The sequence below is a fragment of the Ercella succinigenes genome (assembly GCF_900002895.1).
In genome coordinates this window covers 57672-145464 of record NZ_CDHP01000059.1, presented here as the reverse complement: position 1 = coordinate 145464, position 87793 = coordinate 57672, and the positions used below count along the sequence as shown (strand labels likewise).

General features: G+C 37.3%; 73 protein-coding genes, 1 tRNA gene, 1 riboswitch and 1 other annotated feature (1 of these 76 running past the window's edge). Of the genes, 19 read left to right on the top strand and 55 right to left on the bottom strand.

Going from position 1 to position 87793, the window contains the following annotated elements; all coding sequences use genetic code 11:
* The first annotated feature begins 333 nt into the window (after positions 1 to 333).
* On the top strand, positions 334 to 870 hold the full coding sequence (locus tag AC0KSB_RS12965; protein ID WP_472309953.1) for a MarR family winged helix-turn-helix transcriptional regulator: 537 nt from the start codon (positions 334 to 336) through the stop codon (positions 868 to 870).
* A gap of 129 nt (positions 871 to 999) precedes the next feature.
* Here AC0KSB_RS12965 and glmS read toward each other — a convergent pair whose 3' ends face one another.
* From glmS to AC0KSB_RS12915, 10 genes are all read right to left on the bottom strand, one after another.
* The gene (gene glmS, locus AC0KSB_RS12960) at positions 1000 to 2847 is read right to left on the bottom strand and encodes a glutamine--fructose-6-phosphate transaminase (isomerizing) (protein ID WP_472309951.1); all 1848 of its coding nucleotides are present in this window, start codon (positions 2845 to 2847) and stop codon (positions 1000 to 1002) included.
* A gap of 48 nt (positions 2848 to 2895) precedes the next feature.
* Positions 2896 to 4251, bottom strand: coding sequence for a phosphoglucosamine mutase (glmM, locus tag AC0KSB_RS12955; RefSeq protein ID WP_472309949.1), 1356 nt, complete (start codon positions 4249 to 4251; stop codon positions 2896 to 2898).
* A gap of 318 nt (positions 4252 to 4569) precedes the next feature.
* Positions 4570 to 6120, bottom strand: coding sequence for a diadenylate cyclase CdaA (gene cdaA, locus AC0KSB_RS12950; protein WP_472309947.1), 1551 nt, complete (start codon positions 6118 to 6120; stop codon positions 4570 to 4572).
* A gap of 248 nt (positions 6121 to 6368) precedes the next feature.
* Positions 6369 to 7106 carry a Crp/Fnr family transcriptional regulator gene (locus AC0KSB_RS12945; protein ID WP_472309945.1) on the bottom strand — a complete coding sequence of 246 codons (738 nt, stop codon included), beginning with the start codon at positions 7104 to 7106 and terminating at the stop codon, positions 6369 to 6371.
* A gap of 45 nt (positions 7107 to 7151) precedes the next feature.
* Positions 7152 to 7234 (bottom strand) — tRNA-Leu (locus AC0KSB_RS12940).
* Positions 7235 to 7340: 106 nt separating this feature from the next.
* A complete protein-coding gene (gene lepA / locus AC0KSB_RS12935; protein WP_472309943.1) occupies positions 7341 to 9152 on the bottom strand; it encodes a translation elongation factor 4 in 1812 nt (603 codons plus the stop codon).
* Between the two features lie 102 nt (positions 9153 to 9254).
* A complete protein-coding gene (gene lepB / locus AC0KSB_RS12930; protein ID WP_472309941.1) occupies positions 9255 to 9857 on the bottom strand; it encodes a signal peptidase I in 603 nt (200 codons plus the stop codon).
* On the bottom strand, positions 9832 to 11649 hold the full coding sequence (gene aspS, locus AC0KSB_RS12925) for an aspartate--tRNA ligase (protein ID WP_472309939.1): 1818 nt from the start codon (positions 11647 to 11649) through the stop codon (positions 9832 to 9834). Before aspS (AC0KSB_RS12925) ends, lepB begins: the two co-directional genes overlap by 26 nt.
* A gap of 10 nt (positions 11650 to 11659) precedes the next feature.
* A complete protein-coding gene (hisS, locus tag AC0KSB_RS12920; protein WP_472309937.1) occupies positions 11660 to 12928 on the bottom strand; it encodes a histidine--tRNA ligase in 1269 nt (422 codons plus the stop codon).
* A gap of 100 nt (positions 12929 to 13028) precedes the next feature.
* Positions 13029 to 13781, bottom strand: coding sequence for a 16S rRNA (uracil(1498)-N(3))-methyltransferase (locus AC0KSB_RS12915; RefSeq protein ID WP_472309935.1), 753 nt, complete (start codon positions 13779 to 13781; stop codon positions 13029 to 13031).
* Between the two features lie 175 nt (positions 13782 to 13956).
* On the opposite strand from AC0KSB_RS12915, the gene AC0KSB_RS12910 reads away from it, so the two are divergent.
* Complete coding sequence (locus AC0KSB_RS12910; RefSeq protein WP_472309933.1) at positions 13957 to 14595, top strand: PH domain-containing protein; 639 nt, start codon at positions 13957 to 13959, stop codon at positions 14593 to 14595.
* 16 nt (positions 14596 to 14611) lie between these two features.
* On the opposite strand, the gene gatB is transcribed toward AC0KSB_RS12910, so the two are convergent.
* The 6 genes from gatB to AC0KSB_RS12880 all read right to left on the bottom strand — a co-directional run bounded on the left by gatB (position 14612) and on the right by AC0KSB_RS12880 (position 29110).
* The gene (gatB, locus tag AC0KSB_RS12905) at positions 14612 to 16045 is read right to left on the bottom strand and encodes an Asp-tRNA(Asn)/Glu-tRNA(Gln) amidotransferase subunit GatB (RefSeq protein ID WP_472309931.1); all 1434 of its coding nucleotides are present in this window, start codon (positions 16043 to 16045) and stop codon (positions 14612 to 14614) included.
* Positions 16042 to 17574 (bottom strand): Asp-tRNA(Asn)/Glu-tRNA(Gln) amidotransferase subunit GatA, encoded by a 1533-nt coding sequence (gene gatA, locus AC0KSB_RS12900; RefSeq protein WP_472309929.1) that lies wholly within the window; start codon positions 17572 to 17574, stop codon positions 16042 to 16044. The genes gatB and gatA overlap by 4 nt, the downstream gene beginning before the upstream one ends.
* A gap of 60 nt (positions 17575 to 17634) precedes the next feature.
* On the bottom strand, positions 17635 to 17943 hold the full coding sequence (gene gatC, locus AC0KSB_RS12895) for an Asp-tRNA(Asn)/Glu-tRNA(Gln) amidotransferase subunit GatC (RefSeq protein ID WP_472309927.1): 309 nt from the start codon (positions 17941 to 17943) through the stop codon (positions 17635 to 17637).
* A gap of 80 nt (positions 17944 to 18023) precedes the next feature.
* On the bottom strand, positions 18024 to 19355 hold the full coding sequence (aspS, locus tag AC0KSB_RS12890; protein ID WP_472309925.1) for an aspartate--tRNA(Asn) ligase: 1332 nt from the start codon (positions 19353 to 19355) through the stop codon (positions 18024 to 18026).
* 68 nt (positions 19356 to 19423) lie between these two features.
* Positions 19424 to 19691, bottom strand: a binding site (T-box leader).
* An 87-nt stretch (positions 19692 to 19778) separates the two neighbouring features.
* The gene (locus AC0KSB_RS12885; RefSeq protein ID WP_472309923.1) at positions 19779 to 28349 is read right to left on the bottom strand and encodes a GH36-type glycosyl hydrolase domain-containing protein; all 8571 of its coding nucleotides are present in this window, start codon (positions 28347 to 28349) and stop codon (positions 19779 to 19781) included.
* 245 nt (positions 28350 to 28594) lie between these two features.
* Positions 28595 to 29110, bottom strand: coding sequence for an adenine phosphoribosyltransferase (locus AC0KSB_RS12880; protein ID WP_472309921.1), 516 nt, complete (start codon positions 29108 to 29110; stop codon positions 28595 to 28597).
* Positions 29111 to 29356: 246 nt separating this feature from the next.
* Here AC0KSB_RS12880 and AC0KSB_RS12875 point away from each other — a divergent pair, with 246 nt between their 5' ends.
* On the top strand, positions 29357 to 30388 hold the full coding sequence (locus AC0KSB_RS12875) for a DUF4349 domain-containing protein (RefSeq protein ID WP_472309919.1): 1032 nt from the start codon (positions 29357 to 29359) through the stop codon (positions 30386 to 30388).
* Here AC0KSB_RS12875 and AC0KSB_RS12870 read toward each other — a convergent pair.
* The 3 genes from AC0KSB_RS12870 to AC0KSB_RS12860 all read right to left on the bottom strand — a co-directional run bounded on the left by AC0KSB_RS12870 (position 30374) and on the right by AC0KSB_RS12860 (position 32831).
* Entirely contained in the window at positions 30374 to 31318 is a 945-nt protein-coding gene (locus AC0KSB_RS12870; protein WP_472309917.1) for an AEC family transporter, read from the bottom strand. The genes AC0KSB_RS12875 and AC0KSB_RS12870 overlap by 15 nt on opposite strands.
* Before the next feature lies 1 nt (position 31319).
* Positions 31320 to 32210: a 3'-5' exonuclease gene (locus AC0KSB_RS12865; RefSeq protein ID WP_472309915.1), complete on the bottom strand. Its 891-nt coding sequence runs from the start codon at positions 32208 to 32210 to the stop codon at positions 31320 to 31322.
* A 117-nt stretch (positions 32211 to 32327) separates the two neighbouring features.
* Positions 32328 to 32831, bottom strand: a complete 504-nt coding sequence (locus AC0KSB_RS12860; protein ID WP_472309913.1) for a MogA/MoaB family molybdenum cofactor biosynthesis protein — start codon at positions 32829 to 32831, stop codon at positions 32328 to 32330.
* Between the two features lie 123 nt (positions 32832 to 32954).
* A riboswitch (molybdenum cofactor riboswitch) is annotated at positions 32955 to 33071 on the top strand.
* On the opposite strand from AC0KSB_RS12860, the gene AC0KSB_RS12855 reads away from it, so the two are divergent.
* The 8 genes from AC0KSB_RS12855 to AC0KSB_RS12820 all read left to right on the top strand — a co-directional run bounded on the left by AC0KSB_RS12855 (position 33066) and on the right by AC0KSB_RS12820 (position 40607).
* On the top strand, positions 33066 to 33914 hold the full coding sequence (locus tag AC0KSB_RS12855; protein WP_472309911.1) for an ABC transporter substrate-binding protein: 849 nt from the start codon (positions 33066 to 33068) through the stop codon (positions 33912 to 33914). (Overlaps the previous riboswitch by 6 nt.)
* A 47-nt stretch (positions 33915 to 33961) precedes the next feature.
* Entirely contained in the window at positions 33962 to 34642 is a 681-nt protein-coding gene (locus AC0KSB_RS12850) for an ABC transporter permease (RefSeq protein ID WP_472309909.1), read from the top strand.
* Positions 34635 to 35357, top strand: a complete 723-nt coding sequence (locus AC0KSB_RS12845; protein WP_472309907.1) for an ATP-binding cassette domain-containing protein — start codon at positions 34635 to 34637, stop codon at positions 35355 to 35357. Before AC0KSB_RS12850 ends, AC0KSB_RS12845 begins: the two co-directional genes overlap by 8 nt.
* A gap of 32 nt (positions 35358 to 35389) precedes the next feature.
* Positions 35390 to 36706, top strand: coding sequence for a molybdopterin molybdotransferase MoeA (locus tag AC0KSB_RS12840; RefSeq protein WP_472309905.1), 1317 nt, complete (start codon positions 35390 to 35392; stop codon positions 36704 to 36706).
* Entirely contained in the window at positions 36703 to 38631 is a 1929-nt protein-coding gene (locus tag AC0KSB_RS12835) for a molybdopterin biosynthesis protein (RefSeq protein ID WP_472309903.1), read from the top strand. The genes AC0KSB_RS12840 and AC0KSB_RS12835 overlap by 4 nt, the downstream gene beginning before the upstream one ends.
* Positions 38618 to 39574 carry a GTP 3',8-cyclase MoaA gene (gene moaA / locus AC0KSB_RS12830; RefSeq protein ID WP_472309901.1) on the top strand — a complete coding sequence of 319 codons (957 nt, stop codon included), beginning with the start codon at positions 38618 to 38620 and terminating at the stop codon, positions 39572 to 39574. Before AC0KSB_RS12835 ends, moaA begins: the two co-directional genes overlap by 14 nt.
* 1 nt (position 39575) lies before the next feature.
* The gene (gene moaC / locus AC0KSB_RS12825) at positions 39576 to 40106 is read left to right on the top strand and encodes a cyclic pyranopterin monophosphate synthase MoaC (RefSeq protein WP_472309899.1); all 531 of its coding nucleotides are present in this window, start codon (positions 39576 to 39578) and stop codon (positions 40104 to 40106) included.
* Positions 40107 to 40160: 54 nt separating this feature from the next.
* Positions 40161 to 40607, top strand: a complete 447-nt coding sequence (locus tag AC0KSB_RS12820; protein ID WP_472309897.1) for an MOSC domain-containing protein — start codon at positions 40161 to 40163, stop codon at positions 40605 to 40607.
* Between the two features lie 11 nt (positions 40608 to 40618).
* On the opposite strand, the gene AC0KSB_RS12815 is transcribed toward AC0KSB_RS12820, so the two are convergent.
* From AC0KSB_RS12815 to AC0KSB_RS12745, 15 genes are all read right to left on the bottom strand, one after another.
* Positions 40619 to 40897 carry a MoaD/ThiS family protein gene (locus AC0KSB_RS12815; RefSeq protein WP_472309895.1) on the bottom strand — a complete coding sequence of 93 codons (279 nt, stop codon included), beginning with the start codon at positions 40895 to 40897 and terminating at the stop codon, positions 40619 to 40621.
* 32 nt (positions 40898 to 40929) lie between these two features.
* Complete coding sequence (locus AC0KSB_RS12810; RefSeq protein WP_472309893.1) at positions 40930 to 41682, bottom strand: HesA/MoeB/ThiF family protein; 753 nt, start codon at positions 41680 to 41682, stop codon at positions 40930 to 40932.
* Between the two features lie 15 nt (positions 41683 to 41697).
* Positions 41698 to 43512 (bottom strand): aldehyde ferredoxin oxidoreductase N-terminal domain-containing protein, encoded by a 1815-nt coding sequence (locus AC0KSB_RS12805; protein WP_472309891.1) that lies wholly within the window; start codon positions 43510 to 43512, stop codon positions 41698 to 41700.
* Positions 43509 to 43922 (bottom strand): 4Fe-4S dicluster domain-containing protein, encoded by a 414-nt coding sequence (locus tag AC0KSB_RS12800; protein ID WP_472309889.1) that lies wholly within the window; start codon positions 43920 to 43922, stop codon positions 43509 to 43511. Before AC0KSB_RS12800 ends, AC0KSB_RS12805 begins: the two co-directional genes overlap by 4 nt.
* 241 nt (positions 43923 to 44163) lie before the next feature.
* A complete protein-coding gene (locus AC0KSB_RS12795) occupies positions 44164 to 45144 on the bottom strand; it encodes a carbohydrate kinase family protein (RefSeq protein WP_472309887.1) in 981 nt (326 codons plus the stop codon).
* Positions 45145 to 45250: 106 nt separating this feature from the next.
* Entirely contained in the window at positions 45251 to 46270 is a 1020-nt protein-coding gene (gene prmA, locus AC0KSB_RS12790; protein ID WP_472309885.1) for a 50S ribosomal protein L11 methyltransferase, read from the bottom strand.
* A gap of 15 nt (positions 46271 to 46285) precedes the next feature.
* Complete coding sequence (dnaJ, locus tag AC0KSB_RS12785; protein ID WP_472309883.1) at positions 46286 to 47416, bottom strand: molecular chaperone DnaJ; 1131 nt, start codon at positions 47414 to 47416, stop codon at positions 46286 to 46288.
* A 91-nt stretch (positions 47417 to 47507) separates the two neighbouring features.
* Complete coding sequence (gene dnaK / locus AC0KSB_RS12780) at positions 47508 to 49358, bottom strand: molecular chaperone DnaK (RefSeq protein ID WP_472309881.1); 1851 nt, start codon at positions 49356 to 49358, stop codon at positions 47508 to 47510.
* 129 nt (positions 49359 to 49487) lie between these two features.
* On the bottom strand, positions 49488 to 50102 hold the full coding sequence (locus tag AC0KSB_RS12775; RefSeq protein ID WP_472309879.1) for a nucleotide exchange factor GrpE: 615 nt from the start codon (positions 50100 to 50102) through the stop codon (positions 49488 to 49490).
* Positions 50102 to 51247 carry a heat-inducible transcriptional repressor HrcA gene (gene hrcA, locus AC0KSB_RS12770; protein ID WP_472309877.1) on the bottom strand — a complete coding sequence of 382 codons (1146 nt, stop codon included), beginning with the start codon at positions 51245 to 51247 and terminating at the stop codon, positions 50102 to 50104. Before hrcA ends, AC0KSB_RS12775 begins: the two co-directional genes overlap by 1 nt.
* A 159-nt stretch (positions 51248 to 51406) precedes the next feature.
* Complete coding sequence (gene hemW, locus AC0KSB_RS12765; protein WP_472309875.1) at positions 51407 to 52561, bottom strand: radical SAM family heme chaperone HemW; 1155 nt, start codon at positions 52559 to 52561, stop codon at positions 51407 to 51409.
* Positions 52554 to 53240: a DUF4276 family protein gene (locus AC0KSB_RS12760; RefSeq protein WP_472309873.1), complete on the bottom strand. Its 687-nt coding sequence runs from the start codon at positions 53238 to 53240 to the stop codon at positions 52554 to 52556. The genes hemW and AC0KSB_RS12760 overlap by 8 nt, the downstream gene beginning before the upstream one ends.
* A gap of 18 nt (positions 53241 to 53258) precedes the next feature.
* A complete protein-coding gene (locus AC0KSB_RS12755) occupies positions 53259 to 54470 on the bottom strand; it encodes an AAA family ATPase (RefSeq protein ID WP_472309955.1) in 1212 nt (403 codons plus the stop codon).
* Positions 54471 to 54481: 11 nt separating this feature from the next.
* The gene (locus tag AC0KSB_RS12750; RefSeq protein WP_472309871.1) at positions 54482 to 55438 is read right to left on the bottom strand and encodes an SPFH domain-containing protein; all 957 of its coding nucleotides are present in this window, start codon (positions 55436 to 55438) and stop codon (positions 54482 to 54484) included.
* Positions 55439 to 55524: 86 nt separating this feature from the next.
* A complete protein-coding gene (locus tag AC0KSB_RS12745) occupies positions 55525 to 55980 on the bottom strand; it encodes an NfeD family protein (protein ID WP_472309869.1) in 456 nt (151 codons plus the stop codon).
* A 199-nt stretch (positions 55981 to 56179) separates the two neighbouring features.
* Here AC0KSB_RS12745 and AC0KSB_RS12740 point away from each other — a divergent pair, with 199 nt between their 5' ends.
* Positions 56180 to 56647, top strand: a complete 468-nt coding sequence (locus AC0KSB_RS12740; RefSeq protein ID WP_472309867.1) for a hypothetical protein — start codon at positions 56180 to 56182, stop codon at positions 56645 to 56647.
* Between the two features lie 9 nt (positions 56648 to 56656).
* Here AC0KSB_RS12740 and AC0KSB_RS12735 read toward each other — a convergent pair whose 3' ends face one another.
* The 6 genes from AC0KSB_RS12735 to AC0KSB_RS12710 all read right to left on the bottom strand — a co-directional run bounded on the left by AC0KSB_RS12735 (position 56657) and on the right by AC0KSB_RS12710 (position 62607).
* Entirely contained in the window at positions 56657 to 58048 is a 1392-nt protein-coding gene (locus tag AC0KSB_RS12735; RefSeq protein ID WP_472309865.1) for a M28 family peptidase, read from the bottom strand.
* A 71-nt stretch (positions 58049 to 58119) separates the two neighbouring features.
* Positions 58120 to 59136, bottom strand: a complete 1017-nt coding sequence (locus AC0KSB_RS12730; protein WP_472309863.1) for a 3-dehydroquinate synthase family protein — start codon at positions 59134 to 59136, stop codon at positions 58120 to 58122.
* Between the two features lie 54 nt (positions 59137 to 59190).
* Positions 59191 to 59634 (bottom strand): Rrf2 family transcriptional regulator, encoded by a 444-nt coding sequence (locus tag AC0KSB_RS12725; RefSeq protein ID WP_472309861.1) that lies wholly within the window; start codon positions 59632 to 59634, stop codon positions 59191 to 59193.
* 51 nt (positions 59635 to 59685) lie between these two features.
* Positions 59686 to 60132, bottom strand: a complete 447-nt coding sequence (locus AC0KSB_RS12720; protein WP_472309859.1) for an RrF2 family transcriptional regulator — start codon at positions 60130 to 60132, stop codon at positions 59686 to 59688.
* A gap of 72 nt (positions 60133 to 60204) precedes the next feature.
* Positions 60205 to 61485: an O-acetylhomoserine aminocarboxypropyltransferase/cysteine synthase family protein gene (locus tag AC0KSB_RS12715; RefSeq protein WP_472309857.1), complete on the bottom strand. Its 1281-nt coding sequence runs from the start codon at positions 61483 to 61485 to the stop codon at positions 60205 to 60207.
* A 213-nt stretch (positions 61486 to 61698) separates the two neighbouring features.
* Positions 61699 to 62607: a helix-turn-helix domain-containing protein gene (locus AC0KSB_RS12710; protein WP_472309855.1), complete on the bottom strand. Its 909-nt coding sequence runs from the start codon at positions 62605 to 62607 to the stop codon at positions 61699 to 61701.
* Positions 62608 to 62826: 219 nt separating this feature from the next.
* On the opposite strand from AC0KSB_RS12710, the gene AC0KSB_RS12705 reads away from it, so the two are divergent.
* Positions 62827 to 63651 (top strand): AraC family transcriptional regulator, encoded by an 825-nt coding sequence (locus AC0KSB_RS12705; protein WP_472309853.1) that lies wholly within the window; start codon positions 62827 to 62829, stop codon positions 63649 to 63651.
* A gap of 115 nt (positions 63652 to 63766) precedes the next feature.
* Positions 63767 to 65200, top strand: a complete 1434-nt coding sequence (locus AC0KSB_RS12700; RefSeq protein WP_472309851.1) for a D-alanyl-D-alanine carboxypeptidase family protein — start codon at positions 63767 to 63769, stop codon at positions 65198 to 65200.
* A gap of 44 nt (positions 65201 to 65244) precedes the next feature.
* Here the strand turns inward: AC0KSB_RS12700 and AC0KSB_RS12695 are convergent, their stop codons facing one another.
* The 3 genes from AC0KSB_RS12695 to AC0KSB_RS12685 are packed head-to-tail and all read right to left on the bottom strand — an operon-like array spanning position 65245 to position 67184.
* Positions 65245 to 65829 carry a hypothetical protein gene (locus AC0KSB_RS12695; RefSeq protein WP_472309849.1) on the bottom strand — a complete coding sequence of 195 codons (585 nt, stop codon included), beginning with the start codon at positions 65827 to 65829 and terminating at the stop codon, positions 65245 to 65247.
* Positions 65820 to 66266, bottom strand: coding sequence for a J domain-containing protein (locus AC0KSB_RS12690; RefSeq protein WP_472309847.1), 447 nt, complete (start codon positions 66264 to 66266; stop codon positions 65820 to 65822). The genes AC0KSB_RS12695 and AC0KSB_RS12690 overlap by 10 nt, the downstream gene beginning before the upstream one ends.
* Before the next feature lie 42 nt (positions 66267 to 66308).
* The gene (locus tag AC0KSB_RS12685) at positions 66309 to 67184 is read right to left on the bottom strand and encodes a DUF5685 family protein (RefSeq protein ID WP_472309845.1); all 876 of its coding nucleotides are present in this window, start codon (positions 67182 to 67184) and stop codon (positions 66309 to 66311) included.
* 162 nt (positions 67185 to 67346) lie between these two features.
* Between AC0KSB_RS12685 and gltX the strand changes: the two genes are divergently transcribed.
* From gltX to AC0KSB_RS12670, 3 genes are read left to right on the top strand one after another with little or no spacing between them, the layout of a single operon-like run.
* Positions 67347 to 68804, top strand: coding sequence for a glutamate--tRNA ligase (gene gltX / locus AC0KSB_RS12680; RefSeq protein WP_472309843.1), 1458 nt, complete (start codon positions 67347 to 67349; stop codon positions 68802 to 68804).
* A gap of 53 nt (positions 68805 to 68857) precedes the next feature.
* Complete coding sequence (locus AC0KSB_RS12675) at positions 68858 to 70582, top strand: glutamine--tRNA ligase/YqeY domain fusion protein (protein WP_472309841.1); 1725 nt, start codon at positions 68858 to 68860, stop codon at positions 70580 to 70582.
* 6 nt (positions 70583 to 70588) lie between these two features.
* Positions 70589 to 71779 carry an iron-containing alcohol dehydrogenase gene (locus AC0KSB_RS12670; protein WP_472309839.1) on the top strand — a complete coding sequence of 397 codons (1191 nt, stop codon included), beginning with the start codon at positions 70589 to 70591 and terminating at the stop codon, positions 71777 to 71779.
* Positions 71780 to 71858: 79 nt separating this feature from the next.
* Here the strand turns inward: AC0KSB_RS12670 and AC0KSB_RS12665 are convergent, their stop codons facing one another.
* The 8 genes from AC0KSB_RS12665 to AC0KSB_RS12630 form a co-directional block, all read right to left on the bottom strand.
* The gene (locus tag AC0KSB_RS12665) at positions 71859 to 72923 is read right to left on the bottom strand and encodes an aldose epimerase family protein (protein WP_472309837.1); all 1065 of its coding nucleotides are present in this window, start codon (positions 72921 to 72923) and stop codon (positions 71859 to 71861) included.
* A gap of 20 nt (positions 72924 to 72943) precedes the next feature.
* Positions 72944 to 74266, bottom strand: coding sequence for a hypothetical protein (locus AC0KSB_RS12660; protein ID WP_472309835.1), 1323 nt, complete (start codon positions 74264 to 74266; stop codon positions 72944 to 72946).
* Entirely contained in the window at positions 74267 to 76036 is a 1770-nt protein-coding gene (locus tag AC0KSB_RS12655; RefSeq protein WP_472309833.1) for an ABC transporter ATP-binding protein, read from the bottom strand.
* On the bottom strand, positions 76036 to 77805 hold the full coding sequence (locus tag AC0KSB_RS12650) for an ABC transporter ATP-binding protein (RefSeq protein WP_472309831.1): 1770 nt from the start codon (positions 77803 to 77805) through the stop codon (positions 76036 to 76038). The genes AC0KSB_RS12655 and AC0KSB_RS12650 overlap by 1 nt, the downstream gene beginning before the upstream one ends.
* A gap of 8 nt (positions 77806 to 77813) precedes the next feature.
* Positions 77814 to 78731 (bottom strand): 4Fe-4S binding protein, encoded by a 918-nt coding sequence (locus AC0KSB_RS12645; protein WP_472309829.1) that lies wholly within the window; start codon positions 78729 to 78731, stop codon positions 77814 to 77816.
* Positions 78724 to 78951, bottom strand: coding sequence for a CD1871A family CXXC motif-containing protein (locus AC0KSB_RS12640; protein ID WP_472309827.1), 228 nt, complete (start codon positions 78949 to 78951; stop codon positions 78724 to 78726). The genes AC0KSB_RS12645 and AC0KSB_RS12640 overlap by 8 nt, the downstream gene beginning before the upstream one ends.
* A gap of 129 nt (positions 78952 to 79080) precedes the next feature.
* Positions 79081 to 79587 carry a thioredoxin gene (gene trxA, locus AC0KSB_RS12635; RefSeq protein WP_472309825.1) on the bottom strand — a complete coding sequence of 169 codons (507 nt, stop codon included), beginning with the start codon at positions 79585 to 79587 and terminating at the stop codon, positions 79081 to 79083.
* A gap of 145 nt (positions 79588 to 79732) precedes the next feature.
* Positions 79733 to 81496: an AMP-dependent synthetase/ligase gene (locus AC0KSB_RS12630; RefSeq protein ID WP_472309823.1), complete on the bottom strand. Its 1764-nt coding sequence runs from the start codon at positions 81494 to 81496 to the stop codon at positions 79733 to 79735.
* A 327-nt stretch (positions 81497 to 81823) separates the two neighbouring features.
* On the opposite strand from AC0KSB_RS12630, the gene AC0KSB_RS12625 reads away from it, so the two are divergent.
* Both AC0KSB_RS12625 and AC0KSB_RS12620 read left to right on the top strand, forming a co-directional pair.
* On the top strand, positions 81824 to 82147 hold the full coding sequence (locus AC0KSB_RS12625) for a PadR family transcriptional regulator (protein ID WP_472309821.1): 324 nt from the start codon (positions 81824 to 81826) through the stop codon (positions 82145 to 82147).
* Positions 82140 to 82709 carry a DUF2812 domain-containing protein gene (locus tag AC0KSB_RS12620; RefSeq protein WP_472309819.1) on the top strand — a complete coding sequence of 190 codons (570 nt, stop codon included), beginning with the start codon at positions 82140 to 82142 and terminating at the stop codon, positions 82707 to 82709. Before AC0KSB_RS12625 ends, AC0KSB_RS12620 begins: the two co-directional genes overlap by 8 nt.
* A gap of 67 nt (positions 82710 to 82776) precedes the next feature.
* Here AC0KSB_RS12620 and AC0KSB_RS12615 read toward each other — a convergent pair whose 3' ends face one another.
* The 4 genes from AC0KSB_RS12615 to AC0KSB_RS12600 all read right to left on the bottom strand — a co-directional run.
* On the bottom strand, positions 82777 to 82956 hold the full coding sequence (locus tag AC0KSB_RS12615) for a FeoB-associated Cys-rich membrane protein (RefSeq protein WP_472309817.1): 180 nt from the start codon (positions 82954 to 82956) through the stop codon (positions 82777 to 82779).
* A gap of 1 nt (position 82957) precedes the next feature.
* On the bottom strand, positions 82958 to 84955 hold the full coding sequence (gene feoB / locus AC0KSB_RS12610; RefSeq protein WP_472309815.1) for a ferrous iron transporter B: 1998 nt from the start codon (positions 84953 to 84955) through the stop codon (positions 82958 to 82960).
* A gap of 270 nt (positions 84956 to 85225) precedes the next feature.
* Entirely contained in the window at positions 85226 to 85510 is a 285-nt protein-coding gene (locus AC0KSB_RS12605; protein WP_472309813.1) for a FeoA family protein, read from the bottom strand.
* A gap of 172 nt (positions 85511 to 85682) precedes the next feature.
* Positions 85683 to 87793 carry the 3' portion of a glycoside hydrolase family 2 protein gene (locus AC0KSB_RS12600; protein WP_472309811.1) on the bottom strand. Its footprint extends 337 nt past the window's final position, so only the last 2111 of its 2448 coding nucleotides appear in the window; the start codon falls outside the window, past its right edge — the gene reads right to left on this strand; the stop codon is at positions 85683 to 85685.

Below are 87793 nucleotides of genomic sequence, written 5' to 3'. Positions count from 1 at the left end.
AATTACATATTACATAATTATTATATCGCAATCCGTTTCCGTAAACATAGAACATATTTTACATTTTCTAGAACAAGAATTGTTTGGATTCAGCAAATTGCCTAAAACTTATGGATTATATTAATAATTTTTACAATATTGTTTTTTTTTGATGTTTATTCTTGACATATTATTAATAATTGAATAGTATCAACTTGTAGGTATTTTTTATAATTATCACTATCTGATAATTATATATCGGTTGATTATTTTGTATTAAACAGAGTAGCTAGGATTCCAATCAAACAAAGTGAGATATTTCCATGCCAAGGCATAAAAAGGAAGGGCAATAAAATGACAAAAGATATTAAGGCAGTTATTGTGCCACAGACAGCAGAGGGCAATTTCAAAAAACTAACTCAATTACATAGAAGCAAACTGTATCGTGTTTGTTTATCAAGAGGCTTATTTGTCGGACAGCCTGGCATACTTCTTACTATACGCGAATTAGGATCCTGCTCTCAGACAGAACTTGCCGCTGCGCTTGATGTGACAACGCCTTCTGTTGCGGTATCTGTAAAAAGACTGGAAAAAAGTGGCCTTATAACAAAAGAAATTAACGAAAGAGATAACAGATATAACAAAGTGGCGCTTACCAAAAAAGGTTTAAAAGCAGCATTAAAATGCGAAAAAATTTATGATTGCATAAACAAGAAAATGTTTTCAGGTTTTAGCGAAAGCGAAAAGGATGATTTGACAGATTATCTGACTAGAATGTGCAGCAATCTGCAAAATTTCGATCCCGAAAAGGATGCATCGGTAAATTGTCCTCACGAAGCAGAAATAGATGCCGAAATTGAGAAGATAGTAGAAAAAATGTTTGTGCATTAATTTCTGTTATTTTAATTAAGCATAAAAATAAGCTGCCTAGATAATAAACAAGCGGGCAGCTTATTTTTTATTATACATAGACTATGACGAAAATTTTTCGCAGTTAAGATAAATTCAGTGGTATAGCATTTATTCAACAGTAACACTCTTGGCTAAATTTCTAGGTTTATCTACATCAAGACCTTTGTTAACAGTAACATAATATGCGAAAAGCTGTGAAGGAGTTATAGCAATAACAGGAGCCAGCAAAGGATCAACATCTGGTATTCGAATTACAGTATCGCATACCTCTGATGCTTTTGAACAGGAGTCTGTGGCTATTCCTAGCACAATCGCACCTCTAGCTTTTACTTCGCGAATATTACTAATCATTTTGTCCATGAGCTGATCTTGTGTCAAAGGACATACTACAAGCGTGCCTTCTTCTATCAGAGCTATGGTTCCATGTTTTAATTCACCACCGGCATAAGCCTCAGAATGAATATATGATATTTCTTTCAGCTTCAAAGATGCTTCCATTGATAATGCATAATCAAGACTTCTACCGATAAAAAAGACACTATGAACATTAAAATGTTCAGCGGCAAATCTTTGTACTGTTTCTTGCCGGGATAATGTTTTTTCCATAATCTCTGGAAGCTCAGTCATTTTCTCCAGATATTGTGAATATATGTCTTGATCTATTCTTTTTAGTGTATGTGCCATTTGAAAAGCTAAAAGATAAAGTGCTGCCAATTGGGTATTGTAAGCTTTAGTTGAAGCTACAGCAATTTCTGGACCTGCAGCCGTATATATTACAGAATCAGCTTCTCTTGCTATAGAACTGCCAACAACATTTACAATTGCCAAAATTCTGGCGCCTCTTTTCTTCGCCTCGCGCATTGCTGCCAAAGTGTCAAGAGTTTCGCCTGATTGACTGATAATAATTACCAGTGTTCTTTCCGAAATTATCGGATCACGGTAGCGGAATTCAGAAGCAACATCTACTTCTACCGGTATACGGCAAATTTTTTCTATCACATATTTGCCGACTACCCCTGCATGACTAGCCGTACCGCAAGCTACAATACGAATTTGATCTGTATTTAGCAGAATTTGCTCACTTAGATCTACATGTTCAAAATGAATTAAGCCATCTCTTATACGAGGTAAAATTGTGTCTCGCAATGCACGTGGCTCTTCATTTATCTCTTTCATCATAAAATGCTCGTAGCCGCCTTTTTCCGCAGCTTCACTATCCCAGGTTACATAAATAGGCTCTCTTGATACAGCCTGCCCGAAATTGTCATAAAGTTTTACACCAACAGGTGAAAGACAAGCAATTTCCTGATCTTCCATTATTAGAATGTTTCTGGTTCTACCTAGTATAGCCGGAATATCGGAAGCAATATAGTTACCATCCTCTGCTAAACCAATTATTAAAGGACTATCTTTTCTTGCTGCAACAAATCTTTCTGGACAATCATCGCAAAGCACACCTAAAGCATAAGATCCTTCCAGATCAGATATTGTCATACGGACAGCTTTTAGCAAATCACCATTATTACAACTTTTATAATGATGTTCTACAAGATGGGCAACTACTTCAGTGTCAGTTTCTGAGTGAAAAACATATCCTAATTCTGTTAAATAATGCTTTAACTCCAGATAATTTTCAATTATTCCATTATGAACCACAGCAATTTTACCATTTGCCGATAAGTGTGGGTGCGAATTCTCATCAGAAGGAGCACCATGTGTAGCCCAACGAGTATGCCCGATTCCAGCATGAATATGATCTGACTGCTTATATCCCTGATCTTCAAGAGCAGAGTTAAGATTCGTCAATCGGCCTTTTCTTTTTATTACTTTTACCGTCTGATCCTCAAGAAAAGCTACGCCGGCAGAATCATAACCTCTGTATTCCAGTCTGCCCAGCCCATCCATGAGAATTTCCAGAGTTTTATCTTTACCTATATAACCTACTATGCCACACATAAAATATTCCTCGTATAATTGATGAAACTGATTTTACAACTGCAATAATCAAATGCCATATTTGCTTACAATTAATTCTGTAATCTGATCAGTCATTCTTGTTATTTCATCAATATCTTTACCTTCGATCATGACTCTTATTATTGGTTCAGTTCCTGAAGGTCTTACTAGTATTCTGCCTGATTTACCCAATTGATTCTGAACCTTTTCACATGCGGCAATAATATCTTTATCTTCCATTGCCGGCGTCTTACGATCATTAGGAACTCGAGCACTTTTCAAAACCTGAGGCAATACCTGCATGACTTTCTTAGCCTCGCTGACACTTTTAGAGCTATTCACAAGTGCACGTAATAATCTTAATGCACTTAGCATACCGTCGCCTGTTGTTGAATGCTCAAGCAGAATAATATGCCCTGATTGCTCACCACCGATTGAATAACCTTGTTTTAGCATCTCTTCCAAAACATATCTGTCACCAACTTTAGCTTTTACCAAGTTTATTCCTTTTTCAGCTGCCATGATGTCAAGACCAAGATTGCTCATTACGGTAACAACCATGGTATCATCCACCAGCTGCCCTTTGTCTTTCATATCCGTAGCTACTATCGCCATTATCACATCACCATCAACTACGGCTCCATTTTCATCAACAACCAACATACGATCTGCATCACCATCAAAAGCTATTCCTATATCACAGCTCTCACGTCTTATCAGCTGACGAAGTCGCTCCAAATGCGTCGAACCGCACTGATCATTAATATTTATACCGTCTGGCTCTATCCCAAGCGAAACTACATCGGCACCCAAATCGCTAAAAAGACCTGGTGCTATGTGGGCACAAGCTCCATTGGCACAATCAAGTCCTATTTTCATTCCACTCAGATCTACTCCCATGCGGCGTTTTAAGTGTTCTGTATAGTCTCTTGAAGCATTCTTTTTTTCAATTCTTCTGCCCACCTGATCACCTACAGGTCTTTCACAATTAAAATCATCATAGGAGGCTACTAATTCCTCAATCTTATCTTCAACATTATCAGGCAGCTTATAGCCCTTACTGCTAAAAAACTTTATGCCATTGAATTCAAATGAATTATGTGAAGCAGATATAACAACTCCTGCATCACATTTATATTTTCTAACCAAATATGCTATTCCCGGAGTAGGAATTACGCCACATATAAAAGCATCAGCTCCTGCAGAACAAATACCTGCTACCATTGCAGACTCAAGCATGCCACAAGAAATTCTGGTGTCACAACCCACTATTATTACAGGTTTATGTGTACATTCTCCTGCCAGTACCTGCGCTCCTGCCCAGCCCAGCTTAAATGCCAAATCGGGAGTGAGCTCTTTATTTGCTATACCTCTGACACCATCAGTTCCAAAAAGTCTACTCATTTTTTTCTCCTTATTTGTATAAATAAATATTCATTTTTTATATTTTTCGCAACTTCATTTACAGATTATATCATACAGAAAAGCAAGACTATATTTCAAAAGTAAAACTATAATCATTACTCAAACATTGCAACCAAATTACACATGTGTTACGCCAGACAACAAACTGACAAATTGCACTTTTAACAAGTCCCGCAAGCCCGTGAAAAGAGCATAAAAAAATCTGATTTTATTTTTTAGAAATTATAAATAGAGAACAAAGAGTACTGTTTTGTTACAAAACTATTACTCATCATATTTACAACTACCGGTCTACAACTAATCTGCAGATCTTACACTAACAGTAACATTGGACGGAGTAATAAGGGTAGGTCTTGTATATAGAATTGTGCCGGTTTCAATCTCTACCGGTATGGAAATAAGACCTGTCTCATCTATATCAGAGAAATCAATATATGCTGTAATATCCGATGCACGTAGTGCATTAACAGTGTTTCGTCTGCCCATAACAGTTACCTGTATTGTTTCAACCGGTATTTGTATATCAAAGCCATTATTCTGGGCAGTTTCAACACCTTTGTAACTAAGAGAAACAGAAAAAGTTCGGTTATCTACAGGATTAACTGTAACCTGAACATATAGCCATATAACAATAGCAATTGCCACAGAAGCCAATGACAGGAAAATTCTTTGTTTACGTGTAACTTTTGGAGCTGCGGGATTTGATGATCTTTTAAAGATTCTTTTCCAGAATGACTGCTGCTCAAAACCTGTAGGCACCGATTTTGAGACCGGTATCTGTTGTTCACCGTTCAAAGTACTATTTTGCACATTTTCAGTCTTATTAACTTGATCTTTTTTGTATGAATCTTTTAATACAGAATTATTTATATTTGATGCTGTACTTGCTGAAGCATTTTTCAACTGTTTTGCTTTTTCATCTTTACGTTTTTGTCTTGCCTGTTTGCCACCACGAAACCAGCCTGAAAAACCTGTATTAGAGCCAGAAGGACTCATGAGTTTATGAAGAAGAGTCCTGAGAGCATCTCCGTTATCTAAAGTATACAACCTTCCTTCAAGGCTTAAACTAATCGTACCTCTTTCCTCAGAAACAACAACAGCTATCGTATCTCCTATTTCACTTGCACCAATTGCCGCCCTGTGTCTTGTCCCATAATCTCGTCTTAAATGATAATTATCAGAAAGCGGCACATGCACTCTGGCAGCACTCACACGGCCTTGTCTGATCAGAATTGCACCGTCATGCAATGGCGAACCTTTATAAAAAATCTGTTGCAAAAAAGTAGAAGAGACAGCAGCATCAAGCTGAACTACATTCTCCTGTTCTGTAAAGTCACCCAATTTTGTAGAACGTTCAATAATAATCAGAGCCCCGGTTAAGGTAGATGACATTTTTTCACATGCTCTTACAATGGCTTCGATCAGATTATGTACAGATCCTGCACTCATTATCGTCTCTTCTTGAGTTATTGCTGAGGAAATCATGTTAAAACTATTTCTGCCAACTGTTTCTAAGGCACGCCTCAATTCAGGCTGGAAAATTACTACAAAAGCAATTGCCAGAACAGAAATCGTATTATTTAATAGAAAACCTACGGTATCAAGTCCTATCAGGCTGCAAATAAGTGCGAAAGATATAATCAGAGCTAACCCTTTTAATAATTGCCAAGCCCGCGAATCACGTAGTATTTTCAGCACATAATAAATAACAAGAGCAGTTGCCAAAATATCCAGTACTGCTAAAAGAATATCAAGCGGACCGCCAAAAAAAATCAAACCACTGGCAAAATCCTGCAATAAACTAGAAAAAAATTGTCCGATATCTGACAGTAAGTCTCCATTTACCAAAATAGCTGTCCTCCATATATAAAATTGCTGTATATTATCAAATTTATCAGCAACTATATTTATTGTGGTCTATATAAAACTATTATAACCCTTATCACGAAGATCTTAAATAGGTCATAAACAAACAAAAGTATAACAATAGCAAAAAAACACATCAAAAAAGCCCAACTTTTCAAGCTGAGCTTATATAGACTATCTACACAATATAATTAAATATTTTATCGAAAGCAAGCTGTGATTTACATCGATTATTCAGGGCTGACAAAACCTTCTATAACGCCTCTCTCCAGACCATCTAAATCCAGCATCCAGATAACTCTTCCACTAACTCTAATCAGACCGTCTCTTTCCATTGAAATAAGTTCGCGGGAAAATGATGGTCTTGGCATTGCCAGAAGTCTGGAAACTACTTCCTTCGATACAGGCAACTCTACTGCCTGGGTTGAAACCAACTGCCTGGCGGTTTTAGGCGTTTCACCTTCTTTTTCCAACTGATCTCTAAGCAATTCTAGCAAATAATTAGCAATTTTCTGTCTAAGGCTCTTTTGGGAAAGTAGCGATATTCTGCGGTTTTGCAACTGAACTCTATCAGATAAAATACGCAAAAAATTCGACATTATAGTCGGACTGGTTCCCAATAACTGCATTAACATATCTTTTGATATAAAAATAATTTTAGAATTAGTAACAGCCTCAATAGTTGTGGAGTAAGTTTTCTTTGTTCCAAAAATTAGATATTCTCCAAAAACCTCTCCGGAACCAAGAAGTGCTAAAGTAGCAAAATCTCCACCGCTGGTATATTTTTGCATCGCCAGCTGACCGTCAACAATCAGCCCGATTCCCGTGCAAAGATCACCTTCGTTTACAAGAACTTCGCCTTTCCACACGACACGAATACTCGTTTTAGCGCAATATTCATGAAACACTTCGTGGGTTAAGCCGGTAAACAAAGGAGTGGCAGCCAAGGTTTCACAAATTCTTTTCATAATGCCCTTCTTCCCAGTAAATAATCAGATATGACTGTGTCATATTGGTGCGGACGACAGGACTTGAACCTGCATGCTCTCGCACTGGAACCTAAATCCAGCGTGTCTGCCAATTCCACCACGTCCGCATTTGCGACACAGTCAAAGCTGATAAATGAACTGATTCATGCTAAAACTGTAACAAATGTTTCTATTATTATACGGATCAAATATAGATTCGTCAATCTGTATAATTTATTCGTCAAGTTTTAGCACGCTCATAAATGCTTCCTGCGGCACTTCAACATTTCCGACCTGACGCATCCTGCGCTTACCTTCTTTTTGTTTTTCAAGTAGTTTTTTCTTACGGGTAATATCTCCACCATAACATTTCGCAAGAACATCCTTGCGGAAAGCACGCACAGTCTCTCTGGCAATAACCTTACCGCCTATACATGCCTGTACAGGTATTTCAAACTGATGACGAGGGATATTATCTTTTAATTTCTCTGCCATTCTTCTGGCTCGTGTATATGCTTTTTCTCTGTGTACGATAAATGAAAGAGCATCAACAATTTCATTGTTTAGCATAATATCAAGTTTAACCAGATCTGATTTGGCATAATTCTTGAATTCATAATCCAAAGAAGCATATCCTCTTGTTCTTGACTTCAAGGCGTCAAAGAAATCATAAATAATTTCATTCAAAGGCATTTCATAATGAAGCATTACTCTATTTTCGTCCATGTACTCCATATTTATATACAATCCGCGTCTTTCCTGACACAGTTCCATAATACTTCCTACATAATCTTTTGGAGTCATAATTGTCGCTTTAACAATTGGCTCTTCCATACTTTCTATATCACTTGGATCAGGCATATTAGTCGGATTATCCAACCAAATAGATTCCTTGTCCGTTTTGGTAAGACGATAAACAACTGACGGTGCGGTAGAGATCAATTCCAGTTGAAATTCTCTTTCTAATCTTTCCTGGACTATCTCATAATGGAGCAATCCCAGAAAACCGCATCTAAAACCAAATCCAAGGGCAGCTGAAGTTTCAGGTTCAAAAGACAAAGCAGCATCATTAAGCTGCAATTTTTCTAAAGCGTCTCTTAAATCAGGATATCTAGCACCATCGGTAGGGTATAATCCACAAAAAACCATCTGGCGAACAGGTTTGTAACCTGGCAACGCCTTTTCTGCAGGTCTGTCTGCCTTGGTAACAGTGTCTCCAACCGCAGTATCTCTAACATTTTTTATGCTTGCTACTATATAACCAACATCTCCTGCCAGTAATTCTTCAGCCGGCTGCATTTCTCCAGGACGAAAATATCCCAGCTCATTAACTATGAACTCTTTTCCGGTGTGCATCATTTTAATGCGTTCACCTGTTTTTATAGAGCCTTCTTTTACATTGACATGAACAATGACACCTTTATATGTATCATATTTGGAATCAAATATTAAAGCTCTTAACGGTGCATCTTCGTCCCCTTGCGGGCAAGGAAGATATTCAACAATTCTTTCAAGAACCTCTTTAATATTGAGATTGCTCTTTGCAGATATCATCGGCGCATAACTGGCATCAAGTCCAATAACATCTTCAATTTCAGTTCTAACAACATCAGGTTGTGCAGAAGGAAGATCTATTTTATTGATTACAGGTAATATCTCAAGATCAGAATCCAAAGCCATATATACATTTGCCAGAGTCTGTGCTTCTATTCCCTGTGCAGCATCAACAACCAGGACAGCACCATCACATGCAGCAAGAGTTCGGGATACCTCATAGTGAAAATCAACATGTCCAGGCGTGTCAATTAAATTCAAAGTGTAAACCCGTTTATCATCCGCAGCATAAGCCATACGGACAGCCTGAGCTTTTATCGTAATACCTCTTTCTCTTTCGAGATCCATATTATCAAGAACCTGACTTTGCATTTCACGTGCAGTCAGAACACCTGTATGTTCTATCATACGATCAGCTAAAGTAGATTTACCATGATCTATATGAGCTATAATACAAAAATTTCTGATATACTGCTGTCTTTCTGATGGCATGTAAATATCATGTCTCCTTATTTTTCTAATTTATTATAGTGCAAAAGACATTTTAGCATATTATTACCGTACTGAATACAAGTGTTGAAAATTTGATTATATCTATGGTCTTCCAAAATATTCGAACGGATAGAATCTGACGAGAACCTCACCGATAATGTTTTTAGACGGAATCGGTCCTATGCTTCTACTATCTTTACTTATACTGCGATTATCTCCAAGCACAAAATACTCGTCATCACCAAGTTCTACATATTCGTATTCTTCACTCCTAACAGTGGTTATTGTTCCTTGAGGCAGATAGTTTTCTTCTAAAATCTGCCCATTTCTGTATACATTACCATCTCTGAATTCAATCGTATCCCCTGGCATACCTACTATTCGCTTAATTATATTCGGACCGGCATCGTGACCGGAAAGATTTTGCGTGTTTACTGTTACAATATCTCCATAATCTATGCCACCAAAAAATTTTCCGACTTTCTCTACCAAAAGCTGATCCTGATCATGCAAATTAGGCAGCATGGAATCGCCTACTACGGCATTTCTCTGAACAACAAAAACAACCAGAAAAAGGCCTACCAGTACGGCAATCAAAATATACTTTAGCCAATCGAGAAATTCCATCAATGGATCTACTTCTCTTTTTTCTTCACTGATAGAATCCAGAATCAGATCTTCAGCATGTCCCTTGCGCATTATCATCTTTTCCTTCCGTTTCAGTCTTTGCCGGAGACAAAATAAGACCAAGTTCTTCCAGCTGCTGCTGATCAATATCACCAGGCGCCTCTGTCATCAGGCAAGAAGAATTCTGAACTTTAGGGAATGCAATAACATCTCTTATGCTATCACTTCCTGTCAATAGCATTACAAGCCTATCCAGACCAAAAGCAAGACCGCCATGCGGAGGAACGCCAAACTTGAAAGCTTCCAGCAAATAGCCAAATCTGCTCCATGCCTGCTCCTGACTAAATCCTAATAAAGCAAACATCTTTTGCTGCAATTCCTGGTCATGAATACGAATACTGCCGCCACCTAATTCTGTTCCGTTCAATATAATGTCATAAGCTTTTGCACGTACTTTTGAAGGATCACTGTCAATCAAATCCATATCTTCATCTCTAGGACTGGTAAAAGGATGGTGCATAGCAACATACCTGTCTGCTTCCTCGTCTTTTTCAAGCAAAGGAAAATCAGTAACCCATAGAAGCTTGTAATCATCAGGGTTATACATGTTCATTCTTTTAGCTATCTCGCAACGCAACTGGCCTAATGAATCATATACAACTTTGTTCTTATCAGCAACTATCAAAAGAAGATCACCAGCCAGAGCACCTGCTCTTTGTGCCATTTTCTGCATCAAATCAGGATCAACAAATTTTACAATTGATCCTCTTGGTTTTTCTTCGACAGTAATCCAAGCCAAGCTCTTGGCTCTATAAGTTTTTACAAATTCACCCAAAGAATCAATTTCCTTGCGGCTCAAAGCAGAACCACCAGGAACAGCAATCAACCTAACGCTACCGCCGTCCGCAATCGCTCCTGAAAAAACTTTGAATGGATTTTCTGCTACAAGATCAGAAACATCTACTAATTCCATACCTATTCTCAGGTCAGGTTTATCAGACCCATATCTGTTCATCGCTTCATCATAGCTCATTCTTGGCAAGGGAAGACTGATGTCTATATTCATAATGTCTTTGAACAACTTTTGCATAAAACCTTCATTTACAGAAATTACATCTTCCATGTCTGCAAATGCCATTTCCAGGTCTATCTGTGTAAATTCAGGCTGACGGTCGGCTCTTAAGTCTTCATCCCTGAAACAGCGGGCAATCTGCATATATCTGTCATACCCAGACAACATAAGTAATTGTTTATACAACTGCGGCGATTGTGGCAAAGCAAAAAAACGACCGGGGAAAACTCTACTAGGCACAAGATAGTCACGTGCACCTTCCGGCGTGCTCTTAATCAGCATAGGAGTTTCAATTTCAAGAAAACCTGTCTGATCGAAATAATCTCTTGCCAGCTTGGTTATTTTATGGCGCAATATCATTTTGCTTTGCATATCGGGACGACGAAGATCAAGATATCTATACTTTAATCTAAGAGCCTCTTTTGTATCTATATCTTCTTCAATATAAAAAGGAGGAGTCATAGATTCACTCAAAATTCTAAGCTCCGAAACAAGCAACTCTACATGTCCGGTTTTCATCTCCGAATTTGCCGCTTCACGAAGCCTAAGAGTTCCAGCAGCAGCAACAACATATTCACTACGAATGGCCGCAGCCTTATCCTGAATCTCCTGAGAACAGCTCTCATCAATTAAAAGCTGTATTTCTCCGCTTCTGTCACGAAGTGTAATAAAAACCAATCCACCCAGATCTCTCTGCTTATGACACCAACCCATCAAAGTAATATTCTGACCAAGCATGCTGTCATTTATCTCAGCACACCTGCATGTTCTCTTTAGTCCCTGCATTGATTCTGCCATATAATATCCCTCATCCTTCTTTTTGCTTTTCTAATAAAAAAGATATAGCCTCTTCAAAAGACATTTCCGTTTCTGAATGTTTATTCATATCTTTAATACGCAGACGTCCATTTTCTATTTCATCATCACCAATTACAGCTGTAAAGCGTATTCCCTGTTTACCGGCATATTTCATCTGAGCCTTCAAACTGCGACCCATCAGATCACTGTCTACTCTAAGACCTTTATTCCTCCATTTGAGAGAAATCTTACGCACATATGAAGCAGCAGAACCCAATGCAGCTATATATATAACTGGTTTTAAGGCCTCAATCATTATTGCATTTTGCTGCTGCAATTCCAGCATCAGTCTTTCTACACCAAGAGCAAAACCAATACCCGGAGTCGGCTGTCCTCCAACTTCCTCAACAAGACCATCATATCTGCCGCCACCACAGATCGTACCTTGTGTGCCCACATGTTCAGACACAAATTCAAAAACCGTACGCGTATAATAATCAAGACCTCTAACAATATTTTTATCTACCGTATATTTTAATTCCAGTTCATCCAAATGTGCACAAAAGCTATCAAAATGATCCTGACACTCTGTGCACAAATTATCAAGCAGAGCCGGGGCATTCTTTACCAGAGGCTGACAGCCCGGCTCTTTACAGTCAATTATTCGTAAAGGATTCTTTTCGTATCTGTTCTGGCAGGTAGTGCATAGAGCAGATAGTTTCGGTTCAAGATATTTTTTCAGCTTTATATTATATTCAGTTCGGCAAACAGGACAACCAATACTATTTATATGAAGACTTGTTTCCGATAAACCCATTTCGCGAAAAAACAAGTCAAGCAAACTCACTATTTCCGCATCAACAACGGGTCCTTTTGCTCCGAAAACCTCACAACCAAATTGATGAAATTCTCTGAATCTTCCTTTTTGCATTTTTTCATAACGAAATGCAGTTATATTATAAAACAATCTAACTGGAGAAGGCCATGATGACATACCGTTTTCAAGATAGCTCCTAACCACACCGGCGGTACCTTCTGGTCTAAGAGACATGCTTCTGCCTGCCTTGTCGGTAAAGGTATACATCTCTTTTTGTACAACATCCGTAGTATCTCCTACCCCTCTTTGAAAAAGTTCGGTCTGCTCAAAAGTAGGGATTCTTATTTCCTGATAACCATAACGGCTGCATATATCTGCAAAAACACGCTCCGCATGCTGCCATGCAGAAATCTCCTGAGGCAAAATATCTCTTGTGCCTTTTGGTGCACCTAGTTTTGTCATTATTATTCGGCGCTTATGCTTAATATGAGTGCGCCTGCCTCCCTTCATTGTTCCAGTTTATTGTACCATTTTACAAATTAAACAGTCGAATTATTATACATCAAATCTGATCATACTGATAGCCCAGCATTGATAATACTGCCACGGCTGCAGTCTCTGTTCTAAGAATTCTGGGACCTAAAGTGACAGGAGTAATTCCCCGGGAAAATGCCAGTTCAGCTTCTTGATTAGAAAATCCTCCTTCAGGGCCTATAATAAATCCACCGGTAAATTTATATTGTAAAGAATTATCCAACTCTGATAGGTATTTTTTTAATGAAAGTGACCTTTCATTTTCCCACGGCATAAAAGCTATATCAAATTCTAAAAGTTGTTCTAACGCTTCAGCAAATGATATAGGCAAAAAAACCTTGGGAATAAAGCCTCTGCCGCTTTGCTTTGCAGCTTCTAAAGCTATTCTGTTCCATCTTTGCACTTTTTTTTCAACAGCATTGCTTTTTATTTTGGCAACACTCCTGCTGCACTGAACCGGTACAATTTGTCTTATGCCTAATTCAACCGACTTTTGAATAATGTAATCCATCTTATCACCCTTGGGCAGCCCCTGAAAAAGTGTAAACTGCCAACGGGATTCAGTTTTATTAACTGTTTTTGCAATAATCTCAAGATAAACAGACTGCTCAGACATTTTTTTTATGATTGTCTCAGCATCAGTTCCTGCACCATCACAGATAGTTATTCTATCGTTAACTTTCAATCTGAGAACATCAATAATATGATGTGCATCTTCATTTATGAGTACAATTTCCTGATCTTGATCGGACAAGCATTTTTCAACAAAAAATCTGGGCATATTAATATCACCTGCATAAATTTAACTTTTTCTTTTGAAAAGGTATTTTCTTTTCTAATATACACTATTATCTGCAAAGCATAATACAAAAATATTATATATGTATTATAATGATTAAGAACATTGAAAGGAGGAAGGCAGATCTTATATATTTGCCTGATCTGCCGCACAAAATATGACAGATAATCAAAATAATCTAAACGAGAATTTTTCTGACGGCACAGCTGATAGGCCTCCTGTTAACAATATCTCTGGAAATCAGGACAACATGACCAATAATGCAACCAACACTTCCGATATTCCAGAGCAAAAAGAAGCAGAACCACAAAGTCAGAATCAGTACTCTTCACAGCCAAATGGCAAAAATGAGCAAGGCAAGAAAAAAAGAAAAACTTTTCTGGAAACAGAAGAAGCTAAAATCTTGTGGAAAGACCGCAAACGATTTATGGGTATGCCGCTTTCTTTTACCAGATACGAAGTTGACGAAAGCAGATTCACCAGCAGAGTTGGCTTTTTCAACACTACTACCAATGAAACGCTTTTGTATAGAATTCTTGACCTAAAGATGACCCAGACACTTTGGCAGAAAATATTCCGTGTAGGAACCATCATTTTATTTACAGCCGACAAATCGCACAGCACTTTTACATTGAAGAACATCAAACATCCAGAAAAGCTAAGAAGATATCTTAGCAATCTGGTCGAACAAGAAAGAGACAAGCGCCGAATCACCGGCCGTGAATTATTTGGTGTTGCAGGTGAAAGCGGCATGCTTGATATGCCTGATCTAAACGGGGATGGTCTGCCAGGCTGATTTTCTGGTAAATGTTTTATTTTTTCTGCAGCTGTTCATTAACAAGCTGGTTAAGCATCTGTGGATCGGCTTTACCTTTCAGAGCTTTCATGCACTGACCAACAAGAAAGCCTGCAGCTTTTGTTTTACCGGCCTGATAATCAGCAACCGACTGGGGATTATTCTCGATAACTTTTTTTACTGTTTTGGTCAGTTCATTTTCATTACTTACCATGGATAACTGATTTTGCTCAACATACTGATCGGGATTCACTTTATCATCTATGACCGCTAGGAGAACTTTTCTGGCGGTCATTCTGTTTACGATACCTTCACAGACCAGAACCACTATTCGCGCCAGATCAGCTGGAGCAAGTTCCAGCTCACCGGCTTCACAGTTTTTATCTTTGCTGATCTGCAACAGTTCACCCATAATCCAGCTAGCAGTTTCTTTGGGTCTTTTAGATTCTTCGGCAGTCTTTTCAAAAAGTGCAGCTAAAGCAGGATGGCTTGTTATTACATCAGCCTCATAATCACTAAGTTCCCAATCTTTTTTGTATCGGGCACGTTTGGATTCTGCAAGCTCCGGCAGAACAGCTTCAACTTGTTTTATCCACTCGGTACTTATTCTTACCGGCGTCAAATCTGGATCTGGGAAATACCTGTAATCATGCGCATCTTCTTTTGACCGCATTGCAAAACTGGCATCCTTGTTTTCATCCCAGCGCCTTGTCTCTTGAGTTACTGTTCCACCTTCCATAATCAATTCGATCTGTCTTAGGCTTTCTTTTTCGATCGCCCGCCCTATTGCCTTAAAAGAATTCATGTTTTTCATTTCTGTTCTTGTTCCGAATTCTTCACTGCCAACAGGCCGTACAGAAACATTGACATCTGCCCGCAAAGAGCCTTCCTGCATTTTACAATCCGATACACCTATAAATTGTAGAACACTACGCAGTTTCTCTATATATGCAAGAGCTTCAGAAGCAGATCTCATGTCAGGCTCACTTACTATTTCCAGCAAAGGAACTCCACATCGATTATAATCAACCAAGGTACAGTCTTCCCAAGGATCATGGATCAATTTGCCGGCATCCTCTTCCATATGCAGCTCATGTATTCTGACTTTCTTTTTACCACTATCTGAATCTATCTCTAAATAACCGTCTCGCCCTATAGGTCTGTAAAGCTGTGATATCTGATAAGCTTTTGGCAAATCAGGATAAAAATAATTTTTCCTGTCAAAGCGGGTTAATTGGCTTATATTACAATTTGTTGCCAGGCAGGTTCTCATTGCATATTCAACAACCTGCTGATTTAAAACGGGTAAAGCCCCGGGAAGACCTATACAAACAGGACAGCAATGAGTATTAGGCTTTTGCCCATAAGAGACAGGACAACTGCAAAAAATCTTGCTGGCTGTATTTAGTTCAACATGCACTTCTAAGCCTATAACTGTTTCAAAAGTCATTTTGCTGACCTCCTATCTTCTGGTTTTTGTGTATGGAAATCGGTAATCTGCTGCCATGATATAACAGCTCTCAAGAGTTCAGGATCCTTAAACGGAGCAGATGTAAGCTGCAATCCAATAGGCAGTCCCTTATCATCATAGCCACAAGGAAAGGATAGTGCTGGTAAGCCTGTAAGGTTCGCTCCTACGGTAAAAACATCACTAAGATACATTGCAAGAGGATCTTTCAAACTGGCACCTATTTCCGGCGCAGTTGTAGGAGCAACCGGACCTAAAATAAAGTCATATTGATCCAGCAATTCTTTATAGTATTTTTGTATCAGTTTTCGTATTTTTTGCGCTTTAAGATAATATGCATCGTAATAGCCGCTGCTCAAAGCAAATGTGCCAAGCATTATCCTCTGACGAACTTCAGAGCCAAAACCTTCTGTACGATTGTAACTATAAAAATCCTTTAGATCAGAAAAATCTTTTCTATCTGTACGATGTCCGTACTGTATTCCGTCATATCTTGATAAATTAGCACTCGCCTCGGCTGTTGCTATAATATAGTAGGCAGGGATGCTTTCATCTAATAAGGGCAATTCGCAATATTCACATACTGCTCCCGCCTTTTCAAGCGAATCTATTGTTTGATCAAAAACTTTTTTTACTTCAGGTTGCAGCTGATGGGTAAGAAAAATTTTAGGAATCGCTATTTTTATATTTTTCAAGCTGAACTTTTCTGAATTACCATCTTTTAGCAGTGCACGAATATCCTCTGTCAATTCAGACATTTTTGACTTTATATCTAATTTATTATCTGGAATTGATGTACTGTCATATTTATCATTTCCTGTTATATGTGAAAAAATCAAACTGCAGTCTGCAGCGTCAGAAGCAACCGGGCCAATTTGGTCAAGAGACGATGCATATGCAATCAAACCATAACGCGACACAAGTCCATAACTTGGTTTAAGACCCGTAAGTCCACAATAACTGCAAGGCTGTCTGATAGATCCGCCAGTATCTGAACCCAATGCAAAAAACGCTTCTCCGGAAGCCACAGCTACTGCTGAACCGCCACTGGAACCACCAGGCACATGATTTAAGTTCCAGGGATTACGTGTAACTTTGAAAAATGATGTTTCGGTTGTGCTGCCCATAGCAAATTCATCCATATTTGTTTTGCCGAGAATAACAGAACCAGCCTTTTCAAGTCTTTTCACAGCAGTTGCACTATATGGAGGAATAAAATCAGACAGCATCCTGGACGCACACGTTGTTTTTATACCTGCAGTACAAATGTTATCCTTAACAGCCATAGGCACTCCTGCAAGCAAACTAGATGATTGTCCTGCAGCAATATTTTTATCTGCCTTCTCTGCCTGCTCAATAGCATACTGGTTACTGACAGTAATATAAGCACCATATTCACTGTCTGTTTCTGAAATTCTATCGAGAATATATTTTGTTAACTCGACAGATGATAACTTTTTTTCAGCCATCATCAAGCCGATCTTACCGGCACTGTATTTAATCCAGTCCATAATTTACTACTCCCTAATTAATTCTGTATCTATTTTTACAATTAATATCTGACAATTCTATTAATCAACTGTTCGCGGAACCATCAAGCAACCATCCTTGCTGACAGCCGTAAGTTTTGTAATTTCTTCCTGCGAAAGGCAAGTCGAAAAAACATCATCACGTAATTGATTTTCCAGATCATGCGGATGACATGCAGGTTCAACTTCACTTGTATCAATTGCAGAGAGCTGGTTAAAATGATCAATGACCTGTCCAAGATATTCCTCTGCCATTCCCAAATCTTTGCCGGTAAGTTCAAGCCTTGCCAGACCGGCAACTCTCTCAACCATTTCGGTCGTGATTTGAATATTTTTGTCTGACTTTTCCATATAATCACCTTATTTACTTTCTCTTTCCAAATATTATTTATATTTTACTAATATTTGACTGTAAATGCCCTTTTTTCTTTTTATGGTTCCAACCTGCTTTGATCTCTGGGGAAAAGAACTGTATGCCTGATATTATTTTGCCCTGTAAGCATCATCAAAAGCCTTTCCAGACCTATTCCCAGACCACCATGCGGAGGCATTCCATACTTATGGATCATCAGATAATCCGTAAAATCTTCAGGATTCATATCCTTACTGACCATTTTAGCAACCTGTTCATCGTAATTGTGAATTCTCTGACCTCCGGTTGTTATTTCAAGACCATTAAACAAAAGATCAAAACTAAGTGTATACCTTGCATCTTCAGGATCATCCATAGCATAAAAAGGTCTTTTTTTACTAGGATAATGTGTAACAAAAACAAAATCGCTGTTATAATCCTGTTTAAACATTTCCCCTATCAGCCTTTCCTCCTCTGGCTCTAGATCGAAAGGATTTTTGATTCTACGTCCATACTTTTCAGAAACCAGTTGTTTTGCCTGATCAAATCTAATCTGAGGAATCTTGTCAGCAGATGGTAATTCTACTTTAAGTTGATCAAGCTCGTAACTATATTCAGTTTTCAGCAGATTTAACATATATTGCAGCATAGCAGTTTCAACCGCCATTATATCTTCAAATGATTCAATGAACCCAAGTTCAAAATCAAGACTTGTATATTCATTAAGATGCCTTGCAGTACTATGCTTTTCAGCTCTGAAAACAGGTCCGACCTCAAAAACACGCTCAAAAACACCTACCATCATTTGCTTATAAAACTGAGGGCTTTGTGTTAAAAATGCTTTGCGTCCGAAATAGTCCAATCTGAAAATATTTGAACCACCTTCTGCTCCTGCTGCAACAATTTTAGGCGAATGAATTTCAGTAAACCCTTGTTGTTGCAGATAGTCTCTAAAACCACGACAAATCCCTTCCTGCAAACGGAACAAAGAACGATGGTGCTGATGCCTCAAAGTAATAGGGCGAATTGACAAATCCGCCTCAAGCGACATATTGCTTATTCTTTTACCTAGATGTACCGGTCTTGGACTATCGGGCGAAGCTATTATCTCAACAGTTTTCACATGGCACTCATAACCTCCCGGTGCCCGCTTCTCATCCTTAAGCACACCACTTATTTTTACTGCCTGCTCATCTCTGATTTGATCAGCTCCGGAAATAGTACATTCACTGTCAATAACACATTGCAAAATAGAATCTCTTAACCGCAAATTAATAAAAGAAATTTCCCCCATATTTCGGTGGCTGTGCACCATTCCTTGAAAAACAACTGTTTCTCCACTATTACATGCCTTAGCCCAATCAGCTTTTTGACAAATTTCTGTAGTAAGACAACCTGTTTGATAATCCATTTTTTTGTCCCCCTTTTTATTAATTTGATAAATCTTCCTGAAACACAAAAAACGCCCCGGAATAAAAATTCCGGGACGGGAATATAAAAACCCGCGGTACCACCCTAATTGATGTGTGTCCATCTCCTTTGATGATACGCGCATCCGCTCATTGCACATAACGGGTACACCGTCTGTATCTACTCTGCTTCCTTGCATGTATCATCGAAAGAGCATTTCAAAACAGAAGCTCGGGAGTGTTCTTCCATTATTCATTTCTGATTGATGCTTTCAATCTACGACATCAATTCCCTGTCAGAAATAATAATAATGTACTCTCTCCGTCATCGCCTTTTTCTTATTGAAAATTATAAGTCTATTCAATAGACTTTGTCAACATTTTTTGCAACCACAATCCAATAATCTTGCATTTGAAGCATTTTTTTACTCAATATAGACAATTAATTTATGTAATTTGCCATCATCTTCAAGTTTTATTTCATTATTTGTTTGCAGAACTTGATCTAGCCAGAGACCTTTTGCTTTTGGATGTTTAAGAGATGTTTTTTTCATACTGATTTGGTATTGCGAAGATTTATATTTGTAATTTAATGTTAGAGGCAAAATAGCATCAGGCAAAACCGGATCAATTTTGAGTATATCCTTTTCAAAATTGATCCCTATAAGATAATTTAAAATTGCTCTGTAATACCATGAAGCAGAACCTGTATACCAGCTCCAGCCACCTCTGCCGGTATATGGATCACCATAATATACATCTGCAGGTAAAACATATGGTTCTGTCTGGAAAATAGCAGCCTCCGCCTGTGTTGCAGTATGATTTATAGGATTCAACATGTTGATCAGATGGGATGCCTGTTCTTTCTTGCCGGCTTTAGCATAAGCAATTGCCAGCCATACAGCAGCATGTGTATACTGTCCACCATTCTCTCGTACTCCGGGAATATAGTTGCTTATATAACCAGGGTTAGAACCAAGTCCGTCAAAGGGAGGGTTTAGTAGTAGAATAACACCACTATTATCTTTAACCAGATATCGATCTGCGCTGTCTAGGGCGGTTTCTACTCTTTCTGGATCTGCTTTTCCTGAAATTACAGCCCAGGACTGACTGAGACTGTCAATCCTGCATTCAAGATTCCGCTTTGACCCCAAAGGATCGCCATTATCAAACCAACCTCTTAGATACCATTGTCCATCCCATGCGTTTTTTTCTATATTCTCAGAGATTTGTTCCATACTGTTATGCAAAACTTCAGCAAAAGAATCATCATTTTTTAGTTGGCAAAGATAGGCAAATTTTTCCATTACAGTTAATAAAAACCAACCAAGCCATACGCTCTCTCCTTTACCTTTGACCCCTACCATATTCATGCCGTCATTCCAGTCTCCTCCACCTATAAGAGGCAGTCCATGCGAACCTGTCCACAATGATTGACTTATTGCGGCAATGGCATGTTCATATATGCTGGCTTTATCTGTACTGGCAGAAGGTATGAAGGCACGATCATGTTCATCTGGATTTAACATCGGCCCTTCAAGCCAGGAAACCTGCTCATCAAGTATAGTGTGATCTCCGGTATGTTCTACATAACTGCATAAAACGTATGGCAGCCAAAGAAGATCATCAGAAATCCTTGTTCTTACTCCTACCCCTGTATCATCATGCCACCAGTGCTGAACATCCCCTTCTCTGAACTGCCTGGAAGCACATTTAATAATATGTTGCCTGACAAAATCAGGATCAGTATTTAATAGTGCCAGACAATCCTGCAGCTGATCTCTAAATCCATAGGCCCCGCCACATTGATAGAAAGCCGCACGGCTTTTAATCCTACAACAAATCACCTGATACAAAAGCCAGCCATTGAAAAGAGTATCCAAAGTTTTGTCCTGACTGGTTAACTGGATTTTACCAAGCTTTTGCTGCCATAAATGAGTCATTTTTTCAAAATTTTTATTATAATAACGAAGTGATTTATGATTTTCCTTTAAATCAGCCGCTTGTGCTTTGTCAGATGCATATCCAAGTCCGAAAAGTATTTCTTTTGTTTCATCTGCATCAAGATCAATATCAATTTGAATTGCACCGCAAGGAGATTTACCAGAACCATCTCTCTGAGATAGTTTTTCATCGTATAGTTCATGGGGAAATACCAAATTGCGCTGATAACCTAGAAAATGACTCTGATCCGAAGTCCAGCTAGCAATAGGATTTCCAGAAAATAAAAAGGCTGTTTTTTGTTCTTCACTTCTTTTATAGCGGTTGGTCGCCATAAGAATAGTGTTTTCTGAATCGTACTCTACATCAATATAAGGAAGCGTTTTATTCCGATTTTCACCCAAAACCCATGAAACATATAACACTGCCGAAAATGATCTTTTATTATGACTGAGATTCTTTATATTTAATTTCCACAACTTTATTGCTTTTTCGCAATCAATCGTAACCGTTAGATTTTGTTTTACATTATCAGCAGTATTTTCAAAAGAACTATAACCAAAACCATGCTGAATAGTATATTCACCTTCGCTTTCAGGATATATTCTAAAAGGCGAAGATATAAAGCCGCTTTTCTTGTCTTTAATCCAAATACATTCGCTATGTCCGTTAATAACAGGATCATTTGACCAGACAGTAAGTTTGTTGGCCTGGCTATTATCAGCCCAAGTATAACCGGCTCCATTTTCAGTAATATGAAATCCAAAACAGTTATTTGAAACAACATTAGACCATGGTCTAGGTGTGCTGATTCCCTGATCAAGCATAATCTGATAAATTTTCCCATCTTCAGAAAAATAACCAAAACCATTCCAGAAAAGTTTGGCAGCATATTTTTCATTTCTTTTTCTGATTTGTTCACCAATCATCGGCATATTTTGTTTTCCAGTACTATTTTGATTGTTGACTTTATAGTTTAATTCTTTATCTGAATCATGCTTGGCGATAGCTTTTGATTTGTTTTTGCTGCTTTCCATTAAAACATTAAAATTTATACAGCAAAAGCTTAACAATAAAGTTTTTTCCTCAGATGAAATTTGATTAGAGTTAATGACAAAAAGAGAGTTCTTCATTCCTGGTTTAACAACAAGTTTTAAGTGAGCAATCCGGTCATGAATTTGTGAATCAAGCTCTTGCCTGTAACCACTTTTTTCTTCATTGACTATTACAAAGTCTATGTCTACCAGATTAGCCATAAACAATTCGTATACATCAACAGCATATTCCAGTAAAGATAATTCCCTGCTTTGAGACAAACAAACAAGCATTATGGGCCGATCACCGGAAATACCAAAACGCCATAAATCCTGCTGTCCTAATTTATTTGCAGACAAAATCTCTTTGGAACCTCTTATAGACTGACGTGGGTCATAGACCAAAGATAAAAGTTTAATTAATTTATTATAATCACGACTGTTTATGCCTAAATATTTCAACTTTAGCCGAGCATGATTTAATGACTGTGAAAAAATTTCTGAAATACTCTGATTTCCTTTCATCAAATAACTCATTTTCATTATTTTTGATCTGGCATCCGCATATCCTGTAATAAAGGACACAGTTATAGACTGGCCGGGAGCAAGAACAAAATTAGTTCTAAGCGACAAAACAGGATCTGGGGAAAAACCTTGTCTGCTTTCAAGTCTATGCTCAGCTTGCATAACCAAAGGATTAATCAAAGAGTATTCCCGTCCAATAAAACTATTTCTGTCTATCTCATATTCTGTAGAAGATATTGTTTTAAAATGTGTAATCATTTGATGGAAAACATAATTTGTTGAATCAGATGATGAACTACGCCTTTTGCAGATTAAAAGGGATCTATCATTAACATATTCTGTTTCTGTGAAAAGTTTACTATAAGCAGGATGTGCCTGGTCAGCAGCAGCAGTCGTAATAACCGGTTCCAGATAGCTTGTGATTTCCAATCTTTTTGTTGATGAACTATGATTATTAATATTTACTCTTCGCACTTCACAAGAATCCTGCGGTGCAACGACTATTTCCATGGTTGACATAATATCATTATAAACCCTTGAAAATTCAGCTTTATTTATAGAAAACAAAACTTTATAGTCATTAAGATCTGTAATCAGTGGTTCTGCTGTACAGCTCCATACTTTATCATTATCCAAATCCTTAAGATAAATAAACTGACCTTGGCGATTGCCTGTTCTGTCAAAAGACCAACGATTTATTCTAATATCATCATATTGACTGAAGCCTTCTCCATTTGCATCGATTAATACCTTGTATCTGGAATTCGCCAATATATGATAATCCGGTTTCATAGAGAATTTAGCCGCTCTTGGGGTTATTTCTTCATCATTTAGATTTTCATCAAAAGCATTTAATGAATAATGATGTCCTAGTTTTGCAATAAGATTGCCGGTAAGGGTTTCTTCAAGGAGACATTCTGCGGAAGAAACTAATGCTGAACTATGAAAGCGCTTTTGCATAACTTGCCCATTAAAAAAATTATCAATCGAAACTAAGCTCATCCCCAGATGATGTGCCATAAAACTTTCTACTACAGATGGTTTATCTGTTCTTTGTGTGTATTCATTTTTGTTATTATCGGCCAAAACACTTTCATATGATCTTTGTACAGAGGTAAAATCAACAGCTTCAAACAAGCCGTATACGCCACGCATACCAAGTCTTATCAACTTACGCAAATTAATAACCGCTTGTAATGGCTCAAAAGATAGTGCAAGAAGTGTAGCATAAGGGGCGACAACACGAGCCGGTTGTCTGTAGGATTGCAATCTTAACTTATTTACGCCAAAAGCTCTATACTGATAATTCTCATCATGATCAAATTTGTAATACTGCGATTCAGAAATACCCCAAGGTATTTTCTGACTCATTGCATATCTTATTTGTTGTCTGACTGCAGCAACAGAACTAATACCGGTTATGGAATCAGGACTGGAATGAATAAGAAGATCAGGCAAAAGATATTCAAACAGGCTGCCACTCCAGGATACAAGCGAAGGCATTCCCCTAATCATAGTAAGAGGTCTGCCAAGTCTAAACCAGTGCTTTGAAGGAATGTCATTTTTAGCTATTGCCAAAAAACTGGCAAGTCTGGCTTCTGAAGCAAGCAAATCATAATAACCTGCATCCAAAGTCCCCGAAGAAACATGAAAACCTATATGAAACAAATTTCTTCGAAAGTCATATAACCAATCAAATTTCATTTCATTAACTAAAATATCAATCTGAATTATCATTTTATCTATTCTGGCAATTGTTTCTCTAGCCTCTTTATTGTCAGCAGATGCTAACTCTCTAAGAGAAATATTGCTTATATCTGAATTTTTTATCAAATACAATTCACAATCTTCAAGATAGCTTCGAATATGATAAGTAAGCCACTCATCAGAAGTCATAATGTTACCTTGAAAATCTTCTTCATTATATGCTTTTCTTTTTTTTCTGATTTGTATCAATATTTCTCTAAGTATTCTACGCCATTGATCAGTATCTGAAACAGAATAATCATCCGAAAAAGATCTTAGCAAATCAGATAATTCATCAAAAGAACTTCTTTTTAGAAGAAGCCCTAATGTCCTTCTAATTTGTTCATTAACGATTTTTCTATGCGATATTTCTTTCAGTCCTTGTCTTAAAGCCAATAGACAGCCTATGAAATTTCCACTGTCTACTGTAGAAATATAATCTGGATGAAGAACTTCTAAAGTATTTATATTATACCAATTATAAAGATGACCTTTATATCTAGGTAATTCCTGAATAGTTGTTAATACATCTTCACAATACTGCATTGTATCAGAAACACCTATGAATCCAAGATCATTTGCTGCCATGATTGATAGAAGCTGCATGCCGATATTTGTAGGTGAAGTCTTATCTGATTTTTTAGGTCCTGGCTTTAATTGCCAGTTATCTGGTGCAAGCCAATTACTGTTCTGATCAGCCTGTTCAGCAAAATAGTGCCATGTATCGAGGGCGATATCCATAATCAGCTCTTCGTCCTTAAAATCAATCTGCTGTCTAGGCTCAAGGAAACCCTGTCGGCTACCTAACCAGGCTATGAAAGGCGAAACAAACCACAGTACGGGCAGCAAGGATACTCCTAATAAATAAGGACTTAATCCATTGTTAAACAACGGGTATATCATTGCTACAGAAACAGCCGTACTGACTGGCATCATATGCAATATGTATATACTAATATTATTGTCTTTTGACTGGCTTGTTGAATCAGCAGTCTGCCACTGAAGTAGATTTTTATGACTTATAATAAGTCTGAAAATTGCTCGTGCCGACGCATCAAGGGAATTTAATGCCCGGTATGGCATAACTGCTAGACAAAATAAATCCTGCAGTAAAATTCTAAAACCCTTTTTAATTGTAAAAAGCCAAGACAAATGTGCAGCCGGATTTAATATTTTCTGAAATAAAATGGTAAGCCAGTACTGAATCTGCCTCCACAAAAGTGGAAAAAGCACAAGCAGCAGTGTAATCCATATACTCTCAGGCTGAAACCAGCTATGTAAAACCAATAAAATCACGCTGAGCGGAGTATTTAAACTGCGCCGTATATTATCAAACATTTTCCAGCGTGAAAGTAGATTGATTGGTTTAAATCCTAATATCCAGGGAATTAATTGCCAGTCCCCTCTTATCCAGCGGTGTTCTCTGCGCATATAAGCCAGAAAATGAGAAGGACATCTGTCTATCAGCTGAACATTACTTACAAAAGCACATTTTGCATAACAGCTTTCTATCAAATCATGACTTAAAATGTGATTTTCAGGCAAGGTATTTTCTAAAAGAACCCTCATTGCATCAATATTATAAATCCCCTTACCTACGTATATCCCTTCATTAAAAGTATCTTGATAAATGTCTGAGGAAACGGTTGAATATGGATCAATACCGGCAGGATTAGAAAATATCCTGCTAAAGCGACTATCTCCAAATGAAGCAAGACGATTTTTCATAGCCGACTGCATAATCGCATATCCATTTTTTAATTTTTTGTTTTTACTATCAAGAACTGGCCTGTTAAGAGGATGATCCATTATACCAATCAGATGGGCAGCACTGTTTTTGACCAATTCTGTATCCAGATCAAGGGTTATAACATATTCAAAACTTTTTTTGTCTATCTGACTGATATCAGCCTCCGGCCAATTTTCTTTTTCTTGTCCTCTTAGCCAGGCATTAAATTCCTCTATTTTTCCTCTTTTTCTTTCCCAGCCCATCCAGCATTGTTCAACATTATTCCATGTTCTTTTGCGCATTATACCGTAAAACTTTGTGCTTCCACTGGAATATCGTTTATTCAACATTTCAATGGAAATCTTTAACCTGTCAATAATCAAATCATCTGATGGTAAGCTCTGATAAGCAGAATCCGCAAGATCTCCCAAAATCGCAAAACAAAGATTCTTCTGAGGATTTGCCAAATAATGTTTTTCCAGACATTTTACAGCAGAGCTCACTTGTTTCTCATTTTTGAATATAACCGGAATTACAATAAAAGTCTTTGCATTTTCAGGAATTTCTTTTTCATAATCCATACTTATTATGGGCTTAGGCTTAATAATATGGTGAAAAATATAATTTGCAAATTCTATTGCTATTCCTAAAATCAAAAAACTACCAATTACAGTTATTAAAGTTAGCTGGAACGGATTTACGATAGATTCCGCACATATAAGCAAATATAATAAAGTAAATGCAATAAACAAGAAAAAAATGGTACCAAAATAAAAAATTGCTCGCACCCTTTTTCTTCTCACCAAATCCTTATATTGAGTTGAAATTTTTTCGGTTGTTCCAAAATTATCCTTTTTCAATGAATCAATCAAACTGCCTTTGTCTTTACTTGATAATAATTTTCTAAACTGTTTTTCCAAATGACCAAATAAAGCAAAGCCGATATGAGCCTCTTTTACATCATCTTTTAAACGAGAAAATTCTATCAATAATTGAGCAGCCTGACATTCATGCAATTTATGCTTTTTTGCCAGTCTGATCACTTTTTGCCTGAAATGGCTGCGGCTTTCAGCATTCATTCTAGAATAAACAAGTGCTGGATCCTGAGACAGAATTTTCTCAAGACAGGAGACTTTTTCAAATAAAACACTCCAATCCAGAGTACTTAAGGCTTTCAAGCTCATTATCAGACCTGAAACTTCTCTTTCCATTTTTGATTGGACATCTTCTTCAGTAGAAATAATGCTGCTGATAATATTTTCAGATTCGACATTATCCTCAGCAGCAAATTCTGTTAGCCATTTTATCAACCGGTCATTTATATTATTATGTTTACGTATTCTATAAATAATATGGGCTTTCCAGACAAGCTCATTTTTTTGATCAAAATAATTTTTCCTGGCGGCTAAATGATCTAGCAAAACCTCTGGTTCCAAACCGGTTATCTCCTCAAGGTCATCCATAAGGCAGTCGGCTTTTTGCTTAGAATCAATCCACTTTAAGATTATCTCTATTTTTTCAGTTAATCTCTCTAAAAGTACAAGACTAATCCAATATGGAAGCAAATTTAATTCTTCTGACGTCAGTTTTTGCTGTGTCTGATAAGCATTTAAACAAAGAATCAGTTTTTCTTCTTCAACTCTACCATCCGTAAAATTCACAATTCCTCTTGTTAAAGCTTCTATTCTAAGCATTTTACGAATATTTCCTATTTCATTTGATACCTTGGGACCTTTACGAGCACTAAGAGCTAGCAATGATGGTTTGATATCTTTCATTTGGTGATAAAGCAAATGATAATTATCGAATATCCAGACGGAAGCCGGAATAAGAGAAATAATGTCACGTGGAACTTCTGTTAAATGCTGTCTACATCTATTTAGCCTACGACGCACAACCCTATAGAGCACAGAGCCATTTTGAGAAATACCAAGACGCCAGTTATTATGGCTTTGAGATAATTTTATAATCAAAGATAAATCTTCTGCCGATTTATTGATATACTTCCCACCGTCAACCATCTTGAGTCCACCTTTCACTGCCTTTGTATAAGGCTTTGGATCAGAGTTAAAGCGAGTGTTTAATATACTTTATTCAATTATTCAGCTAAGCTGTATATTGCTCTAAATATGCAATAAAACTGCAGATATCTTAATGATATTACCGTGTATAATCATTGTCAAACCAATAACAGACAAAAAGGACTATTCAATACTTTCGTACTAAAATAGCCCTTCGCTTATTGACATTATTTAATTATCTGGATTTATTTTATTTTTACAAGTGCTTCTACATCATACCTTGACAACTTACTTCTTCCGCCAAGTGCTTCAAGTTCAATAAAAAACAAAACCTTAATTACTTCACCGCCAAGTGCTTCTACCATCTGACAGTTAGCAAGAGCCGTTCCACCGGTAGCCAGAAGATCATCAACTACCAGAACCTTCTGCCCTGGTTCAACCGCATCCGTATGCATTTCCAATGTATCGCTTCCATACTCAAGACTATAAGTTGCTTGTACCGTAGTGTAAGGCAGCTTGCCTTTTTTACGAACTGGTGCAAAACCACGGCCTGTTGCATATGCCAGAGGCGCTCCCATAATAAACCCTCTGGATTCAGAACCGATTATAATGTCAAAATCCAGATCTTTGACAAGTTCTGCCATCTGATTTATAGTTTCACGGAACATATCCTTATCTTTAAGAACAGTCGTTATATCAATAAAATCTATGCCCTCTTTAGGAAAATCCGGTATATGTCTAAGTGCAGCATTTAAATCCATGAAAAAAGCTCCTTTAATAGAATTTGTAGTGACCTAATAATTATTTAGTGACTTAATAATTATACAGTATTTTAGCAGATTGGGAACAATATCATTAGTTTTAGCGTCAAATAATTATTCAATTGGGAAAAACATAATAAACATTTACACATCTTTTGAATTATCATGTTAAAATTTAGATGTAACAAAACAAGATAGGAGGAAACGGTAAAATATATAGGCATCACATTTTTTACCGCAAACAAAATGAAAAAAGCAGTACGACTTTTTGCAATCTTTTTAGCTGCTATACTGATTTTGGGAAGTATTTCCGTATTACTTGCTTCCTGTTCTGCCTCTGCACCGTCTTCTGACAAAGCAGCATACGACGATTATTATGATTATGATGGCACAAATGAAACCCAAGCTTCGTCGCCCCAGGAAGGTGGCGCCAACAACATGGCAAACTCATCTGACGCCAGCGATTCTGACAGCGTCAATCGCAAAATAATCAGAAATGCCAGTCTTGATTTAACAGCTGTCGATGTTGCTGAAACTTATGAAAAAATACTTGCTTATGCACAATCCATAGGTGGATATGAAACGCAAAGAGAGCAGTCTGATCAGCAGAACTATACTGTTATCAACGCAACTATAAAAGTACCACCGGAACAACTGGATAATCTGCTGTCGTTTATCAAACAAACCGGAGATCTGATCAATTCACGAATCACCAGCGAAGATATTACTGAAAGTTATTATGATGCTCAGATAAGACTTGAAAGTATGGAGCAGACACTTGATAAGTATTATCAATTTTTAAGCGAAAGCCGTAATATTGAAGAAACCCTGTCAGTACAGAGCCAGATAAATAACCTTACTCTGGAAATAGAGTCATTAAAAGGGAAATTAAAGCTTTGGGATGCACTTCTGACTGAATCAACAGTAGAATTATACATACGCCAGACAAATGATCCCGTTCAAATTAGAAAAGAGGTAGACTGGAAAGCTCTTAGTTTTGATGATATGTCTTACCTTATTGTTTCTGGATTGAAGTCGGTTGTTAATGTTCTTGCCGGAATAGTTCAATGGCTGATAATAATTGTTGTCGCAGGTGCTCCTTTATGGATTCCTATTCTGATAATAGTACTGATTATACTGCGCAGACAAAAAAAGAAAAGAAAAGCTCAAATTAAGGCAAATATGCCAATGAATATGAATCAGACGGCAAATACTTCTGTAAATTCATCTTCTCCAGATAATATGGCCGGTAGTTCCGATCATTCAGATAAAAGATAAATATCTTAATACATAAGTGATTATGAACAGTGATATTCCTGATAAAGCGGTAGTCAGAACAATAATCTGTGCTGCCAGATCGCTATCACTGTTCATATTTTTTGCCATAATATAACTGGAAACCGCAGTAGGAGCACAAAATAAAATAAATAAAGCTCCAAGATTAGCCCCTCTGAACCCTATCAAAACAGCAATACCAATAATGACAGATGGTAGAATAAAAAGCCGCAACATAGCTGCTGTTATTACAAGTTTAAATCGACCTGTCATTTTGTGCCAGCTCACCTGACTTCCCAACAAAATCAAAGCCAAGGGGTTTGCAATAGAAGCAGTATCGCGAACAGCCTGATTTATGAAAACCGGCAGCTCTATAGGTAAAGCTGCAAAAACTACTCCAGAACCTGCACCAATTATTAAAGGATTTTTTATAATAGACACAAAAATTGCAACCCAGTTTATATCTCGTTTTTTCTCTGAATAGTATTCCAGAATGAAAACAGCCATAATATTGTATATTGCAATTACAACCGGCAAAAGCATGGCAGTAGGACCTATACCCTCTTCACCAAAAAGATTTCTGGCTAGCGGATAGCCTAAAAGCAAATAATTGCCTCTATATACTCCCTGTATAAAAGCTCCGCATTGACGACGATCTTTAACAAACACGGGTACAATCATCATTAGCAAGAAAATTACAATCAGAATTGTACAGGCGGCAAAAAGAAAAAGCGAAGGACTAAAATACTCCGTTATTTCTATATTTGAAATAGTGTAAAACAAACTAGCCGGAAAGGCGATCTGAAATAACAGTTTATTTGCTTTAGAATTTAATACATCGTCTATTAAGCCTATTCTTCTCAAAAACACACCTAAAGCTACCAAAAGCATTAGCGGCGAGATGGCATTGAAGCTAAACCAAAATATATCCATACTAGTTTTCTGTCAAAGGCTTGTTTTTATCCAGACGCATAGTTAAATGAGCACTTACACGTTCCTTGGCTCTGATTTTTATTTTTGTTCTGCCACTGATACTACCATGTTCCGAACAAATAAAGGAAGCTGTATATTTATTGCCTTTTTTCTTCCATTCAATTACACGTTCAAGTTCAAGATTACATGCTGGACAAACCAAAGTTTTTTCAACCAGACTATTTAAAATATCAGACAAGCTGTCATGAGGCTCCAGGCTTTGCTGATAAGATCTTGTCAGGTCAGGATCATAGGCATAGGCACAAACATCTACCTGGCTTAATGATACCTTTTGCTCAGAACTCATAATCGCTGCAACAGATTTTAAAATTCTGCCAGTATACCAGGCATCCTGAACAGCCTGATGAAAAGGTCTGTTTTTATCGATATTCAAAAAATCAAGTGCATATTCAACGCTTCTTTGTATTCCGGCTTTTTCAACTGCCTGATCAAAGAGATACTGCACATCAAGACATTTTGCACTTAATTTATCGGGCATATCATAATATGCTAAATTCTGTTTAAGCACAGAAGCATCACTTTCACTCCATGAACAATAAATATAATCTTCACCACACCACTCTAAAAAATCTCTGGCAGCATCGGTAAAAGGAACACCTGATTTCATACTCTGCTGAAGTCTTCTGGTAACAGCAGCAACATGACCAGATAATACAGGATAAAGTTTTGGCTTGACAGTAACACTGAATTTATTTATTGTTTCAAAATTCTCATCAAGCTTAACGGCTCCGATTTCTATTATTTCAAAAGGCATTGCCTGCGCATCCTCCGGGGCAACTTTATTTGCTCTGCCGGCAATATTCCATTCCAAATCAAAAACGATATAATGCATTAAATTAATATTCCTTCCAGGTATTGTGTTTAGTATATACTTTAAAACAAAAACCGCTGAATTACCAGCGGTTTTACATATATATTATCAGGATATCAGCGTTGAAAAATATCTAATCTAACTTCGTGCACATTCTCCTGACCTACCTGTCAAAATTTCCAGAGCATGTGAAATAACTGGATAAATTATATCCATGCATTCTGTAACAGCTTTAGGACTTCCCGGTAAATTAATAATAAGGCAATTGCCTCTTGTGGCAGCAATTCCTCTGGAAAGCATAGCACGATTTGTTTTTTTCATGCTTTCAGCACGTATTACTTCCGAAATCCCCGGGACAATCCGATCCGCAACTGCTGCTGTTGCTTCCGGTGTGACATCTCTTTGAGCCAATCCGGTTCCACCTGTCGTTATAATTAAATCAGCTTTCATCACATCTACTATCTCAATTAGTGTATTCTCAATTGTTTCTCTATCATCTGAAATAATTTGCTGGCTTATGATTTTACCGAAAGAACCTATTCTATCAGCAATAACAGGTCCGGATTTATCCTCTCTTAAGCCTGCAGCTCCTTTATCACTCATGGTAATGACAGCCAGGCGGTATTGATCACTATTATTCATATTTCTCTCTCCTCTTTTTGAAAATTGTTTAGAGATATTTTTAGATGAAGTATATATAATTCTTAAATATAGTATAGCAAAATAAGTATGACAATTATTGAGTCTTTATGATATATTATTCGCAGCACCTACCATCTTCGAGTCTGATTGGCTAAATCTTTCAGGACATGCCAACTGACCGGGGTCAAGCGGAAACGCTGAAGCCTTCCATATGTGAAAAGGAGAATGGATAATATGATTTTGTTTAAGCAAAAATTTTTTTTAATTTCTTTTCTTTGTCTGCCGCTGATTTTTTTGTCTGGCTGCAATAATATATCCGAAAAAAGATCAGAAAATAATTTGATCCGATTATCTACCACAACAAGTGTTCAGGATTCAGGATTACTTCCAGAACTAGAGAAAATTTTTGAACAAGAAAGCAATTATGATCTTGATATTATTGCAAACGGCACAGGTGCGGCAATAAAGCTTGGCCAAACCGGTGATGCCGATGTTTTACTCGTGCATGCCAAATCAGCGGAAGAAGAATTTGTAGACTCCGGGTTTGGTGTTGAACGTATGCCATTTATGCATAATTACTTTATAATTGCTGGTGATAAAACTGATCCGGCAAAGATAGCGAACAAAACTTCCGCATCTGAAGCTTTCATCGCAATTGCCGAGAATCAATCCAGTTTTGTTTCAAGAGGCGACAATTCCGGCACACATAAAGCTGAACTGAAAATCTGGACTTCTGTTGATTTAGAACCTGTCGGAGATTGGTATATAGAAGCAGGCAAAGGCATGGGGCCATGTCTTATCATGGCGGGAGAATTAGAGGCTTATATTCTGACTGACAAAGCAACCTGGCTTGCCACCAGGGATCAACATAAGCTAGAAATGATAATAGGTGCTTCCGAAGATCTCAAAAATATTTATAGCGTAATTGCTGTAAGTAAAGAGAAGAATCCTGATGTCAACTATGATGGTGCGGCAGCATGGATAGACTTTCTAAAAAGTGAAACCGCCACCGAAATTATTAATAATTTCGGCAAAGAAAAATATGGGGAAGCACTATTCATCTACGATGGTTTTGACTCATAATTGACATATGAGACAAAACCGGCAAATAATTATCAAGGTTGTTGTGTATGACATTTAATTCAGTTATTGAAGCTTTTACTTCCGGAGATAGTCAATGGTATCAAATACTGATGCTTACAATCAGTATGACTTTTATCAGCACTACGATATCAGCACTACTTGGAATACCATCAGGAATATTACTTGCTACCAAAAACTTTTTCGGCGGTAAAATAATAAAAAGACTTATGCGTACCTGTATGAGTCTGCCACCAGTAGTGGCAGGATTACTGGTTTTTATACTTTTGTCAAGGCAGGGTCCACTGGGCAGTATGCAGCTGTTGTTTTCATTGCCGGCAATGATTATTGCTCAATGCATTTTAATTATCCCTATAATGGCAAGTCTTACCTGCAGTGCAATTGAAAGCAAGCAATATTCTATCCGGCAAACTATGCTTACATTAGGACAGCCCAAATGGAAAATATATTTTTTATTGATAAATGAAAGCAGACAAGCTCTTATCACAGTCGTGTTAACCGGTTTTGGCAGAGCAATTTCCGAGGTTGGAGCAGTAATGATGGTAGGAGGTAATATTGCCGGCAAAACACGCGTACTTACTACTGCAATTATGCTGGAAACGAATAAAGGAAATTTTGGTGCAGCAATAGCACTTGGCTTAATTCTAATGATTATTGCATTAGTTGTTAATGTGTTTGCAGACAGATTCCAGGAGGATACCAATGGCTGATGAACTGATTAATAATTTTTCGAAAGAATATTTATTTGAATCTCTTCAACACAGATGGAATGATCGTTTTGAACTTAACATAGAAAATTTATCTATAAAAACAGGTAAGTGCTATGCTCTTTTGGGTGCAAATGGTTCTGGCAAAAGCACCCTTATGCAAATACTAGCAGAAAAAATCCAAACCTTTCCAGATATGAAAAAAGCTGGTATTACAGGCTATTTACCGCAAAAGCCTCATGCATTTAATATGTCGGTCGAAGAAAATATACGACTGGGTATACCTCCTGCAGCTAAATCAAACAAAAAAAACTTGGACTTTATAATCAAAGATACCATGCATAATCTAGGACTTTCTGCCCTTTCAGCTGCCAACGGGTGCAAACTATCAGGAGGAGAGGCACAAAGAATGGCGCTTGCAAGAATACTCTCCTTTAAAAGAAAAATTTTGCTACTTGATGAACCGACTACAGCTCTGGATTTAACAGGACTGCAACTTGCAGAAAAGGCAATTAAGGAATATATCACTAAAAATAACTGTATTTTGGTTTTATGCACGCACCATATTAATCTTGCCCAAAGATTGTGTGATGAGATGATTTTTCTGGATAATGGTAAAGTAGATACAATTGGTGATTTAAAGAAATTATTGTGCCAGCCATCAACCGAAAAGCTCAAACAATTTTTGTATTTTGAGCAGGCGGCTTGTGAATTGTAATAAAAAGTAATTATATTTAAAAGGTGGACAAAATGTTAAAAGTTTCAACCATAGCCTATGCCCAAAGCCAACTAAAAAAAGCAATAAGCGATTATGGCTGTAAATATGGCAATTTACTAAGACAAAAATTCGACATGGATCTGAATCAGACAACTGGGCAAAATAAAGAATATGAGTTTATCTCGCCATCGATTAGCAGGGGACGAATTTTGGCCTGTGATATATATTCAAACATAGATGTGCCAGGATTTGACCGCTCTACAGTAGATGGTTTTGCAGTAAAATCCTCAGATATTTTTTCTGCCAGTGCCTCATTGCCCGCAATGCTAAGGTTTGATGGTGACATAGTTATGGGAGAGGTTTCTAAAACAGCGCTAAAGCCAGGAAGCTGCCAAGGTGTAGCAACAGGTGGAGCATTGCCGCAAAATGCTGATGCCGTTGTTATGCTGGAAGATGTCGAATCCATTGATGATGGCTATAGATATATAACCAAACCAGTCTCCCCTGGTCACAATCTTATCTTCCGTGGAGATGATATAAAAAAAGATGAGCTACTGCTTCAACAGGGCACTTTTTTGCAGCCACATCAAATAGGAGCTCTTTCGGCATTAGGTTTGGAATATGTTCCGGTATATAGAAAATTAAAAATCGGATTAATATCTACAGGTGATGAACTTGTTAAGGCAGGAGAGAAAATTGATGAAGGTCAGATCTATGATGTAAATACTCCTATGTTGACTTCAATGTTGACTGCTCCTTGCACAGAAATATTTTTCTATGGAATTGTGAAAGATGAGAAAAATGCTTTACTTGACACAATTAGTAAAGCTCATCAGAAATGTGATTTGATAGTTATTTCAGGTGGCAGTTCTGCAGGCGAACGCGATCATGTTGCAGCTGCTATAAATTCATTTGGTAGTCCAGGCATAATTCAACATGGGCTGGCGGTAAAACCTGGAAAACCTTCACTAATTGGTTTAATTAATCAGGTTCCTGTTATCGGCTTACCAGGTCACCCTGTTGCTGCCTGGTTTATGGCAGATCAGCTTATAAGGCCACTGATTCTCCAGTTAACAAACAGAGCAGTAAGAGAAAGAACAAGTGTAGATGCAGTTTTAAGCCGCAGTTTACCAGCAAACCACGGTCGTCAATCTTTGATTGCAGTAAAACTTGAACATGACAAAAAAAATTCAGAACAACTACCTACAGCAATTCCGATTCCTTCTAAATCAGGGTTAATTACAACACTACGTCAGTCAGACGGTTACCTTTCGATTGACCGCGATTGCGAAGGTCTGGAAAAAGGCTGCAAAACAAAAGTTTATTTATGGGAGGATAGCTTGATATGAAAGCTTCATACCTTACAAATACGGATCTGGAAAAGGCTATTGCAAATTACCGGAAGGCTCTGGCAAATCAGAATGTCAATCTAAAACCGACCGCACAGATTCCGCTCAATGCTGCAGATGGACTATATACTGCAGAGGCAGTTTATGCCCAAAGAAGCATACCACAATTTCTTTCCAGTGCAATGGATGGAATTGCAGTTTGTGCTGAATCAACATTTGGTGCAACAGAGACAACCCCCATAAAGCTTGATCAAAACCAGTTTATCATTGTTGATACAGGTGATCCTATTCCGGATAAATACAATGCAGTTATTATGATTGAAGATATAGTCTGGCTTGAGGATGATAAAAAAGTACAAATAGAACATGCTGCTGTTCCCTGGCAGCATATACGTCAGATTGGTGAAGATTTTTGTACCGGAGATATGCTGGTTACAGCAAACACTAAAATAACAGCTCCTGTTTCTGGTGTCCTCACAGCTGCCGGTATCGAAAACGTCAATATTTACAGGCCTATGACCATCCACATAATACCAACAGGTGACGAAGTCGTTCCCGCATCTAAGAGCTTAGAAGCAGGAGATATCCCCGAGTATAATGGAGCAATGCTAAGGAGCTGCCTTTCAGAGATGGGGCATAAGCCTTTAATTTGTCAAATTGTCCCTGACAAACCGGATTTATTAAAAAAAGCTCTGCAGAAAAGCCTGAAACAAGCGGATATGGTAATAATTATTGCCGGATCTTCAGCCGGCCGGGATGATTATACAAGCCAAATCATTTCATCAATCGGTCAGGTTTTGATTCATGGTATTGCAATAAAGCCAGGCAAACCTGCTATTCTTGGAATTTGTGAAAATAAACCGGTCATAGGAATGCCCGGCTATCCTGTTTCTGCTTATATTGTTTTTGACAAAGTGCTGAAATCATTTTTAGAGTTTAATAGCTCAGTTTCCTATAACAAAAACAATTTAATCTCAGCGAAGCTAACCAGAAGTCTGACATCTTCATTAAAATACAAAGAATATATTAGAGTCAGACTTAATTATCTTGATGAGCAATGGCTGGCAACTCCAATGGAACGTGGCGCAGGTTTACTGAGCAAATTCATTAAAGCTGATGGCCTGCTTACAGTAGATCAAAATTGCGAAGGCATAAATGCAGGCAGCAAAGTAGAAATTGAATTATTTGATAATAATCTTCAGGAAATAAAAGAGTCGATAAATCTCATCGGCAGTCATGATCCTCTTTTGGATGAACTGGCAGATATTATGCAAATGATTAATGGCAGAAGAATAACATCAACTCATACAGGAAGTCTTGGCGGCCTAATCGCATTAAAGCGAGGCGAAGCATTGCTGGCACCTGTGCACTTACTTGATCCTGTCAGTGGTATATATAATATTGCTGAAATTAGAAGACTATTTCCTGACGGGTCGGTTGTATTGATAGAAGGATTTAAAAGAACTCAGGGATTACTATTGCCAAAAGGTAATACTAAGAAAATCAGTTCTATAACAGATATCGCAGGAACCAGTATTCGCTATGTAAACAGACAACCTGGATCGGGCACTCGTATATTATTGGATTATCTGCTTGAGCAAAAAAATATTAGTCACGATCAAATAAATGGATATAATCGAGAAGAATTAACACATACAGGTGTTGCAGCTCAAATTAAGGCAGGAACAGCAGATACAGGTATTGGTATTCTTTCTGTTGCCAAGATATTTGATCTGGATTTTATACCACTTGCGCAGGAAAATTATGATTTTGCTGTTAGAAAGGATCAACTTAATAATAAACTTGTCAAAGATTTTATTGCCGTACTCTCGGGAGAGATAATAAAAAACAGGTTAGCAACAATTGGTGGTTATGATTTTGATCAACCAGGAAGAATCAAGGCGGAGGCAGATGATGAAGGATAAATATAACAGAATTATTAATTATCTTCGCTTATCAATAACTCAACGTTGCAATTTAAAATGCATTTACTGCAATCCGTTTAATTGCCCCGAGGCAACAGACAATCATTTATTATCGGTAAACGAAATTGAAAGGATTTGTAGAATTCTTTTTGATATGGGCATTAACAGAATCAGGCTTACCGGCGGCGAACCACTTTTGCGTAAGGATCTGGAATCAATTATTTCAGCGATTCGTAATATAAGTAAGGATATCGATCTCTCTTTATCAACTAACGGGCAAGGATTATCAGAAAGAGCTGAATCACTGAAAAAATCAGGCTTAAATAGAGTAAATATTTCACTTGATTCCCTAAGAAAAGATAAATATTCCGATCTAACAGGTGGAGGGAGATTAGAACAGGTCTTAATTTCGATAGACAAATGTCTTCTTAGTGGACTAAATCCCGTAAAACTTAATGTTGTTCTGATGAAGGGTATAAATGATGATGAAATAATGGAAATGATTGAATTGACAAAAAACAAGAATATAGAGGTTCGTTTCATTGAGCTTATGCCATTAAGCGATCTTGGCAGAAATCCCGAGCATCAGATGACTGCCCAATCAGTTCTTGAACTTGAACCTCGCCTTTGCAAATTGCCGGAGCAAAATCCTTGCCAGCCGGCTGTACAATATGGTATCAAAGGTTATCAGGGCAAAGTAGGACTCATACAACCAGTTTCACATAAATTTTGCAATAGTTGTAATAGAATCAGAATAACTGCGGACGGTATGTTTAAGCCATGTCTTGGCGATGACAAAGAAATTTCTCTTTTGCCGGCGCTCTCTGAAGATGACAACATATTACAAAGAACACTAGAGAACGCATTACTGCAAAAACCTAAAGGGCATAATTTTAACAATAGCTTTAATCCCGAAAGAAGTATGAATCATACAGGAGGTTAGTATGAATAAACCTGAAGCAGACGGAAAGATTGAATCAAAAACAAATACTCTAACTCATCTCAACGAGAAGGGTGAGGCTCACATGGTAGATATTGGTTATAAAGCAAATACAGAAAGACTGGCAGTTGCACATGCCATCGTAAAAATGAACAAGGAAACTATTCAAAAAATAGCCAATTCAGAAATGCCAAAAGGAGACGTTTTGGCGGTAGTAAGAACTGCCGGAATAATGGCTGCCAAAAAGACTCCTGATTTAATACCATTGTGCCATCCTCTGATGCTGTCAAAAGTTAGTATTGAAATAGATTTTTTGGAAAATGACAAAATAATAATAAGAGCAACAACCGCTAACAGTGGACAAACAGGAGTGGAAATGGAAGCACTAACTGCCGCCTCTGTCGCTGCATTGACATTATATGACATGTGCAAAGCAATCGATCGTGGTATAAAAATAACAGAAATAGCACTTGATGAAAAAACAGGTGGCAAATCCGGTATCTGGAAAAGAAAGTCTTCAGAAAACCAGGAATAATGTATATATAATTTTTGAAGAAAATGTTAAATGAAAATTCAGGAGGTAATTAACATGGCAAAACTAGTTGCAATAAATATAAGTAAAGAAAAAGGAATCCCCAAAGTTGCAATTCCTGAAGGAAAGCTGATAGAAAATTGGGGGCTGGAGGGGGATGCTCATTCGGGCAACTGGCACAGACAAATTTCTCTGCTTGGAATGGAAAGCATAAAGAAGATTGAAGCAATGGGCGCAGAAGGATTATGTACCGGTAAATTTGCTGAAAATCTTACAACAGAAGGAATATGCCTTTATGAAATGCCTGTGGGAAGCACTTTTACAATTGGCGAATGCTTATTTGAAGTTACACAAATAGGGAAAAAATGTCACCAGCACTGTGCTATTTTCCATCAGGTTGGGGACTGCGTAATGCCAAGAGAAGGCATTTTTGCAAGAGTATTAAAAGGCGGTATAGTAAAACCTGGAGATGAAATAGAAATCATTGAACTGAAGCAGGTTTAGGCAACCATAGTCTACCCTGCTTCAGTTACTGGTATAACAGCAAGTACATCATCTTGCCCAATAGTTGTATCAAGGCCTTGCAATCTCATTATATGACTACCATTTAGTAAAATATAGTATTCATCAGTTATACTACCGGAATCAGGATCAAAAATCGGTCTGATTACAGCACCTAAATCTTTATGCAATTTCTGAAATAAATCTCTCACACATATAGGAGAGTCTATACTTACTTCTTTTTGACTTATTCCCAGGATTTCTTCTGCCTGTGTATAAAATTTAATCAGCATACAATTTATCCTCGCATCAAATAAGCTTTTTTCTATTTGGAACTGCCGCATACAGGGCAATTTGGATCACGTTTTACCGAAAGATGATCTAGTTTCTGTCCAAGACCATCATATAGCAGCATTGTACCAGCTTCCAGTTTATTAATCCCCAATAAAAGCTCTACAGCCAGATTAGCCTGCATTGCTCCCAACACAGCGGGTATTGTACCAAGCACCGAAGGTTTTTCGATTGTATCTGAATTTGTAGCATTCAGATCATACTCTTTATCAGGACCACATCTGCATGCATAACAGGAAGATTTACCTGGAATATGATATGACATATATCCGTGGAAGCCCTTGACACCTGCATCTATCCATCTTAGATCAAGATCACAGGCAGCTTTATTAATAATATATCTCGTAGAAATATTATCTACTGCTGCAATCAGCAGATCATGTCCTGATAAAAGAATTTCTGCATTATCATAAGTTATTTTGTGTTGAAGGAGATTTATGTTTAGATCAGGTCTATATTCTCTTAATCTTTTGCCGGTAATGCGAACTTTACTTTTGCCAATATCAGTGTATTTATAAAGAAATTGTCTATTAAGGTTAGAAATAGAAACTTTATCATAATCAATAATTGTTAAATATCCTATACCGGCTCCGGCAAGAGCAAATAACAAAGGAGACGCAAGCCCTCCTGCACCAACAACAGCAATTCTGGAAGTGGCCAGAATGTCCTGACCACTTCCACCAATAGCTTTTAACTTTGACTGACGAATATATCGTTCATTATCCATTATAATTATCGCCAATCATTTTATTTTTGTTGATTTTTTTGCATTTTTAGCAGGTTCCTCATTTTTTTTCTCATCAAGAGGATCTTTTTCAGCCATTAATGCATCTGTCAAATCAACATATTTTCTAATCATTCTGTAAGCAGTTTCTTCATCTAATTGTCCGTGCATGCTGGGTGTTTCAAAAAATCTTTTTGGCAATTTTACAGCTTTTTGTCTAAAACCATAGGCTTTTTTAATTTTTAACTTTGTCTTGTAAATTCTCTTGCCAATATCTGTCAGATCTTCATCAGTAAGATTCCAGCCAATAACATTGAGTGCATCAAGGATCGTCTGCTTATCATAAATCTTTCTGGCAAAAAGGCACATAATAAGTGAATTTGTCATACAGCGTTCATGTTCTTCTTTAAATATAGCCTGTACAACACTATCTTCATCAAATTCCTTCATACTCTGATCAACCGAATAACCGCCATTACATAAATGAGAATGTCTGGCTCCTACAGCAGCCCCTATTAAAGCACCATAACCTGTATGATAGCCAGGCATTTCATTGCCGGCTATCTGCATAGCAAACTCTGAACCACCGTAAATGGAAGATACGTATTGACTGCCCTTGCCTAAATCACGGTAGAATTTATTTTTGCCTTTAGCCAGATATCTTATTGCTTCAATGAATCCATGACTATCACCAAAAGCCAAAGGAACCAATGTCTGTTCTTCATTTATCAGACCTGTGCTAAAAGCTTCAGCCGCCCAGCCAAGGCAAACACCACAGCTCATCGCATCCATGCCTGTTTCTTCAACTTCATCAATAATTGCTATAATCTCATCACTTGACTTTATCCCCAGAAAGCTTCCAAGAGCAAAAATAAGTTCATAATCATAGCTAACACTTATGGCCTCGTATTCATGTCCTTTATCAAATTCTCTTCTGTACATTCCTATATGTATACAACCAACAGGACAACCGGTACAAGCAAGTTTTCTAACCAGATTTTTCTTAGCAAAAGCTTCTCCGGAAATCTCTTCAACATGTTCAAATCTACCGCTTTGCATATTTATACTAGGCAATCCGCCGGAAGCATCAAGAGATTTGACATTAATTGGCGTACCTGCATCATGATATTTTGCCATCATGTCTGTGCTTGTACATTTTTTATATATCTGTTGATAAATTTTGAAATATTTGGGTGTATCTTCAATATGTATTGACCTTTCACCTAGAACCGAGATAGCTTTTAAGTTTTTGCTACCCATTACAGCGCCCAGTCCAAGACGGCCGAAATGACGATATGAATCGACACAAACGCTTGCAAAGGCTACCTTGTTTTCACCAGCCGGACCTATTCTTACAATGCTGCGTTTACCGCCACCAGATTCACGTTCTCTTATCGCTCTACCTGAATCTTCACTGTTGAGACCCCACATTGCACGGGCGTCTTTAAGCTCTACACTATTATTAGAAACCTGAAGGTATACAGGCTTTTCAGCCTTTCCTATCAATACAATAGCGTCATAACCAGCCATAAGCATAGTCATAGCCAAACGCCCACCTGCATAACTTTCTCCAAGTTCATTGGTTAAAGGCGAGCGAAACATAGCAACTGTTTTTGTCAAAACTGGGAACAGCCAGGTTCCTGCACCTATTGCAAATATTATTGGTTGCTCCTCAGCAAAAGCATCTGCCTCAGGATGCATTGATTCTTCCAGCAATTTACTAGCAAGACCTACCCCACCAAGATACGGCATCAGATCTTCACGCTGTGAAATCCTGATTTTCCCTGTACTGAGATCCACATATAATATTCTCATATATTTTTCATAAATCATTCTTCATGCACCTCCTCCATAATCAGGCACTGATGCGGACAAAAACGCGTACACGAACCACAATGGCGGCAGATAATAGGTTTTTTTGTTTCTTCATCAAAGAAAACCGCTTGCATGATACAGGCTTCTTCACATCTGCGGCAACCTATACATTTATCCTTCTTAAGTAATACTCCTCCTCCTGGAATATACTCCAAGGCACCACTTGGACAAGCTTCCATACAAGCTGGATCTTTACAGGCTATACATACAACCGCAATAAAGCGACCTGTCATGCCTCCGCTCGTACGAACTTTTATTGCGCTTTTTGACAATGAATGATTCTGCCTGTTAACTATTGAACAGATATTCATACATGTAAAGCAGCCAATGCATTTATTCATTTCGCTGGCTTTCAGTTTTTTTGGCATATAATGCTCCTCCCAAACTCCCGTAAACGTTTGTAACTGCATGCATCTCGTATTATAAAAGAAAATGCGGCCCCTTACAAGCGGGGTCGCATCTCCAGTCAAAATATTAATTTTTGTGCAAAACGCTATAAATATGATTATTTTTTAGTCTTATAATACAATTTATTTAAGATAAAAATCTCAAAATAAAGCTTTTTCTCAAAATCGATTGTAAACTATTCACAAATAGGACAACAATTAATTAATAGCGTGAATTTTCAAAAGGAACGTTTCTTTGGCATTCTTCCACCTGCTCAAGTGTAGGCAAAGCGGGTATCGCTCCCTTATTTGTCGTAGTCAACGATCCTACAGCATTGCCAAAAGCCAGAAAATCCTTGAGATCAGTTTCTGTAAGCTGATCAGGAGATTTTCCTGACTGTAACAGGCAATAAAGGAAACCGCCGGTAAAAGAATCACCTGCTCCTGTAGTATCAACAGTTTTTACTGCATAAGCAGGAGTTATCGCCTGATATTTACTATTTCCGGCATAAGCACCGTCAGGGCCAAGTGTAATCATAACCAGTTTCAGGTCATAAGTTTCCTGCAAAAGCTTACTTCCACGCTGAAGATCCTTTTCACCGGTTAGAAAAACCAGCTCTTCTTCAGAAATTTTTACCATATCTGCTAAAGGCATTGCAGATAAAATAACATTTTTTGCTTCTTCTTCTGACTTCCAAAGTTTTATTCTCAGATTTGGATCATATGAAATTAATTTATTTTGTTCTTTTGCATATTTAACAGCAGCTAAAGTTGCAGATCTGGATGGTTCTCCTGTCATAGATACTGAACCAAAATGTAAAATTTTACACTCATCTATAACCTGGTAATTAATTTCTGAAGGTTCCAAGAGCAAGTCGGCGCCTGGATCTCTATAAAAAGAAAATGATCTGTCGCCACTATCACTAAGATGAACAAAAGCCAAAGTTGTATGACAGTCCTCATCTACTACCAATCCTTTGGTTGACACTCCCACTTGATTCAATGTTTGTTTCAAGGTAACCCCGAATTGATCTGCTCCTACTTTACCAATAAAAGCCGTAGATTTACCAAGTTTACTAAGACAGGCCAGTACATTTGCAGGCGCACCGCCCGGATTTTGTTCAAAAATCGGGTTATTTTGTGCCGACTGTCCTGCAGGAGTGAAGTCAATTAAAAGTTCACCAATAGCTGTAACATCAATCATTAAAACTACCTCTTTTCCAAATTTTATTCAGAAGGAATACACCTCTTATCTTAATGGTATATTATCATAACATGCATCTCCTTAAAACAACCAGCTATTTTACAAGTTAATCCATGTTATTTTTACACTTCTGCCATAAAAAAGCACACCATTCTTTTTGTTCATTCTGTTCTACAAGTTCAAAACCAGCTTGCTCACAAGCTGCTATCACACCTGGAGCTTTATCTTTGATGATACCCGAAGTTATCAGCAAGCCATCTTCACTGAGGTAATTGCCAAAATCACCGGCAAGCTGACTAATAATATCAGCAATAATATTTGCAACAATTAAAGTATATTCCCTGCCTCTGGCATTCTTCAATTCACCTTGATGACAATCTATTTTTACTTTATTCTTCTGGCAATTATCAATAGCCACATTAACAGCAAGAGAATCAATATCAATTGCTTCAACTTCAGTACAGCCTAACTTGGCAGCTATAATAGCAAGAACACCACTGCCACATCCCAAATCAAGGACTTTATCATCTTTTTTGAGATGCTTATCCAACATTAAAGCACACATTGCTGTAGTTTCATGGCTACCTGTTCCAAAAGCAGAACCAGGGTCAAGAGAAATAACGATCTCACCATCAGACGCCTCATAATCGATCCAGCTAGGATTTATGACAATTCGATCACTTAATTTAATTGTTGAATAATACTTCTTCCAATTATCAGCCCAGTCTTCTTCTTTTACCTCTACAAAACCTAAATACCCTGTTCCTGTGTCAAGATAAAGTCCTATTTCTGAAAGTTTTTCCTTTATTGTCTGCTCAAGATATTCAATCTCTACAAATATTTTAGGCATATCATCATATAGCTCTGCATTTAAGAGATTTATTTCTTTGTTCCTTCTCACACCTTGGTCGAATTTAGCAAAATAAGCCTTTATGTGAACAACAGGATCCAGATTATTCAAAAAATCATCATCAGCATAAGTCAAACTGTCAGGTGCTTGCAATATTTCAATTATTTCTGCTGAATCCTCAACTTGAACACCATCAGCACCAAGTGAAGAAAGATAATCAACAATCACATCGGCAGCTTCATGTGTCGTATCTATTTTAAATTCAAGCCATTGCATAACAAAATCACCCGCTTATTTAAATAAGTCCTTTAATTTACTGAAAAAACCACTGCGTTTCTGATAGTTCTTTTCTGTACATGTTTCTTCAAATTGTCTTAGCAGATTCTTTTGATCTTCCGAAAGATGCCCCGGAACTTCCAGAACAACTCTGAATTTGTGTTCACCTCTCATATTATTGCGATTAACATAGGGGATACCCTTTGATTTTATTGAAAAAAGATCACCTGGCTGAGTTCCCTCTTTCAAGGCAAATTTGTATGGTCCATCTATTGTCGGCACCTCTATTTCAGAACCTATCGCAGCCTGAGCAAAAGTAATAGGAACTTCACAGAAAGTATTATATCCGTCTCTTTGGAAAACAGGATGTGGCCTTAAATGAATTTCTATATATAAATCGCCATAGGGACCACCATTTGCACCTGGTTCACCTTCTCCACGAGCAGTAAGCATTTCTCCCTCATTGATACCTGCAGGCACTTTGACAGAAAGTTTTTTTGTTTTTTGAACTCTACCGCGTCCTCCGCAGGAGTTGCAGGGGTCTTTAACAATCGTCCCTTTACCTCCGCATGTAGGACATGGTCTTGATGTCATCACAGCTCCAAACATAGTCTGCTGACGCTGATTAACTTGCCCAGTACCATGACAAGTGCCACATTTAGCAGGTTCAGAACCATCTTTTGTACCATGCCCATGGCAAGTATCACATAAATCTTCTTTGCTTATGTTTATTTCACGTTCAACACCAAAAGCAGCTTCCATAAAATCAAGATTCATACGGTATTTAAGATTTGCACCACGTTGCGGTCCCGTTCTGCGCTGCCTGGATCCGCCGAAACCTCCGCCGAAAAAGGATCCAAATAAATCATCAAGATCTATATCAAACCCAGCACCGTTAAATCCACCAAAACCTTGACCATCAACGCCTGCATGACCATATTGATCATAATTTCTACGCTTTTCGGAATCACTCAAAACCGCATAAGCTTCGTTTGCTTCCTTAAAACGTGATTCAGCATCTTTATCCCCTGGGTTCAGATCCGGATGATTTTTTTTAGCTAATTTGCGATATGCTTTCTTTAATTCGTCTTCTGTAGCGTTTTTTGAAACACCCAAAACCTCGTAATAATCTCTTTTATCAGGCACCTTCTGCCTCCTCCTTCAAAGACGGACAAATCCCGCCTGCCTAAAGGCGGACGGGAAAAGCCGGGATTTATCAGAATAACAAACGTAAATCTTACTGATCGCCGCCAGCATCCTTAAAATCAGCATCATATGTTCCGTCGCCCTGATCAGATCCGCCTGCATTAAAATCAGGTCCAGCCTGAGGGCCACCAGCGCCAGGTTCACCGCCCTGCTGCTGATATAGTTTTTCGCTTATTTTATAAAATGCCTGCTGCAATGCTTCAGTATCTGCTTTAATAGCCTCCATATCATCACCTTTTATAGTTTCTTTCAGCTTATTAATAGCTGCATCAACAGGTTCACGATCGGAAGCATCAATTTTACCTTCCAGCTCTTTTAGTGTTTTTTCAGATTGATAAATAGCTGAGTCAGCATTATTTCTTGTTTCTACTTCTTCTTTCTTAGCTTTATCTTCAGCCGCAAACTGCTCTGCTTCCTGAACAGCTTTATTTATTTCATCATCTGATAGATTTGTAGAAGCAGTAATTGTAATATGCTGTTCACGATTGGTACCCTTATCTTTAGCAGTAACATGTACAATACCGTTGGCATCAATATCAAAAGTAACTTCTATCTGCGGAACGCCTCTTGGAGCAGGTGCAATTCCATCAAGTATAAATCTTCCCAGAGTCTTATTGTACTGTGCCATCTCTCTTTCACCCTGCATAACATGAACTTCAACCTGTGTCTGTCCATCTGCTGCAGTAGAGAAAACCTGACTTTTCTTGGCAGGTATAGTTGTGTTTCTTTCTATTAGTTTTGTCATTACCCCACCCATAGTCTCTATACCGAGAGAAAGTGGTGTAACATCAAGCAATAACAGATCATTAACATCACCGGAAAGAACGGCACCTTGAATAGCAGCACCTAAAGCTACACATTCATCTGGATTTATACCCTTAAACGGATCTTTAGAGAAATACTTTTTAACTGCATCCTGAACGGCAGGTATACGTGTGGATCCACCAACCAGAAGAATTTTTTCTATATCTTGTGGCTTTAATCCCGCATCAGCCATGGCTTTGCGAACAGGCTCCATAGATTTTTCAACCAGATCAGAAGTCAGTTCATCAAATTTAGCACGTGTTAAAGTCATATCAAGATGTTTAGGACCGGTTGCATCAGCAGTAATGTATGGAAGATTAATACTGGTACTGCTAACTCCAGACAATTCGATTTTAGCCTTTTCAGCAGCTTCGCGCAGTCTTTGCATAGCCATTTTATCAGCTTTTAGATCTACACCTTCTTCTTTTTTGAACTGCTCCACCATCCAGTCAACAACCTTCTGGTCAAAGTCATCACCACCAAGACGATTATTACCACTGGTTGCTTTAACCTCAAATACACCTTCCCCTATTTCCAGAATAGAAACGTCGAAAGTACCACCACCAAGGTCAAATACCAGAATCATTTGATCAGCAGTCTCTTTGTCCATACCATAAGCAAGAGATGCTGCAGTAGGTTCATTGATTATTCTCAAAACTTCCAAACCGGCTATCTTACCTGCATCCTTTGTTGCTTGTCTTTGTGAATCACTAAAATAAGCAGGTACAGTGATAACAGCCTGAGTAACAGTTTCGCCCAGATAAGCCTCTGCATCTGCTTTCAGCTTTTGCAGAATCATTGCCGAAATTTCCTGTGGAGAAAAGCTTTTATCATCTATACTAACCTTATGATTTGTACCCATTTCACGTTTGATAGATGAAACGGTTCTGTCTGGATTTGTCACAGCCTGACGCTTTGCAACCTGTCCAACAAGTCTTTCACCCGTTTTGGAAAAAGCTACTACCGATGGAGTAGTACGATTACCCTCAGCATTTGGGATTACGATAGGTTCGCCGCCCTCAATAACAGCAACACATGAATTTGTAGTTCCTAGATCAATACCAATAATTTTAGCCATGTAAATTCCTCCCGTCCTGTCTTTGTGTATATCACCCTATGACAGATTCTTAAATATTCATCATCTATAATATAAGCAATTATGCTTTATTAACTTAAAATAGTTTCTATGCTTTCAATAATTATTTGACTAATTTGCGACCTTTACGATGCTATGACGTATCACAGTTTCTCCACGAATATAACCTTTTTGTAAAACCTCTACTACTGTAGAAGGGCCCACACTGTCATCCTCAACATGCATAACAGCATCATGCAAATTCGGATCAAAAGGATTGTTGAGACAATCTATTTCGCATACACCGAGGCTTTCCATTATTTCATATGCCTGTTTGCGTGTTAGCAAAATACCTTCACCAATCTTTACAGCTTCTTCATTTTCTACCTGCTCAACAACTTGTGCAGCTCTATCTAAATTATCGAGTACAGGCAGCCATTCTTTTACAACTCTTGTTACAGAATCGATATAAATAGCTTCTTTTTCTTTTTGGCTTCGCCTGCGGAAATTATCATATTCAGCAGCCATTCTTAAGTATTTTTCGCTAATTTCGGCATACTCCGTCTCTTTGGCCTTTAACTGATCCATCAAAGCCTGTATCTCAGAATTTTTTTCCAATTCATCACTATCAGAGCCTGCCTGCTCAGCTTCAGGAGAATTAATATCCTCCACAATTTCCTCTGGCTTATTATCTTCAGCCTGATTTAATTCTGCAGGGTTTTTACCATCTGAATTATTCTTTTTCATTACTGATTGTCCTCCATTCTGTCTTTACCATTTGCAAGACTTCTGATCTGATCATTTATAGTCATTTTAACAAAGTTGATATGCGATATTACTTTGCCATATGTCATTCTTTTGGGTCCTATTACTCCTATTTTACCTGCAACCATATCTCCAAGTTTATAACTGGTGGTTATAAAGCTGCAATCCTGTAAAGCTTCCAGAGTAATTTCCTGGCCTATTCTAACCATATAAGCCGGTTCTGTTTGAATTCTTGAATTATCAGAAGATGTTTTGAATTCAGCATTTTTGTAAAAAGCATCAGCACTTTCAGCCTGTAGCTCCTCTTCATCTTTCAATTCACTCATATAGCCGGCAATCAAACCGTCCCTATTTAATGTTTCTAAAAAATCATGAGCTTTGCGCACATCTTGAAATTCTGGTTGAGCTAAGAGCCTGTGACTTCCGTCCAGATATAATTCAAGATGATCTGCCTGTTTTATAGACAAGTAAGCTTCATACATAACCTGATTAAGCAAAGATTCCGGCAAAGGAGTTTGTTTTGCTGCAGCTGCGACGGTAACAAGAGTAATGTCGTCCAGAGTCATACCAGAAAGCCCCTCTTCTATAGCAGCAGCAATCTGCATCAGCTGTCCTGCATCAAGCATATCCGGTATCCTAACAAGTCTGTCTTTTACAACACCTGCTGACAATACAACAACTACCAAAGCTTTTCCCGGTTCAATCATCAGCATTTTTATCTGCTTCAAAAAACTGCGTTTATACTGAGGTGAAAGAACAAGTGAAGTATAATCTGTTTTTTCCGACAAAATTACGGCTGCTTTTTTGATCAGTCCAGTAACTTCATCAAGATTTTCTCTCAAATAAGTTCTAATATTCTCAGCTTCTTCTCTGGAAATATCTTCTATTCTCAGTAAATGATCAACATAAGCCCGGTATCCCTTGTCTGACGGTATTCTTCCGGCAGAGGTGTGAGGCTGTTCCAAATACCCCAACTCCTCAAGCTCAGCCATTTCATTTCGGATTGTCGCAGGACTGACATTAAAATGATATTTACTAACCAAGCTTTTTGAACCTACAGGTTCAGCGGTATTAATAAAATCATCTACAACAGCCTTTAGAATTTGATTTTTCCTGTTGTTCAGCACCTTACGACTCACCCCTTTTTCATAAATTAGCACTCACACAACGTGAGTGCTAAAGATAATTTATCACCAGAGTCGTATTATGTCAATCTACATAGGCAACTTAAAGTGGAGGACTTGTTAAATCTTCATGAACAGCAGGTGAAAACAATGTGGTAAAGTCTATACAAACTCCATAAACACCTGATTAGCAACATCTATACCAAGTTTACTTAAACGTACTGATTTATCATCAATAACAATTAAGCTTCGTGCTAATAAGCGTTTTAATTCATCAGCAAAAATTGTTCTGAGATCAATTCCATACTTATCAAAAAAGCCTTCGAAACTAATACCTTTAAGCAAACGAAATCCTAACAGCATAGCTTCTTTGTATCGTTCCTTTTGATCAATATAATCGATTTGATCGGCAGCAGCAAAAGCTTCATTCTCATTTTGCCACAAAGCGATATATTTATTAATATCAGTGCAATTTCCCCTGCGCACAAAATTCAAAAAGGAATGTGCTGCGGGGCCAAAACCATAATACGGCTCAGCATGCCAATAAACAAGATTATGTCTGCATTCTGAGCCTGGACGTGCTGCATTGCTTATTTCATAAGGAATTATTCCTGCTTTTTCAAGCATTGCACATGATGTATGATACATTTCACGTTCTGCCTCTTCCGAGGGAAGCAAATCGGGTTTAGCATGGTAAGTATCATAATAACTTGTTCCTTCTTCAAGAATCAAAGAATAGTATGATACATGTTCTATTGGTAAATCAGTTAAACAATCGATCGTAGATTTAACATTTTCAAGAGACTGCTGTGGCAAACCTATCATTATATCTGCGCTTATTCTACTGATACCGGCATTGAAAGCGAGATTTACACTTTTTTCAAAATCTTTGAAACAATGAATACGACCCAAGTTTCTGAGAAGTTTTTCCTGTTTAGCTTGTAATCCTAAGCTTATTCTGTTTATCCCTGCTTCAACATAAGCAAACATATTCTCTCTGCTGATGGTGCCGGGGTTAGCCTCTATGGTAATTTCTGCACCAATATCTATGCCAAAGCATTTATTTAAAAGCTCAAGAATATCTGAAATAATTTTAGGATCAACAACAGAGGGAGTCCCGCCGCCAAAAAAAACTGATTTCAGAGGACTTTTAGATTTAATATTATCGGCAGACCAGTTGGAAACTGCTTTTATTTCATTTATTACACTTTTATGCCATTCGGGTATCAAAGCATCGCAACCGGCTTGTGAAGAAAAATCACAGTAAAAGCATTTCTGAACACAAAAAGGCACGTGTATATAAGCGGCTCTAACCATTAACAATGCTCCTTGTTTTTTCTTCCTGTTTTTCTACAATTCTTTTTAATTGCTTTATAAATCTCTGAAAACTTGGCGATTGGTTTTTATCAAGATCCATCAAAGGTGAAATTCTACTTGCCCACTCATATTTATATTGTCCCACAGCAGGATACCCTATTCTTATCAGACGCTCAGCATCGTTACCATAAATTGTTCTTGCCAGAACCTCCCATGTACCACAAACACTGTCCTGCTCATAATTGTTTATTACTGCCACACGGGCATGAGGATAAGCCTCAACAATAGCTTTGGTATCACCTAGCAGCCAGGATTCCATTTCTTCAACTGATATTCCTATTACATATGGTATTTTCCGTCCGAATTTTTGAATTATCCGTTCAAGTCTGCTATAAACATGGTCGAATGGCTCTTCATCAGAATCCATAACCACTACCAGAATAAGCTCGTATGGTTTATATACGGAAGCATATGCTTTTATTTTTGCCGGTAAAAGATCAAGAAGGCCGCTTGCATATTTAGCCGGCTTTTTATTAAAATCATCTGGAATACGCCCTTTGCCACGGTGCGGACGTATATCAAAAGAATAATTTAAATCTCTTTGTTCGATAAATTTAGACAATATGCTCTGCAAAACAACAGATCCTGATTTATCCTCACTAAGAACTTCTATATGCATTACTTACTCTCACAAAACTTATTTATTAGTATCCTGGACATTCTCATCCTGATCAAAATGTCCGCTATACCACATTGCACCCATTCCTATTCCCTGCCTGTACATTGCTTCAATAAGAGGATCTGCACCTATGCAACGAGCATTAGCCATGAGATGGTCTTTACTCCTGCCAATGCCTCTTTCAAAAACCCAGACTTCATCAGGACGAAGAGATTCCAAAATATAAGGATTATGCGTCGTAAAAATTATCTGACAGCCAGGATTTCGAAGAGTATAATCTCTCATCTCATATGCCAGAATATCTACCATATCATGATATAAACCACTATCGGGCTCTTCAAAAAAAATCAATGGCCTCGGGTGGGGATCTTCGAGCAGCAAAAGAAAAGTAAAAAGACGCAGACTGCCAGAAGTAACCTCTCCATCGAGAAAAGCATCGTCAACACGTTTTCCATCCGGGATATGAGCAGAAATTTTATCGATCATATCTCTGTAAGCATCATTATGCTCTTCCTTATAATAAGCCAGAACATTGCGTATATTATCACAGTTCTCATTAAGATGCCTGTGTCCTCCGCTCTCTTGTGAAATAAAACCAGATTCACGATTTTCGGGAGTACACATATACCAGCGCATAAGCTGTGAAGAAACAAATTGAAGTTCAGGATATGATTTTATCGATCCATAAATCGATAAAGCAGGATACTTAAGGTCAGCAACTGCTGTATTTTTAAGCACATCATTTTCCAGTATTTGTCCTTCACCTTTTTCCAAAGACAGTAAAACTTTTTCTTTTACGGCCATTAAATCAGTGCGATATATTTTTTCTACATATTCACTACGGACAAAAGGACGATGATGAGAATCACTTGCAAGTCTTAAAACATATCTTAAAAAAGATTTATCCCTCTGATACCACATGATCATATCAAAACTCATTTCATGATGTCTGCCCAAAGTGCTTAGTCTAGCAAAACCTCCACGCTTTTTATGCGTGGAGGCAAATGGAACACCATGATGCATACAATCTGAAACAAAAGTTAAAGATTCAAATAATGCGCTCTTACCAGTGCTATTGCGTCCGATAAGTCCTGTTAATGGTCTTATTGCACCTGAAAGTTCATCAAGCTTTACTTTGGACTTCAACTGCCTTTTTAAATCATCAGAAGAAAGACCAAGCTGAGTATCAAAAAGAACACCAAAGTGTGACAGATGAATACCTAAAAGCACTTTCAATCACCTCAACCCTGCTTTTGATCAGTATCCTCAGTAACAATTTCTTTAAGCGACATCGCAAGTCCTGCCAAGCTTTGCAGCTCCGACGGTATAATAATTTTTGTGGCACGACCATTCGATACCTGAGCAAGAGTTTCAAGACTCTTTATTGCAATCAGACTTTGGTCTGCTCCAACATTTTTAATCATCTCAAGACCTCTGGCAGTAGCTTCCTGAACTTTAAGAATTGCTTCAGCCTGACCTTCTGCTTCCCTTATTTGTGCTTCTCTTTTAGCTTCAGCACGTAAAATAGCCGCTTTTTTCTCACCTTCAGCTACTCTGATAGCAGCTTCTTTTTCGCCCTCAGACCGCAAGATATTTTCACGTTTTTCACGCTCTGCTTTCATCTGTCGTTCCATAGCAACCTGAATTTCTTTAGGCGGAATAATATTTTTCAGCTCAACGCGGTTAACTTTTATGCCCCAGGGATCAGTTGCCTCATCAAGAATAACTCTCATTCTTGTATTTATAAGATCTCTGGAGGTTAATGTCTGATCAAGCTCCAGATCACCAATAATATTTCTCAAAGTTGTAGCAGAAAGATTTTCAATAGCTAAAATCGGATTTTCAATACCATAGGCGTATAACTTGGGATCTACAATCTGATAAAAAAGAACCGTGTCTATCTGCATTGTTACATTATCTTTTGTAATAACTGCCTGTGGCTGAAAATCAGCTACTTTCTCTTTAAGAGAAATAACCTTTGCAACCCGATCAATAAAAGGAACCTTCATATGGATTCCTACCTGCCAGGTGCTGTGATAAGCACCTAGTCTCTCAATAATAAAATTTGTTGCCTGAGGTACGATCCTTATATTTCTAATCAGAATAAGAAATACAATTGCCAGAGTAATAACCAATGCAATATAGGAACCGATACCTGGAGAACTGCTAAGTGCTGTAAAAAAATTAACGATAAACATGTAAATACCTCCATAAATCTGTTATGAATCCGCCGGTTATAAACTGTCGGATATCCTCTGCTGAATCTGCAAGTATATATACAAAGTTATTCCAGCGGAATAACAACTGCTTTTACCCCTTGAATAGCTATGACCTGAATTTTAGCACCGGCAGGCAAAGATGTTTGCCTTTCACTAACAGCACTCCAGGTCTGACCCTTAACCTTTATCAAGCCCTGTCCGGCAACAGGATCAATCATCTCAAGAACTACACCTTCCTGACCAATAATTCTGTCCGCATTTGTAGGGACGGCTCCCTTAGCAGCTTTCCCACTCATGCGCGGCTTGACAATCATAATAAAAACAAGCAGCAAAACGGCTGATACAACCAGCATTGATACCGACTGTAGCCATATGGGCAACCCCAGCAGTGCCATAATCATAGCAACAAGACAACCAACAGCAAACCATACCGTAGTCATATTGAAAGTTACGGCTTCCAATATCAGAAATATTATCAGCAAAATCAGCCAAAAAAGCCATGAAGAAATGCCAAATATCATCTTAAACCTCCTGAAAAAAGCCAACAAACTATTTGTATATATATCTCGATTATACCACAGTCAAAAAATATATGATTAATACTATTTTTTATAGACTCCACCTTTTTATTAGCTTTGAATTTTAGATAAAACTTGCAGATTGATCTGAAATATGTGAGAATCGACACTGAAATTAAATAATTATACGAGGTGAATAGATATGAAAACCAATAAATCTGCAAACAACCCATCTGATATTGAGAAGACTAACACAACAATTCAGAATTTAATAATAGGAAATGTTGAACAAGGTATTGTAATTGATAAATGGCAGGATGCTTGCTATCAGTTTAGTATAAATGATCAAGACATACTTATAAAACAAACTTTCAGCAAACCGGCCGACAAAGCAGAACAGCTGAAAGTTCTATTTAATTTAGACAAACCTGAAAGATTCAGCATTGAAGTTATGATTCCTTTAAATGCATCTAACGCCTGCGTTCTGCTTAATAATCAAGTCCTTATAAGTCCGATAGATACCCAATGGCCAGAAGATATCATCCCCCTCAATTTATCGGCCTGCCAGCAAAAGGGAAACTCCGTAAGCACGCTCAGGACAGGAGAATTCCAAAAAATTAATTTCCGCTGGGACAATGGAGATATATTGGAAATCTTTGCAATATATTAACAACTATTGTTATTCTTCGACAGCATTATGCAGTCCTTTGTGTATTGCTTGTTCTATCACGAAAGACACATTATTAATTCTTCTTGTCAGCAGATCTGTATCAGCAGATTCATTTTCTGATAACGTCGAAGTATCGGTTTGATTAAGAGCAAATAGATTCTCCAGATATTTAGATGAATCAAAAGCAGTATTGCTTATAAAACCATTTGTAGCAGCAAAAGCAGGATTACTGCTTTCTTTCATGTTGTCCAAATTTGAAGCATCATAATCATATGATTCAAAGAAAACAACTGAAATATTTAACTTGTCAAAAGGAGAATGATCTGACTCACGGAAAGTCCATTCTCTATAAGTGGCTGTCCCAGTACCATCTTCTCCCCAAGGAACTTCAATTCCGGATTGATTTGTATAAAGAGCAAACTGATTATTTGTATATAATTCATTTTCGTAATAGACGTCTGTAGCCTGATAAAGCTTACGTCTTTTCTCATAAATCTTTTGATTTGTTCCTGCTACAGAATTTTGTCCCGAATGAGCATACACTTTGTCCCCGGCATATATACCATCAATATTGTACATTACATCCGTATTTGCAATTTCTTCATCGCTCATTTCAGCAGCATAAGCTCTGGAACCAGCCTGACCTGCATTGCCAGCACCAAAAGCGATCAATACAATATCATACCTTGTTGACTGGCTTTTAATTTGTCTAGCAATTGTCAAAAGGGAGCCCACTCCGGAAGCATTATTGTGAATTCCATCAAATTCAGCAAGAGTAGGCATAGGCAGTTCCACTTCGGTATAAAGAGTATCTTCCTGTGTCTCTTCTTCCTCTTCATCCTCATTTTCATCATCTATCACTTCTTCTGTTTCCTGAGTAGTTTCGGAAGTTTCGTCTTCAGCAGCCTGAGATTGTTCTTTTGTAACAGCCACATCATAATGGGCACCAATAATAGCTTGCATTTCAACCTGTTTATGAGTGCCACGATCATCTGCAACAGTAAAACCATCGCCCTTTATTCTAACAATTACATTCTGAGAGCTTTGAATATCTCCATTATCGTCAACATAAGTAAAAGGCATCACTTCCGGATCATATCCGAGGCTTTGAAAAGTTTCAGCAATATATTCAGCAGCTTGTTTTTCCTGAACCGATCCTGGACTTCTGTTCGGCCATTTTGTTGCCAATTCCACAGCCACATCATAACCAAAACTACCATAATCAGCTGATTTTGCTTCATCTACTTCAGTTTCTTCAAGGCAAGCAGTCAGCCCAATAATAAAAGACAGGCACAATAGTGCTATCAAACAATTTTTAATATACCGCATATTCCGTTTAGAACTATTTTCTACAATGACATAATTTTTTTTGCTATTGCAGTCACTGATTTGAAATTTCATAATTCAAACCTCCAAACCAGTTACATTTTAACGATTGTATTCTACATACGCAAGTCAAAAATCTGTATTATTTAAGAATTATGAAGAACAGATATCATCTGATTAAGTACAGATTCATAGTTTTCGGCTTCGATCGACTCTATTTCAATCTGCCCCGGAGACATTACTTTGACAAATTTATATCTTTGTCCTTGAAGGCAACATATTCTTGCAGCTTTTTTAACAAGAGTATCCTGATTTACACCTTCTATGAAAACCGGCAGATCATATTTTTTCAAAAGATTGCATAATCTGTCTGTTGGAGATGAAGCCAGCATACCAAGAGCTACCGCTTCGCCATGCAAATATTTTAAAAATCTAAAATGACCTTGAATAGCATCACTTACCGGTTGACCAAAAGATAAGAAAAAGGGATCCTTATTAATCAATTCCAGCTTACTATGGATAGAAAGAGCTATTAATTTGCTGATTTCGCAATCATCAGCTTCCAGCATATCTATGAGCTTGGGATTTTGCAGATAACCATATTGAATCATTCTTACATAGCCATTTGCCTTTTGCTTAGGAGCTAATGTATCAAGCAAATCAGGATCAATAATTACACCCTGTGGAGCTGAATTCGTTGAAATCATATCTTTGCTGCTACGAAAATTCAAATGACAGACTGTACTTATTGAAGAATCAATCATGGAAAGCAGCGTAGTTGGAATCTGCCAGAAACTTATTCCCCCAAGATATGTAGATGCCACAAAAGCGGTGATATCAAGAATACTGCCGCCTCCGAAAGCTATTAAAACATCTTCTGTAGTCAAAGCAAGATCATTTAAATGATCGTAGACAAGCTTGGCAGTATCAAGATTTTTACCAGCTTCTGTTCCGTCTATTGTTATAATTTTCAATTCAATGTTTTTCTCTTCAAACTGTTGCTTAAAACGATCCATATGAAGAGCCTGCACTTCTCTGTCTGTTACTACAGCAACTCGCCCGCACTGAAGAACCTCAGGTATATAGTTGAAAATCTTTCCAGAAAAGCCACGAGAAATCCAGATGGGATATTTAATATCAGGCACATGACCAGTTATAAGCATTTATTTACCTCACATTTTGTAATCGCTTAATACTAACATGTATAGATGATCTTATCAAATATAATACATCGGATTTTCTTCATTTCCTTCCTGCCAGGAAGATATCAGATCAGCCAAAGAAAATGATTCCATATCTTTTTGCACCTGATTGTTAAGTTTTACCCAAAGATTATCATTAATACACTTACGCACAGGAGTAATACTATTGTCATTTAATTGCTGCTCATCGACCAACAGCATATCACCCTCAAGCAATTTAATGACATCCGATATCATAATTGAAGTTGCCGGCATAGCAAGAGAATAACCTCCTTGCGCACCTTTTACACTTCTTACCAGCCCTGCTTTTCGTAAGGTCGCAAATTCCTGTTCCAGATACTTCAACGAAATTTTCTGTCTCTGAGCAATTTGCCCCAAAGGGACAGGAGAACTACCTCCCTCAAGAGATAAATCTGCTAAAGCACGTAAACCATATCTGCATTTTGTTGACATCTTCATAAACTGTACATTCCTGTCCTAACTTAATTAGTTAAATTTTAAAATCCAATTTTAGATTATAAAATTGTTTGTCTCATCATATCCATCAGCTTTATATTTTTTTGCTAATTCGTCTAAAGTTATATTATCCACAGCTTTACTGATAGACTTCTCAAGTCTATGCCAAACAATTTTTGTTAAGCATTGATCCTGATTGACACATTCATCATTTGCCTCGTCTGTACAGCGAACAGGCGAAAGCGATCCTTCGGCAGCACGTAAAATATCGCCGGCACTTATATCAGAAGCAGATCTTGATAATTTATATCCACCTTTGTTTCCTCGAATACTGCTGACTAATCCTGCTTTTTTTAATAAAGCAATTATCTGTTCAAGATAACTATCTGACAGATTGGTAATGGCACCTATCTGGCGGACACTTATTTTATCATCTTTATCCGCCAGAGCCAGTGCAAGCATTGCTTCTACCGCATATTGTCCCTTTGTTGATATTCTCAAGTCCTACACCTCCGGCTATTCATTAATGAATCAGCCAAATGTAGTATTTCATTTATCAGGCTGACTACTCTATTATATTGAAGCAAGCGCATTTAGCAAATCATCTTTTAAATCTTCATAGTCTTCAAGTCCGATCGATAATCTTACAAGATCTTCGGTTATTCCACTTTCAATCAAGGCCTCTTTTGAAAGCTGAGAATGTGTTGTACTTGCAGGATGTATAACAAGTGATTTTGCATCTGCAACATTTGCCAGCAGAGAGAACAACTCCAAACTGTCAATAACCTTGACAGCAGCTTCCTGACCACCTTTTACTCCAAAAGTAAAAATAGATCCTGGCCCTTTTGAAAAATACTTTTCTGAAATATCATAATACTTATTGTCTTCCAAGCCGGGATAATTAACCCAGGCAACAGACGGATGTTCTGAAAGCAAACGAGCAATTTTTTTAGCATTTTCAACATGCCTTTCAACGCGCAAAGGCAAGGTTTCCAAACCCTGAATAAGAAGCCATGCGTTAAACGGACTAATTGCCGCACCTGTGTCTCTAAGCAGAGATACTCTCATTCTGGTTATATAAGCAGCTGCACCAACATCTCTGGCATAACTCAAACCATGATAACTCTCATCAGGATTACTTAACAGAGGAAATCTTTCATTATTATAATCAAATTTCCCTGCATCAATAACCAGACCACCAATTGATGTTCCATGCCCTCCGATAAATTTAGTTGCCGAATGTACAACAACATCAGCACCAAATTCTATAGGTCTGAGCAACCATGGTGTCGCAAATGTATTATCTACGATAAGCGGAACTCCATTTTTATGAGCAAGTTCAGCCAAGGCAGCTATATCAACAAGGTTGCTGTTAGGATTACCAATGCTTTCTACAAACCAGGCTTTAGTTTTTTCATTAGTAGCAGCTGCGAAAGAATCAATGTTATCCGAATCAGCAAATCTGGTAGTTATGCCATAATTTGGTAATGTGTGTGCAAAAAGATTATAAGTACCGCCATACAAAGTTTTTGCCGCAACTACCTCATCTCCTGAAGCCGCAACATTCATAATAGAGTATGTTATTGCCGCGGATCCTGAAGCAACAGCCAAGGCACCGATACCACCCTCAAGTGCAGCAATTCTTTCCTCAAGAACTGCAGTTGTGGGATTCATAATTCTTGTATATATATTTCCCACCTGACTTAAACTAAATAAGTCACTCCCATGCTTTGCATCTTCAAAAACATATGATGTGGTCTGATAGATCGGCACTGCCCTTGAACCTGTGGAAGGATCAGGCTGTTGTCCTGCGTGAATTGATTTAGTATAAAATCCGTATTCTTTATTTCCCATATTTTCTTCCTCCTGTTTTGCTTTTACATAGCAGAATGTTTGATAAACACAATAATTACAGTAAGTAGAATTATTACAATAGCAATCTTTTCCTACTAATCCTGTATGAATTAATTGAATTTTACATGCATGATCATGATATGTCAATAGCATCGGAGCTTATCTATCTAAAGAAAAGTATTCTTAACTTTATCTAATATCTGCCGCAAAAAATTAACTGTTTCTGATAAAAAGATGTTTTTTTTCAGCAACAATATGTTTTCTGTACTTTGTCGGGGTCATGCCCGTAAACTGTTTAAAAGAGGCTGAAAAACGACTTTGTGAAAAAAAGCCACAGGCTTTTGCGATTTCATTGCCAGTAAGCATGGTATTGCGCAGCATTTTTTTTGCACGTTCAATCCTTAAATAAGTGAGATAATCGTATGGACTTTTACCAAAAGCGGCCTGAAAGGATCTTATAAACCTAAATCGATTCATCGAAGATAATTCTGCCATCTGCTCAACAGTAATTTTCTCTTCCATATGTTTATTCATAAAATCAATCACCTCACGGAACCTTAACTGATTCTCGGACAAAGATGATTTAATATCGTGCTTGGGAGAAACTACAGGGTGATGATAAAAACGAATCAGCAAAACCGCCAATTGTTCTGAAAAGGCTTTGAGTATAAGCTCTTTTCCTATTCTTGACTCTCTATATTCTTCAATCATTTTATTTATAAGCGAATGTACTTCAGGTCTAAGAGTCTGAATATAATTCGGAAAAAGTTTTGCTTCTCCGGCAATTTGAATAATTATTCTATCCATATACTTTTTTTCAAAAAAAATCGCTACAAAAGCGTTTTTACGACTGTTTTTGCTAAAGCCTCTTTTTTGTCCCGGATTAATAATTAATAAATTACCAAACTCACAATCAATTTTCTTTTTATCAATAACTGTAGAATTTACATTTGTTAATGGGATAAATATTTCGTATTGATCATTTATTTTACTGAAATGCTTAAATAGACTGACTGCGTCAGATGTCATGATTATCTTGGCATGACCACATTTCATAATAAGAAATTTGTTTGTCGGAATTAAACTCTCAAATTCAAGTAAACTTACATTTAATATTTCCATGTTGCCTCCAGAGTATCCCCTCATCAAAACCGTTTGCATCACAAGGTTGCGAAAGAAAACTTTCTGACTAATTATAAATTTTATCGCATTAATTCGCAAGGCATTATGTTAACTAAATCTCCATACTGTGATAATCTGTATACAGTGTACAATCTATTTATACATTATAATGTGTTTTTTACAGATCTTGTAAATTATTAGTAAAACAAAGGTGAATTTATGTTAGAAAAGCATACATTTAGCAAACTTGATCAAACTGATTTGAATGTGCATAACTGCGGTATAGAAGACTGTCTTCCTGCACACCAGTGGGGACCTGGAATCAGAGATCATTATGTTATACATCTCGTCACCAAAGGTAAAGGATCCCTCAAAATTAAAGATCAGCATTATTCACTTGACAAAGGTAATTTATTTCTTGTTCCGGCAAACACACTTGCCCAGTACAAAGCGGATGATACCGAACCCTGGAGCTATGCCTGGGTTGGCTTCAGAGGACTATCTGCACAAAAACTTTGCAACGAAGCCGGTTTGTCGACTAAAAATCCTGTAATAATTTTTGATCAGCAGGAAAACCTCTATAAAATTATAGAAAAAATGCTAAGGTATTCAGGTGGAGCCAGATACCATGAACTGCAAAGACTGTCTCTTCTGTATGCTTTTTTTTCTTTGGTAATTGAGAAGACAAGTATTGCCGGTATTAATCCTGAAACAAGACAAATAGAGTATCTGAGGCAGGCAATCAGGTTTATCGAGGCAAATTATGCCGCCAACATAAATATTTCAGGTATAGCTTCTCATGTAGGACTCGATCGCAGCTATATGTATTCCTTGTTTCAAAAACATATGCAGATCACACCAAAAAAGTATCTTACCAGATTCAGAATGAATAAAGCTGTTGAACTTTTAAAAACAACTTTAACAGTTGGGGAAATTGCTCATTCTGTCGGATATGATGATGCGTTATTGTTTTCAAAAGCTTTTAAGAAAGAAAAAGGCATAACGCCCAGTAAGTACCGCCGAAACATGGCAAAGAATCTGTAAACTTTCACAAAGACATTATTCTATTTAACAACTTCAGGTTATGATATTATAGTAAGATCTGACTATTATAATCAGTCAGCTTATTAATGATTATTCTTTGCCGGAGGAGTTTGAGTTGAAGCAAGCAAAAAAAAGGAATTTACAAATATTGCTTTTGTGCATGACAGTAGTAATATACTGCCTTGTTTTTTCGCCTGCTGTAGAAATGTCAGCCTCAGGAATTCAACAAAATGGAAATAATATTAGCGGGAATTTGGCTAATAGCATTGACACTGAGGCTCAAAAATTATATGAAAATCTAACAGTTAAACTGGAAGCACATTCGGCTTATGTTATGGAAACCGGCAGACAAAGGGTCTTATATCAGGAAAGCGGGGATCAGAGAACGGCAGTTCCGGCAGCTTCAAAATTAATGACTATGCTTATTGCCTGCGAAAGACTTCCGCTTGATACAATGGTTACGATCAGTAGTGTTGCCGCAAGCCAAAAAGACGCTCTGGATTCACCGGATGGCGTAGAATTGGAAACCGGTGACAAATATCCGCTGGAATACCTGTTATTAAGAATAGCCCATTATGATTCTGATGCAGCGGCAATTGCTATCGCTGAACAGATTTCAAATGAAGAAAGTAAATTTGTTGAGTTGATGAACAGCCGGGCAGAAAGCTATGGAATGGCTGATACATATTTTCTAAACAGTACTGGTATTCCTGTATATCAAATTGATAATTATAGTCAGGATTCTTTCCTTGCTCAGTTGCCTCTGCAATATACCACAGCAGCAGACATTGCCAGATTAATGATGGCAGCAACGCAAAATCAAACTTTTGTCTCTATATTCAGTCAAAGTAGTGAGTACATTGTTCTTGACGGACAAAGTGTAGTCCCTATGCGTAATGAAATAGAGCCATTATGGACTCTTTCCGAAGGAAGACTGCAGGGAGCTTTTTATTCCGAATACCAAGGACAATCTACAATTATTTCAACAGGTAAAACAAACGATATAGATCTTATAACAGTAGTGATAAATACCAGTTTCAGCAACCGCTACAATGATACCTTAAACTTGTACTATGCCATTGACAATCACTATATGATGTCACCTCTGGTTAAAGCTGGAGAACTCTATGCTGAAAATTTTGAGCGAACTGTTGATGGAGAGTCATTTGGTCTTATTTACAAAAAAACTGTTTATTATATTCATCCCAAAGACGATGATTTTCTAAATAGCAATGTACAATATAGAACCTACGGCCCTCACAGCCGCCCTATTCAAAGAAGTATGATTGTCGGCCAGGTTGTTTTTGAACTCAAAGATGGGACAAATATAGCTGTAGATGTAGGTCCTGACAGGCAAATACTGTCTACCATAACAATTCTGGATAGAGCACTTGATCAACTGCAGAATAATCCAAATCTAACTTACCTTATCATTTTTTCGCTGCTTGTACTGATACTTATTATACTCTGGCAAACAATTAGAGGTGTCAGAGAAGTATTTCATTTGTTTATTCTGATAAGACTTGATAAAAAAAGCAAAAGAAGCTAGGAAGAATTATTGAGTTCCAGTGCCCGATTATAGTTCCTTTTTTCCTAAATTCTGCCATGAAGTCTTCTGATGTAAAGAGTAATAAGCACGGTCAACCCAAGGTCAAAAAGATAAATAATTATTTGAATGGCAAGAATAATTATCGGCCATAAAAAAATACTTAGATTATTAAATTTGAATAGAAATTCATTGATCTGTTCAGCAATTGCCGGAAAAAACAAAAAGGATAGAATACCCATTATGGCAACCAGAAAAGTTGCACTTATTTGTTTAAGGATTGTTTCTGCTATTTTACTTTTTTTATCTGAAGCTTGTTTCAACCCTCGATTTTCAATATATGCTTTTATAATGGGATAGATTCCAAAAAAACCTAAATATGACAAAGCAAAAAAAATCCCTGGCCATATTAAAGAAATCAAAGATGTTGCAGTATAGACAATCAATGCAGTCTTATAGCCGAATTTTACAATAGCAACAGCTATACACAAAGATGTCAAAGACATAATCGCTATATTAGAAGTAGGACTTATTGCAGCAAGAAAAATAAAAGAAACAGACAAGGCAGAAAGCATTCCACCGCCAGCAACGGCTCTGCCGGACAAACCTTTTGAGGATTTGTTCAGCAACATAGACAAAGATCTCCTCCCATACATTCACAGCAAGAATCAGCACAACATAAACAACCAAGAGTCGAACAGAGACTATCCATGCCTGATTGTCTGTAATAGGGACCTTGTCCCTGTCCCTGCTGCCAATTACCCTGTCCATAAGGATTATTATATCCACCTTGTTGATTATATCCGCCTTGATTGTTATTAGAACCCTGACCGGTCCATCCCTGCTGATTATTTTGCGAACCGCTCTGCTTCCAAGTACTGTTTGAATTTGTCAATTGGTCGTATGCCTGATTAATTTCCTGCATTTTTTCTTTGGCAAGATCTTCCAAAGGATGATTGCTGTAATTATCAGGATGATATTTTTTTACAAGCTGTCTATATGCGCGTTTTATTTCTTCCTGACTAGCTCCAGGATTGATTCCGAGAACTTCATATGGGTTCTTTGCCATATTTATTGCCCACCTTAATAAAATTTATTATTTTTCTGCCTATCACAATTTTTTCAATTTATGCCCTGACAATATTTCTTGCCTTACAGAAGGCAACCCCTTCTGCACAATATTTGCTATCATCGAAGAATCTCTGATATATGGTAAAAGAGCAGCACTCCTATCTATTGACAACTCAATATTTTCGAGTTCCTGAGCAGCAATTGTCCTTGCCTTTTCACCGTCGAAAAGCAAGAAAGGATTCCAGTTTTTATTATCTCTGTCTTGCTCCAGATCGTCAATTGCATCAATCAAATATATCCATTTGCCAACATCATTTCCTAAAAAATAAAAAGATTTTGTTAGACTGTCTTGCTCTGCTTCCGATATTTTGATCAAGTTATATTGAAAAAGATGTTTTAGACAGAACTCAAAAATTTCTGCCAGTAGTCTGCCGAAAACATTACCTGCACCCAAATCAGGTTCCTGCTGTTCGTATCTGTCAAGATCAGATAAATTTTTGCTAATCAGATTATCAATTTCACTATATTGAGCTGCAATCTTTTTATGAACTCTGTTCAGCCCCAAATTAATCGCCCTGCCGGAAAAATATTTACCGTCTTTTAAATTATCTTTTCCCTTATACCATGCCAGCATTACAGAAACAGCAGCAGTTATCTCAAGAATAGCGTTTGTAGTCATTACAGTTTTCTTCTTTATGGGATTAAGCACACATACTTCGTTATGAAAAGAAGCTTCTTGCTCCGATACCGAAAATAGCAGTAAAGCAAGAAAAGTCAGATCATAAGTGACAGTCAGGCGGGGAAGCTGACCGTAATTTTTACCAATTGACTTGCATAAACCACAATAAACAGACTGATAATAGCTCCATTGTCGCATTAGCAGATCTGATTTGTATGGTCTTATATATCCGAACATAATTTCTCCTGTTTTTCTTTTGAAAATTATGAATATCGATGCTTTAACAAGCTTTACTATCTATGTTATCATAAGATGCATTTATATATTAAAGTATTCTTGTGAACGATTATGAACTTTGTAAATATTATGTAGTTATTTTGTTTTGAAAGGGGTTTGGCGATGAATTATTCAGGTCAGGTTCGCACGCGTTTTGCGCCAAGTCCTACCGGCTTTATGCATGTAGGCAATTTACGTACAGCTTTATATGAATATCTGATAGCGAAGTCGCAAAATGGAAGTTTTGTACTTAGAATAGAGGATACGGATCAGGAAAGACAGGTAGATGGAGCAGTTGAGATAATTTATAAAACATTATCTTGTGTAGGCATAAAGCATGATGAGGGGCCAGACATAGGAGGTCCGCACAAGCCTTATATACAGAGCGAAAGACTGCAAATGTACAAGCCTTTTGCAGATAAACTTGTTCAGGAAGATCATGCCTACCCTTGTTTTTGCAGTCGTGAAAGATTGGAAAGTCTAAAAAGCGAAAATCCAGATAGTAAATTCTCAGGAGGTTATGACAGACATTGTCGTGACTTGCCGAAGGACATCGTCAGTCAAAAAATAGCAGCTGGAGAGTCATACATAATAAGACAGAAAATGCCTCTTACCGGTTCTACTACTTTTACCGATTCAGTGTATGGACAGATAACGGTGGATAATACCGAACTGGAGGATCAGGTTCTTCTTAAGACAGATGGTTATCCCACATATAATTTTGCCAATGTAATTGATGATCACGAGATGGGTATAACACATGTGGTAAGAGGTTCGGAATATCTTTCTTCAACACCAAAATACAATCTGCTTTATGATGCATTCGGCTGGCAGATACCTGTTTATGTTCATCTGCCTTTAATTATTGGCAAAGACGGGAAAAAACTTTCTAAAAGGCATGGTTCAACAAGTTTTGAAGGATTAGTACAAGAAGGATATATGTCAGAAGCAATTATCAATTATATTGCTATGCTTGGCTGGTGCCCTGTTAATGATAATCAGGAAATCTTCAGCCTCAAGGAACTGGAAAAGGTTTTTAGCATTGAGGGAATTAGTAAATCTCCGGCAGTCTTTGATTATGATAAGCTCACCTGGTTTAACGCCGAATATATTCGCAAAATGAATAAAGCCGATTTTATTGATCTGATTAAACCTGAGCTTTTGGAAATATTTTCAACGATCCCCGATAATATAGATTTACTGGCCGACATTTTGCAGCCACGGGTTACCAAATTGAATCAATTGAAAGAAATGATAGGATTTCTGGCCGAAAGATTAGACTACAGCACAGAGCTTTATACCAACAAGAAAAGTAAATCAAACCCGGAACTTGCGAAAAAAGTATTGCCAATTGCTCTTGATGCGCTAAAAGATTTAGACGAGTGGAGTCGTGATAGCATACATGATTGTCTTATCAATCTGGCTCAAAAACTGGAGATGAAAAACGGGCAAGTAATGTGGCCTGTTAGAATAGCAGTTTCAGGACAACTGGTAACACCGGGCGGAGCAATTGAAATTCTGACTTTGCTGGGAAAAGAGGAAGCAATCGCTCGTATCGAGAAAGGTATTACAATGCTTTGAAAGCAAAAGAATAGATCATAAAAATAAATTTTCGAAATAAATGGAGAAAAGATATGACTAAAAAAGCTGATAATCTTGAGATCAATAATGTACCAGAAAGTGAATTGCCGGAATCAAACCATTTTATTCATGATTTGATTGAGAAGGATATTGCACCTGGCGGACAATATGAAAATATGCAGGTTCATACAAGATTCCCACCGGAGCCAAATGGTTATCTGCACATTGGACATGCAAAAGCTATAGTCATAGATTTTGGTACAGCCGAAAAATACAAGGGAATTTGCAATCTCCGTATGGATGATACAAATCCAACCAAAGAAGATGTTGAATATGTTGACGCTATAAAAGAAGATATTCGCTGGCTGGGCTATGACTGGGGTGACAGATTTCACTATGCCTCGGATTATTTCCCACAGATGTTTGATTTCGCCTGTGAACTTATACAAAAGGGACTGGCTTATGTCTGTGAACAAACAGCTGAGCAAATGCGGGAATATCGTGGCACATTGACGGAAGCGGGTAAAACAAGTCCCTGGAGAAATCGTCCGACAGAAGAAAGTCTCGATCTTTTCAAGCGTATGCGCCAGGGAGAATTCCCTGACGGCAGTAAAACATTAAGAGCTAAAATAGATATGAGTTCCGGCAATATTAATATGCGGGATCCTGTTTTGTATAGAATATCAAGAGCATATCATCATCGAACAGGAAATGAATGGTGCATATATCCAATGTATGATTTCGCCCACCCTATTGAAGATGCGATTGAAAAGATAACACATTCTCTGTGTTCTCTTGAATTTGAGGATCACAGACCGCTTTATGACTGGGTAATAGATAATATAAGCTCACCTTCAAAGCCAAGACAGATCGAATTTGCCAGATTAGGTATTAACCATACTGTTATGAGTAAGCGCAAGCTAAGATACCTGGTAGAAAATAATGTTGTCGCAGGCTGGGATGATCCTCGTCTGCCAACTTTATGCGGACTGCGCCGTCGTGGTTATACGCCTTTAAGCATCAGAAATTTCTGTGACAGGATAGGGGTATCAAAAGTAAACAGCACCGTAGATTACGCTTTTCTTGAGCATTGTCTGCGTGAAGATTTAAATGATACCGCTAAGCGTGTAATGGCGGTATTAAAACCAATAAAACTAATTATTGAAAATTATCCGGATGCTAAAACTGAATGGTTTGATGTTGAGAATCATCCGGCTAATCCTGCTGCAGGTTCAAGAAAAGTGTCTTTTTCAAAAGAATTATGGATAGAAGCCGATGATTTTATGGAAGATCCTGTTAAAGGTTATTTTAGATTATTTCCCGGCAACGAAGTCAGATTAAAGACAGCTTATATTGTTAAATGTACTGGTTTTGCCAAAAACGACAATGGGGAAATAACCGAGGTTTATGCACAGTATGATCCAGAAACACGTGGCGGTAATACGCCTGACGGCAGAAAGATCAAGGGAACAATTCACTGGACAGATGCTGCAACGTCAATAGATGCGGAAGTAAGATTATATTCCAACTTATTTACAGTCGCAGATCCTGACAGTGCAGACAAGGACTATCTTGAATGTTTAAATCCAGAATCATTACAGATTTTACATAACTGTAAAATTGAATGTTCTCTTGCAGATGTTAAAGCTCCTGCCAATTTCCAGTTTATGCGTCTAGGATATTTTTGTCTGGACAATACTGACAGCAAGCCAGACAAACTGGTTTTTAACCGTTCTGTTTCGCTTAAAGATAGTTTTAAACCTAAAAAGAAAGGTTGATGTATTGTGATCGCATTTGATTCCTATACCCCTACGCGTCTTATTATGAGCAAGTCTGCAGAAACCAAGGCAGGAGATTTAATAAAAGAGTATCTGGGGAAAAAAGTCTTGGTGCATTATGGCTCAGGGTCTGTTATAAAAAGCGGCTTGCTCCAAAGAGTTTTTGACTCGCTCAAGCAAGCAGAACTTGAATGGATTGAACTCGGTGGAGTTGTGCCAAACCCACGTGCCAAGCTCGTATATGAAGGAATTAAAATATGCAAGGAAAATCATATCGATTTTATTCTGGCTGTTGGTGGCGGCAGTGTTCTTGACTCAGCTAAGGCTATCGCTATGGGATCATGCTATGAAGGTGATTTCTGGGATTTTTACAAAGGTGCCGTCAAACCTGAAAAGCGTTTGAAAATAGGCACCATTATAACCTTGCCTGCGACAGGTTCAGAAGCTTCTAACAGTAGTGTTATCAAGAATGATGAGCTTAATATCAAAAGAGGTGTCAGAAACGATTTGAACCGCCCTGATTTCTCTTTAATCAATCCCGAACTTACATACACTTTAACATCCTGGCAAATAGCCTGTGGCGGTGCAGATATCATTTCTCACGTACTTGAAAGATATTTTACACGCACCAGCAATGTCAATCTAAGCGATAAACTATGCGAATCGGTTGTCAAAACGGTAATCGAAGAAATACCAAAAGCACTTGAAAATCCTGCTCAATACGATGTGCAGGCCAATATCTTCTGGTCATCAACAATTGCTCATATCGGCTGGCTGGGAATGGGCAGACAAGAGGACTGGAGTGTTCATGCGCTCGAGCATGAATTAAGTGGTCATTATGATACTGCACACGGAGCTGGTCTGGCAGCGCTTTACCCAGCATGGATGCAATATATACTGGAAAAAGATAAAACAACAGAGAGGTTTTTCTGTAATTTCAGTAAAAATGTCTTTGATATCAAAGATATTGGACAAACGCCGGCAGAAATAGCTTCTAAAGGTATTACTGAATTAAGCAAAACCTTTAAAAGCTGGGGATTACCGGCCAACCTTGAAGAACTGGGAATTCCAAAAAATGATCTTGAGAAACTAGTTCCTCAGGTAAAAAGGCAACCAGATGGCACAACCGGATATTTTCACCCTCTAAATGATGATGACCTTATAAATATATACAATCTCGCCTGGGACTGGAAATAAAAATTTATAAATAAAGCTGTTTCAAATTTTTTTGAAACAGCTTCATTATTCTTACCTATTTAATTTTCTTTATACAGGTTTATTGTCCAGCGTTGCTGAATTTATAAACTGTTGTATGCTTAAAATATTCTCCAGACTTGAACAAAGGACTTGGGAAATGTTTATGTTTCAATGAGTTAGGATAATATTGGGTTTCCAAGCAAAAACCTGATCTGCAATCATAAGAGGCATCACCTTTAGCAGAATGTTTCTTGATAAAATTACCACTGTAAAATTGAATCCCCGGCAAAGTAGTTAAAACTGTTAGAATTCTGCCACTTGCAGGATCCTCAACAGTTGCGCACTTTCTAAGACTGCCATCTGCATCTCTGATAATAAAATTATGGTCATACCCTCCACCGGCTTTGATTGCAGGATGATCACTATTAATACCATCATTTATTTTTGATAACTTTCTCAAATCAAGGGGAGTTTTATCCACATCGGCATATTTGCCATCGGGAATGCATTCATCATTAATTGCAGTAAACTGATCCGCGTCTATCTGAATCATATGTTCTAAAATAGAACCACTGTCATGACCAGATAAATTAAAATAAGAATGATTGGTAAGATTTATTACAGTTTCCTGATCTGAAACGGCTTCATAGTCGATTTTCAGAGCACTATCTGCGGTTAAAGTATAAGTAACCTTAACATCCAGATTACCTGGATATCCTTCTTCCATATGAGGGCTTTTGAGCGTTAATACCAACGAAGGACCTTCGTCAGTTTCAAGAGGTTCTGCCTGCCATATTTTCTTATCAAAGCCGCTTAATCCACCATGTAAATGATTCCGACCATCATTTTTTGCCAGTTCATATTTATGCCCATTTATCTCGAAAACGGCATCTTCAATACGATTGCCATGCCTACCTATCAAAGCACCATGATAGCCATTATTATCACTTTCATACCCTGCCATATCATCATATCCCAGAACCACATCTGCAAGGGCTCCATCTGCATTAGGAATTAATAACTGCTGAACCGTTCCGCCATATGTCAATATGTTACATACTGCACCACCATCACTTTGCAACTTATAAGCCAGCACTTCCTCGCCTTTTGATGTTGTTCCAAATTTACTACTTGAGATTTGCATAATTCTGTCTCCTCCACGCTTTATTCTAGTAATTTCATATTACGATTAAATTTATCAATGTCTTCATCATACACCATATTACTGCTAACTTTAACATCTATGCCAGATTTTACCAGATGAGTTAAAAATAGTCTCTCAACATAAGTTTCTCTGATTCTTCTGGTAAAAGAAATTGTAAGATCGTTCTTATAGCTGATAATTGCCGCATTAATCCAATTGTCTAAAGAAGGACCCATTAAAACCTCGAAGCCTTTGACATATTCTTCCATAGCAACCGGAATTTCAATCGGACCAACATTAGTCATTGTACTGGTAATTCTACTATCTCCCCTAAACAAATATGCTATTTTCAGAATCTGATTTTTTAGAGGCAATGGTATCAGTCTTGTAATCGCATTCTGCTCATTCTTAACATTACCCGACATCTGAACATTAAGGTATTTTTCTTTTGTCTTTAATCTCATATAGTGATGCACTTCACTTAAAATTTCTTCAAAAGTATAGTCCCCGTAATCTTGATGGACAGAAGGATAAACACGCAGAAAAAAATTACGTAAAGTTTTGCTTGGATAAAACTTTCGCATATTAACCGGTACAGCTACAACAACAGGCTTTGTATGTTTCCACTCCTCAGCTTTTTGAATCTGGCAAAAAGCAAAAATATAAGTTGCTACAAGATAATCATTAATGGTCGCTTTATACTCGGCAGCCTTAGTTTTTAACTGATCAACCGGCATTTTTGCATTAATCACATGAATTCTGCCAAGAGGTTCAAGCTGTCCACGCACATGCCAGGCAGGAGACATCCAGGGGTCTTTGCGTTTTGTCGGTCTTGCATAAATTTTATAACTATCTTCTGTTTCTTCCGGCAAAGGAATTTTGAGCCAATCAGCCACACCTTTTTCGGCTGGTATTTCAACTCCTGTATATCTTGACAGATAACGGGCAGTAAGAGTTTTTACGAAAACCATTGCACCAGTTCCATCAGTTAAAGAATGAAAAAATTCAACCGATATTTTATTTCTGTAATAAAGAACCCTAAAAAGAAACCCTTTATTATCTTTTCTGTAAAGCCTGCGGCAAGGAAATGAAGTATCTTCATAAACAGTCGGTTTTTCTTTATTGGGTTCAAGATAATACCAAAAAAGTCCCGGTTTCATTCTTAGTGCAAAACCAGGAAAACGAGGAAGAATATCTTCCAAAGCTTGTGCCAGAATATCTTTTTCTATTTTAACAACAAGTTCGGCAGTCAGACGAAAAACAGCTGATACTTTGCCATTTTTGATCGCAGGAAATATTTTTGCAGAATTATCAAGTGAATACCATGTTCTTTGCGGCGGCATCTATTTCGTCTCCTTTCCAGCAAACTGTGCATTAAACAATTCAGAATAAAACGTATCTGCAGACAAAAGGGAGCTGTGAGTTCCTTGCTCTATAACATTTCCGTCCTTCATTACAATTATCATGTCTGCATCAAGTATAGTAGACAACCGATGAGCAATAATAAAACTTGTCCTTCCATGCATCAATGTCTTAAATGCTTTTTGTATTTTCTTTTCCGTATAAATATCAACATTTGATGTTGCTTCATCTAATACTAATATGGGCGAATCAGCCAGCATAGTTCTGGCAATTGCCAGCAATTGCTTTTGTCCGTCAGAAAGATTACTATCTCTCCCTATAATTGTATTATACCCCTTAGGCAAGCGTTCAATAAAGCCATGCGCACCGGCAAGGCGGGCAGCAGTTTCAATTTGTTGCAGGCCTGCTTCAGGATTTGAAAATGCAATATTGTTTTTGATTGTATCATGAAAAAGCCAGCAATCCTGCAAAACTATGCCAAAAGAGCTCCTCAGACTTTTTCTGCTAACTGAATAAATTGATTGTCCGTCAATTTTAATATCACCTGTTCCTACATCAAAAAAGCGCAGCAAAAGATTTACGAGTGTAGTTTTACCTGCACCAGTGGGTCCGACAATTGCAATCTGGCTTCCTGCTTCAACAGATAAATTTAAATTCTTAATCAATTCTTTTTCTTTTGAGTAAGAAAAGCTTACATTTTCAAATTTTATTTCACCGCTGTTTACATTCAGTTTATTTAATGAATTTTCCGAAGTATCATAAGATTGTTCTTCTGGTATTTCCAGAAAATCTATAAGTCTGTCTGTACTGGCAATCGCTGATTGTAATTGAGCAGCAACAGCGGTAATTTCATTTACTGGTTTGGAAAACTGCATACTATAGCCCAGCATACTTGCGATGTTACCAACTGAAATTTTCCCCTGAACAGCCATAATTCCTGATACTACGGCAATAAGAATATATGCAGAAGCATTAATCAGCCTGGTAACAGGATTACTTAAAGATGAAAAAAATTGTGCTTTTTGCCCATGTATATACAATTTTTGGTTTATGGCAAAAATCTTTTCTTCATATTCATTCCTTGCATTAAATGCCTTCAATAATTGTTGTTGCTCAACAGCCTCCTGCACTCTCGCTCTAAATTGAGAATTTAACTTGGACTCCTCCTGATATTGCCTTCTGGCAGCAGAGGCGATTTTACTGGCAGTCACAAAAGATAATGGCGTGATTATAATAAGTATAAACGTTATTGCAGGCTGAATATAAAACATCAGAATTAAAGTTCCGGTAAGAGTGACTATTCCTCCAAAAGCTTGAGAAAAACCTGTTACAAGCCCATCACTTATCATATTCATATCATGTGTTAATATACTGGAAATGTAGCCTGATTCTATTTGATCAAGATCTTTTAAGGGTATTCTATCCATATGAGCAGCCATTTCCTGCCGCAAATCAGAAACAACTGCCGCTGCTAGTTTGGTAGTAAAAACACTAAGCAGCCGCTGAAGTGCTGCCCCCGACAAAAAAAGAACAAGCATTATCAAAAGCAGTTTAACCAAAGTGGACCATTCAACTTGATTTTCCCCTCGCATCAGATCTATTGCTTCACCTGTTAACCAAGGACCTAAAAGTGCTATACCATTACCGATAAAAGCTGTCAAAATTAATCCTAAAATCAACACCTTGAATTTTTTGACTTTATACAGCAAAAAAAAGAAGACACGTTTGCCGTTGATTCTCTTTACAGACATTAATCGGCTCCCCCTATTGAACTAGATAGCTCTTTGCTATCTAAGGAAGTAGTATATCCATCGAACTGCAGATTAAACATTTCTCTGTACATATCAGACGTTTCCAACAAAAAATCATGACTGCCAAAAGCCTCTATTTTGCCTTCATCAAGTAAACATATCCGATCAGAATTTTTTAAACTGGCAACCCTTTGTGAAATAATTATCCATGTAATTCCGGCAAAAACGGGATCATCACTAATTGATTTGCGTATCCTTCTATCTGTTGCATAATCAAGCGCACTTGTACTATCATCAAAAATCAGGATTTTAGGTCTTTTTATCAAAGCTCTTGCAATTGCCAGTCTCTGCCTTTGTCCGCCGGAAAAATTTCTACCTTCCTGCATGACCTCAGCATCAAGTCCACCTGGTCTTTCTTTTATAAAGCCAGCAGCATCGGCCAGATTCAAAGCCCACCAAAGCCGCTCATCATCTTCCTCCTTATTACAACCAAGCAATAGATTTTCTCTAATTGTACCTGCCAGAAGAACACTTTTCTGCGGTACATAGCCAATTTGTGCAGTCATTTTTTCAATTTCTAAACAATTTATGTTTTGTCCTCCAAGTTTTATTTCACCAGAATTAACAGCATATTGTCTAAAAAGCAATTTAATCAAACTGGTTTTACCAGATCCTGTAGGTCCGGTAAAAGCTGTTGTTTCACCCGAATTTATAATTAAATTTAAATCTTCAAATAATTTCTTTTCTGAATCCGGATATGAAAAATGAACATTAATAAAATCTATACTGCAATCAAGCTTAGCGGCAGAACTTATATTAGAATGATTGATATCATCTTTCTTTACAAGTATATTTTCAATTCTACCGGCAGAAGCATATGCACGAGCATAAAGCAAAACCAAATTTGCAACGACTATCAGTGCCTGAAGAATCTGCGTCAGATAATTAATAAGTGCAATCAACTGGCCTTGGGATAACCGCTCATTGTCAATCTGCCAGCCTCCAAACCAAAGTATTGCCACGATAGAAAAGTTCAAAAGAAGCATTGTAGCAGGATTTAGCCAGCCAGACATTTTGCCGGCCTTTTCTATATATACTGATAAATTTTTATTTGTAGCAGAAAAATTTTTTTGGCGCAGACCTGTTCTGTTAAAAGCTCTGATTATCCTTAATCCAGTGATGTTTTCGTGCATAATATCACTAAGCTTATCCTGTTCCTTTTGCGATTGCTCATATAAAGGAACTGTTTTTGACATAATAAAATACAATATCAGAATGAAAGCAGGAATGATAATAATAAAAACCAATGTCAACTTCCAATCAATCAAAAGTGACATTACCAGGGCTCCTATACTGATAAAAGGAGCTCTTACTACAAGCCTTATCAACATAGCTACGGCCTGTTGCAAGACTGAAGTGTCATATGTTATACGATTTACAAGAGAGGTTGTTCCTGCTTTTTCAATTTCTTTGGCTGGAAGATACAATATCTTGGAAAGCAATTTATTCCTCAGATCTGTGCCATACCCCTGTGAGGCAAGAGAAGCAGTGTATTGACATATCAAGGCACATATCAGACCTGTAACTGCAAGAAACAAAGCCAGCAATCCTTTTTTGATTATAAAGTCTATATTACCTGATTTTATTCCTTCATCAATAATCTGTGCCACAACTAACGGCACAGCCAACTCCAGAACAGCCTCTGTGAGCTTAAATGAAGGACCTATCACCAGATGTTTTCGGTACGGTTTAAGATATGAAACAACCATATCGTACTTCATACTTTTTTATATTGACCTTTCACAGCTGCATTTTCACCTGCAGATTTATTTTTTTTGCTAAAACCACAATGGATTGCAGTAGTAGGGCAAACAGCAGCGCATTCTCCACAACGTATGCAATCAGAATTATTTGCATCATGCGGAACAGCAACAGCCATCGGACATTTTTGGGTGCAAAGTCCACATCTGATACATTTATCTTTTTCAACATGAACCCTGTACAAGCTTATTTTATTGAAAAAACCATAAATAGCACCTAAGGGGCAAACATATCTGCAAAAAGGACGCATAATCATAATTGAAAAGACAATTGTTATTATCAAAAGCAAACTTTTCCAGCCAAACAAAAACCCTGCAAGAGAGCGCAAACTATCATTAACTGCCAACAAAGGCAAACCGGCCATCAAAGTGCCGGATGGACATATTACTTTACAAAACCAAGGAGCCGCATATTCACCTGTAATCAGACTCATACCTGGCAAAACAACAACAAAAACTATTAGAAAAAGTAAAGACCCCTTGCGTAAAACTCTCTGCAGAATTTTATTCTTTTCGGGTTTAAGCTTTTTACCAGGTATTTTATGAAGCAATTCCTGAATAAGGCCAAAAGGACAAAGCCATGCACAAACAAATCTGCCCAAAACACTTCCAACTAAAATCAAAAAACCTAAAACATAAAAAGAAATTCTCTGATAAGGATCGGCTATAGAAGCCTGCAATGAACCAAGAGGACAAGCACCTAAGGCACCTGGGCAGGAATAACAATTTAAACCTGGCAAGCAGACATTTTTAAGCGAGCCCTGATATATTTCACCCTTAAAAAAACCAGGCAAATAGGCATTGCCTGTTATCATAGCTGCAGCTTGTATTATTTTACGTTTTAATGATTGCTTCTTAATTTTATCTCTAGCCAATACCTATACACTCCAGACATATTCTGACAGCTTTAGCAAAGACCGCATTTATATCGTTTCTAAAAAACCCCACCAGCAAAAAAACTAAACCGGCAAATAAAAGAAAAAACCTGATCCCAATAAAAAAAGCCGACAATTTTCCATTGTCTACAATCCACTTAGAATCGGTTTTGTCTTTATTTGCAATGTTCTGCTTAGTATCAGCATTTTGGGTTGACACAGCCTGTTCTCCTGTCATTTATATTAAAATCAATTTTAGATCTTTCTTTATTCACTCATTAATTTTAGCACAAAAAACAATATCTTGATTTGCAAGCTCTATCAAAATATGTAGAAATGTTTTAAATTTTTACCTCAAGCGTTCATCAATCATAGATCTGAGATCATCTTGCATCCTGTCTGCATAGCCCATAACCGAGCTGGTGATTTCTCCCTCATCTATTACAATAAATGTAGGGATTGACTGAATTCTAAAAGCAGAAGCAAGTGCTTGTTGTTCGTCAACATTTACCTTTACAATATGAGCCTTGCCGCTATATTCATCTGCAAGTGTTTCTACAAAAGGCTCTGCTACCTTACATGGACCACACCATTCAGCCCAAAAATCAATAAAAATAGGCTTTTCAGATTGTTCAATAAGTTCTTCCAGACTAGAAACAGGACTTTCGTTAATTGCACCGTTTTCACTAATTAACAGTTTGGCCTGGGCATTTGCCGCATCAACACCACCTGTTTCCTTATTTTCACCAATATCATTTGCCGCACCACAGCCTCCAACGAAAAGCAAGCTTATCACCAGAATACCAGCAGCTACCGTTTTCATGACAATATTTTTTCTGTTTTTATGCTTTGACATCTATACTCCTCCTAAATGCTTTTTGCCTCAAAAAAATTAAATCATTTGCCCGTGATTATAGCAATAAAAAAAAGCTCCTACTGTAATGAAAGTCACAGTAGGAGCAATAGTATGTTGAACTAACAAATTAATTTTGACTTATAAATTAATATTTACGCTTGATTTTTCTGGAAGTTGTTTTTTCAAATTCAACCGTACGTAATACAATTTTACGTATATATTTGTAAGTAGCAAGTGAATGGTTCACTTCTTTGATGATTTCATCTATCTTCTCACGTACCTGCTCGGAATCGAGAGCAACTTCTCCAAGTAATTCTTTTACCAGTTCTTCATTTGGGAATATCTCTGCCTGAATTATCAGGTCACCACCATCTTTTTCTTTCACTCCCGAAACAAGGCATTCTGCAATTAAGTCATTTGACAACAGCAGGAACTCAATTTCTTCAGGATAAATGTTTTTGCCATTGTTGGTAACTATAACATTTTTCTTTCTGCCTGTGATGATAACAAAATTATCATCATCAAGATAGCCTAAATCGCCTGTATGGAAATAACCATCTGCATCAATTGCTTCGGCTGTCGCTTCCTCATTTTCATAATACCCAAGCATGACATTAGGGCCTTTACCAATGATTTCACCAATCCCATTTTCATCTTTATCAATAATTCTAACATCAACGCCGGGCAAAGGCAGTCCTGCCGATTCATTTTTGTAATAAATATCACGATTCAGTGCCAAAATCGGTGCACATTCTGTCAGACCGTATCCCTGCACACAATGTATTCCCAAATTCTGCATCCCTTCTAGAACGGAAGGGTCAATCGCAGCACCTCCGGCAATAAGAAGTCTCAGATGGCCACCAAAATTGTCGTGAACTTTAGCAAATAGTTTACGTCTCTTGTCTATACCTATTTTCCTCAAAGTCCCACTGATTTTCAGACCTAATCTGAATTTTTTTGCCAGCTCAGGACTACTGGTTGCCGCTTTCATTATTCTTTTATAAAACAATTCAAGCATCAAAGGAACAACAAGCATCATTGTTACTTTTGATTCCTGCATGTTTTTGGTTATATGACGCAAGCCCTCACAAACTGCAACCGTACAACCACGGTAAACAGGACACAAAAAGCCGCAAGTACATTCATACGTGTGATGCAGTGGTAAAACAGAAAGGAAAACATCAGATGGGCCTATGTAAAGCATACTGCACATAGCCATCAAATTTATACAAATATTATGATGAGACAACATGACAGCTTTTGATTTTGCAGTAGTACCAGACGTAAAGAGTAAAATCCCCAGAGCTTTTTCATCAATCTCTGCATTTATAAAACTCTTATCACCTTGATCTACAAGATCATACCCCTTGCTAAGTCCTTCCCAGAAATAAATGTCTTCTGTTGAAGTGTCAGGCTGATCCATGCATATTATTTTTTTAACAGAAGGTATCTGATCTCTGATTGCATCAACATCTTTTTTCTTACTATTTGAAAATATAAGAATGTCTGCATGTGATCTATTCAAAAGGTTACATATCTCTACTGTTGGTAGCTCTTTATCAAGAGGAACTACTATACCTGTTCCGTTAACAGTAGCAAGATAACTGACATACCATTCATATCTTGTTTCGCCCAAAATAGCAACTCTGGCATTATCAATACCTTGACTCATCAGCCATGTTCCAAAAGCATCAACATCTTCGCTATATTTTTTGTAGCTTACTTCAAGATATGCTTCACTTGACTGGTCAGCGTTTTCTGATGCTGCTTTGACAGACTTGACATCTGCCACAGCGCGTGGATCTTTTACCATAAAAACAGTATCATTTGCATACAAATCAGCGCTCTGGCGCAGCATGTCCTTCAGATTTTTGATTTCTCTTACATCATACAAAGCCTTGTTCTTCATAGCACACCCCTTAAATAATGTCTTGCCATTCTGACAATGATTGTTCTGACAACTTTCCTGTTAATGATGTCAAATCAATGATTAAAACGGTCATTGCGATCTGTTGTACTGATTATACCGAAAAACAAGGTCTTTTGGCTATCAATTTGTTTGAATTGCAAAACATTTTTAGATTTATTGACAAAAATAGATAAAATCTGTATATATAGAGGTGCGATATATAACACCGCGATGCATTGCACTGCGTTATTTATTACATCAAGAATGACTTAAACAGATCAAATTTGCTTTTATATAATACAGAATATACATTGGGGGATTAATAATTTGGAAGAGAGACTGAAAAGAATATATATACCGATGACAGAAACAGGTTTTTATATCTTGTTTTGTCTGCAAGAAGAAATGCATGGTTACAATATTTTGCAGAAAGTATTACAGATGACTAATAACGAAATTAAAATCAGCCCTGGTACAATGTATGGAAGTTTAGCCAAAATGGAAAAAGATGGATTGATTAAATTTATTAAAGAAGAAGATAAACGAAAAATATATATTATCAGTGACTTAGGCAAACAAATTCTTCAGATGGAAATTAAAAGAATTGAAAGACTTTTTAAAAATAGCAAAGGGGAATATATTGATGGATAAAAAAAGAAGAATCGGATTTCGTTTTTATACTTTGGCAGATTTCGAGCAAGAAGAAATTTATTTGAGAAAAAAACATAATCAAGGTTGGAAATTCAAGAAATTTATTTATCCTGGGTTTTATGTGTTTGAAAAATGTGAACCGGAAGATGTAATTTATCAGCTTGATTTCAACGAAGACAGCGACCAAAACAAACTTCAATATATTAAACTATTTAGTGATTGTGGCTGGGAATATTTATTTGATGTAAATAACTGGAGTTATTTCCGCAAAGCTGCCAAAGATGCAGACAGCAATGAAACAATTTTCAATGACCTGGAATCCAAAATTGAAATGCTGCAAAGAGTAGTAAAAAGCAAACTTATTCCTGTTGCCATTATTTTCGCCCTAATTATAGTACCACAGCTTATCATCCATTTCAGAGCTGTGATTTTAGGCAACCATTTACAGTCGATTAGAATTTTTATGTTTATTTTCTTTTTGATTCTATTTGTCATTTACGTGACAATGTTTGTAAATTTTGCAATCAGATTTTTCAAGTTAAAAACCAGAGAAATAAAATAAGATTGTGAGGTTTAGCAATCTCACAATCTCCAAAAATAGAAATTATCAAAAAACATGTTAGATATCTTTAGGTATTAGTCACATCTTCGCCTGAATCTGATCCAGAACACAGACTCTTACTGGAGCAATCCTTACTATGGGGACACCCAGAACATTTAACACCTTTTTTTCTATCTGATACAAGTTTGACAATAGCAGCTATAATTATAGCTGCTATCACAATGATAACAATCAAATCTTTTAGCATTTTAATCAGCTTCCTTTATACCTGCTAATGCAGATTTATCATTTTTCCTTATCAGATAAATGATGATAGCAACCATCCCAGCCACTGCTATAAGGCCAGGAATAGCACCTGTTCCAAAACTGCCGGTTGTAATCAATGTACCAAGCTGATATACCATATAAGCTACAAAATAACCCATCCCAAATTGGAATCCTATTCCTGCCCACAACCACTTGGGACTATCCATCTCAGCATTCATAGCACCAATGGCAGCAAAACAAGGCGGTGTAAAAAGATTAAACATCAAATATGCAAGTGCTGCAACAGAAGTTATTCCCATTATTGACGCCACATCTTCTGCTCCTGATACAAGCAACAGCTCTTCTGTATCTATAAAATTTCTTATGGAATATACTACAGCTAATGTTCCTACAACATTTTCTTTTGCTATAAACCCGGTAACAGCAGCTGCCGCTAACTGCCATACACCAAAACCAAGCGGAATCAAAAGAACTGCAAACGGACTTGCAATACTGGCAAGAATGCTCATGCTTTCCATACCTTCTTCTATCGGCTGGAAGCTCCAGGTGAATGTTTGCATAATCTGAATAACCGCATTACATATGAGTATAATGGTTGCCGCTTTAATAATAAAAGCCTTAGCTCTGGACATCATAGAAATAAAAGCACGTTTTATGCTCGGAAAACGATATTCCGGAAGCTCCATTATGAAATATGATTTAGAAGCACCTTCTTTAGTTATTTTTTTGATCAGAAGAGCACCAAAAATAATAATCGCAATGCCTACAAAATACATCGAAGTTCCCACCCAAGCAGCATCTTTGAAAAAAACACCGGCAAAAAGTGCGATAACAGGAAGTTTTGCTCCACATGGCATAAAAGGTGTCAACATTGCAGTTGTCCGTCTTTGTCTTTCATCTTTGATTGTTCTAGTTGCCATTATTCCAGGAATTGCACAACCTGTGCCAATAACCATTGGTATTATAGATTTACCTGAAAGACCAACTTTTTTCAAATATCTATCCATAACAACAGCAACACGAGCCATATAGCCGCAATCTTCTAAAAGTGCAAGCAGGAAAAACAGAACCATTATAAGAGGTAGGAAGCCAACAACGGCACTAACACCGCCAATAATTCCATCTAACAGCAAAGAGCTGAGCAAAGGAGATACATTATCCCCCAGCAAGCCTTCTACAAAAGCATAAAAACCATCGATCCATCCTACAAAGAAATCCGCAAGAAATGCCCCAAGATAATTTTGAGAAATAGAAAAAACCAGAAAAATAACTGCCGCGAATATCGGGATACCCCAAAATTTATGGGCAATAATTCTATCTGCTGCATCTTGCTTTGTTTGCTTATGACTTGCTACAGATCTATCCTCGGCAGCTTTTACTATATTATCAACAAAAGCAAAACGCTCCCGATCTATTCTTTCAAATTCATCTTTATCAATGTTTTCTGAAAGAGTATGACTAGTAAAATTAGAAATCTGCTCTTTTCCCTTTATACTTATAGCTTCATTAATAAGTGCCTCCAAGCCGACACCTTGAACGGAAGCTGTTTCAACAACTTTACAACCAAGTTGCTGCTCAAGAATATCTGTTTTTATGACAATGCCTTTTTTTTGCAACAAATCACTTTTATTAAGTGCAATTACAAGTGGTATGCCTAGTTCAAGTAATTGTGTTGTAAAAAACAAACTTCTATTCAAATTGGAAGCATCAACAATATTGATTATAACATCTGGTTTTTCATCTCTAATAAAATTACTGGTAATACTCTCTTCTGATGTAAATGGTGACAAAGAATACGCTCCCGGCAAATCAACAACTCTGATTTTATCGCCCGATTTATTCAAGCTTCTTTTCACATCACCTTCTTTTTTGGCAACAGTAACTCCAGGCCAGTTTCCTACATGTTCAATCTTGCCTGTTATTGCATTAAATAAAGTAGTTTTCCCACTATTGGGATTACCAGCTAATGCTATCCTCATTAATCAATCCTCCTGATTTATATTATGAAAAGATGAAGTCAAAAAACTATTGCAAAGCAAAATATTCCGTAGCAAAAATAAAAGACTAAAAGAAAGGCTAAAACACCAATTGTAAATTTTCGCAAATAATGCAGCCCACTAATATGCTTAATTTCTCTGCTTCTGATATCTATACAAAAGTCTCAAAAAAAAGCTTTATTTATTTTTGTAAAACTATTCTGAATCTAAAAGTATATTAACATGAATTATCATAAAAACTTAACATGTACGTTAAACAAGAATTGCTCTGGCAAGATCTGAATCTATACTATATCTCACATCTTTGACATGAATGATATAATTATCCGCCAACACCGAAATAACAGTTACTCTTTCACCTTTGTAACAGCCTAAAGTAAACAGAAAATCAATAATTTCTTTTTCCTTGGTAACAATATCCTTTATGACAACAGGAATATTGACTTCCACATTTGTCAAATTCTTTTGCTTACCTATTCTATTTTTTCTGTTATTCGCCTCAAAATTAAATAATCTATTGATCAATGCCTGGCTCATAATATCACTTCCTTAGCTACAGTAACCAGAAAACAAAAGAGATTGAGTTAACTATCTCTAACCTATTAAAGTTTACTCCCGCTTACATCTGCTTGTCAAGTATGATATTGTGCTAAATTTCAAAAAAATTTTTGAGAATTTTTGGGCAAAATAAAATTTGTTGCCAATCCCGTCAAACTTTCTGCCTGACAGTAAAAATTATGCTTTCACAAAAATTATGACCTTTTATAGTTAAAATACCAGAACCAGTTTTGCCAATTGTTTTAATATAGGTTCCGCCTGCACCACCTTTTAGGCTTATACAGTTTGGACCGATTATTTCTATATTGCCTTCAACTGATAAACAAAGAGGTTCCATATAGTAATACAAACGGTTTGAATTTTCATCTTGTACTTCTATGCGAACTGAAGCAACATCATATGTATCGCCTTCGACTAATTCCTGCGAATCAACCTCTATTTTAGGAATAATCTTTTTGCCTGGTCTTCTTTCATTGACACAGACGATTTTGTCGTCGAGCAACCCTTCAAATCTATAGGAAGTGACTTGATCACCCCAGTTACCCACGTATTTATAGTAAAGCCTTGTGCCCTCTTCTAAACTAATTCCTTTTAGAATCATGAGCCCCGCCATTTTAAGTTTATAGCGTAAAGGGAGCCCATTTTGACCATATCGTGCAACGGCGTAAAGTACTTCCTTCATTGTTTTAGAGATTTTTGCTGAATAGCCTTCCTGAGTCACCAGTAAATCGCCAATGAAATCGTCTATCATTACAGGAGGATGAATTAATCCGGGATATAATTTTTTGTTTGGGTAGAATTCGTTTACATAAATATCATTTTTATATAATTTGATCTTATCCATGTTGGTAAAAGCATATACCTGACCTATATAGCCTCCAGGATGATCACCAATATTCATTGCCGAGCTGATTTGCATTATTGGTTCATCCTGCTGACTGGCAAAAACATCTGCTGCCAGTTTTTTGTTGCGGAACATATCGAGGACACCATGGTAACAAATCTGATCACCGCTGCCAAAATCTTTATGAGTATTGTAATCGGCCATGCACCAGCCAAACCCACCAGCAACTTCATCCGCCATGGTTATATCACTTAAAACTCTGGCATAGCGAAGAGCATGTTCTAATCGATGCCTTTCATCATCAAAAATTTTGGTTGGGTACATGTGACCATTATATTCTGAAACAAGATATCCTTTTTGTGTATCAGAAGTAACTTTATTTTTCGGGTCAATCCCTTTATTACTGCCATTATGAGAAAAATCATTATATGTATAAACATCCTCAAGAAGGTTGCTTTTCTGGATAAATCTTACACCACCGGTTTGTCTGCATTGATCATATTTATGAGCAAGTTGATTGGCCTGCTTATAGAATTCATCATCGTCCTGAGATTCATTAATTCTAACTCCCCAAAGAATAATAGATGGATGATTTCTATATTCCAGAATCATTTCTTTTATATTCTCTAGAGCTAAATTTTTCCAATCTTGATCACCTATATGCTGCCAGCCCGGTATTTCTGTAAATACAAGCAAGCCAAGTTCATCGCAAGCTTCGATAAAATGTCTTGATTGAGGATAATGTGCAGTCCTGACAGCATTTACTCCCAGTTCATTTTTTAATATAAAAGCATCAAATTTCTGAGCTCTTTCAGGCATTGCATATCCGACATAGGGATAACTCTGATGTCTGTTAAGTCCTCTTAAAAGTATTTTTTCACCATTGAGATAAAAGCCATCCTTCTTAAAAACAGCTTCCCTCACACCAAAGTTTATAGTTACTTCATCCAAAAGCTCGTTTTCTGACATGGTTTTCAGAAAAAGTCTTAAGAACAAGCTATATTGATTAGGTTCATCAAGATTCCATAAATCCAGCTTCGGTACTTTTTCAATAATTTGAAAGTCTATCAATTTATCCTGCTGCTGACTTTCTAGTTTTGTTATTCGCTTGTTCAACAATTCAGTGCTACTGCCTTTTTTACAAAGAACCATTTCTACACTATAATCTTCAAGACAATAACTAATATCATTACGGTTAATTTGAAATTGACAAACAAGCTTCTGATTTGCACTTAATGGTTCATCACAATGAACATATACATCATCTAAAAAACTTCTGCCTGAAATTTCCAGATACGCTTCACGGTACAAACCTCCGTATGTCATAAAATCGATAACATTCCCAAAAGGCGGTTGATTAAGTGATTCTTTACTATCAAGCCTTATCAGAATCGTATTTTCTTTTTCAAAATCAACAC

Excerpts from the sequence above, each read along its gene's own strand:
- AC0KSB_RS12665 (WP_472309837.1), bottom strand. The coding sequence starts at position 72,923 with ATGCAAATCTCAAGTAGTAAATTTGGAACAACATCAAAAGGCGAGGAA.
- lepA (WP_472309943.1), bottom strand. The coding sequence starts at position 9,152 with ATGCCATCAGAAAGACAGCAGTATATCAGAAATTTTTGTATTATAGCT.
- AC0KSB_RS12800 (WP_472309889.1), bottom strand. The coding sequence starts at position 43,922 with ATGCCAAAAAAACTGAAAGCCAGCGAAATGAATAAATGCATTGGCTGC.
- AC0KSB_RS12870 (WP_472309917.1), bottom strand. The coding sequence starts at position 31,318 with ATGGATATATTTTGGTTTAGCTTCAATGCCATCTCGCCGCTAATGCTT.
- AC0KSB_RS12760 (WP_472309873.1), bottom strand. The coding sequence starts at position 53,240 with ATGCATATAGAAGTTCTTAGTGAGGATAAATCAGGATCTGTTGTTTTG.
- AC0KSB_RS12735 (WP_472309865.1), bottom strand. The coding sequence starts at position 58,048 with ATGAAATTTCAAATCAGTGACTGCAATAGCAAAAAAAATTATGTCATT.
- AC0KSB_RS12705 (WP_472309853.1), top strand. The coding sequence starts at position 62,827 with ATGTTAGAAAAGCATACATTTAGCAAACTTGATCAAACTGATTTGAAT.
- AC0KSB_RS12885 (WP_472309923.1), bottom strand. The coding sequence starts at position 28,349 with ATGGTTGACGGTGGGAAGTATATCAATAAATCGGCAGAAGATTTATCT.
- AC0KSB_RS12615 (WP_472309817.1), bottom strand. The coding sequence starts at position 82,956 with ATGCTAAAAGATTTGATTGTTATCATTGTGATAGCAGCTATAATTATA.
- AC0KSB_RS12815 (WP_472309895.1), bottom strand. The coding sequence starts at position 40,897 with ATGCTGATTAAATTTTATACACAGGCAGAAGAAATCCTGGGAATAAGT.
- AC0KSB_RS12880 (WP_472309921.1), bottom strand. The coding sequence starts at position 29,110 with ATGGATTTAAATGCTGCACTTAGACATATACCGGATTTTCCTAAAGAG.
- AC0KSB_RS12650 (WP_472309831.1), bottom strand. The coding sequence starts at position 77,805 with ATGGTTGTTTCATATCTTAAACCGTACCGAAAACATCTGGTGATAGGT.
- AC0KSB_RS12620 (WP_472309819.1), top strand. The coding sequence starts at position 82,140 with ATGGATAAAAAAAGAAGAATCGGATTTCGTTTTTATACTTTGGCAGAT.
- moaA (WP_472309901.1), top strand. The coding sequence starts at position 38,618 with ATGATGAAGGATAAATATAACAGAATTATTAATTATCTTCGCTTATCA.
- AC0KSB_RS12745 (WP_472309869.1), bottom strand. The coding sequence starts at position 55,980 with ATGATATTTGGCATTTCTTCATGGCTTTTTTGGCTGATTTTGCTGATA.
- hemW (WP_472309875.1), bottom strand. The coding sequence starts at position 52,561 with ATGGTTAGAGCCGCTTATATACACGTGCCTTTTTGTGTTCAGAAATGC.
- aspS (WP_472309939.1), bottom strand. The coding sequence starts at position 11,649 with ATGGCAGAATCAATGCAGGGACTAAAGAGAACATGCAGGTGTGCTGAG.
- AC0KSB_RS12810 (WP_472309893.1), bottom strand. The coding sequence starts at position 41,682 with ATGGATAATGAACGATATATTCGTCAGTCAAAGTTAAAAGCTATTGGT.
- feoB (WP_472309815.1), bottom strand. The coding sequence starts at position 84,955 with ATGAGGATAGCATTAGCTGGTAATCCCAATAGTGGGAAAACTACTTTA.
- AC0KSB_RS12845 (WP_472309907.1), top strand. The coding sequence starts at position 34,635 with ATGGCTGATGAACTGATTAATAATTTTTCGAAAGAATATTTATTTGAA.
- AC0KSB_RS12795 (WP_472309887.1), bottom strand. The coding sequence starts at position 45,144 with ATGATTGATGTTACAGCTATTGGTGAACTTTTAATTGACTTCACTCCT.
- gatC (WP_472309927.1), bottom strand. The coding sequence starts at position 17,943 with ATGGAAAAGTCAGACAAAAATATTCAAATCACGACCGAAATGGTTGAG.
- hisS (WP_472309937.1), bottom strand. The coding sequence starts at position 12,928 with ATGACAAAACTAGGTGCACCAAAAGGCACAAGAGATATTTTGCCTCAG.
- AC0KSB_RS12805 (WP_472309891.1), bottom strand. The coding sequence starts at position 43,512 with ATGATTTATGAAAAATATATGAGAATATTATATGTGGATCTCAGTACA.
- aspS (WP_472309925.1), bottom strand. The coding sequence starts at position 19,355 with ATGGATTATCAAACAGGTTGTCTTACTACAGAAATTTGTCAAAAAGCT.
- AC0KSB_RS12910 (WP_472309933.1), top strand. The coding sequence starts at position 13,957 with ATGACAGATAATCAAAATAATCTAAACGAGAATTTTTCTGACGGCACA.
- lepB (WP_472309941.1), bottom strand. The coding sequence starts at position 9,857 with ATGATAATGCGCAAGGGACATGCTGAAGATCTGATTCTGGATTCTATC.
- AC0KSB_RS12655 (WP_472309833.1), bottom strand. The coding sequence starts at position 76,036 with ATGTCTGTAAAGAGAATCAACGGCAAACGTGTCTTCTTTTTTTTGCTG.
- AC0KSB_RS12915 (WP_472309935.1), bottom strand. The coding sequence starts at position 13,781 with ATGCCCAGATTTTTTGTTGAAAAATGCTTGTCCGATCAAGATCAGGAA.
- AC0KSB_RS12740 (WP_472309867.1), top strand. The coding sequence starts at position 56,180 with ATGAAAACCAATAAATCTGCAAACAACCCATCTGATATTGAGAAGACT.
- prmA (WP_472309885.1), bottom strand. The coding sequence starts at position 46,270 with ATGCAATGGCTTGAATTTAAAATAGATACGACACATGAAGCTGCCGAT.
- dnaK (WP_472309881.1), bottom strand. The coding sequence starts at position 49,358 with ATGGCTAAAATTATTGGTATTGATCTAGGAACTACAAATTCATGTGTT.
- AC0KSB_RS12715 (WP_472309857.1), bottom strand. The coding sequence starts at position 61,485 with ATGGGAAATAAAGAATACGGATTTTATACTAAATCAATTCACGCAGGA.
- AC0KSB_RS12945 (WP_472309945.1), bottom strand. The coding sequence starts at position 7,106 with ATGAAAAGAATTTGTGAAACCTTGGCTGCCACTCCTTTGTTTACCGGC.
- gatB (WP_472309931.1), bottom strand. The coding sequence starts at position 16,045 with ATGACTTTTGAAACAGTTATAGGCTTAGAAGTGCATGTTGAACTAAAT.
- AC0KSB_RS12605 (WP_472309813.1), bottom strand. The coding sequence starts at position 85,510 with ATGAGCCAGGCATTGATCAATAGATTATTTAATTTTGAGGCGAATAAC.
- AC0KSB_RS12725 (WP_472309861.1), bottom strand. The coding sequence starts at position 59,634 with ATGAAGATGTCAACAAAATGCAGATATGGTTTACGTGCTTTAGCAGAT.
- gltX (WP_472309843.1), top strand. The coding sequence starts at position 67,347 with ATGAATTATTCAGGTCAGGTTCGCACGCGTTTTGCGCCAAGTCCTACC.
- AC0KSB_RS12860 (WP_472309913.1), bottom strand. The coding sequence starts at position 32,831 with ATGAATAATAGTGATCAATACCGCCTGGCTGTCATTACCATGAGTGAT.
- glmS (WP_472309951.1), bottom strand. The coding sequence starts at position 2,847 with ATGTGTGGCATAGTAGGTTATATAGGTAAAGATAAAACTCTGGAAATT.
- AC0KSB_RS12865 (WP_472309915.1), bottom strand. The coding sequence starts at position 32,210 with ATGCATTATATCGTTTTTGATTTGGAATGGAATATTGCCGGCAGAGCA.
- AC0KSB_RS12710 (WP_472309855.1), bottom strand. The coding sequence starts at position 62,607 with ATGGAAATATTAAATGTAAGTTTACTTGAATTTGAGAGTTTAATTCCG.
- AC0KSB_RS12660 (WP_472309835.1), bottom strand. The coding sequence starts at position 74,266 with ATGCCGCCGCAAAGAACATGGTATTCACTTGATAATTCTGCAAAAATA.
- AC0KSB_RS12675 (WP_472309841.1), top strand. The coding sequence starts at position 68,858 with ATGACTAAAAAAGCTGATAATCTTGAGATCAATAATGTACCAGAAAGT.
- AC0KSB_RS12695 (WP_472309849.1), bottom strand. The coding sequence starts at position 65,829 with ATGTTGCTGAACAAATCCTCAAAAGGTTTGTCCGGCAGAGCCGTTGCT.
- AC0KSB_RS12690 (WP_472309847.1), bottom strand. The coding sequence starts at position 66,266 with ATGGCAAAGAACCCATATGAAGTTCTCGGAATCAATCCTGGAGCTAGT.
- AC0KSB_RS12630 (WP_472309823.1), bottom strand. The coding sequence starts at position 81,496 with ATGAAGAACAAGGCTTTGTATGATGTAAGAGAAATCAAAAATCTGAAG.
- AC0KSB_RS12820 (WP_472309897.1), top strand. The coding sequence starts at position 40,161 with ATGGCAAAACTAGTTGCAATAAATATAAGTAAAGAAAAAGGAATCCCC.
- AC0KSB_RS12750 (WP_472309871.1), bottom strand. The coding sequence starts at position 55,438 with ATGTTTATCGTTAATTTTTTTACAGCACTTAGCAGTTCTCCAGGTATC.
- moaC (WP_472309899.1), top strand. The coding sequence starts at position 39,576 with ATGAATAAACCTGAAGCAGACGGAAAGATTGAATCAAAAACAAATACT.
- AC0KSB_RS12875 (WP_472309919.1), top strand. The coding sequence starts at position 29,357 with ATGAAAAAAGCAGTACGACTTTTTGCAATCTTTTTAGCTGCTATACTG.
- AC0KSB_RS12835 (WP_472309903.1), top strand. The coding sequence starts at position 36,703 with ATGAAAGCTTCATACCTTACAAATACGGATCTGGAAAAGGCTATTGCA.
- trxA (WP_472309825.1), bottom strand. The coding sequence starts at position 79,587 with ATGTCAAAGCATAAAAACAGAAAAAATATTGTCATGAAAACGGTAGCT.
- gatA (WP_472309929.1), bottom strand. The coding sequence starts at position 17,574 with ATGGACTGGATTAAATACAGTGCCGGTAAGATCGGCTTGATGATGGCT.
- AC0KSB_RS12850 (WP_472309909.1), top strand. The coding sequence starts at position 33,962 with ATGACATTTAATTCAGTTATTGAAGCTTTTACTTCCGGAGATAGTCAA.
- AC0KSB_RS12775 (WP_472309879.1), bottom strand. The coding sequence starts at position 50,102 with ATGAAAAAGAATAATTCAGATGGTAAAAACCCTGCAGAATTAAATCAG.
- AC0KSB_RS12685 (WP_472309845.1), bottom strand. The coding sequence starts at position 67,184 with ATGTTCGGATATATAAGACCATACAAATCAGATCTGCTAATGCGACAA.
- glmM (WP_472309949.1), bottom strand. The coding sequence starts at position 4,251 with ATGAGTAGACTTTTTGGAACTGATGGTGTCAGAGGTATAGCAAATAAA.
- AC0KSB_RS12840 (WP_472309905.1), top strand. The coding sequence starts at position 35,390 with ATGTTAAAAGTTTCAACCATAGCCTATGCCCAAAGCCAACTAAAAAAA.
- AC0KSB_RS12730 (WP_472309863.1), bottom strand. The coding sequence starts at position 59,136 with ATGCTTATAACTGGTCATGTGCCTGATATTAAATATCCCATCTGGATT.
- AC0KSB_RS12965 (WP_472309953.1), top strand. The coding sequence starts at position 334 with ATGACAAAAGATATTAAGGCAGTTATTGTGCCACAGACAGCAGAGGGC.
- AC0KSB_RS12855 (WP_472309911.1), top strand. The coding sequence starts at position 33,066 with ATGATTTTGTTTAAGCAAAAATTTTTTTTAATTTCTTTTCTTTGTCTG.